At 59.7% G+C, this 115,343-nt stretch carries 90 protein-coding genes and 2 tRNA genes (2 of these 92 cut by a window edge); 34 read left to right on the forward strand and 58 right to left on the reverse strand.

Going from position 1 to position 115,343, the window contains the following annotated elements; all coding sequences use genetic code 11:
- Window positions 1-40, forward strand: partial view of an L-threonylcarbamoyladenylate synthase gene (locus tag BLW03_RS00280; protein WP_074651815.1) — the 3' end only. It extends 1,004 nt beyond the left edge of the window; the window shows 40 of its 1,044 coding nt (coding positions 1,005-1,044); its start codon lies off the left edge, out of view; its stop codon occupies window positions 38-40.
- A gap of 37 nt (window positions 41-77) precedes the next feature.
- Here BLW03_RS00280 and BLW03_RS00285 read toward each other — a convergent pair whose 3' ends face one another.
- The gene (locus BLW03_RS00285; protein ID WP_074651816.1) at window positions 78-1,187 is read right to left on the reverse strand and encodes a DNA polymerase III subunit; all 1,110 of its coding nucleotides are present in this window, start codon (window positions 1,185-1,187) and stop codon (window positions 78-80) included.
- 163 nt (window positions 1,188-1,350) lie between these two features.
- Here BLW03_RS00285 and BLW03_RS00290 point away from each other — a divergent pair, with 163 nt between their 5' ends.
- Entirely contained in the window at window positions 1,351-2,745 is a 1,395-nt protein-coding gene (locus BLW03_RS00290; protein ID WP_074651817.1) for a GGDEF domain-containing protein, read from the forward strand.
- A gap of 9 nt (window positions 2,746-2,754) precedes the next feature.
- Here the strand turns inward: BLW03_RS00290 and BLW03_RS00295 are convergent, their stop codons facing one another.
- From BLW03_RS00295 to BLW03_RS00320, 6 genes are read right to left on the reverse strand one after another with little or no spacing between them, the layout of a single operon-like run.
- The gene (locus BLW03_RS00295; protein ID WP_074651818.1) at window positions 2,755-4,188 is read right to left on the reverse strand and encodes a cytochrome P450; all 1,434 of its coding nucleotides are present in this window, start codon (window positions 4,186-4,188) and stop codon (window positions 2,755-2,757) included.
- A gap of 5 nt (window positions 4,189-4,193) precedes the next feature.
- The gene (tmk, locus tag BLW03_RS00300; RefSeq protein WP_348270826.1) at window positions 4,194-4,901 is read right to left on the reverse strand and encodes a dTMP kinase; all 708 of its coding nucleotides are present in this window, start codon (window positions 4,899-4,901) and stop codon (window positions 4,194-4,196) included.
- Complete coding sequence (locus tag BLW03_RS00305) at window positions 4,898-5,260, reverse strand: hypothetical protein (protein WP_074655670.1); 363 nt, start codon at window positions 5,258-5,260, stop codon at window positions 4,898-4,900. Before BLW03_RS00305 ends, tmk begins: the two co-directional genes overlap by 4 nt.
- 29 nt (window positions 5,261-5,289) lie before the next feature.
- Entirely contained in the window at window positions 5,290-6,147 is an 858-nt protein-coding gene (locus BLW03_RS00310; protein WP_083350208.1) for a response regulator, read from the reverse strand.
- A 60-nt stretch (window positions 6,148-6,207) separates the two neighbouring features.
- Window positions 6,208-7,221 carry a UDP-3-O-(3-hydroxymyristoyl)glucosamine N-acyltransferase gene (lpxD, locus tag BLW03_RS00315; RefSeq protein ID WP_074651820.1) on the reverse strand — a complete coding sequence of 338 codons (1,014 nt, stop codon included), beginning with the start codon at window positions 7,219-7,221 and terminating at the stop codon, window positions 6,208-6,210.
- 26 nt (window positions 7,222-7,247) lie between these two features.
- Complete coding sequence (locus tag BLW03_RS00320; RefSeq protein WP_074651821.1) at window positions 7,248-7,796, reverse strand: DUF6982 domain-containing protein; 549 nt, start codon at window positions 7,794-7,796, stop codon at window positions 7,248-7,250.
- A 232-nt stretch (window positions 7,797-8,028) separates the two neighbouring features.
- Between BLW03_RS00320 and BLW03_RS00325 the strand changes: the two genes are divergently transcribed.
- Both BLW03_RS00325 and BLW03_RS00330 read left to right on the forward strand, forming a co-directional pair.
- Complete coding sequence (locus BLW03_RS00325) at window positions 8,029-9,948, forward strand: tRNA nucleotidyltransferase/poly(A) polymerase family protein (RefSeq protein WP_074651822.1); 1,920 nt, start codon at window positions 8,029-8,031, stop codon at window positions 9,946-9,948.
- A 92-nt stretch (window positions 9,949-10,040) separates the two neighbouring features.
- Window positions 10,041-10,667: a YdcF family protein gene (locus tag BLW03_RS00330; protein WP_074651823.1), complete on the forward strand. Its 627-nt coding sequence runs from the start codon at window positions 10,041-10,043 to the stop codon at window positions 10,665-10,667.
- A gap of 65 nt (window positions 10,668-10,732) precedes the next feature.
- Here BLW03_RS00330 and BLW03_RS00335 read toward each other — a convergent pair whose 3' ends face one another.
- The 4 genes from BLW03_RS00335 to BLW03_RS00350 form a co-directional block, all read right to left on the reverse strand.
- Complete coding sequence (locus BLW03_RS00335) at window positions 10,733-11,362, reverse strand: MBL fold metallo-hydrolase (protein WP_074651824.1); 630 nt, start codon at window positions 11,360-11,362, stop codon at window positions 10,733-10,735.
- Window positions 11,363-11,441: 79 nt separating this feature from the next.
- On the reverse strand, window positions 11,442-11,738 hold the full coding sequence (secG, locus tag BLW03_RS00340; protein ID WP_074651825.1) for a preprotein translocase subunit SecG: 297 nt from the start codon (window positions 11,736-11,738) through the stop codon (window positions 11,442-11,444).
- A gap of 431 nt (window positions 11,739-12,169) precedes the next feature.
- Window positions 12,170-12,254, reverse strand: a tRNA-Leu gene (locus BLW03_RS00345).
- A gap of 95 nt (window positions 12,255-12,349) precedes the next feature.
- Window positions 12,350-13,093, reverse strand: coding sequence for an HAD family hydrolase (locus tag BLW03_RS00350; protein ID WP_074651826.1), 744 nt, complete (start codon window positions 13,091-13,093; stop codon window positions 12,350-12,352).
- A 211-nt stretch (window positions 13,094-13,304) separates the two neighbouring features.
- On the opposite strand from BLW03_RS00350, the gene BLW03_RS00355 reads away from it, so the two are divergent.
- Window positions 13,305-16,274, forward strand: coding sequence for a serine/threonine-protein kinase (locus tag BLW03_RS00355; protein WP_074651827.1), 2,970 nt, complete (start codon window positions 13,305-13,307; stop codon window positions 16,272-16,274).
- Window positions 16,275-16,302: 28 nt separating this feature from the next.
- Here the strand turns inward: BLW03_RS00355 and BLW03_RS00360 are convergent, their stop codons facing one another.
- Window positions 16,303-17,562, reverse strand: coding sequence for an FG-GAP repeat domain-containing protein (locus BLW03_RS00360; protein WP_074651828.1), 1,260 nt, complete (start codon window positions 17,560-17,562; stop codon window positions 16,303-16,305).
- 578 nt (window positions 17,563-18,140) lie between these two features.
- On the opposite strand from BLW03_RS00360, the gene BLW03_RS00365 reads away from it, so the two are divergent.
- From BLW03_RS00365 to BLW03_RS00385, 5 genes are all read left to right on the forward strand, one after another.
- Window positions 18,141-18,764, forward strand: a complete 624-nt coding sequence (locus tag BLW03_RS00365) for a glycoside hydrolase family 25 protein (RefSeq protein ID WP_083350211.1) — start codon at window positions 18,141-18,143, stop codon at window positions 18,762-18,764.
- An 83-nt stretch (window positions 18,765-18,847) separates the two neighbouring features.
- The gene (locus tag BLW03_RS00370) at window positions 18,848-19,189 is read left to right on the forward strand and encodes a hypothetical protein (RefSeq protein WP_212733100.1); all 342 of its coding nucleotides are present in this window, start codon (window positions 18,848-18,850) and stop codon (window positions 19,187-19,189) included.
- Window positions 19,186-19,623, forward strand: coding sequence for a hypothetical protein (locus BLW03_RS00375; protein ID WP_139285041.1), 438 nt, complete (start codon window positions 19,186-19,188; stop codon window positions 19,621-19,623). The genes BLW03_RS00370 and BLW03_RS00375 overlap by 4 nt, the downstream gene beginning before the upstream one ends.
- A gap of 9 nt (window positions 19,624-19,632) precedes the next feature.
- On the forward strand, window positions 19,633-21,021 hold the full coding sequence (locus tag BLW03_RS00380; protein WP_083350212.1) for a deoxyribonuclease II family protein: 1,389 nt from the start codon (window positions 19,633-19,635) through the stop codon (window positions 21,019-21,021).
- Between the two features lie 411 nt (window positions 21,022-21,432).
- Window positions 21,433-25,581 (forward strand): hypothetical protein, encoded by a 4,149-nt coding sequence (locus tag BLW03_RS00385; protein ID WP_170834907.1) that lies wholly within the window; start codon window positions 21,433-21,435, stop codon window positions 25,579-25,581.
- Window positions 25,582-25,625: 44 nt separating this feature from the next.
- Here BLW03_RS00385 and BLW03_RS00390 read toward each other — a convergent pair whose 3' ends face one another.
- The 5 genes from BLW03_RS00390 to BLW03_RS00410 all read right to left on the reverse strand — a co-directional run bounded on the left by BLW03_RS00390 (window position 25,626) and on the right by BLW03_RS00410 (window position 34,007).
- The gene (locus BLW03_RS00390; protein WP_083350213.1) at window positions 25,626-26,501 is read right to left on the reverse strand and encodes a spore coat protein U domain-containing protein; all 876 of its coding nucleotides are present in this window, start codon (window positions 26,499-26,501) and stop codon (window positions 25,626-25,628) included.
- Window positions 26,480-28,819: a fimbria/pilus outer membrane usher protein gene (locus BLW03_RS00395; protein WP_074651834.1), complete on the reverse strand. Its 2,340-nt coding sequence runs from the start codon at window positions 28,817-28,819 to the stop codon at window positions 26,480-26,482. Before BLW03_RS00395 ends, BLW03_RS00390 begins: the two co-directional genes overlap by 22 nt.
- Window positions 28,816-29,574, reverse strand: a complete 759-nt coding sequence (locus tag BLW03_RS00400; protein ID WP_074651835.1) for a fimbrial biogenesis chaperone — start codon at window positions 29,572-29,574, stop codon at window positions 28,816-28,818. Before BLW03_RS00400 ends, BLW03_RS00395 begins: the two co-directional genes overlap by 4 nt.
- A gap of 148 nt (window positions 29,575-29,722) precedes the next feature.
- Window positions 29,723-30,235: a Csu type fimbrial protein gene (locus BLW03_RS00405; protein WP_074651836.1), complete on the reverse strand. Its 513-nt coding sequence runs from the start codon at window positions 30,233-30,235 to the stop codon at window positions 29,723-29,725.
- A gap of 334 nt (window positions 30,236-30,569) precedes the next feature.
- Window positions 30,570-34,007 carry a TonB-dependent receptor gene (locus BLW03_RS00410; RefSeq protein ID WP_074651837.1) on the reverse strand — a complete coding sequence of 1,146 codons (3,438 nt, stop codon included), beginning with the start codon at window positions 34,005-34,007 and terminating at the stop codon, window positions 30,570-30,572.
- Between the two features lie 143 nt (window positions 34,008-34,150).
- Between BLW03_RS00410 and BLW03_RS00415 the strand changes: the two genes are divergently transcribed.
- Window positions 34,151-35,554, forward strand: coding sequence for a hypothetical protein (locus BLW03_RS00415; RefSeq protein WP_212733101.1), 1,404 nt, complete (start codon window positions 34,151-34,153; stop codon window positions 35,552-35,554).
- A 203-nt stretch (window positions 35,555-35,757) separates the two neighbouring features.
- The gene (locus BLW03_RS00420; RefSeq protein WP_083350674.1) at window positions 35,758-38,007 is read left to right on the forward strand and encodes a GH92 family glycosyl hydrolase; all 2,250 of its coding nucleotides are present in this window, start codon (window positions 35,758-35,760) and stop codon (window positions 38,005-38,007) included.
- 9 nt (window positions 38,008-38,016) lie between these two features.
- Here the strand turns inward: BLW03_RS00420 and BLW03_RS00425 are convergent, their stop codons facing one another.
- The 7 genes from BLW03_RS00425 to BLW03_RS00455 all read right to left on the reverse strand — a co-directional run bounded on the left by BLW03_RS00425 (window position 38,017) and on the right by BLW03_RS00455 (window position 47,582).
- Window positions 38,017-39,402, reverse strand: a complete 1,386-nt coding sequence (locus BLW03_RS00425; protein WP_083350215.1) for a sensor histidine kinase — start codon at window positions 39,400-39,402, stop codon at window positions 38,017-38,019.
- Window positions 39,392-40,798, reverse strand: a complete 1,407-nt coding sequence (locus tag BLW03_RS00430) for a sigma-54-dependent transcriptional regulator (protein ID WP_074651839.1) — start codon at window positions 40,796-40,798, stop codon at window positions 39,392-39,394. Before BLW03_RS00430 ends, BLW03_RS00425 begins: the two co-directional genes overlap by 11 nt.
- Window positions 40,799-40,813: 15 nt before the next feature.
- Entirely contained in the window at window positions 40,814-42,724 is a 1,911-nt protein-coding gene (locus BLW03_RS00435; protein ID WP_074651840.1) for a TolC family protein, read from the reverse strand.
- The gene (locus BLW03_RS00440; RefSeq protein WP_074651841.1) at window positions 42,721-45,261 is read right to left on the reverse strand and encodes an ABC transporter permease; all 2,541 of its coding nucleotides are present in this window, start codon (window positions 45,259-45,261) and stop codon (window positions 42,721-42,723) included. The genes BLW03_RS00435 and BLW03_RS00440 overlap by 4 nt, the downstream gene beginning before the upstream one ends.
- A 21-nt stretch (window positions 45,262-45,282) precedes the next feature.
- On the reverse strand, window positions 45,283-45,993 hold the full coding sequence (locus BLW03_RS00445; RefSeq protein WP_074651842.1) for an ABC transporter ATP-binding protein: 711 nt from the start codon (window positions 45,991-45,993) through the stop codon (window positions 45,283-45,285).
- 16 nt (window positions 45,994-46,009) lie between these two features.
- Complete coding sequence (locus tag BLW03_RS00450; protein ID WP_074651843.1) at window positions 46,010-47,269, reverse strand: efflux RND transporter periplasmic adaptor subunit; 1,260 nt, start codon at window positions 47,267-47,269, stop codon at window positions 46,010-46,012.
- Window positions 47,270-47,494: 225 nt separating this feature from the next.
- A tRNA-Ser gene (locus BLW03_RS00455) sits at window positions 47,495-47,582 on the reverse strand.
- 124 nt (window positions 47,583-47,706) lie between these two features.
- On the opposite strand from BLW03_RS00455, the gene BLW03_RS00460 reads away from it, so the two are divergent.
- Complete coding sequence (locus tag BLW03_RS00460; RefSeq protein WP_074651844.1) at window positions 47,707-49,617, forward strand: asparagine synthase-related protein; 1,911 nt, start codon at window positions 47,707-47,709, stop codon at window positions 49,615-49,617.
- Between the two features lie 59 nt (window positions 49,618-49,676).
- Here the strand turns inward: BLW03_RS00460 and BLW03_RS00465 are convergent, their stop codons facing one another.
- From BLW03_RS00465 to BLW03_RS00480, 4 genes are all read right to left on the reverse strand, one after another.
- Window positions 49,677-52,775: an efflux RND transporter permease subunit gene (locus BLW03_RS00465; RefSeq protein WP_074651845.1), complete on the reverse strand. Its 3,099-nt coding sequence runs from the start codon at window positions 52,773-52,775 to the stop codon at window positions 49,677-49,679.
- 2 nt (window positions 52,776-52,777) lie between these two features.
- The gene (locus BLW03_RS00470) at window positions 52,778-53,878 is read right to left on the reverse strand and encodes an efflux RND transporter periplasmic adaptor subunit (RefSeq protein WP_074651846.1); all 1,101 of its coding nucleotides are present in this window, start codon (window positions 53,876-53,878) and stop codon (window positions 52,778-52,780) included.
- On the reverse strand, window positions 53,878-55,137 hold the full coding sequence (locus BLW03_RS00475) for a TolC family protein (protein ID WP_074651847.1): 1,260 nt from the start codon (window positions 55,135-55,137) through the stop codon (window positions 53,878-53,880). The genes BLW03_RS00470 and BLW03_RS00475 overlap by 1 nt, the downstream gene beginning before the upstream one ends.
- Before the next feature lie 84 nt (window positions 55,138-55,221).
- A complete protein-coding gene (locus BLW03_RS00480; RefSeq protein WP_074651848.1) occupies window positions 55,222-55,638 on the reverse strand; it encodes a hypothetical protein in 417 nt (138 codons plus the stop codon).
- A 558-nt stretch (window positions 55,639-56,196) separates the two neighbouring features.
- Here BLW03_RS00480 and BLW03_RS00490 point away from each other — a divergent pair.
- Entirely contained in the window at window positions 56,197-57,465 is a 1,269-nt protein-coding gene (locus BLW03_RS00490) for a radical SAM protein (protein ID WP_244501894.1), read from the forward strand.
- Window positions 57,466-57,535: 70 nt separating this feature from the next.
- Here the strand turns inward: BLW03_RS00490 and thiS are convergent, their stop codons facing one another.
- From thiS to thiD, 3 genes are read right to left on the reverse strand one after another with little or no spacing between them, the layout of a single operon-like run.
- Window positions 57,536-57,808 (reverse strand): sulfur carrier protein ThiS, encoded by a 273-nt coding sequence (thiS, locus tag BLW03_RS00495; protein WP_074651851.1) that lies wholly within the window; start codon window positions 57,806-57,808, stop codon window positions 57,536-57,538.
- A gap of 35 nt (window positions 57,809-57,843) precedes the next feature.
- Window positions 57,844-58,167 carry a hypothetical protein gene (locus tag BLW03_RS00500; protein WP_074651852.1) on the reverse strand — a complete coding sequence of 108 codons (324 nt, stop codon included), beginning with the start codon at window positions 58,165-58,167 and terminating at the stop codon, window positions 57,844-57,846.
- Window positions 58,168-58,198: 31 nt separating this feature from the next.
- Complete coding sequence (gene thiD, locus BLW03_RS00505) at window positions 58,199-59,017, reverse strand: bifunctional hydroxymethylpyrimidine kinase/phosphomethylpyrimidine kinase (protein ID WP_244501895.1); 819 nt, start codon at window positions 59,015-59,017, stop codon at window positions 58,199-58,201.
- Window positions 59,018-59,059: 42 nt separating this feature from the next.
- Between thiD and pyrF the strand changes: the two genes are divergently transcribed.
- Complete coding sequence (gene pyrF, locus BLW03_RS00510) at window positions 59,060-59,770, forward strand: orotidine-5'-phosphate decarboxylase (protein ID WP_074651853.1); 711 nt, start codon at window positions 59,060-59,062, stop codon at window positions 59,768-59,770.
- 94 nt (window positions 59,771-59,864) lie between these two features.
- On the opposite strand, the gene BLW03_RS00515 is transcribed toward pyrF, so the two are convergent.
- The 10 genes from BLW03_RS00515 to BLW03_RS00560 form a co-directional block, all read right to left on the reverse strand.
- Entirely contained in the window at window positions 59,865-60,044 is a 180-nt protein-coding gene (locus tag BLW03_RS00515) for an Rcat domain-containing protein (protein WP_074651854.1), read from the reverse strand.
- 137 nt (window positions 60,045-60,181) lie between these two features.
- Complete coding sequence (locus BLW03_RS00520) at window positions 60,182-61,318, reverse strand: DUF2845 domain-containing protein (RefSeq protein WP_074651855.1); 1,137 nt, start codon at window positions 61,316-61,318, stop codon at window positions 60,182-60,184.
- Between the two features lie 90 nt (window positions 61,319-61,408).
- A complete protein-coding gene (locus tag BLW03_RS00525; protein WP_139285044.1) occupies window positions 61,409-62,419 on the reverse strand; it encodes a hypothetical protein in 1,011 nt (336 codons plus the stop codon).
- Window positions 62,420-62,455: 36 nt separating this feature from the next.
- The gene (locus tag BLW03_RS00530) at window positions 62,456-63,307 is read right to left on the reverse strand and encodes an acetyl-CoA carboxylase carboxyltransferase subunit alpha (protein ID WP_074651857.1); all 852 of its coding nucleotides are present in this window, start codon (window positions 63,305-63,307) and stop codon (window positions 62,456-62,458) included.
- Between the two features lie 42 nt (window positions 63,308-63,349).
- On the reverse strand, window positions 63,350-63,766 hold the full coding sequence (locus BLW03_RS00535; protein WP_074651858.1) for a DoxX family membrane protein: 417 nt from the start codon (window positions 63,764-63,766) through the stop codon (window positions 63,350-63,352).
- A 60-nt stretch (window positions 63,767-63,826) separates the two neighbouring features.
- Window positions 63,827-64,204 (reverse strand): carbohydrate porin, encoded by a 378-nt coding sequence (locus tag BLW03_RS20940; protein WP_244501896.1) that lies wholly within the window; start codon window positions 64,202-64,204, stop codon window positions 63,827-63,829.
- The gene (locus BLW03_RS00545; protein ID WP_244501897.1) at window positions 64,089-65,072 is read right to left on the reverse strand and encodes a carbohydrate porin; all 984 of its coding nucleotides are present in this window, start codon (window positions 65,070-65,072) and stop codon (window positions 64,089-64,091) included. The genes BLW03_RS20940 and BLW03_RS00545 overlap by 116 nt, the downstream gene beginning before the upstream one ends.
- A 186-nt stretch (window positions 65,073-65,258) precedes the next feature.
- Window positions 65,259-68,786 (reverse strand): DNA polymerase III subunit alpha, encoded by a 3,528-nt coding sequence (gene dnaE / locus BLW03_RS00550; RefSeq protein WP_074651861.1) that lies wholly within the window; start codon window positions 68,784-68,786, stop codon window positions 65,259-65,261.
- Between the two features lie 56 nt (window positions 68,787-68,842).
- Window positions 68,843-70,525: a cryptochrome/photolyase family protein gene (locus BLW03_RS00555; protein WP_074651862.1), complete on the reverse strand. Its 1,683-nt coding sequence runs from the start codon at window positions 70,523-70,525 to the stop codon at window positions 68,843-68,845.
- Between the two features lie 121 nt (window positions 70,526-70,646).
- Window positions 70,647-71,807, reverse strand: a complete 1,161-nt coding sequence (locus tag BLW03_RS00560) for a pyridoxal phosphate-dependent aminotransferase (RefSeq protein ID WP_074651863.1) — start codon at window positions 71,805-71,807, stop codon at window positions 70,647-70,649.
- A gap of 51 nt (window positions 71,808-71,858) precedes the next feature.
- On the opposite strand from BLW03_RS00560, the gene BLW03_RS00565 reads away from it, so the two are divergent.
- Window positions 71,859-72,506, forward strand: coding sequence for an HAD family hydrolase (locus BLW03_RS00565; RefSeq protein WP_074655676.1), 648 nt, complete (start codon window positions 71,859-71,861; stop codon window positions 72,504-72,506).
- Window positions 72,507-72,812: 306 nt separating this feature from the next.
- Here the strand turns inward: BLW03_RS00565 and ribB are convergent, their stop codons facing one another.
- Together ribB and BLW03_RS00575 are read right to left on the reverse strand one after the other, a co-directional pair.
- Entirely contained in the window at window positions 72,813-73,973 is a 1,161-nt protein-coding gene (gene ribB, locus BLW03_RS00570; protein WP_074651864.1) for a 3,4-dihydroxy-2-butanone-4-phosphate synthase, read from the reverse strand.
- Window positions 73,974-74,100: 127 nt separating this feature from the next.
- Window positions 74,101-74,328 (reverse strand): hypothetical protein, encoded by a 228-nt coding sequence (locus BLW03_RS00575; protein ID WP_014785811.1) that lies wholly within the window; start codon window positions 74,326-74,328, stop codon window positions 74,101-74,103.
- A 231-nt stretch (window positions 74,329-74,559) separates the two neighbouring features.
- On the opposite strand from BLW03_RS00575, the gene BLW03_RS00580 reads away from it, so the two are divergent.
- From BLW03_RS00580 to BLW03_RS00615, 8 genes are all read left to right on the forward strand, one after another.
- Window positions 74,560-75,255 carry a 2Fe-2S iron-sulfur cluster-binding protein gene (locus tag BLW03_RS00580; RefSeq protein ID WP_074651865.1) on the forward strand — a complete coding sequence of 232 codons (696 nt, stop codon included), beginning with the start codon at window positions 74,560-74,562 and terminating at the stop codon, window positions 75,253-75,255.
- On the forward strand, window positions 75,252-76,298 hold the full coding sequence (locus tag BLW03_RS00585; RefSeq protein WP_074651866.1) for an FAD binding domain-containing protein: 1,047 nt from the start codon (window positions 75,252-75,254) through the stop codon (window positions 76,296-76,298). The genes BLW03_RS00580 and BLW03_RS00585 overlap by 4 nt, the downstream gene beginning before the upstream one ends.
- A complete protein-coding gene (locus BLW03_RS00590; protein WP_074651867.1) occupies window positions 76,295-78,556 on the forward strand; it encodes a xanthine dehydrogenase family protein molybdopterin-binding subunit in 2,262 nt (753 codons plus the stop codon). The genes BLW03_RS00585 and BLW03_RS00590 overlap by 4 nt, the downstream gene beginning before the upstream one ends.
- A gap of 101 nt (window positions 78,557-78,657) precedes the next feature.
- On the forward strand, window positions 78,658-81,063 hold the full coding sequence (locus BLW03_RS00595; protein WP_074651868.1) for a RecQ family ATP-dependent DNA helicase: 2,406 nt from the start codon (window positions 78,658-78,660) through the stop codon (window positions 81,061-81,063).
- A 191-nt stretch (window positions 81,064-81,254) separates the two neighbouring features.
- Window positions 81,255-82,211, forward strand: a complete 957-nt coding sequence (pdxS, locus tag BLW03_RS00600) for a pyridoxal 5'-phosphate synthase lyase subunit PdxS (protein ID WP_074651869.1) — start codon at window positions 81,255-81,257, stop codon at window positions 82,209-82,211.
- Between the two features lie 105 nt (window positions 82,212-82,316).
- Window positions 82,317-83,078: a hypothetical protein gene (locus BLW03_RS00605; RefSeq protein ID WP_074651870.1), complete on the forward strand. Its 762-nt coding sequence runs from the start codon at window positions 82,317-82,319 to the stop codon at window positions 83,076-83,078.
- 36 nt (window positions 83,079-83,114) lie between these two features.
- A complete protein-coding gene (pdxT, locus tag BLW03_RS00610; protein ID WP_074651871.1) occupies window positions 83,115-83,708 on the forward strand; it encodes a pyridoxal 5'-phosphate synthase glutaminase subunit PdxT in 594 nt (197 codons plus the stop codon).
- 95 nt (window positions 83,709-83,803) lie between these two features.
- On the forward strand, window positions 83,804-84,583 hold the full coding sequence (locus BLW03_RS00615) for a cytochrome c oxidase subunit 3 (RefSeq protein WP_074651872.1): 780 nt from the start codon (window positions 83,804-83,806) through the stop codon (window positions 84,581-84,583).
- Window positions 84,584-84,675: 92 nt separating this feature from the next.
- On the opposite strand, the gene BLW03_RS00620 is transcribed toward BLW03_RS00615, so the two are convergent.
- Window positions 84,676-85,704: a M20/M25/M40 family metallo-hydrolase gene (locus BLW03_RS00620; RefSeq protein WP_074655677.1), complete on the reverse strand. Its 1,029-nt coding sequence runs from the start codon at window positions 85,702-85,704 to the stop codon at window positions 84,676-84,678.
- A gap of 42 nt (window positions 85,705-85,746) precedes the next feature.
- Between BLW03_RS00620 and BLW03_RS00625 the strand changes: the two genes are divergently transcribed.
- On the forward strand, window positions 85,747-86,433 hold the full coding sequence (locus BLW03_RS00625; protein ID WP_074651873.1) for an alpha/beta hydrolase: 687 nt from the start codon (window positions 85,747-85,749) through the stop codon (window positions 86,431-86,433).
- A gap of 83 nt (window positions 86,434-86,516) precedes the next feature.
- On the opposite strand, the gene BLW03_RS00630 is transcribed toward BLW03_RS00625, so the two are convergent.
- A complete protein-coding gene (locus BLW03_RS00630) occupies window positions 86,517-87,767 on the reverse strand; it encodes an aspartate aminotransferase family protein (RefSeq protein WP_074651874.1) in 1,251 nt (416 codons plus the stop codon).
- 310 nt (window positions 87,768-88,077) lie between these two features.
- Here BLW03_RS00630 and BLW03_RS00635 point away from each other — a divergent pair, with 310 nt between their 5' ends.
- Window positions 88,078-91,014: a GAF domain-containing sensor histidine kinase gene (locus tag BLW03_RS00635; RefSeq protein ID WP_074651875.1), complete on the forward strand. Its 2,937-nt coding sequence runs from the start codon at window positions 88,078-88,080 to the stop codon at window positions 91,012-91,014.
- The gene (locus tag BLW03_RS00640) at window positions 91,007-92,422 is read left to right on the forward strand and encodes a sigma-54-dependent transcriptional regulator (RefSeq protein ID WP_074651876.1); all 1,416 of its coding nucleotides are present in this window, start codon (window positions 91,007-91,009) and stop codon (window positions 92,420-92,422) included. Before BLW03_RS00635 ends, BLW03_RS00640 begins: the two co-directional genes overlap by 8 nt.
- Before the next feature lie 4 nt (window positions 92,423-92,426).
- On the opposite strand, the gene BLW03_RS00645 is transcribed toward BLW03_RS00640, so the two are convergent.
- The 9 genes from BLW03_RS00645 to BLW03_RS00690 all read right to left on the reverse strand — a co-directional run bounded on the left by BLW03_RS00645 (window position 92,427) and on the right by BLW03_RS00690 (window position 103,313).
- The gene (locus BLW03_RS00645; RefSeq protein ID WP_074651877.1) at window positions 92,427-93,356 is read right to left on the reverse strand and encodes a diacylglycerol/lipid kinase family protein; all 930 of its coding nucleotides are present in this window, start codon (window positions 93,354-93,356) and stop codon (window positions 92,427-92,429) included.
- Between the two features lie 12 nt (window positions 93,357-93,368).
- On the reverse strand, window positions 93,369-94,463 hold the full coding sequence (locus tag BLW03_RS00650) for a zinc-dependent dehydrogenase (RefSeq protein WP_074651878.1): 1,095 nt from the start codon (window positions 94,461-94,463) through the stop codon (window positions 93,369-93,371).
- A 10-nt stretch (window positions 94,464-94,473) separates the two neighbouring features.
- Window positions 94,474-95,163 carry a phosphorylase family protein gene (locus tag BLW03_RS00655; RefSeq protein ID WP_074651879.1) on the reverse strand — a complete coding sequence of 230 codons (690 nt, stop codon included), beginning with the start codon at window positions 95,161-95,163 and terminating at the stop codon, window positions 94,474-94,476.
- On the reverse strand, window positions 95,160-96,167 hold the full coding sequence (gene hpnA, locus BLW03_RS00660; RefSeq protein ID WP_074651880.1) for a hopanoid-associated sugar epimerase: 1,008 nt from the start codon (window positions 96,165-96,167) through the stop codon (window positions 95,160-95,162). Before hpnA ends, BLW03_RS00655 begins: the two co-directional genes overlap by 4 nt.
- Window positions 96,168-96,355: 188 nt before the next feature.
- The gene (locus BLW03_RS00670) at window positions 96,356-96,808 is read right to left on the reverse strand and encodes a hypothetical protein (RefSeq protein WP_074651882.1); all 453 of its coding nucleotides are present in this window, start codon (window positions 96,806-96,808) and stop codon (window positions 96,356-96,358) included.
- 2 nt (window positions 96,809-96,810) lie between these two features.
- Window positions 96,811-97,962 carry an adenosyl-hopene transferase HpnH gene (gene hpnH / locus BLW03_RS00675; RefSeq protein WP_074651883.1) on the reverse strand — a complete coding sequence of 384 codons (1,152 nt, stop codon included), beginning with the start codon at window positions 97,960-97,962 and terminating at the stop codon, window positions 96,811-96,813.
- Window positions 97,963-98,029: 67 nt separating this feature from the next.
- Complete coding sequence (gene shc, locus BLW03_RS00680) at window positions 98,030-100,066, reverse strand: squalene--hopene cyclase (protein ID WP_074651884.1); 2,037 nt, start codon at window positions 100,064-100,066, stop codon at window positions 98,030-98,032.
- 118 nt (window positions 100,067-100,184) lie between these two features.
- Window positions 100,185-101,204: a 4-hydroxy-3-methylbut-2-enyl diphosphate reductase gene (locus BLW03_RS00685; protein WP_074655678.1), complete on the reverse strand. Its 1,020-nt coding sequence runs from the start codon at window positions 101,202-101,204 to the stop codon at window positions 100,185-100,187.
- Window positions 101,205-101,540: 336 nt separating this feature from the next.
- On the reverse strand, window positions 101,541-103,313 hold the full coding sequence (locus tag BLW03_RS00690) for a DNA repair protein RecN (RefSeq protein ID WP_074651885.1): 1,773 nt from the start codon (window positions 103,311-103,313) through the stop codon (window positions 101,541-101,543).
- A 240-nt stretch (window positions 103,314-103,553) separates the two neighbouring features.
- Here BLW03_RS00690 and BLW03_RS00695 point away from each other — a divergent pair, with 240 nt between their 5' ends.
- The 6 genes from BLW03_RS00695 (at window position 103,554) to BLW03_RS00720 (ending at window position 108,875) form a co-directional block, all read left to right on the forward strand.
- On the forward strand, window positions 103,554-104,333 hold the full coding sequence (locus BLW03_RS00695; RefSeq protein ID WP_074651886.1) for a MotA/TolQ/ExbB proton channel family protein: 780 nt from the start codon (window positions 103,554-103,556) through the stop codon (window positions 104,331-104,333).
- 19 nt (window positions 104,334-104,352) lie between these two features.
- Window positions 104,353-104,757: an ExbD/TolR family protein gene (locus BLW03_RS00700; protein WP_074651887.1), complete on the forward strand. Its 405-nt coding sequence runs from the start codon at window positions 104,353-104,355 to the stop codon at window positions 104,755-104,757.
- A gap of 4 nt (window positions 104,758-104,761) precedes the next feature.
- The gene (locus BLW03_RS00705; protein ID WP_074651888.1) at window positions 104,762-105,559 is read left to right on the forward strand and encodes a TonB family protein; all 798 of its coding nucleotides are present in this window, start codon (window positions 104,762-104,764) and stop codon (window positions 105,557-105,559) included.
- A 78-nt stretch (window positions 105,560-105,637) separates the two neighbouring features.
- Window positions 105,638-106,972 (forward strand): PD40 domain-containing protein, encoded by a 1,335-nt coding sequence (locus BLW03_RS00710; protein ID WP_074651889.1) that lies wholly within the window; start codon window positions 105,638-105,640, stop codon window positions 106,970-106,972.
- Between the two features lie 56 nt (window positions 106,973-107,028).
- Window positions 107,029-107,787 carry an OmpA family protein gene (locus BLW03_RS00715; RefSeq protein WP_074651890.1) on the forward strand — a complete coding sequence of 253 codons (759 nt, stop codon included), beginning with the start codon at window positions 107,029-107,031 and terminating at the stop codon, window positions 107,785-107,787.
- Window positions 107,788-107,903: 116 nt separating this feature from the next.
- Window positions 107,904-108,875 (forward strand): tetratricopeptide repeat protein, encoded by a 972-nt coding sequence (locus BLW03_RS00720; RefSeq protein WP_074651891.1) that lies wholly within the window; start codon window positions 107,904-107,906, stop codon window positions 108,873-108,875.
- Between the two features lie 15 nt (window positions 108,876-108,890).
- Here the strand turns inward: BLW03_RS00720 and BLW03_RS00725 are convergent, their stop codons facing one another.
- Entirely contained in the window at window positions 108,891-109,970 is a 1,080-nt protein-coding gene (locus BLW03_RS00725; RefSeq protein ID WP_074651892.1) for a dihydrodipicolinate synthase family protein, read from the reverse strand.
- Window positions 109,971-110,074: 104 nt separating this feature from the next.
- Here BLW03_RS00725 and BLW03_RS00730 point away from each other — a divergent pair, with 104 nt between their 5' ends.
- Window positions 110,075-110,560 carry a hypothetical protein gene (locus tag BLW03_RS00730; RefSeq protein ID WP_074651893.1) on the forward strand — a complete coding sequence of 162 codons (486 nt, stop codon included), beginning with the start codon at window positions 110,075-110,077 and terminating at the stop codon, window positions 110,558-110,560.
- Window positions 110,561-110,691: 131 nt separating this feature from the next.
- Here the strand turns inward: BLW03_RS00730 and carB are convergent, their stop codons facing one another.
- The 3 genes from carB to BLW03_RS00745 all read right to left on the reverse strand — a co-directional run.
- Window positions 110,692-113,973 carry a carbamoyl-phosphate synthase large subunit gene (gene carB, locus BLW03_RS00735; RefSeq protein WP_074651894.1) on the reverse strand — a complete coding sequence of 1,094 codons (3,282 nt, stop codon included), beginning with the start codon at window positions 113,971-113,973 and terminating at the stop codon, window positions 110,692-110,694.
- A 77-nt stretch (window positions 113,974-114,050) separates the two neighbouring features.
- Window positions 114,051-115,190: a glutamine-hydrolyzing carbamoyl-phosphate synthase small subunit gene (gene carA / locus BLW03_RS00740; RefSeq protein WP_074651895.1), complete on the reverse strand. Its 1,140-nt coding sequence runs from the start codon at window positions 115,188-115,190 to the stop codon at window positions 114,051-114,053.
- A 109-nt stretch (window positions 115,191-115,299) separates the two neighbouring features.
- Window positions 115,300-115,343, reverse strand: partial view of a Rieske (2Fe-2S) protein gene (locus BLW03_RS00745; protein ID WP_074651896.1) — the final stretch only. 265 nt of this gene lie beyond the right edge of the window; the window shows 44 of its 309 coding nt (coding positions 266-309); the start codon falls outside the window, past its right edge — the gene reads right to left on this strand; its stop codon occupies window positions 115,300-115,302.

Below are 115,343 nucleotides of genomic sequence, written 5' to 3' on the forward strand. Positions count from 1 at the left end.
TATCCGTGACCGCCTTCTGAAAGCGGCTAGAGAGACTTAGGAATCCACATCGTGGGACCTGCACGCGGGATCGCGCCTTACCTGCGCCCGTCTGCCATACTCTCGGCAAAGGCATCCAGCGAGATAGACCGCAACAGGTTCCGCCGCATGCCGCTGATGACGTTGTCCAGACCGCGGACTGCATTTTCCAGCCACGCGAAGGTGACGGAGTCGGCCAGGGTCTCAAGCTCTCGCCCGAGGTCGATATTTCGCAGGCGGTCAGGAACGCCTGAGCGGAGCAACAGCAGATCTTCAAGCAGGCCGGCCAGCGCGGACAGCATGGCCTGCGTCTTCTGCTGGCCCTCGGCTCCGGCACGGTAGGTCTCCGTGGTCTTGAACAAGTCAGTGTGTTCACTGTCCAGCGTGGCCGACCGCAACACGACCATGGCATCCGTACGTGCCTTCAGATAGCCCTCCAGGTCATAGCCCAGCGCTTTGCCGGCGGCGCCCTGAGCCAGTCTCGCTACCAGCGCACGCTGCTGCGGCTTCACCTCGGGCTTTCGTTCGGACAGCAACATCTCGATCTCTGCGGAAGAGAGCGCCCCCAGGCGAACGGGTGCGCAGCGGCTGCGGATAGTTGGCAGCAGCTCGCCGGGATGCTCCGCCATCAGAATGATGTGCGCATACGACGGCGGCTCTTCGAGCACCTTCAGAAGGCTGTTTGCAGCCTCCTTCATGAAGGCCGCGGAAGGGAAGAGATAAACGCGGCGCTTGCTGTCGCCGGGAAGCGAGTAGATGCTGTGGATCAGCGATCGCACCTGGCCGAGCTTCACCAGCAACTGCGGTGGATCAGGCGGCAGTACCAATACGTCCGGATGTGTCTGGATCAGGACGCGTGTGTCCTTCTTGTCGGTCTCACGCATCTGCTCACGCGCGCTGACCGCGGCTTCCACCAGCGCTGGCAGGTCGAACGATTCTGCGATACGTGTGCAGTGCCGGCACTCACCGCAGAAGTCGGCGAGGTCGCCGTCCCGTGGCTGCCGCTCGCACAGCAACGCCATCGTGATCATCAGTGACAGCGTGTACTTACCTGACCCCGCAGGTCCGCTCAGCAGAATGGAGTGGGGAAGACGTCCGGATGCAACCGCACGCCGCAGATGCGTCACGGTCGATTCGTTACCGACAAAGTCCTGAAAGCGAAAGGGCACAGCTCAAGGATAATTTGCTCGCGCCGAATGTGCGTGGCCCATCCACACAACCCTCCCGCGACCGACAGAGCTCCTCGGACACACCTTTTCGAAGCTGTTTGCACAAGAAGAGCTTGAAAGGCCAGCGGCCACACGCACATTCGCGTATGGTTGCGACACAACAATGTTAAAACGGTCCCCCCTCCATGCCTTCGCACCCACCGACCCGGATCGCCTCGAGGGACTGGCACCGATTCAGCGCGTTTGCCTCGCGCTTGTATTTGCCCTGGCTGCAGTCATCCTGTGTGGTTGGCTCATTCCATCCGTAGGTCGGCACCTGCCAACGGGCTGGTCGCTGATGAAAGCAAATACGGCTGTGCTGGCCCTGCTGAGCGCCGGCAGCCTGGGCGGCACGCTGCCAGGCCGCTCCGACCGCACCGTCACCTTGAGTCGCTGGCTCGGGCTGGCCGTCTCGGCAGTTGCTTTGTCCGTTCTCGTCGAGTACGTCTTCGGCGTCTCCCTTGGCCTGGACACGCTCCTGGCAGCGGACGCTTTGGCAGCCCAACCTGGCCGCATGGCACCGCAGACCGCCACGATCTTCTGCCTGCTGGGGTTGCTGATGGCGACGATCCGCGCGCGCAAACGGCTACTGAGCCTGGTCGCCGACGTGATCCTCTTCGCGCTCTGCCTGATGGTTCTGTCCGTGGCTTCCGGCTATATCTTCGGCGCACTGCGGCTGTTCGGTACCTCCCTGGCCAATCGCACGTCACCGCAGACGCTGGCCGTTCTGGTCCTGTTGTGCTTCGTTGCGTTTCTCGGACGAGCGGGGTTCGGATCCTTCGGCATCCTGCTTGGGGTTGGTACGGGCGGCAGAATCGCGAGGATCGCGTCGCCCATCGCGCTGACTCTGCCCTTCGTTCTGGGTGCCACCATGATCCTGATGATCCGCACGGGTCAGATCGATCTTCGGTATGCGACGGCGATCATCGCCTCCATCGCGTCCATGCTCGCATTCGGCACTGTCGTTGTGCTGGCACGGCTGATCGAAACACAGGAAGCTAAAATCCGCGATCTCTCACTGCGCGACGGATTGACGGAGCTTTATAACCGGCGCGGTTTTTACATTCATGCGGAACAGGCACTCCGCCTGGCGCAGCGCTCCCGTGAGCCTTTTTCCGTGCTCTTCATCGATCTCGACAATCTGAAGGCTGTCAACGATTCGCTCGGCCATGAGGCAGGTTCCGTCTTCCTGCGTGAAGTCTCCGATCTGCTGCGTGCGACCTTCCGGAGCACCGAGATCATGGGACGCATCGGCGGCGACGAGTTCGCCGTCGCCATCGGCTGCGGAAAGCGGAACCTGGAGACCGTGGCATTGCGGCTGAAGCTTGCCGCCTCGAAGCAGAATTCCTTGCCGAGCCGCCTCTATCCCTTCAGCTTCAGCTTGGGTAGCGGCACCGTGGATCCCGACGAATTGCAGTCTCTCGATGACCTGCTGGCGTCCGCAGACAGGGCCATGTACAGCGAGAAACTGCGCAACAAGGTGGAGACGCTGTTTAGCGGTGCCCGACTGCAAGCCTGACTCGAAACTTCATCGCGCGTGGAGCGTCACTCGCAACGGGTATTTCGGTCGCAGCGTGATTTTCTCCTCAACCTCGACAGGCTGCCCGTCAATCCACTCCAGGCGCCACTTCTGAGCGATGGTGGCGATCAGCATCACGCCCTCAAGCCACGCGAAGCCCTCTCCAATGCATTGGCGCGGACCGCCACCGAATGGGAAGTACTCAAACTTGTCACGCTTGGCCTTCTCTTCCTCGGTGTGACGTAGGGGATCGAAACAAAGCGGGTCCGGGTAGAAGCGCTCATCGCGCTGCAGGATGTACTGCGAGATGAAGACGTGCGTTCCGGCAGGCATACGATACGGTCCGACCTCGAAGGGCTCCGTTGACTTGCGTCCCATCGCCCATGCCGGTGGATAGAGGCGCATCGCCTCTGCAAAGACCATCTGTGTGTACTTCAGATTCGCGTAGTCATCCAGCGAAGGAGCACGGCCACCCAGGACTTCGCGCACCTCTTCGAAGAGGCGCTCCTGCTGGTCGGGATTCGTCGCAAGCAGATACCACGTCCACGAGAGAGCATTTGCCGTCGTCTCGTAGCCGGCGAGAAAAATCGTCAGCACTTCATCTCGTAACTGCTCGTCGCTCAGTTCAGATCCATCTTCATCCCGCGAAGCGAGCAGCATGCTCAAGAGGTCTTTGCGGTCGGCATGTTCGGGATCGGCTGCATTCGCCAACTTGCGATCGGCGATGATGCGCTTCACCACCTTATCAAGGCGTGCGCGCGCACGTGCGAACTTGCTCAGGCCCGGCACGGGAATCTTGTACTTCAGGAACAGCTCTGCATTCGGGAATGCGACGAGGAAGTTGTAGATGCGCATGATGGTGTTGCTCTGCGCATTGATCTCGCGGATGTCATCGTCGACCTCAGTGTCGAAGAGCGTGCGCGCCACGATGTCGAGTGAGAGCGTCATCATCTCGGAGTTCATGTCGACCACGGCACCGGCGTTCCACTGGTCGCGCCAATGCAACGTGCTCCGAACCATCTCGCTGCCGTAGTCGTAGATGCGCTGCCGATGAAAGGCCGGTGCGACGATGCGCCGCGACCGCTTGTGCGTCGGGTCATCGCTGGTCAGCAGGCCTTCGCCCAGCAAAATCTTCAGCCGCACAATGGTGCGTTCCCGCACGAACTTGCCCGCCTGGTTCACCAGCACCTCGCGGATGGCTGCGGGGTCACTCAGGAAGATCACGTGATTCCCGAACAACATGTAATGCGAGATGGGCCCGCAGTGCTTTGCCATGTATTCGAACAGCAGAATGGGCTTGCCCAGGCGCGCCCATGGCTTATGCAGGTAGAAGGGTAGCGTCTTGCGCAGGCCGGGTGGTATGCGCCACGTGCCTGTCTTGGTCGTCAGCTCGTGCGCAGGCCGAAAGACGTAGGAGTTCTCAAAGTCGATGCCATCGGCCATGTCCGTTAGACTCCGATGCGGGCTGCTGCGAGCCGTTCCGCTACGACCTCACGCACACGTGTGGCAATGGCTTCGATCCCGTCATCGCCAGTACCAGGACCAATCAGCGCCACACGCTGCGGCTCCCTCTCAGCAATAGCCGCATAGGCATCATGAACACGGCGGTAGAAGGCCTCGCCCTCGGCCTCAAACCGATTCTCATCGGCTCCATCGTGCTGCTGCTTGTATCGCTCATTGCGCCGCCGGGCGCGCTTCAGGGCCTGCTCCACATCTGGCAGCAACAGCACAGTCAACGAAGGTTGAAGATCGTCACACACTGCGCGATGAACGGCCAGTACTCGATCCGTGCCCAGGCCTCGACCGGCACCCTGGTATGCCTCGCTCGAGTCAGTGTAGCGATCGCAGAGGATCACCCTTCCTTCAGCGAGCGCCGGCAGAATGACCTGTCGAATCGACTGCGCGCGATCTGCGAACATCAGCGCAAGTTCGCTTAGCGGAGCGATCTCACCAAGAGCCTCTTCGGATCGCGAATCCAGCAGAATTGCCCGGATACGCTCACCTAGCGCAGTGCCGCCAGGCTGTCGGAGCAGGATAGGTTCTGTCCCACGTTCACGCAGCCATTCGGCCAGCCTCTTGATCTGCGTGGTTTTGCCGGAACCATCCGGTCCCTCGAATGTAATGAAGACGCCGGGATACATAACCGGTTCGATCACGGCTTCAGACTCGTATGAAATTCAGCGTGATCCTGCGAGGGCAGCGTGATCTCCAGCGTACCCTCCTGGCCTTCGTTCAGCCAGGGACCCGTCTGCGCGTGGTCTTGCCTTGCCGCATCCGTGAAGCTGACCTTGATGTTGCCGCTCCCAAGCAGCTTGAAGCGGTAGTGGAAGCTGGCACCGGGGGCCAGAAGCTGCGTACCGAAGCTTGCGCTCGGGTAATCCACCTGAACGACGTTCAGGGGAGCATCGCTCGCATTGGTGATCGTGGCCTGAATGTAGTGCGAGTGGCAGCCGATAAGGGCCACAGACGCGCCAAGAGTCGCACACAAAGCAAGGCCAGAAAGAAGACGACGCATGAAGAGAAGGGTATCAGGCCCGTCCTGCGTCATGCGAAGGAGTTGCCGGAGTGCCTCTCAAGAATGCGGGCACTCAGAACAACGCCGCTGCGGCCATCATGCAGCATGATGGGGAAGGCAAGAACGCTCCAGGTGGCATTGCCTTCGTCTTCTCGGGGCTCCGTCAGCAGACCGCGCCGGGTCCGGTCGATGTAAGTCTCGCGCGTTGTCGAGACGGCATAGAGAACATCACGCCAGTCGCGCATGGTCTCTGCCATCTCCGCGAAGATGTTGCGGCCCGGGAACCAGTCACGCGGCTTCTGCAGGTACTCCGCCGCGCTCTCATTCACGTAATGCCAGTTGCCTTCAGGATCGAGGATCTGCACCAGGACATCAATTCCGATGGCCATGGCGATGCGGCTGTAATAGAACTCACGCGCGTCCACCACGACGGGTGATCCCCGGCGCTTTGCCTCAAGGCCGCGCAAGGCTGAAAGAAGATCCTCGACCGAGCTATGCCCCTTCAGCAGATGCATGTCTTCCACACCACCAAACCTGCGCTCCAGCGTTGCAGAGAGGATGATGATGGGCACCTCCGGCCTGCGCTGACGCAGTTTCGCAGCGACCGCTGTACCGAATTTACCGGCACCCAGGTGATAATCCAGCACGGCAATGTCCGTGCTCTCAAGCAATTCATTCGCCTCTTCAATGGTGCTGGCAGGCAGGGACTCATAGCCGTTCTGACGAAGAATTGCGGAACGCAGCAGGAGATTTGCGGGGTCGTCGTCCAGCAGTAACACGCGAACCGCCTTCGGCTCCTGCGAGGCGGCGCTTTCGTCGCTGCGCGGCATAGAAAAGAGGTTCTTCAAGTCGGTCGTACCAGTCTCGGGTGTGTTCTCGTCAGCCATACTTGCAGGGTCAGATGCGAGGCAATGCGCGCCGGTCACCCTCTCTTCGCACATCTGCAACTATTCCGGTGCGGTGTTGGTCTTGCGTAGCGAACGGATCTCCCGCAGCATCTCCGGCAGTCGCGCGAATGCTGCGACAGAACGCAGCCATTGCCGGTTGTCCATTGCCGGATAGCCGCTGACGATCGCGCCTGCTGCCACGTCGCTTGGGATACCACTCTGCGCTGTGGCGACCGCACCGTCGCCCACCTTGCAGTGGCCAGCCACACCCACCTGACCAGCCAGAATCACTCGGTCGCCCACTTCGGTCGATCCCGCCAGGCCCACCTGAGCGCATAGCAGCGTGTTCTCGCCCACAGTTGATCCGTGGCCCACCTGCACCAGGTTGTCGATCTTGCTGCCGGCACCAATGCTGGTCTCGCCGATGCTTGCGCGGTCGACGCATGCGTTGGCCTGCACCTCCACACGATCGCCGAGCACGGTTGCACCGGACTGCACAATCTTTACCCAGGCCGCACCGTCGCGAGCGTAACCGAAGCCGTCCGCACCGATGACCGCTCCGTTCTGCAGCGTTACGTCGTCGCCAATCCGACAGAACTCCCGGACAACGGCATGTGCATGCGCAAAAAAACGATGGCCGATCCGGGCCCCCTGGTAGATCACGGCGTGCGGCAGCAGAATAGCGTCGTCGCCCATGACAACTCCCGCACCGACGACCACGTAGGCACCCACGTGAGCGCCCGGCCCTATCCTCGCTGACGGGTCGATCACAGCAGTGGGGTGGATGCCAGGGACGTACTTTGGTGCGGTGTAGAAGATCTTGATCGTCTCCGCAAACGCGCGGTAGCAATTACGGATCCGCAGAGTTGACGTGCCTTCCAGCGTAGGAAAGTCGGGTTCGACGAGGATGGCAGCAGCCCTCGTCGACTTGGCGAGCGGAGCGTACTTCGGGTTCGCGATGAAGGTGACCTGGTCGGGCCGTGCATGCTCGATCCCGGCAACACCAGTAATTTCAACATCGCCGTCGCCGACCAACTCCGCCCCAAGGCGGCTCGCAATCTCCGAGAGTTTCATGCCGTCAATCGTACTGCTTCGCGTCGCTACTGGGTACGGGCGTCGGGAGGCAGCTCCAGACTGAAAAGGTCGGGCTGAGTTTCCGTCGCGTCGGCAACGGCGACCGGCTTCTTCCGAGAGGGTGTCGTGACAACGGCCAGCACCTCCATCGACTCGATCGCAAGGCGCGGGATGAAGAGTCGCTGCGTGTTGCCGCGGATGTCGGGCGGGACGAGGTGGACGCCGAGATCCTGCGCCCAGCCGTCGGCCATTGTTAGGTCCAGTGGCGCAAGACCTTCAAAGACCTCTCTATCGCGCAGGGTGAGCCGGAGCCAGAGGCCCTCTGACCTCGGCCGCGCGAGGAAGGTCTTCCGGGTCAGTCGCTCCGGTGCGAAGGTATCGCCCGTATTAAAGTCGCGAACATAGGCCGCGTATTTCACGTCGGCGAGCGGGACCGGCTGGATGCGGCCGCTGAGATCGAGCAGATCGAGCATTGGCGGTTCACCCGTATAGGCAAGCCCACTTGCTGGCAGGTAGCCCCACAGCAGGCCCGGCAGGAAGCGCCGCACTACGACTTTTTTGCGGCTCAGCGCCATCTGCCAGGTGCTCCCAGGAATTCATGCGATGAAAGTACGCACCTATTGTGGTCCCGCGTCTCTGCCGCCGCAACAAAAATGCAGCCGTCAGGGGTATCCAAAGCGATAGCACCGTGCTACACTCGCATTTTGTGCCGAGGCTTTCACCCGTCGCTAAGCTGCTGAATCCGCGACGCTTATCGGCATCTCGCGGCCGCCGTGATGGGCCGCGATCTTGGAGACTGAACGGCTCATGGCTGATTATATCTATCTGCTGGAAACCCGCCTTTCGCCCGCGCAGCAGAGGGCCATCGGATCCATCCGTACTATTGCGCGCGAGTTCGATACCACCGTTTTTTTGACGGGCGGTGCGGTTCGCGATCTGACTGGTGGCGGCTCCGTTCGCGACCTCGACCTGACGGTTCAGGGTGATGTCTTCCGTTTGAAGAAATCATTGACAGCAGCAGGGGCTGAGATCGTGGGAGAAAATGCTCCCGCCTCGCAGCTGTTCCTGGTTTTCGCCGGCGGCGTCCGGGTCGAGCTAAGCTCGGCTGTATGTGTGTCGTGGCCTAAGCCCGGCAAGCCAAAGTTTGAGCCCGGCAGCATCACGGACGACCTGCGCCGCCGCGACTTTACGGCGAACGCCATGGCCATCTCCCTGAACGAAGGCTCCTATGGCTTGCTGATGGACCCGCTGAACGGCGTGGCCGACATCGAGAACCGTGAGCTGCGCCTGGTGAGCAACTATGGTTTCATCGAGGACCCCTCCCGTCTGATCCGTGTGGCGCGTCTGATCGCACGCCTCGGTTGGCAAATGGAAGAGAAAACTCGCCAGCGCTACGAGACGGCCAAAGAAGAAGGCTACGTCTCCGCGCTGAGCGACTGGAGCCGCGGCTACGAGCTGGAAGAGATCTTCCACGAGGAAGATCCGGTCCGCGTGCTGCGTGCCCTTGAGACCGAGGGCTGGCTGCCCGCCCTGTCCCCGTCGCTGACTGCTGCGAAGGCGAACACCGCCGCATTGGCCGAGCTGTATGAAAAGCAGGGCCAGTTGCAGATGCAGGGCATCCTGTCGCAGCCTGCAGCCGTTGCGTTCCCACTGGTCACGGCGAAGCTCGCCGCTCCAGAGGTCGCAAAGTTAAAGGCGATGTTCGTTCGTCCCGGCTTTGTCCGAGAGATCGATACCCTCGAGTCCCGCACCAGGGATTTCTCCGCGCAGTTCTCCTCGAAGGAGTCGGCCGTACCTTCCGCCGCCTGGCGCGTGCTGCATGCGTCTGAGCCGAATCTGGTCCTTGCGATGTCCTATGGCAGCAAGTCCTCTGCGGTCCAGTCGCGCCTGAAGACCTTTCTGACCGAGTCGCCCACCGCTCGCCAGCGCATTCCTTACGCGTTGTTGACGGAGATGCGCATCACGCAGGATCTTCCGATCTACGCGGAACTACTCGATAAGCTGTTTTTCGAACTGATGGACGGCAAGCTGTCCACTCCGGAAGAGATGAAGGCTTACCTTGAGCCTTACTCGCCACCCGCGCCACCACCGCCTGTGAACCTTCGCCGCGCCCGCGCAAAGAAGGAAGCACGTCCCAGCCGCGCCAAGGCCAAAAAGGCTGCTGCGGTCACGGTGGCAGCCGAAGAAGAGGCCGCCGGTCTGGCATCAGGTCTAACCGAAGTTGGCGACCTGACCGGTCCCGATCGCGGACCAGAGCCGGCACCTCGCACACCAATCGCCAAGGTCGCACCGACACCTGCCCCGGCAAAGGTCGCTGTGCCCAAGAAGGCTGCTCCTGCGCCGGTTGTGGTGAAGGCTGCGGTTGAGCCGAAGCCCGTCGCCGCAAAGAAGTCAATCGCTCCGGTGAAAGCAGCGCCAGTCAAGGCTGTCCCAGCGAAGAAGGCAGCTCCGGCAAAGCAAGTCGCCAAGAAGGCGCCGGTGAAGGTTGTTGCCAAGAACGTTGTCGCCAAGAAGGGTGCACCGGCAAAGGCTGTGGCCAAGAAGGCACCTGTGAAGGTAGCCTCCAAGAAGGCAGCGCCGGTGAAGGCAGCCGCAAAGACGGTTGTCGCCAAGAAGGCAGTGCCGGCGAAGAAGGCGGCGCCTGCAAAAAAGGCGGCTCCGGCTAAGAAGGCTGCCCCCGCGAAGGCCGCGAAAAAGGCAGCCGCGAAGAAGTCCAGCCGCCGGTAAGTCGATCCGGAAAAGCCGCACAAAGTAAAATCACGGGCCACCTTCGGGTGGCCCTTTGATTTGCCGCCAGCTTCGCATGCTAAGTTGGCGGCATGAGATTTGTACGAGTCGTCCTTTGGGCTTTGTTGGCCGCCGCCGTCTGTTCGACCCTCTTTGTCTTCCTGGCTTGGCGAACCATTCCGAGCCGCAACTCTGCACAAGATCACTTCGACACGCTGATGGTGCTGGGGACGCCTGCGAAGGCAGATGGCACACCTTCGGCTGAACTGCGTGAGCGCATCGACGAAGGCGTCCGGGAGTACAAGGCGGGCGTGGCTCCGCACATCATCATGACGGGCGGCGCGGCTCACAACAAATTCGTTGAGGGGCAGGTAATGGCTGACTACGCTGCGGCAGAGGGCGTGCCGCGTGATGCGATCATCGTCGAGGGCCAGGCGCAGGACACCATCCAGAACATTTGGTATAGCCACGCCATCATGGAAAAAAACGGCTGGCATTCCGCGGAGGTCATCAGTTCGCCCTACCATTTACCGCGGACATCACTCATTCTCGAGCACTACACCGGTCCGTTGCGCTTTGACTGGCGCACCCATCCGGCACACTGGCCTGCCACCTACAACGCGTGGGACAAGTTGAAGCGGGATTACCGAGAAGCAGTGACCTGCTTCGCAGTCCGGCGCGCAGGGTTTCAGCATTCAAACTACCTGCCAGCAAGCTGAACCAGGGAAGTAAACCCTCTGGAAAACCGTTCAACGTCTACTTGGGGCTATGACCGCAAGGTGCTCTATTTAAAAAAGAAAGGATTCCTCTCCACCTCGCGTCCGATGGTCGTTTCGGACCCGTGACCCGGCACTACGACGGTCTCCTGTGGCAGAGGAAACAGCTTCTCTCGGACGGAACGGAGGATTGTTGGAGTGTCACCACCCGGGAGATCTGTCCGGCCGATGCCATTGCGAAATAAGGTATCGCCAGCCAGTAAGAGGCTGCTCTGCGGGAAGGAAAGGGAAATGCTGCCCTGGGTGTGACCCGGCGTATGCAACACGGTCCCGGTTTCGCTCCCGACGATAAGCTTCGTGCCTTCTTCTGCGCTCGCATCGGGAGGCGCGACTTTGGGCACGGGGACTCCCATCCATGCGGCCTGCTGCTCCATCCACGCCAGTTGGGCGAGATCGGCCTGGTGGTACACCACTGGCGCGCCAGTTTGTTCCGACAATACCTTCGCGCCGGCGATGTGATCCAGATGCCCATGGGTGACGACGATCTGTCGTAGCTTGAGGGCATGAGCGGCTAGGAAGGCGGTGATGCGCGCAAGGTCCGCGCCGGGATCGACAACGGTGGCGTCATGCGCCGTCTCGTCGTACAGGATCGAACAGTTGCATTGGAGCGGGCCGACGGGGAAGGTCTCACGTTGCAAGGGAGGACTCCTGGGGTGACTTGCGGGCAAAGCAAAAGGGCGCAGGCCAAAGCCTACGCCCTGCGAGATCAGAGATGCGCTACTTCTTGGGGGTGCTCTGCTGTGTCTTGATGCCCGAGAGGACCGAGCGATCACTCGTGCGCGACATCAGGATCGTCAGGCTGATCGAGGTAATCATGAAGAGCACAGCCGACCACGTGGTCAGACGCGTCAGCAAATTGGCCGCGCCGCGAGGGCCGAAGGCAGTCTGCGAACCTTGTCCGCCGAAGGCTCCGGCCAGATCGGCACTCTTGCCTTGCTGCAGCAATACAACGCCGATAAGAAACACGCAGATGATGACGTGAAGGATGACGAGAAAGATCAGAAGGGCGTTCATCGGTCTGGAGCTTGCCTCAATGCGCCGTTTTGAAGGGCGCGGTGCGCTTTGGGCGCAGATCAAAATTAGTGCGGTGTAACCGCGTGGTCTGAGTGATTAAGACCGCCTGGAGCAACGCGATGGAAGGGAAGCCAAAAGTTTCTCCTGCCAGCATTTCTGTCCAGATCTGAGTGTATCACCGGGCATCCCGGGGATAGCCCGGTAGTGTCATGTGACTTGATCCCGCGTAGATACCCGTATCTGAGTTGTGGCGCCTCTTCCACTTGTTCGGGAGGCCCGCTGTGACGACTGTGGCGCAGACCGCGCATGGCCGCTTTTGCTCGGACATCTGATCGGCGTCGGATCAGATCGCGCATACGAGGTCTTGCGAAGCAAAAGAAGGCCAGCCGTTTCGGGCTGACCTTCTTTGTCATCTGCTAGAGATTCAGGAGTGGTGCGGAGGACGGGACTTGAACCCGTATGGTGTTACCCGCTAGCACCTCAAGCTAGTGCGTCTGCCAATTTCGCCACCTCCGCATACGGCCTCGCAAACTTCTGCATTGCCGTGGGAAGCCCCATCCAGAAGCGAGTATAGCAGAGCTTGAGCCCTGAACGAAGCGCGCGCACTTGCTCTATGCGAAGTGATGCAGAAGCTCTCGAAAACTGGAGAGGTGCAGCAACTGACGGCCATGCCGTGGCTCGCCTAACGCCTCACGCTCCAGCACCCATGTACTGGGGTGTGGCACGTAAACGGCATGCATGCCCGCAGCCAGCGCGGGGTTGGCATCGCTCCGAGGGCTGTTGCCGATCATCCATGTCACCGCTGGATCACAGCCGTAACGATCAAGCAATGCTTCATACGCCGCAGTGTGCTTTTCGGGTAGCACTTCAACGTGGTGGAAGTGTTGGTGCAGACCAGAACGTGCAAGCTTCGCCGTTTGCTCCTCGTGATCGCCCTTGGTCACCAGAATCAACGTGTGCTTCGCAGCAAGCAGCGGCAGCGTATCGAATACGCCGTCCAGCAGCGTCAACTCCGCATCACGAATGCTGCCGGCACATGCTGCCAGATGCTGATGGGCGTCAGCCGTGACCTCTGCTCCGGTCAGGTGTGCGTACCCCGCAATCAGAGATTGGTGAAACGCACCGGTACCGTAACCGTGTGTCTTGACGCGCTTCGCCTCAAGGCGGTCAAAGGCTTCGCGAACTTCGGTCGGAGACATCTCGGGATGGGCAACCAGATCGATGAAGCGATCGATCGCGCGCTCGAAGTAAATATTGTTTTCCCAGAGAGTGTCGTCCGCATCGATCATCAGCACCTGACCGTTCAACAGAGGAGCTGTCGGAGCAGTTGTAGAAGAGGAACTCGATATCGCCATAGACGCTCCAGTGTAGCAATCCCGGCCATCGCCGCGGTCATCTGTGAGGGACCAGCAAGGCATCTCCGTTGACACCGAGTGTGCAGCTCTTTGCCGCAGGATGGCATGTCATTCGGTATATGATTTCGCGATAGCCGTAGGTGACGAGCGCAGTCTTAGCGGATGGTCTCGCGAGGCACGCGACGTTTGGGCCAGCACAGGGAGCCACGCAATGGAGCAGAACGGTCCGCTGCAGTTTGGACCCTATGTTGTGCTGGAACAGATCGGAACTGGAGGCATGGGCGCGGTGTATCGCGCGCGCGACCGTCGCCTTGAGCGCGATGTCGCCATCAAGGTTCTGCATCGCCATCTGGAAATGGTTGGCGCACGGGAACGTTTTCTGCGCGAGGCTCGCGCAGTCTCTTCACTGAACCATCCGAACATCTCGACCATTTTTGACATTGGCGAGCAGGACGGCGATCCGTACCTGGTAATGGAACTGCTGCATGGCAAAAGCCTGAAAGAGCGCCTGGTGGATGGCGCTGCGGTGTCGGCCTCAGAATTGGAATTGATTGCGGTACAGGCTGCACAGGCCCTTGCTGCTGCCCATGCCAAAGGCATCGTTCATCGCGACATCAAGCCGGCAAACCTCTTCCTGGTCAACGGGCCACACGGCGAAAAGCAGTTGAAGGTGCTGGACTTCGGTCTTGCCAAGATGGAGTCGGACCGCGTGCTCTACGGGGACAAGGGGGGACTGACACGGACGGGCTCCACCGTGGGAACTGTTGAGTACATGTCGCCGGAGCAGGCGCGCGGGGAAGACCTGGATGCGCGGTCTGACTTGTTCTCACTTGGCGCTGTCCTGTACGAGCTTGCGACGGGTGATGTACCGTTTCGCGGCGCGACCAGTGCTGTGGTCTTCGCAGAACTGCTGGGCAACGATCCAGTGCCGCCCCGTACGCACAACTCGCACGTGTCACCGGCGATGGATGCAGTCATCCGCAAGCTCCTGGAGAAGAAGCGTGAGAACCGCATCCAGTCTGCAAAGGCCTTGCTGGAAGATCTGAAGACCGCGAGCGAGGCGGCCACAGCAGCGCCCGTGCTTGCAGCCCGACCATCTGCCTCGGCTATCACCGCTGCGCCGCCCATGACAGTCGCCGCCCCCATCACGGGAGCCTCACCTGTGACGACGCCTCCGACAAAAGCGCCTGGACCGAGTAACAATCCGCCGAAACACATCGTACCGGTGCCAGAGCCTACGGTTCGCGGCCCACGCATCAAGCCTTCCGGTAGCCGCCCTTCCGAGCTCTATAAGCGCGGCTCAGGCGGCAGGCCGTCCATGGTGCGTGAAGCGCCTCCGACTCGGGAGAGTGTCGCAACGAAGCTTCATGCGACGGCGCCACCTTCGACGGAAGAGGAAGCGACGGGCGCAAGTCGGTGGTGGATGGCGGCGCTTGCTGTTCTGCTGCTTGCCGGTGCCGGGGCCATTCTTTACTTTCGTCCGAAGGCCGTTATGGCACCGGCCGTGGTGGCCCTCAGTGGGTCTCTGCAAGTGACACAGTTCGACAATGCGACGGGAGAACTCGCTCTGCAGGAGGCGCCCGCGGTAGCTATGCAGATTCTGCTGCAGGAAACGCCGTCGCTGCACCTTGCAGGTTACGCTCCGGCGGCCGACACGGTTGAACTGGACGCTTCGGAGCTGGCAAGACGGAGCGGCTCAGAGGCGTACCTGACCGGTTCCATATCGCGTGATGGAGAACGCTATCGCATCCACGCCGAGATCCTTAAGACCGCGGACGGCTCCAGGCTGGCGCAGGAGGATGCCGACGCCGCAACGATGACCGAACTGCCGGGCGCCTTCAGCCGGCTGGCAGCTGCGCTGCGTGCTCACCTGGGCGAGTCTCCAGCTCAGGCGGGCGCCATCCAGCTGGCATCTGAGGCTACCGCGTCTTTGCCTGCTCTGGCTCTGTACTCTCGAGGTGCGTCGCTTCTGCGGTCTGGACAAGCACTGGCTGCAATCGAGCAGTTCAATAAGGCATTGGTAGAAGACCCGGGCTTTCCGACGGCGCGTCTCGGTCTCGTGGAAGCGTTACGCCAATCAGGTGCCGAGCCAGAGAGGCGACGGGCGGCTCTGGCGCTTGCGCCCCTTGCGCCGCAAGTGGGTATCTGTGAGAAAGCACGCATTGGGTATGAGACTGCCGACGCTGCTAATGTGCTCGACGCAGCACAGGCTTGGGCGAAGCATTGTCCGAACCAGGCAGATGCGGAGATCGCAGTCTCGCGGCAGCTCCTCGCAGCCGGGAGGAGCGCTGCGGCGGAGGCAGCAGGCAACAGGGCCGTGGCGCTGGATCCCCCTGGCCGTGCAGCCATCACCGCATCCACGGAAGCCATGATTGCGCAGGGTCACTTCGAATCGGCACAGAAGCAACAAGCCCGTGCAGCGACGGCAAGTGCTTCCTCGCCCGGATTAATCCTGCTGGCTGCTTATCTTCGTGGCGACGTCGCCGCAGAGTCGGAAGTAGCAACATTGGCTGAGATTTCGCCTTCCTGGCAGGATCAGTGGAACTTCGTAACCTATCTCTCCAACCGAGGTCGTCTGGCGGAGGCGGCGCGGTTTGGAGCAGCAGTAGCTTCCCGGGTCGAAGTGCAGCCAGATGTAGCTTCGACGGCGATTCTGATGCGGACGCGTGTCGCGGCCATGCAGGCGATGGCCGGTCACTGCGAGGAAGGCGGTGTACTTGGAGACGGTGCCGGTGACCTGGCACAGTTCTACGCGGAGATCGCCAGCGCATGGTGCAGACATGCGCCCGAAACGACTGACCCAGGCGATGCAAATCTGACGATGATCGCTCGCGCAGCGGCTCTATGGAGTAGCGGCAACCCACAGGAAGCGCTGAATATTCTCCAGTCAACCCACCCTGGCGTGGAGGCACCGATGGCTGCCATGCTGCGCGCAGAGTCACACCTCGCGCTCAAGCAGCAGGTACTGGCCATCGGCGACTACAAGGCGGTCCTCTCCGGGCGTGGGGCAGCGGTGCTGACTGGTACGATCGTCTATCCCGCGGCGCAAGCGGGCCTGGCCACGGCGTATCACACGATGGGCGACGAACTTAACGCTACCCGCGTGGCAGACGACCTGAAGATGCTATGGACCGACGCATCGCCCGGCGAGCCGCTGCTCAAGCGCGCTCAGAAGCGATAGAGAAAGCACTTGAGACCCTTCCGCTGACCTAATGCTTCGGAGTTGCAGCCTTCTGTGATTTCGTTAGATTCTCAGCCAGGAACAGGCCGCTCTTGCCCGCACTGACGATATCGATATCGCCGTCGCCGTCGATGTCGGTTGATACCGTCTGCACACCACCACCCATGCGTCCGCCGTAGTCGACGATGTGGCGCGTCCACTCGACGCCGCCATTGGCCGGGTTAGCTTTATCGGCTGGCAGCTTGCGCCACTCATACCAGTACAGTCCAATCGGATCGCGTTCGCCGGGATCGCCGCCGTTGTGCGCGAAGTAGCGCTTGCCCGTCACGAAGTCGGGCTGGCCATCTCCGTTCATGTCGACGAGTTGTGAAGCGTGAGCCTGCGACCACGAACTATCGATCACATGCTGTATCCACTTACCATCGGCAGTCTGCTCATACCAGGCCACGCCGTAGTCATGCGCCATGCCGGTCAACAGGTCTTTACGACCATCGCCATTGATGTCGAGGAAGTGCATGTAACCGAACTGAGCACCACCGCGTGCCGCAGCTGCGGAGAGTCTCGCCTGGTCGGCCGGAGTGCCAGCAGGTGGAATGTACTTCCATCCCCAGTCGGTGGCATGGAAGACCCAGTCGCCTTCGGCGTGTATGTCCGCAGGTGCCTCGAGCCATCCCTTCGGTGTGAGGATGTCATTGCGGCCATCGCCGTTGACATCGCCCACGCCGATCCCATGGCCGTAGCTAATCTTGGAGACGACGTGCTTTATCCACTTGCCATGGACGAGCTCAAACCAGGCGGCCGGCACGTTGGGACGATCGAACTCCGGGAGCAGCTCATTGGCCTTGCCGTCGTTGTTCAGATCGACCAGGAAGGCGAACTCCGTCGGGCCACTATCGTCAATCTGCGTCTGCTTCCACGGCCCACCGGCCTTGCCCGGATTTTTGAGCCAGACGATGTCGTGCGCGAAGTAGCTGAACTGGAGGACATCCGTCCATCCGTCGCCGTCCACATCCATCGGCAGGTCAGAGAAGTTGTCGATGTAGCCGTTCAGGTAGTCGATCTGGCGCAACGGATGCTTCGTCCAGCGCGGAGCCTCGTACCAGCTTTCCCCTGAGATGATGTCGGGCTTGCCGTCGCGGTTCACATCTGTGACCGCGACCGTTTCACCGTATCCGGGGTCGATCATGCTCACGTGAAAGGCGATATCGGGCGACCTGCTCGCGGCGAGTAGCGCGGCAGCGCAACCGGCGATAGCGACCGACAACAGTGATTGCAGAGCAGTGCGCATGCGAGAAAAGCCCCTTGGATTGAAACGTCTCATTCGGGGAGGATTCTAGCGGCTTCGAAGGGCAATGAGCAACGCGCACCCAACGCCGCGTACACCACTGAGTTCATTCGATATCACTGGCATGGAGATGTCTGTCTCATGTTCCTGCAACACGGACCGAGCCTGCCAAGAACCAATTTCGATCGGGTACCGAGACCTGTGCAGGGTTCGCATCTCTCCTTCGCTTCCGAATTTTCTTTTCTTTGCGACTGGGACCGGTCATAATTCCAGCGTTCCGCAACCCACATCATCTCCAGTTATATAAGTCCGAAATGCAACGACATTCCGGTTCGTATGAAGGTGCCCGACACTGTATACAAGCAGGCCTGCGCATCATCGCGGCTATGTGTGAGCTTTCTTGATGTCTGACAGGTATTTCAAGTGAGGAATGCCTTTGCAAAGCACGGGATGGCACAGCCCTTTACGACGAGCAAGAACAACATCGTCGCGACCTCACAGTCTGCGGCCGCGTAGAAGCTCAGATTTTTATGTAGGCAATAGCCTGCAAACAAACCAGCACCAGATGGGTGGTAATTAATATGGCCATTGACGCGATCGTTGATCTTTCTCACCATAACAATAAGACAGACCTGGAAGCAGCTCGTAGGAGCGGCATACTGGGTGTCATTCACAAGGCCACCCAGGGCCTCACTTATACCGACCCCTTCTATGCTCCGCATCGCACGGCAGCACGGGCAGCAGGGTTGTTATGGGGCGCCTACCATTTCGGCGATGGTTCCGACGGCCTGCAGCAGGCGGAGCGTTTTCTCAGCGTCGTGGGAGATCCACGGGGCATGCTTCTCGTGCTGGATTTTGAAGCCAACCCGGTCGGTCCGAGCATGTCTCTGGAAGAAGCTCGGGCGTTTGTAACTCACGTGCAGTCCGCAACCGGAGTCTGGCCCGGACTTTATTGTGGTCACTACATCAAGGAGCTCCTCGGGCCGAAGAAGGATCCGGTGCTTGCGAACTGCTGGCTCTGGATCGCGCAATATGGTCCCACACCTGTAGTCCCGGCGACATGGAAGACATGGACGATGTGGCAGTATACCGATGGTGCCGCTGGTCTAAATCCAAAGCCAGTTCCGGGAATAGGATTATGTGATCGCGATCAGTTCAATGGAACGCAGGAGGGCCTGAACGACCTCTGGTCCGCCATTCACTGAGTCGCTCGATGTTTCGATGACTCTGTCATGCCCGAAGTTATTACTCGATGTCTTATGAGATGCAGAGAACCATGGGGGCGCGCTTGGACCCGTCGAAGCTACTCCATCAGGAAGCGCTTCTCTTTCTCTCCCTGGTGGGCGCAACGCTTATCTACAGGGCACTGACTGGGAGGCTCGTCACCTCGGGCCTCTTGTCAGACCGATTGAATGGCAGCACCAGTCCCGAGAGAGTTCAGTTGTTGATCGCCACCTTAGCGATCGCCGGACACTACCTGCGTGATGCGATTCACGGCAACGGCACAACGTTACCGAGTGTCAACATCACGTCGCTGCTTCTGTTCGGTGGAAGCAGTGGCATATATGCCGCCGTGAAATATGCCCGGCTTCAAAGACACTCGGGCAGTCAAAAGGGAGAGCTGAAATGACTTTGATGTTGTTGATTTGCAGCTATGGCGTCTGTCTCTTTATGGGACTGCTCTGTGCGACGTTGCTCTGGTTCATCTGGTCGGACAAGATTGACCTGACCCGCCTGATTGCCGAGGCCAATGGATCCGCGAGTATGTCGAGGTTCCAACTCCTCATTTTTACCTTTGTTGTCGCGATCAGCCTTTTCATGATGACCGTAAGGACAGGAAGCTTCCCCCAGATTCCGGATGGAGTGCTCGTGCTTCTGGGAATCAGTGCGAGCACATACGCGGTCGGCAAGGGAATTTCCTACAGTCGCGATGAAGGAGTGACTACGCCGCAGGAGCGGCAGGACACCCGCTATGTGGCTGAAACCATCTCAGCGACGGGAGCTGCCACCATTGCGACCGCCGCCGGCATAGCATCATCCGGTGCAAGCAACACCGAAAACTAAAGCCCAGGCTTGGCAGATGCCCGCCAGAAAATCGAGACCACGCTGCCCCGAAAGACAGGAATGCCGATGAAGAAAAGCGCACCGCGAGGTCGCTTGGTCCGGATCGTGGGGCCAATGATCCCTGTCGCGTTGGCTCTTGGGACTGCTGCCATTTCACGCAGCCATAATCCACCGAAACCTCTCCCTTTTGCAGCTATCCAAATCAACGGAGACGACACATTGGCTGCGGCTGTGGCGAATGGCGCGCCGGTGCCATTGCTTGCCAAAGGGCACCCCGTGGACTGGTGGTTCGTCTTCAAGATGAACGCCGCCGTCTTCCCGGCTTGCGGTGGTGCCGTTGGATCCTGCCCGTTCGGTGGGACTGTCCAGCCATATAAAACATTTGGTCAGCAATATGTTTACGCGAGCAGCGAATCGCAATTTCTCCAGGATAGAGTTAAGGATTGCGTCGGCACGACTGATTCCGATCCCGTTGGAGCGAGCTTCAACGAGGTCTATAACGGAAACTACCACTACGTGCTCTGGAACGATCAGTTCTACGATGATCCACTTCCAATCCGGGGCGCACCTTGGGGACACTCCAAGGGAATGCTTGCATGGGATGATGCTGGTCAGGGATTTGTCATGCAGGTCTCAACACCTTCCTGGCCAGGCGCTGGAAACGTGAAGAGTCCAAGATTGACCGACGGGAACACGCTTGGGTGTATCAAAGATAACGACGTTAAGGTAAGCCAGCATTTTCTTGCTCTGCGTTTAACGAAGGACGATTTGATTCTCGTGCTGCAGGGGATGAAGAACTCCAGTGTCGTTACGAATCCGACTTCAAGTCAGCTGGTAAGTAATGGTGGCCCGTCCGATGTGCAGGCATTGGTCAACGGTCTGGGAAAGCTCTCTGACAGCGAGGCGCTTGTGCAGGGGACGCTTTCTTCAGGGTTCCGTTTCATCTCAAAGCCGTCCAGCATGAACGTACCGCCGTGGCAGATGGTATCGGCAACCTTGGGTGGTATTGGGCTTCGCGCGGCTACCTGGTGGGCCAACCCGGAAATCCCATCGACAACGACAGATTCGACGATCACTTGCTGGGATGAATCCCTGGGGACACCTGGACCTGTGGAGATTGCTACGGCTGGCACGTGGGAAGGAAGGGTCTTCTCGCTGGCAGGCGGTCTTGGAGCAAACTTTAATCATGCGAAGATTGGCGTATCCACGACCCGCACACAACCCTACGTCATCTTCGGTGATGAAAACCAACAGGGGACTCTCGTCAAGAGCGCCGCAGGCAAATGCGACAGTAGTCAGAACGGCAGAGGCGGAATGTTCTATGCGATCTCTAGTCCGCAACTGAACGGCAGTATTGGTAACCTGATCGCTGGAGACACGGCGTCCTCAGGTAACTAATAATTTCCCGATAATCATCTTCCTGACCGTTGTTGCATAAGTCGCTCACTGCGCGCACGTTTCAATGGCATAAGTTACGGCGCACGGGCTGAAGGGCAAAGTCAGCAGTGTGCACGTAAGTAGATTGGTGCACCTTACGGTTTGAATAATGAAAATAATTATCTTGACTTCGGATAGCCGCTTGTTAGGATTCCACCACTGTGTCATGACGATGGCCGACAAGCCCCTGTTGCTGAAATATGCGACTCAGCGATGGTGACATCGACGATTAGAGACTGCGGGACAGCGATGCTGGGATCGCATCGCACCTTGCCGCTGGTGACCGTGTGCGAATGCGGTGCCTTCTTGCTTCCTGCGCAAGGGACCTGAGCGGTCATATCACAGGGCACATCCTTCTTTGGGAGATTGAGCGTGGCCAAGTTTGCCCGAACCTTCACGGTTGCATTCACCCTCATGGCCAGCGCCCTTTTCCAGTCCGGAAGGACCGTCTCATCCGCGCCGAAGGAGTCGCCTACTCCGAAGACAACTCCGGTCTCGGCTAAAGGGATTCCTGGTCAACAAGTCATGGGAGAGGGTCCATGGATCGCATCGTGCCGGTATTGGGCGGCCGTGTACCGTCCCGAGATCACAAAGGCCAATCCAAGTGCCACCACAGACGCCGCGGTGTCATCGATGCCTACGGCGGGGTGTGGCTCGCCGGAAGGCGTGGGCTGGAATATTCCGAGAGATGACGCCAAGGCCGGCAACACAGCGGCCTCGCCTGCCTCTGACATAACCTCCCTGATTGCCGTCGTTCCAGATCCTGTTCACAGCGGACTTTCGTTGGATTTCGACAGGACATTGGAGTCGGTCCTTCTTGCGGCGGCAGATGGACATTACCTGAGCGACTACTACTGGCTACCGTGGCAACATCGCAGCGAGTCAGCAAGTTCCGCTGCTCCATCGGATGAGCGGGATTCACAACGCGAGCGACTGCCTGGGCTGATTATCCTGCGCTATGTTCCAGAGACGAAGCAATGGCCCCGGAAGGAAAAACGAGCCTCCCCGTTGAAGACGGGTGGCCCCGTCGCGCGTGCAACTGCCGATGACTCCTGGAAAAGCTATCGAAAGGTCGTATATCTCTTTCTGGTCGCTGAGACTCCAGCGCTTGGCATCAATGGTGAGCAGTTACAGAATGCCTTGCGCTTCGAGGCGTATCTTCGCAATCGTCATCATGCTCATCTATCACTCCAGCACGACGGAGTGGATTCGACCGCGCCTCTTGAAACCGCAGAGACCCCACGGTTTGATCGATTAACGGGACGGGTTCACAGCCGCCTATCTTCGCGTGCACCGCTGGGTGGCACAACAGAAGTCCGAAATAGCGACAATGAAAAGACGACACGGGAAGGGAAGACTGCCGAAGTGCTCTCGGTGATTGGGCCGTCTTATTCCGGCACAGCCGCCTCACTTTATGCAGGGTTGACGGCCAGTCTACCGGAGATGGGAAACCCCACGCTCTCGGTCATTGGAGTGACCAGTACGGCCATTGCCTCGCACGCGCTCGATCCGAACGGGCAGGGCTCCTACCGATCATTTGGAGAGAATACCGGCTTTGAGCAGGACCGCTTTCTCGAAGCGCTCGTTCGGTCTGGGTTTGATCTGAGCCGGGTTGCCGTGCTGTCTGAGGCAGGCACCGTCTTCGGCTCAACGAGCGGAGAGACCGCCTCGAGTGCCTCAACGAAAACCTCAGGACGCGAGGGGGATCGCAATGAGTGTCCGACTGGCGAGCGGGGGTGTTACCGCCCCGGCGACAAGCCATTGAATAGCGTTGGCACGATCCTCAACCTGCGGTTTCCACGAGAGCTATCGGTGGTGCGCAACGCGATGGCCAGTGAGGTGAAAGGAGGAGCACCGACGCCATATCTCGGTTTCTCGCTCAAGGGCGATGCCGCGGACGATACGGTGGAGCATTTTTCAACGACGCAGACACCACTCTCCATCGAAGCGCAGTTGATGGCGATCGCAAATCAACTCAAGCGAGCACGGACACAGTTTGTGCTGATCTCCGCCTCTAACATTCTGGACGACGTATTCCTGGCAGACTTTCTGCACCGCGCCTGTCCTGATGCACGGATCGTCACATCGAGTGGCGGCGATCTTCTCTTTGAGCGGGAGGGTGAGAATGCGTCCTATGTTGGTTCGCTCTCGCTCTCACCGTATCTGCTGTCGTCACTTGACTTCACGCGGCGAACGCAGTGGCTGCACTCGGACTATCACTCCGCGGAGATGTACAACGCGGCAAGCTTCGCATTCCGCAATTCGACTTCTCGTTCTGAGCCCGTCCTATCAGGCTATCTACGTCGCTCAAAGTCTCTTGCGGATGGAAAAACCCTGGTGAGCCAGATACCGCTGTGGGCTTCGGCCATCGGCGCGGACGGATACTACCCGCTTGGTCTTCTGAGTTGGTGCGGGAGTGACAGTTCGACCATCCTGCCAAGCATTTCGCTCGATCCAAAAGCGGGTGCGGCGCCCGCGCTGGCGCTCTGCACGGAAGACGACGTGCTGCCGCGAAAGGCGAATGCCGAACTGAACGACACGCAAGTGCGTGTTCCGGAATCGATTAACTCAAATTCAGGCATTGTTCCCGGCCTGCCATGGCAGATTCTTGCCGGCGTACTGTGCGTCGCATGTCTCATCCACACTGTCGGCCTGCTGGTGGCAGACCTATGGTCACCGTTCACACGGGATGTAGCCATTGACCAGAATGACTCACCGCATCGACGAGCTGTCTATATCAACATCGGTGGATCGGTCCTGGCAGCGATGGCCTTCGTCGTTGCGTATCCTTTGCTGCGCGTAAGTCATTACTTTCACGTAACACCGGGCTCCTTGTCGGTAGCCGCTGTGTTGATGTGCTGTGCCGCGTTTGTGTGCGTGTCAACCGCATGGAAGACCAGGCGTTACTTCTACCATCCGAAATGCCGCCCTTACACCTTCTTCAATTTCGTTGCTGTGTTGGCACTCGCTGGGATCGTGCTCCTCTGGGCCCGCATCTGCAGCAGCGATACGTTGTATGGGTATCCAAATTTCGCGGGGCTCTATCATAGCTTCCGGTGTCTTCAGCCTTTCAGCGGCGTTAGTCCCATCTGCCCCGTGGTATTGGTGCTGTTTGCCTGGTATCTATGGGCTATCTATCAGACCGCAAGACTCCGGTTCTCGCATATTCACAGGCCGCGCCTTCCACGAAAGGTACCGGACGGTGCGAATCATGAAGCCTCTCCGATGTTTGTTCCGGACGATGTTCTGGAAGCGTGTGAGACGCCAAGGAGCACCTGTCTTTACGCAGACATGACGAGCTTGCTCATCACTCGTGAGATCGCCGCGCGCTTTCTGAGTAAGTCGTTCCATCGCTGGCTCGATACCGCGCTTGGATGTGTCTACGTGGTCCTCTTTCTTGGATGTCTCGTCTTGTTCCGAATTCACGGGCTTGATCGATTTGTCTTCAGGCCTGTCCTGTTTTCGTGGGGGCCGACGCTCTACGAAGCTCTTCTGAAGGCCCTCTTCTTCCCGCTATTGATGGTGGCTCTCTCGGGTTGGCTGCGGGTGCTTTTCGTCTGGACGGCACTGAATCGCGGGTTGCTGGAACCCTTGGAGCGTATGCCAATCCGCTTCGCTTTTGATCGTTATAAGAGCGGCGGCTGGATGAGCATGCTCCGACAGAAAGGTCTGCATATTCGCTGGCGTGAGATGTCCCGGTCCACGGAGACCATCCGCCAGATCGTCCGCCATCCTGAACTCGCGCAGGATCCCCAACTGCAGTCAGAACTTCTGGCTCAGCATCAGATCATCAATCTGCAGATTCATAATCTGATGAAGAGTATTGGCAGCGGCAAGAGATCCGCCTCTGGGTTGATCCCGGCGAGTGCGGCTGCTGTGGATGTAGAGGAACAATCATGTCCGTCGGAACAGCTTTGGGATATGCCCAAGGACTGCGCGGACACGTGCAGCATCTTTCACATTGAATCTGGCTACGCGGAGTTCAGCACGCTACTGGTTGGACGATACCTGATGGAACGCTGGGGTAAGAGAGTCGGTGGTGTCAATGACCCAGCACCGACGACAAAGCAGGACAAAGCCAATACAGACGAAGGGGTGACGGCTCCTGTTTCGCTGGAACAGCTTGCCGAGGACCTGATTGTCATTCGCTATGTCGCGCTGATTCGGGCGGTCCTACTCAACATCCGGTATCAGATGCTGATTGTCGGGAACACCTTCGTTCTTGCACTTATTGCGTGGAACTCATTTCCCTTTGAGCCACACGCCTTTATGGACTGGGGCTTCACGTTCCTGCTGGGCGCGCTCAGCGTGGGCTTCATTGGAGTCTTCGCCCAGATGCATCGCAGTGCAATTCTGAGCCGAATCACGGACACCACTCCCAACGAACTCGGATCGGATTTTTACCTCCGGATCGCCACTTTCGGCGCGGTCCCGCTGCTCACCTGGATTGCCTACGAGTTCCCGCAGATTGGAGGCACTGTCTACAAGTTGCTGCAGCCCGGCTTGCAGGGGATGAAGTAAAGCTCACGCCACGTGTGTTTCACGGCGGAGAGGCGACGGTGCCGTTAGTAGGTGATGGTTGCGGTGATGGAGTCGGAATAGTTTCCAATAGGAACGATCTGACCGGCCGGTATCTTTCCGTACACCGTGATCGGTTGCAGCAAGCCGGTCGCTACGCCAGTGAGCGTGTCGGAACCGCTGGTCGCTCCCCAGTTGAGTGTCATGGCAGCATCGCGGTATAAGCCGTATGAGAGCATCCCCCCGTTTGGGCCCGCCATCTTCCGTGCACTGGGCGTTGCACCGGTCGTTGTCCCTGCACTGAGCGCGATGTCATAGGTGATGTTGGCGGTGCATGTAAGTGAGATGGTCGATGTGCTGGCGATGGCACTACCTCCGTAACTTCCAAAGGCCATCGATGTTGAAAGCACAACGCAAAGCCCTGTCGCATTCGCGATCACTGGCACGTTTACGGAGTACGTTCCCCGGTTCGAAGTCACACTCACGGTCACGGCGTCTGTGTATTCGCCTTGCGGTGACGGTTGGCCTTGCAGCAGGACAGGATAGATATTGAAGCGCTGGACGCTGCCTGTACCCACACCGGCGACCACGTCTGTTCCAATCTCACTGCCCCAGTTCACGCTGTGTGCGGCGTCCTGGAAGAGCTGATAATTCAACTTGGCACCGCGGCTCCCTCGCATCGCGCGAACTGAATTCGACGCGCCACCAGCGTTGCTCCTGAGACCGATGGTGTACGAAGTGGAGGGAGGGCATACCACGGAGACAGGTGTGACGCCTGTGGCAACGCGCGAGCCGGCATAGGTTCCAAGGTGAATGGCTGGCACCGAGATCGAACACGGAGGATTCTGAGCGATTGCCGCAGGCGCCAGGAGGAGGCAGAGCCATAGGAGCAAGTGGTGTCTCAATGTGTGCGCTCCTTGCAAGGGAAGGGGCCGAGCAGTGGGATGTCTCCGGGAGTCGGCTTGTAGGAGAAGCTTACTGTGCAGTGTTGGCCATCGGGCATCACGACGTCCAGTTCGTTCTTTGGTTCGAGGTCTTGAAGGAAGACACTGCCGTCATAGCCTACCGTCACAGCAGTTTTCGTCGACCGAAGGGTTGCCATGCTACCCACCGGCTCGGGAATGCCCGTGCTGTCGGTGATGTGGAGCAGCGCGCTATGACCAGCGCGGATCTTGAAGCGAACGATGACCCCGGAAAGGTCTCGTGGACGAAACGTTTGCGCGGCGTTCTCAATGGTTGCATCGATTGGAATGCCGGTCGGATCGATGGACAGGTGGTTCGGTTGGAACGACCGCACATTGGCAATCAACAGCTTGCCCGATCGTCCGGTGTCGCCCACGGGTCGGTTCTCTTCGAAAATCTTCACGTGACGCTCGGAGCCGGTGTCCACCACGGCGAAGCTGTCGAATATCTCGTTTGAGGCGAAGATCCTGCGGTCAACCAGCGAAAGCGCGCCCTGGGTCTCGACCCGGCCAGTCACCACACCGAGCGTCTGATCGACGCCTCCGACGATGTAGCCAAGGTGAGACCGATATTGCACTTCGGCGAACTGATGATTGAAACTGCCCGCCTGGACATAAGCGCCGTAGCCCCACTGACCTACGTCTGTCGCTGGTCGCCGCACCTGGATCTGTCCGCTGCCGTCCGAGGTGCCGGAGATGTCAACGGATACCCGCGAACCAAAGGCAAAGGTTATTCCACCCTGGAAGCCCTGACTGTTGTTACCACCGCCAATGCTACGAAACTCATTGGCATAGACCGTGACATGGCGAACCTGGACCGAGTAGTTGGCTGACACGATGCGATTGCGCTGCGCCAGTTGCTGGGCAGAGAGGGATGCGTTGTAGTAGGACTCCTGGTTGACATCACCATAGGCCGCGCCGAAGGTACCGTAGTGTCGTGTGGTGTAGCCGATGTTGCCGCTGATCTGCGACCGTGCGATGGGCGCGTTGTTCAGCGCGGCGATGTCGGTATAGTCCTTACGCGTCAGCATGGCATAGGCGCCGATACTAAACACTCGTCCGATACGCTCTGCCCCCAGCGATACCTGCTGCCCGTTGTGGCCATCGCCCAGACTTGAAGCAAACGAGGCCCGGATGGTGCCAAGAGATCCAATGCGTACGATCCCACCGACACCAGGCGCGACCAAACCCTGGGCACCCTCTACCTTGCCTTCCACTGTGAAGTACGGGCTCAGTCCGCGACGATAGATGGCAGAGCCGGCAGCGTCGCCGTAGTGGTTGCTTTTATTGCCCCAGTCCAGGCGGACCAGACCAGCTTCCACAGCAAAAGTCTGTAACTTGGGCGCCAGCATCGCGGTACTCGCGTAGAAACGTTGTGTCACTGTCACTTGTTGCCCAAGCGCGTTCGTCACAGTAAGCGCGATGTTTCCAGCACCCATTACGACTGGCAGTTGCGGCACCTGGAATGGTCCAGGCTCAACCTGCTGCGATAGAACCTGTGTTCCGTCAGCGAGGACATTGATGGTGGATGGGACCGCTGCTGAACCGCGCACACTTGGAAGCGGGAAAGTTACAAGGTCAGGCCGTGTGCTGAAGTCAGAGCGAAGCTGTAAGCCCGTCAGATGTACTGGTCTTGTCCACGACAATCCTGTCGTAACGAAGTCACCCACGCTGTAACGCCGCATCGTGTCCACGTCCGCGTACTGATAGGTCGTGTCGAGCCGGACGGCGGCATTCGGGCCGTACGGCCCGGGCACTCCGCCGGCGTAACCCAGCCAGCTTGAAGAGATACTCCCTCGGGGAAAAAACGCTCTTACATTCACCTGCCCGTTCACGCCGCTATTGGAACTGGCCAAGGTGCTCAGCAGGTCATAGTTCAGGGTCACGCCAGCCGAGCTCTCGACGTTGCGATGCATCTCGGGATCCGCGGGATTATCGAGCGTCAAATCGGAAGGCTTCAACGAGCGGCCATCGGTACTTAGGAACAGCACCTGCGCCTGCGTGTCGATGTGCCATACCGCCAGAGGAATCTTGTGAAGGTCCGTCCACTCAGACGTGCTGCCGGGAATCAGCAGACCCAGATCGCGTAGATCTTCCGTCCGCGCGAGAAGTGTGTCGTCATGTTGCGTGAACTCGACGATCTTGTGAGTCGCGCGACCGTCGACATTGACTTCCAGCAGCAGAGACTGGTCTTGACCGAAGCATGATCTGGAAGAGAAAACGCACATCAGAAACAACAGACCACCCAGCAGCCAAGGCTGGTGGCACGATCTGATCATGGTTGCTTGATCACGCGAACCTGTCGCACAAGGCCTCCCACATCTGTCTGCGCGGTCAGCGAGAAAGTGGCGGGGAGATCGTGGGAAGAGCCTTCAGCCTCAATAGGCCAACGTCGCTCTGCACCTGCAAGCACGTAGGGAAGTCCCGGTACGGCGGTCTTCCATGTGGTGCCATCCGGGGCTTTCAGATGGATGTCACGGACGGAATCGTGCCGCTGACCGCGATTTGTCACAACCAGGAATGACTTGCCCTCGTGATCGCCTTCCACGCGGAAATCGAACTCGGGAGCCGCATGCACATCGGATTCGACAAAAACCGGAATAGAAAGCCGCAGCAGTACAGCGATGCCTTTTGGCCGGGACGGCGACGGTAGTTGGTCAAGCAGTAATCGGTAAGTCGTCTCGCGGCCAGCAGTGGGTTGGCGCATGGCGACACGGACCACCTGGCTTTCACCTGGTTGGATCGTGGCCATCGGTGGGCTGATCAACATGGCGTCTGTGGCCTTCAACGGATCGTCATTCCCATCCTGGTTCCACGTGAAGGCGCGGCCTTGCACTGTGATCGCTTCTGTAGAAGGGTTCTTCAGGGTGAGCGTGGCGATCTTCTGTCCGGGCAGAAGCACTACGTTGACGGGCTGCACCGCCAACGTCTGAGCGTGCGCAGTGCCCAGCGCGATCAAGAGCGGCGTCAGACCGAACAGAGATACGGTGACGGCACGGCAGCGCCGCCTCAGTCGTTGGGCGACGTTTGCCACTCGTTGTGAAGTTATGATCATCGCGGCAACACTATTAGGTTTGGAGAAAGAGGTGGACGGCCTGGATCGACCGCGCACAGGGATCGGTACGGCCCCCATCAAAATCGTGCCGGGGCACTGCGCAGATGGGGCCGTACGACAAGCGACCTTAATAGGTGACCGTTACAGTGATCGTGTCGGTGTAGTTGTCGATTGCTCCAACCGTGCCAGCGGCAATCTGTCCGTAGACGGTAGCTGTCTGAGGCAGGCCGGTGCCGACGACGGCAGCGGGAGTATCCGTCCCCGGAGTGTTACCCCAATTCACAGTATGAGCCGAGTCCTGATACAAGCCGTATGCCAGGAGATTGGAAGCCGTTCCTCCCGTCATTTTACGCGCAGTGACCGACGCTCCGGTGCCGGTTCCGGCGCTCAATCCCGTTGTATAACTTGTCGTTGCCGTGCAGGATACAGTCAAGGTGCCGGTGGCGTTAGCCGCGGCTGCGCCTACGGGGTTGTAAGTGCCGAAGGCGACCGAAGTCGCACTTACAACGCAGGCCTTGATGACATTCGCGGAAACACCAAATGTTGTCGTGGCCGTAAGTGCAGATGCTGTAGGGGATGTCGCTGGAAGCAGCATCGCAAACGAGAGGGCTGCCAGGGGAAGGGGACGCAGACGGATCATGGAAAGCCTTGTCAATCGGGGGATTGTGTCTCCGATCCAGTCTGAAACATTCACGCTGAATACCGACGAGAATGGCCCTTATCCGGGGGAGCGATCCAGAGATTATCACTCTCATTTCAGATAACAATCCCCCATGCCTCAGAGTGATATCAAAATGAAACAAAACAATGCAGGCACGAATTTATAGCAGGAGACGTTTATGGCAGGGTCTGCATCCCCCCGCCTACGTCGAAAGGGGTAGGCCAGCTAACCTTCCGTGTAAGAGCTAACCCGGCTCACCTGTGGACGATGACGAGTGTGCGGGGACTATATCGATCCCCGCACAAACTTAGCTCTAAAACAGCAGCTTCAATCCGAACTGTAGCTGTCGCGGGTTATTCGCCTGTGACGTGATGGCACCAAAGCTGGTGCTTGCCACGCTTGTGTTGGGATTGCTGAACTGAACGTGATTGAAGACGTTGAATGCCTCAGCCCGGAACTGTAGCTTGACACGCTCTGCAGCTCCGAAGTCTTTGAAGAGGGAAAGGTCCGTTGAGTTGAGGCCGGGGCCTCGCAGCGTGTTGTAGTATGCCGGTCCGTTGCCCAGCGTGAAGGCCTTTGGTTGCGAGAAGTGCGTTGTGTCGAACGACCTGTTCAGACGCGTGTGCAGGTCTGTGTGAAGTGTTGCGTTTTGACCGTCCCAGTTTGCGTACTCCGTCGGGTTACCCAGACCCGAGACATTGCTCGCGGTAATCTGAAGTGGCGTACCGCCCTGGATGGTGGTGACGCCATTGACAGCCCATCCTCCCACGAGGATGTCCTGCCAGGGCGATATGGTTCCGGCAAACCGCCGACCGCGACCGAATGGAAGATCGTAGATGTAGGAAGCGACAAAGCGATTCCGAACGTCCTGCGAACTGACGGCGAAGTCAGCCATGGGATGGAAGCTGTCCTGATGAGTCGTTCCGTTGTCGAAGTTTCGTGCCCATGTATAGGAAGCCTGCACTTGTAAACCACGGCTGAACCGCTTATTCGCACGGAACTGGAAGGCGTCGTACTGCGTGTTGCCACCGGAGAGGAAGAGCGGCAGCACACTGGTGAACTGCGAGTACTGCTTCAACAACTGACTACGCGCGATGGTGTTTGCATTGAAGGGCGCAACGTTGATTACGCCGAAGTAGGGATTCGCGACCTGATCTGAGAGGCTTGAGCCATAGCTCAGGTCGGATGCTGGGAGCTGATCGTAGTCGATACCACCTTCGCGGCTCTGCTGTTGCTTACGTCCCCGGTTGCCGACGTACGTCATGTTTATCGTCACATCCTTGCCAAGCGCCTGCTGCACATCCAGCACCCACTGTTCCGCGTATGGAGTCGGTGTGTTCTGGATGGCGCCTTCGATCTGACTACCGATGCCGGTCAGCAGACCAGCCGAGGCGCCCGGAGGCGCAGAGAAGCCCTGTGGGAAGGGATTGTCCAGCGTATTCAACGGCGTGATGCCGTCGTTGCCGGCACTGCTGGCCCATGTGTTCTGCACACGGAAGCCGTAGGGACCGACGGTACCTGCCGCAGCTTGTGCCGAGGGGCCGTAGACGACGGAAGCACCACCGTGCACGACGGTGCTCGGCGTGGCCGACCACGCGAAGCCAAATCGGGGCGCCAGGTTGTTATTGTCGATGTGGTACTGATGGCGACTCTTGCCGTCGACACCCACGAAGACCAGCCCTCCCTTCAAGCCCGGCACTGCATTCTGCAAGGGTGAGGCGGCGTTGGGATCGAAATAATTCATGCGGTTGTAGCGCTCAGTCCGTGGGGTATCGATGTCATACCGCACACCGAGGTTCAGCGTGAGCGTCTTAACGATGTGCCAGTCATCCTGAAGATAGCCCGCAAAATAGTAGCTCTGCGAAGCATCATCCTTGAAGTTCTGGATGAGGTCACCGGTTCCTGTACCCAGTAACAGGGATGCGATGGAGTTGCCGGCGTTTATATTCGCAGTCTGCGGGTCGGGGCCCTGCGTGAAGCTTTGCGAGAAGTTGAAGAGGCCAGCACTGTCGTTACTTTCATGGTCATTCACGCGGATCAACCGACCGTCAAACCCCGCCTTAAAGATATGCGAGCCGCGCTCAACGGTGATCGAAGACAGCAGGCTGTAGCTCATAAAGGCGTTGTGCCGGTTGCCTTCGTTGCCGAGCGTCGTGTAGCCGCTGGCGCCAAACGTCGGAAAGATCGCCGTCCCGCCAGCGGCATTCAAGGTACTGGGTAGGCCTAACGATGAAGCCTGGTACCCAAGGCTGGTGTTCAGGTAGTTGTAGAGCGTGCGCGCAAAGCCAAGGCGCGTGTCCCAGATGGTGTGCGGATTCAGCGTGTTTGTGTAACCGATCGTGAGACCACGCGCGTAATCCTCACCGTTGATCAGACCTTCAGCGACCGCAAGGTTCTGTGGGAAGAGTGCATTCGGCGCGCTGCTGTAGTAACGATTGGCGTAACGGGCAAAGATCTTCTGAGTGTCGGTGAGGTTGTGGTCGACACGTACGTCCCACGCCGTGGTCTGCGTGATCGTGCTCCCGCTGGCGAAGTAATTATTCGCGTGGGTTACTGCATCGCCGTTGGACGTGGCCTGTGGATAGAACTGCATGACCGATGCCGCTACCTTGCTCCATAAAGCGGAAGGGATGACGTTCCCCGCAAAGGCATCGCGAATGTAACGCGACTGGCCCGTCTGGCCGAAGTTGGGATTCTGGCGCGTGGTGAAAGGGTTATAGATCGCGATGAGCTTGCCGTTGGAAGCGAACGTTTGTGAGAAGTCGCCGACCCGTTGCTGTGCCGTGGGTACGGTGGTAGTCAACGATTGAAATTGGTTCTGCCGGAGAAGCTCCGCATTCAGCAGGAAGAAGGTTTTGTCGCGACGGATGGGACCGGTGAACGTGCCACCGTATTGATTGCGATGAAACGCCGGGAGCGCTTTGCCGTTTTGATTTGAGAAGTAATCGTTCGCATCGAGAGCATTGTTCCGCAGGAACTCGAAGAGGCTGCCGTGGAAGCGGTTGGCGCCGCTCTTGTACACGACGTTGACGATGCCACCGGCAGTGCGGCCATACTCGGCTGCGTAGTTCTGCGCGAGAATGCGGTATTCGCCGATGGCGTCAATGGAAGGGAAGACGCCGATACCCGAGTTGCCATTAACGGTAGGAAAGCCCGCGGGAGACCCATCGACGAGCACGTCGGTGTATCCCTGTCGTGTGCCGTTGATGGAGAAGCTATTAGAGTTGTAGTCGTCGCCGGTGCTGCCCTGAAAGCCGGGGACGAGCGAGACAAGCTGGTACGGGTTGCGTGTGTTCAACGGAAGATCGCGCAGAGAGGTTCCATTGACCTCATCGCTGACCGTGGAGGTGACCGGATCCAGGCCGGCGACATCTGCGGTGACGCTAACTACCTGTTGCACGTCACCGACCTCGAGCGTGATGTCCTGCCTGGCGTGCTGGTCAAGGTCGAGCCGGATGCCTTGCTGCTCATAGGTACGGAAGCCGGGGGCAGTTGCTGTCATGCGATAGGAACCCGGCGCCAATCCAAGGAGAGTGTAGTCGGAATGGCTATCGGTGGTTAGGCGCTTCTGCTCGTTTGTTGCGGCGTCAATGATCGTAATGGTTGCACCGGGAATGGCCGCGCCACTGGCGTCACGCACGGTCCCGGCAATACTGGCGCCCGTGGTTTGCGCGATGAGAGATGAGCCGGCAAAGGCAACGGTGATCGCGGCTACACAAAGCGGCCGGAGCTTTCTTGCAGAGAAGTCCATGACAGGCAATTCCTTTCAGCGAAGGCTGAGTTGTGGGTTTCCTGCTCACCTTAGGGCGCGAACTGATGTGACTTGGAGTGACATCTCTGAGATTCACCACTTGTTGACCGTCCGCGTTGAAGACAAAGGACTTTACTATTCCCATGCTTCACGTATGGCGGGAGGTGACGTGGGGTGATTCACCGAAGCGTAATGGGCCCGGGCTATCTCTTAAATACGGGATGATGATGACGGCCCTTGAGCTTGAGAGCAACGCGGAGGTTGACGCCCCTACGAGCGACGCTCGATGGTCTCTGGTGGAGCGCATCCTGGCAACGAATGCCTTTCAGCGTTCACCACGCCTGTCTGAGTTTCTGCGTCACGCAACAGAAATGACCCTCGCAGGGAATGAAGACCAGCTCAGTGAACAGAGAGTTGGCACACGCGTGTTTGGCCGCGCGGAAGACTACGACTGTTCGGCCGACACGGTGGTGCGGTCGAGTGCGTTACGTCTGCGCCGCCAGTTGGAACTCTACTTTCAGAGGGATGGTTCATCCGAACCGGTAGTGCTCACGCTGCCACGGGGCGGCTACCGTGTCGTCTTCGAATCAAGGCCGATGGTGGTCCCTGTATCGCCTGACGCAGATCCCAGTGCGCCTCCAGAGACGGCGCTCGATCCCACCGAGATGAGGGCCCCAATCGCTCCAGAGGTCACCGCGGGTTCGAGTGTTCGTACGAGCAGGGCATTGCTCTCGTTGACGATCCTTCTACTGCTGGCTTTTGCCGTGGAGTCTTATCTGCTGCTGACGAAGAAGCCATCTCGGGTCACGCCCCCAACGAGCGTGTTGTGGTCCGTGCTGTTTACAGCGAACCATCCGACCCGCATCGTTCTCGGCGATTCCGGGTTAGTTCTATTCCATGCGGTGACGCATCGGTACCTGAGCCTCGCAGACTACGTCGCACATCGGTACGACGTGCCCTCGGAGGCGCGTGATCCTGACTTCGCAAGATTTCTGTCGCAACGTCGCTATACCTCCATCGTGGACGCGGATGCGCTAGCCCGCTTCGCTCGACTTCCTGAAGCATCTCCGGATCGCACGTTCGTGAAGTTTGCGCGCGACATGCGCCTCGAAGACCTGAAAGACGGCAACGTGATTTTGTTGGGCGCACAGGAGGCGGATCCGTGGGTCGAGATGTTTGAGCGGTCGATGGATTTTCAATTCGTTGGACCGACGAAAGACGCGGACGCACATTTCACTGACCGGAGAGCCGCGTCAGGACGGCCACAGATGTACAGCACTACGGGAGGCCGTGTTTTCGCGGTAGTCGCTTTCCTGCCGAATCTGAATAACTCTGGGAATGTGCTTTTGCTCGAAGGCTTGAACATGACCGGCACAGAGTCTGCGCTGGACTTCATCCTTGAGAAAGAGCGTATCGAACCCCTGCTAAAGAAGCTGCGAAAGCCAGACGGGACACTGCCGTACTTCGAAATCCTGATTGAGTGCCGCGCGGTGACGGATGAAGCGACACCCGCTGAGGTCATCCAGGTTCGCCTTCACCCGCATTGAATGCGACTGCCGGCGCAGCTTCGCCCTGAAGTTGCCGGCACTCCTGCATAAGGAAAACGATTGGTTTCGTTCGCAGCGACGGACCTGTGCAGTCAGAGTCTGCGGCTGTCCGGTATAACTTCTAGCAGCCAAGCGCAGGCAGGGAAACGTCCGTGAAAGATGTGGGCGGTCGACTGGCAGGCGCGACCCAGAAAGGTGAATTCGTGAAGCTCCGCCATCTTCTCTTCCTGCTGCTCCCTTTTCAAATAGCTGCTGCACAGAAACACGGTAGTCAGACTGACTACACGCAGTCCGTTGATCCATTCATTGGCGTTGACTGGGGAGGAAACACCTTCGTCGGATCCACGGTTCCATTCGGCATGTTGAAGGTTGGGCCCGACATGGAGACCTTCGACGGGAGGCGCTCAGGCTTTGGCTATTCCAGCAATGGCGTCATTCTTGGCTTTTCGCATCTTCATCTGAGTGGCGCATCCGGCAAATACGGCAACATTCTCGTCGCTCCGGTATCCGGGCCGCTCAACATCACCGACATCAAGACGCCACGTACTGAGGAAATTGCGAAGCCCGGTTACTACGCCGCAACGCTGACACGGCCCCAGGTGCGTGCCGAACTGACCAGCAGTCGTCGTGTCGGTTTTCATCGCTATACCTTTCTCAGGGCTGGCGAGTCGCACCTTACGGTGAATGTTGCTGCGGCGCTGAACCTGGGCACAGGCTGGGAGGCCCAGAACTTTCTCGGCGCTGAGGTACATGTTCTTTCGAACAAAGAGGTCCAGGGCGTAGCGCGCTTCCGCGGTGGCTGGAACAGGGGTGGCGAGTACCGCGTCTTTTACGACATGCAGTTGGACACGCCCGCTACGACTGTGCGGACATGGAATGGAAGTGAATTGAGCGCGGAGCGAGATGTGGTGGTCCATACCGATAAAGCCATCGGAGCCTCCTTTGATTTCAATGCGCGCGCGCGCCAGGTTGTTCAAGCCAAGGTTGGTATCTCCTTCCTGAGTGCGACGCAGGCCCGCGACAACATTCAGGCGGAGATTCCCGGCTGGTCTTTCGAGTCGGTACGTCATGAAAATACAGCGCTTTGGAATACGGAGCTGGCGAAGCTGCAACTGAAGGGCGAAACCGACACGCAGCGCAGGAAGCTCTACACGGCGATGTATCACGTGATGATGATGCCGGTCGATCGCACGGGAGAAAACCCCGTCTGGACATCGACCGAACCCTATTACGACGACTACTACGCGATCTGGGATACATACCGCACCTCCAGTCCGTTGCTGACGTTGATTTCGCCGGACCGCCAGCGCGACATCATCCGGTCGTTGATCGATATCTATCGGCACACGGGCTACATGCCCGACGCACGCAGCGGGAATGATAACGGCCGCACGCAGGGCGGCTCCAATGCCAATGTTGTGATTGCCGACGCCTACGTCAAAGGCTTGAAGGGGATTGACTACCGCACAGCGTTCGAAGCGATGTTGCACGATGCGGAAGTCCCTCCGAAGGACGCGCAGAAAGAAGGCCGCGGCGGACTGAAGGACTATAACGAACGCGGCTTCATCACCACAGCCGACGAACGTGCAGGCTCACGCACCGTGGAGTATGCCTACGATGACTACGCCATAGCAGAGGTCGCTTGTGGTCTCGGCGAGCAGGGGCAGATGGTCAAAGCTCTGGCTCGAACCCACAACTTTGAACACTTGTGGGATCCCAGCATGACCGAGTCCGGTTTCAAGGGTTTTCTTCGCCCGCGCAAGCCGGATGGATCGTGGGCCGAGCCTTACCTCGTTGTCCGGGGCACGTGGCCCGACTTCATGTATGAAGGTGATATCTGGACCTATTCGCTCTATGCTCCGCAGGACATGCGTCGTCTGATACAGATGGCGGGTGGCGACCAGCAGTTCAATGATCGAATGGACTTCATTTTCTCGCGCGGACATTTCGATATTTCCAATGAACCCGGCTTCCTGATGCCGGTTCTTTACAACTACAGCGGGCGACCCGACAAAAGCGCTGACATCGCGCATCTCCTGCTGGAAAAGGCGTTCACTGATACGCGTGCAGGCATACCAGGCAATGACGATTCAGGCGCCATGTCGAGCTGGCTACTCTTCCAGACACTCGGTATCTTCCCGGTTGCAGGGCAGGACATCTATCTCATCAGCTCGCCTTCCGTACCAGATGCGTCACTCGCGCTGGCAAACGGAAAGCAGCTTCATATCGTTGCTGAAGGCCTTGATCCGTCTGGTCTCAATCGCTATGTCCAATCCGCAACGCTGAATGGGCGCGACCTGAAAACCAGTTGGTTTCACCATGCGGAGATAGCGGATGGTGGCACGCTTATCTTGAAGATGGGATCAGCTCCGTCGGCATGGGGAAGGGCGACTCCACCGCCTTCGTTGAGTGACCCATCCTTTGCTTTTTGCGGAAAGCAAGAGCACCGCTGAGATAAACCCCTATGTCAGAGGCAGCTCCAACTCGGCACGGCAGCCTTGTTGCCCGTCGGTCCGGTTAGCAAGGCGGACACTTCCCCTGTGTGCCTGCGCGATCTGCTGCGCGAGCGCCAGACCGATTCCCGAGCCCTGGAGCTTCGTGGTGTAGAACGGCACGAATAGATTGTCGGCATTCGTCAAGCCGATACCGTTATCGGTCACGGATAGATACAGGCACTTCTCATCCCGCCCCCATTGGATCTCCACGAGCGGTACCCTGTCAGCGCGGAGGACGTCCTGACTCATACAGGCTTCTGCTGAATTCCGCACGATATTGATGAGCGCCTGCTGAATCTGATCTGCGTCGATGAGGATGGATACGTCTTCGCCGGGCACCACGTCAACGGGGACACGTGTTTCGAGATGCGCCACGCGCTGGATCAGTCCGGCGATCGACACCGATGCACGTCGCGGTGTGGGAAGGGCGAGCAGTTGACGATAAGCCTGCAGGAATCGATTGAGAGAATCCGCACGGGTCTCGATAATTTCAAGACCGCTTTCGATGTCCGCCTGTTCGTCCGGAGGAAGCGGAAGGCGCTGACGCAGGCTGCCCGCGATGGACTTGATCGGTGCAAGCGAGTTATTGATCTCATGCCCAAGGACACGAACCAGCCGCTCCCATGCGACTCGTTCCTCTTCGCGCAGAGCGGCTGAGATATCGGACAGCAGGAAGAGCGTATGCGGAATGCCCTGCAGTCGAAAGGTGCTCCGGCGGACAAGCCAGCGTGCAGTGCTGGGCGGGAAGCTCACCGCATCTTTGGCAGCTAGCAGGGCTTCCAGGTCGAGCTCGAAGACATTACGGTTGAGGGCATCTTTGCGCTGTAGTCCAAGCGAGTGTTCGGCTGCAGGGTTCAGCATCCGGAGCGCGCCTTCATGGTCAAACGCCAGGATGGGCGTCGTCATGGTGCTCATCACGCGATCGAGCAGGGCAACGGCTTCCATTGCTCCGGCACGCTGCGACTGCAGGCCATCCGCAAGGCGGTTGAGCTCAAGCGCGAGGTCGCCCATGGCATCATTGCGTCGGCCTCCACGCGCGCGAAAGGAATAATCTTCCGTGCGTAGTGCCGAGACGACGTTCGCCAGCGTCTGCAGCGGGTGCTTGATCTGCTCCATAAGAAGAGAAATCGCGAAGGCCCAGACAATGAGAAAGCAGCCAATGACAATGGCGCATGTAACCGGCTCGACCGCGGACTGGTAGAGCACAAACAGCGTTAGCAACAGCCCAGGCAGACTTAGGAGCCAGAGGAACAACCAGATGCGACGCTCGAAGTAGAGACGACGGCGTGAGCGGCCGAGCGGGATGCGCCGCGGGAGTGCGTTCCCGCCCCGGTCATCCCGCTCAGATGCCATGCTTCTCCATGCGGCGATAGAGCGCGCCGCGGCTCAGTCCCAGGGCCTCCGCGGCACTACTGACATTGCCGTTGGCGCGCGTAAGCGCCTTACGGATGAGAATTGCCTCGACCGCTTCTAGACTAAGTTCGTCGAGACTCGGAGGTGCACCGCGATGCGATTGCAGTCCCAGGTCTGCGACAGCGATCCGCTCTCCGCGCGCCATCAACACCGCTCGCTCCATGGTGTGGTCGAGTTCGCGTACATTGCCGGGCCACGGGTACTGCAGAAGTATCTGCATTGCTGCAGACTCGAACCCAAGCAGTGGCCTGCGATAACGCCCGGAATAGCGTGCGAGAAAGTGAGCCGCAAGGGCCGGAATGTCCTCGCGGCGATCGCGCAAGGCAGGCAGGCGGATCTCGACAGTATTCAGGCGGAAAAGAAGATCATTGCGGAAACGTCCGTCAGAAGCTTCGCTCTGCAGGTCCGCATTAGTTGCGGAGAGGACACGGACATCCACGGATTGCGTGCGTGAGGAGCCGACGCGTTCCATCTCGCCCGACTCCAGCACGCGGAGCAGCTTGGCCTGCTGGCGCATGGGTATGTTGGCAATTTCATCGAGAAACAGCGTGCCGCCATTCGCAAGTTCGAAACGGCCGATGCGGTCTGTCCGCGCGTCAGTGAACGCGCCGCGAACGTGCCCGAAAAGCTCACTCTCGAAGGTTCCGTCAGAGAGCGCACCGGTATTAACAGCCACCAGCGTCCGCGAGGCACGGTGCGAGAGGCGATGCAGCATCTGTGCGATGACCTCTTTGCCGGTCCCATGCTCACCGGTGATCAGAACGTTGGCATCGGACGGGCCGATGCGCGTCATAAGGTCTACGATCGGCTGCATGGCGGGCGCATGTGCGATGAAGTCAGGTGCTCCAGCGGCGCGCAGTAGCTGATTCTCTGCCTCGAGGCGAAGTGTCTGCTTCTGGCTGCGATAGAGCTCGATCTGTGTGCGGAGGATGCTAAGAAGACGTTCGTTGTCCCAGGGCTTTTGAATGAAGTCGCCTGCACCCGCACGAATTGCTTCGACGGCGATATCGATGTTTCCCCATGCGGTCATCACCACGATCGGCATCGGCGCATATTGATCGCGAATGCGTGCAATCAGTTCGATGCCCTCCTGCCCGGAGGTGGTATGACGCGTGTAGTTCAGGTCAATAAGTGCCACGTCGAAGCTGCTGTGTGAGAGCGTGTCGAGCACGAGCGATGGCGTGTTGACAGCCTCAACTACATAGCCCTGCGGTTTGAGCAAGAGGCGTAACGCATCAAGGATGTGTGGCTGATCATCCGCGACGAGGACGCGGCACGGACGCTTGTCCGTGCTGAGACCTGCAGTGTCCGGGGTGCTGGCTTGTTCCGCGATCATGCCTGTCCTTCTAGGTTATTGCGCTCGCGCCGTGACGACGCCGGTCCTGGCTGATTCTATCGAAATGCCATTTGCGTTGAGCGTGGAACCGATCGCACGGTCCAGTTCAATCCTTGCCTTTTGATACGACGTCATCGCAGCGACGAGCGTGGATTCCGCTGTTGAAAGGTCTTTTTGGGCACCAAGCGTCTGAACATTTGACCCCGCTCCAAGGTCTTGTTCTTTCTTCGTGATGTCGAAGGTCTTTGAGGCGAGATCACGAGACTTCTGCGCGGCGACGACTCGAGCCTGACTCTGCTGCAGAGCGTACTGCGCATTGCGGACTTCAATGCGGATCTGCTTCTTCAGTTGTTGCAGGCGGAGTTCAGCCTGGCGGGTTTCGAGCTCGGACCGATATTGGTCGGACTTGGCTACGCGGTTGCGAATAGGGACGTTGACCGCGATGCCCACGTAATAGTCCGGTGCACTGTTGTTGAAAGCGTTCGCCATAGACCCGCCAAAGTTGCTGGGAGCTGTCGAGACGACGTTCGATGCAGGGTTCCGCTCGCCGGCCAGGCCTGTGCCTCCGTAAAAACCGGTAAGCGCTACGCTGGGCAGTAGAGCGTTACGTGCGGCATCACGGCTGATACTCCGGTTCTGCAGATCGATATCCGACTCCGAAAGTTCAAGCCGCGCGCTCAGCGCCTGCGCAATGATGTCCTCCGTCGCCTCTGTCGCGGCGGTGACCGGTGTTGTGCTTTGGTCGGTCGGATGGACCGGCATCGCCTCCAGAATGGGATCGTCGAGATTACGCGTCAAAGCGTTCTTGATGAGCAGTTCCTGGAATTGCAGGGCCGACTTTGCGATCGTCAGGTCCTGCTCACGATTCGCTACCTCCGCCTCGTCCTTCATGACTTCCATGGCGGGAATGGCTTCGAGCGCAAGCTGCTTCCGTCCGTTGTCGAGAGTGCTTTGCGCAAAGGCCAACGCCCGATCTTTCACCTGCTCGTCTTCGTAGGCCGCCACCAGATCCCAGTACATGTTGGCGATCTGCGTAACGGTCGTGATGATTTGCAGCTTGAATGCCTCATCCGAGATCTTCTGGTTGTTCTTCGCGATGCGCAGGAAACGCAGATTGGGCCCTAGCCCAAAGCCGGCGAGCAGTTGCTGTTGCACCTGGACGTGATAGTAGGTGTTGAGTGTTGGGTTCAGGAAGGTGTAGGGACTGTTCTGCGCAGTGCGATTATTTTGCAGGACCGCTGAGACGGTGGTTCCGGTAGCGAAAGACTGAACGAAGTTCACGTTGCCATTTACGGTGTTCTGCTGCAGCCGCTGCACTCCATAGACAGAAGTATTGGAGAGGGGCTGCGTGTAGTGCTCAAGGTTCAGGTTCCCGCTGAGCGTGGGATCGTACGACTGCACGTTGGTGCCGGTACCGAGTGTCGATTGCACCAGTCCCGACGCGCCTGAACCTGCACCGCCCGCGCCACCGGAAGTACCTCCAGCGCCGGCGCCACTCGCTGAAGATCCGAAGCCACCGACACCGCCTCCGGGTGTGTTTTGAACGACACCTGTATTCACACCGCGGAAAGATGCACCAGCCCGCGTTCGCAGGATGTCTGCCTGCGCGATCGGCAGGTTGTAGCGCGCGATGGCGATGTCGAGGTTGTTCTCAAGCGCCAGGTCAATGGCGTCGCGCAGCGAGAGTTGGATTGCACCGTCGCGAATCAGAGCGTCGAGCCGCGGCGAGTTGGCCAGGTTCGGACTTGGAACCAGTGTCGCGCGGTAGGTGTTGACGGGATTCCATGAGTGCGGAATATCCAGACGCAACGCGGGCGTAGCCGACGCTGCCGGTGTCTTTGCGGCCGAAGTCGAGACCTGCTGTGCCGGCGTAACCAGCGCGGGTACGAGCATTGCCACAACGATGCTTTGCTTGAAAAATGTCATTCGGTACGCAACGCTTTCACAGGATCAGTAGAGGCAGCACGTAATGCGGGAACCAGACTTGCGACCCACGCAGCGAGCAGCAACGCGCCCACGGCAAAGAGGATGGAGAGTCCATCCACACCAGTAATGCCATAGAGCAACGTCTTCAGGTACCGGCTGCAGAGGAAGACAACAGGAACCCCGATTACAAGGCCCACGATGCTTTGCAGCATGGCCTCCATCATGACGGATCGGACCACAAGCGGTCGGCTTGCGCCAAGCGCCATTCGAATCCCGATCTCTGCGGTGCGGCGCACAACAAGGTACGCTGTGACGCCATAGAGCCCGACCGACGCGAGTGCGAGTGCCAGCAATCCGAACATGCCCGTGAGTCGCGACAACAGACGTTCCTGGTTGAAGCGGCCATCGATCTGTTTCTCAAAAGTGCTGTACTCTACGACCGTCAAATTCGGGTCGATCGCTGCGAAGGTCCGACGGACTTGCGATTCAAGCCCTTCGATCGGACGGTCGAGCTGCAGCATCATGGCACCGACATACAGCGAGCGTACGGAGGGGCCGTCGGACTCGGGCGCCTGCTGCAATAGCGGCCGGAAGTACATGGCGCGCTGCGGCTCTTTCTCGTTGTTGTACTTTGCATCGGTCACGACGCCGACGATCTCGATTTCATGTGCACTCTTCAGACCACCCAGGCCAAAATGATGTCCGATCGGATCCTGCCCATTCGGAAAGAACTTCTTCACGAAGGCCTGATTGACGACTGCGACAGCAGGAGATGTGGCCGTGTCCTGGGGGCCTATCCAGCGGCCACGAACGAGCTTGTGGCCAACAAGCTGCAGGAAGTCCGGGCTCACACGGGTCCAGGACGAACCAATCTGGTCATGAAGGCCCGGCTCGCCTTTGCCTTCAATCTGCACACCTTCACCCCAGTTATTGCCCTCCAGGGGGGAATACGTCGCGAGGCCAACTCGGGCGACTCCCGGGATGGCGCGGAAGCGATCCTGCAGGTTGTCATAGAGCGCTTGCAGTGCCGCAGGTTTGAAGCCTGCATCGTAAGGGCTCAGATGTACCACAACCCGATTTTCGCGGATCACTCCGAAGTCCTGATGTTGCAGCTTGTTCAAGCTGCGCGTGAGCATGCTGGCAGCGACTAACAGAACGAGGGAGAGAGCCGCCTGCAGGATGACAAGCGTCCGCTGCAGGATGGGTGCGCTATCCCGCGTGGAACGGTTGGCTCCGCGCAATGCCTCCGCAGGATCGGAGTGCGAGGTGATCCAAGCAGGTGCAACGCCAAAGACGATGCCGGTCAGCAACGACAGAACGAACGCGAAGAGCAACACCAGCGGTGACGGGCTTGCCTGGATGGGAAGGCCGACGGCATCGGGAAAGGCGAGCGCGATCAGCGCACGCGTGCCCAGGTAGGCAACGACGAGACCCGCGACGCCACCGATGATTGAGAGCGTGATGCTTTCCGTAAGCATCTGCCGAATCAGTGTGGAGCGCTGTGCTCCAAGTGCCATACGGATTGAGGTCTGTGTGCGTCGGGCAAGTCCGCGCACCAGCACCAGGTTCGCAATATTAGCGCAGGCGATAAGCAACACGAGTGCGGAGATCGCCATAAGCAGGTGAAGTCCGGATCCGAAGTTTTGCTGCATATTGCCGACGCCAATGGCGGCGGGAACGATGATGGTGTGAGTTTTCTGCAGATCGGCTTCGGCGCCAGCACGTTTATAGACGCCAAGTTGCGGCAACCACTGTCGGAGTTCACCGCTGACCTTCGCCTGTAGCGGACCGATCTGCACGCCTGGCTTGACGCGGCCCATCATGTAGACCCAGTTGGCCTCGTGGCGATGCAGGATGGACGTCGACGTCATGACTGGCTCGCTCGAGAAGGGAAGATAGATATCCGGCGGAGCATCGTTCATGCGTTCGCCGTAGAAGGCGGGTGGCGTGATGCCGACGACAGTCACCGGATGCGTGTTAACGGCGACCGTGGCGCCGACAATGGACGGGTCACTCGCGAAGATGCGCTGCCAAGCACCGTAAGAGAGGACCGCGGCGATCGGCGCGCCCTCGCGATCGTCCGATGTCGAAAGCATGCGTCCCGCACCCGGCTCAACGCCCAGCATGGAGAAGTAGTTTCCGCTGATGAATTCGCTGCGGACGGAATGCGGCTGCTCTCCCTGACCTTCGCGCCGCACGGTGACCCTGTCTCCGCCAGAGGCCTGCATTGCGGCAAGCTGCTCAAACTCAGGTGTGTGGTCGCGTACGTATTGGTAGAGGTCGTAGGCAAAGATGGAGTACTTGTCTTCGTCCGGAATACCGCCATTGACGCAGCAGTCATCGTTATCACCGATGCGATACAGCATCTTTGGTTCTTTCACCGGCAGGTCGCGCAGCAGCACCGCATTCACCAGGGTGAAGATGGATGCATTGGCGCCGATACCCAGCGCGAGCGTCAGCACTGCGGTAAGGGTGAAGCCCGGGGCATTGCGAAGCTGTCGAAGCGCAAGACGGATGTCGCTGATGAGTTGTCCCATACTGCCCTCCTGGGTGTGCGCTTAGACTTCTGCAAGCAGGCGGTTGAGTTCGCCTTCCGCAACGACCTTGCCGTCGAACAGATGCACCTGGCGCTGTGCATGGGCGGCGAAGCGTGGATCGTGGGTCACCATGCAGATGGTTGCGCCGTCGGCATGCAGCTCTTGCAGCAGCTTCATCACAGCCTCACCATTACGCGAATCAAGATTTCCCGTGGGCTCGTCGGCCAGCAGGATGGAGGGTGTGCCAGCGAGCGCTCGAGCCACAGCCACGCGCTGCTGCTGGCCGCCGGATAGCTGCGCAGGGAAATGACGCATCCGATGCGCCATGTTGACGCGCTCGAGCGCCTCGCCCGCGCGTCGCTTTCGCTCCGTCGCGCTCATACCCGGACGGTAAGTCAGTGGAAGCTCGACGTTCTCGGCAACGGTGAGATCGCCGATTAGATTGAAGCTCTGAAAGATAAAACCAATTTCCTGGTTGCGGATGCGGGAACGGTCCGCGAAGTTTAGATTCGCAACCTGCTTGCCGTTGAGCTGGTACTGGCCGCCCGTGGGCGTGTCCAGCAGTCCAATGATGGAGAGCAGCGTCGATTTCCCGCACCCTGAAGGCCCGGACATCGCAACGTATTCGCCACGTTCGATCGTCAGGTGAATTCCACTCAGTGCGTGGGTCTCGATTTCGTCGGTGTAAAAGACCTTCGTGAGGCCTTCAATGTGGATGAGCGGTTCAGCCATGGCAAGATCCTCCGGACTACTCGATTCGAATGCGGTCAGTGTTGTCCCAACGTGTCATGTCGGAAAGGATGACGGTGTCACCCTCGGTCAGGCCCTCGATGACCTGCAAGCTGTTCACTGAAGCTTTGCCTGCTTTGACAGGTACGCGGATTGCAGACTTGCCGTCGACGGAAAGTTTGAAGAGACTGAGCGTGCTGTTTTCGTTACCACTGGAAGGCCGGCCAACATAGAGCACATTCGTCATGCGGTCGAGGTCAATCGTGCCATCTACGCTGAGGTCAGGCCGCGCGCCCTGCGGCAGTGTGCCAGCCAGTTCGACATCCACGGTTACGGTGCCCGCGACTACCGCAGGATCGATACGCATGACCTTGCCGTTAATGACGCCATTGTGAGTGTCGACCTCAGCAGGCTGGCCGATCTGGATCTCGCGTGCCTGCGTCTCTGCGATCTTCAGACTCGCCTTCAACTGGTCCGGCTGGACGACCTTTGCCAACGTCGTTCCGGGCGCCACATGTTCGCCCACCTGGTGGGGCAGATCAACCAGCACGCCGCTGATGCCGGCGCGAACGCTCAGTGCTTCCTGTTGCTTTTGCTTCAGAGCCAGAAGTGCCTGAGCCTGCTGCACCTTTGTCTGCTGCACAGCCAGCTGGGTTTCGATTGCCTTTTCGTTCAATTGAAGGCGCTGCGCCTCAATGTCATTACGGGTCGTAAGTTCGTCGGCCTTGCCCTTGGAGGCCTTGTAGCTGAGTCCGCTGATGACGCCGAGGTCATAGAGCGACTTGTCCGTGCTGGCTTGCAGCTGCGCCTGATCGTGATCTGCATGCACGGTCGCGGCGCCGGCGCGCTGCGTCATCAGATCGCTCTGAAGCTTGGCGCGGGTATTCGTGTAGTCTGCCTGCGCGGCCTTGAGCTGAAGCTGTGCGTCCAGAAGCTCTTGCTGCACCTGCGGATCAACCAGGTCCATCAGCAACGTGTCCGGCTCAACGCGTGCGCCCGGCAGCACGCGAATGCGGACGACCGTGGCTTCGGTTTCAGCAGGGATGAGACGGATTCGGTCTTCGCGCGGAACAAGCGTACCGGGACCGCGCACCTGCCGTAACATGGGACCGCGCTTTACGGTATCCGTCCAGATCGACGCGCGCTCAACGACGGGACTGGCTGGTTTCAGCCTCAACGCGAACACCGCGCCCGTTGCCACGAGCACAGTAATCACCGCCCCAAGGGTGATCTGACGCCGCAATCGCTTCTTCTTTAGGTCAGGCCTTTGAATGTCCATTCGCGACTGACAAGGTGCACGAAGGGGTCCAAAGAGCAGCTAAGCAGAATGAGCTACTTACGAGGGTAAGGGCTCGAGGAGGATGTTCGATAGCAGAACGCGCTGTCCATTTCCGGACACTCGCAGCGCTCTCTCGTGTCTACCTGCTTAGAAAAGTTGTCGTCGGTTTACTTAGGGGCTTTCACGTCAGACGAGCAGGTCGCTCAAGTCATCGAAAGATAAAGGTGGCGGAGAGACAGGGATTCGAACCCTGGATACCTTGCGGTATACACGCTTTCCAAGCGTGCGCCTTCAGCCACTCGGCCATCTCTCCGCGTAGATCTATTTTACACGAGTGTAAGCGTCACCCCTTTGGGCGCCATGCTTGTTCTTGGAGGCGTGGGCGGGATATGGTTTTTCTCTGGACAGGTGCTGCATGACAGCCCTAAGGAGATCCATTGCCGATCGCAGGATGCCTGGGTGACTCGCCGGAGTTGAAGCGTGCGACCGAGTCTTCACTTCGCCGCATGCAGTTCAAAGAGGGCAGCGAGACGACAGTGCAGGAGTGCGGCAGCGCAATCCTCGGAGCCGTCGCGGACGGCAAGTCGTTCGCTGGGGACGACAACCTTCTTCCTGTCGATGTGGTCTTTGATGGCCGTCTGTTTGAGGGAAGAGAGCTTCGCGCCGCGTTGGAATTGCCCGCAGACTGCAATGAGGCGGCGATTGCGGCATCTGCTTACGTCGCATGGGGAGCGGAGTTTCCGGACCGCCTCGATGGCGAATATGCCTTTGCACTCTGGGACCGTCGGCAGAAGCGATTGGTGCTGGGCCGCGATGCGATGTCTCGGGTATCTCTCTTCTATAGCAGGCCAGAGTCCGGTCTGTGTTTCGCCAGCGAACCCATGGGGTTGATGGGATGGAATGGCGTCGACACTTCATTGAACGAGCGTGCCGTGGCGATGGCACTCAGTCTTACCCCTCCCGAACCTCAGGAGGAGCTGCCAACGCTCCAGAAGGGGATATTTTCCCTAAGGGGCGGACACGTCATGCTCATCGGCTCGGATCGAGCCGAGAGCATGATTGATTTCTGGCAGCCGCTAAAGGTGCCACAGCTTGTAGTCAAGGATTGGCGCGAGTATGGCGATGCACTGCGTGCGGCATTGCTGCGTGCTGTCCGTGTTCGACTGCCGGTGGAAGGCTTGGTGGCGTCGCAGCTGAGTTCAGGCTTCGACAGTTCAGGTGTAACGGCCCTGACCGCGCAAGTGCTTGCACGACAGAATCGTCCCTTGATTGCCTACACCTCCGTGCCCGCGCATTCGGTCAACGCAAAAGAAATCATGGGCGACCGATTCAGTAACGAATGGCCCCTTGCCGCGCAGGTTGCAGCCATGTATCCAAACGTGGAACATGTGGCGGTTCCTACGGATGCCGTCGACTGGTGGGAATCTCTCGATGTGATGGGGGATAACTGCGGGGCACCGGCTGGTTTCATCCGAAACTCCCGATGGTATCTCGGGATCCTGACGGACGCGCAGCGGCGAGGCGCAGTGACTATGATGGAGGGCCAGGCCGGCAACCTGACGTCAAGCTACAACGGCGGTTTTGGTCTCTACGATTTGCGCAGCCGCAAACAGTGGGGCCTGCTCTATCGCGCGTTGCGTAACCGTCGAAAGCATGGTGGAAACTGGAAGTCTTTGCTGAGTTCGACCTGGATGCCGTCGCGCAATGCAATGGCACGCATTCAGCGCCTGCGACGGAGGGAAGTGCCGGGTCTCTTCGATCTATCGATGATGAGGCGGGATTTTTATGAAAATTCGGGCCTGGCGAAGACAGAGCATTCGGCGATGGGCGCGACGGTCGAGGGCGACAGAACCAACGGAGCTGCCTGGCGCTTTTCAATCCTGCGCGCCAGCGAGATGGGCATGATGAGGTCTATGCAGCGACGTGCGTTCGGCATGGAACGGGAAGATCCCACGGCCGACCGCCGCTTGGTGGAACTTTGCCTAGGCATTCCAGATGAGGCTTTCGCGCCAGAGGGGATCAAGCGTGAGCTCTATCGCCACGGATTCCGAAATGATCTTCCTGCGGAACTTCTCTCAGAGCCGTTACGCGGTCTGCAATCGAGTGATTTTCTGCAGATGTTTGAAGCATGGATACCCGAGTGGCGCGCAGAACTTGATCGGCTCGATCAATCGGCACTGGCTGGCATGTGCCTTGATCTGCCGCGGATGCGCAAACTGCTGGACGATTGGCCCACGATGGTAGCGACCAACCGTTCGTCTGCCGACATGGCCTACAACTACACTTTCGGTGGTGCGCTGGCGATGGGACGATTTCTTCGGCGGATGGAAGAGCGAACTGGACAATGATGCAGAAGATGGGGCCGGCGATGATCGCCGGCCCCATCTGTTTGTGGTGAAAGTTGCGTTTACACGTGCTCCTGGTCGAAGTGCTTCGGGATGCGGCGTGCCATGAGCGGCGTAAGTAGCAGGACCGATAACACCGTGGTGAGCATGCCGCCGACGACGACGCGTGCCAGCGGCTGTTGTGCCTGTGCTCCGATGCCGTTGCTGATCGCTGCAGGTAGCAGGCCGAGACCCGCCGACATACATGCCATCAATACCGGACGCATCTCGTCCAAGGCGCCTTCACGCAAACCAGCCTTTGCGCCGTGATGTTGCTGAGCGCGCCGGATACCCGAGAGAAAGACGACCGCGCCCAACGTCGCAACGCCAGTGAGCGAGGTGAAGCCCACGGCCGCCGAGATGGAGAACGAGGTGTGCGTGACCAGCAATGCAAGGATTCCGCCGATGGCCGCGAAGGGGAGCGTCGCCAATACAATGAACGCATCCAGCCATGTGTTGAACTGCGTGTAGAGAAGGATCAGGATGGCGAGCAGGCTGATGGGAATGATGAGTGCCAGCCGCTTCTGTTCCTTCTTCAGCGAGTCGAACTCGCCAGCCCACGCGTAAGTGTAGCCGTGGGGCAGCGTGATCTTGTCATTGAGCTGCTTCTGCAGATCAGTGATGGTGGCGGCGAGGTCACGGCCACGCACACTGAACTTGATGGGAATGTAACGCCGGCCGGCCTCACGATAGATCTGGAAGCTGCCCTGGCGCACCCCGATGTCCGCAACGGAGGAGAGCGGCACGGAGCTGCCATCACCAGCGGGCAGCATGATGGATCCCACGCTGTCCGGACTGTTGCGATACTGGCTTGGATAGCGCACGGTGATGTCAAAGCGGCGGTCGCCTTCGATCATCTGTGTGACCGGCGCACCGCCCACCGCAGCCTGGATCGCTGCGTTGACGTCTGCCGGTGCAACCCCGTAACGTGATGCCTTCGCACGATCCACGCGAACCACCAGCGACGGCTGTCCATCGACCTTGAAGATGCCGACATCCTGCACGCCTTGCACATGCTCCATCACGTTCTGTACGTTGATCGCCTGCTTGCTGAGCACGTCCAGGTCGTCACCAAAGATCTTCAGTGAATTCTCACCCTTGACGCCGCTCATGGCCTCTTCCACGTTGTCCTGGATCTGTTGTGAGAAACCGAAGACCGCGCCCGGGTACTTGCTGAGCTGGTGCTGCATCTGCTCGATCAGCTTTTCCTTGGAGCCGTGAACATCCTTGGGCCACTCGCTCTCGTCCTTCAAATCTACGAGGAACTCAAGGTTGTTGAAGGTCGTGACGTCCGTGCCGTCATTGGGGCGTCCGAGCTGCGAGACGACCTGCTTGACCTCAGGGAACTTGAGGAACTCCGCGCGGAACTCATCAACGGTCTTCGATGCGAGATCGAAGGAGACATCCTGAGGCAACGTTGCGCGAATCCACAGATTGCCTTCTTCCAGCGGCGGCATAAATTCGCCGCCAACTGCGTAGATGAACAGGAACCCCGCAACCACCAGTGAGATACCCGCGGTGATCCAGACCAGCCTGGAGTGGCGCAGTGTCAACGTGAAGGCACGGTTGTAGTAATGGCGAAACCAGTTCGAGAGCCACGTGCCTTCGCCGGCGTGCGCGTCCTCTGCTTCGGGAACTGCAGCGGGTGGCCCCTTCGGTGCCAGCACAAATGCGAGTACAGGAGCGAACACCAGGCCGAAGAGCAGGGCACCAATGAGTGCGAAGCCATACGTCACGGACATGGGCGCGAAGATCTTGCCGGGCACGCCCTCCATGGTGAACAGAGGGATGAACGCGACAAGGATGATCGCGGTCGAGAAGAGCACCGGCCGTGAAGCTTCCTGCACCCCTTCGATAATCAATGTTGCCAAATCATCTTCTGGCAGCCGCCGCGAGAGTTTGCGGTGGATATTTTCCAGGACGACGATCGAAGCGTCGACAAGAATGCCGAAGTCGATCGCGCCGATGGAAATCAGGTTTGCAGAGTGGCCGGTGGCGGCCATCATCGAGAAGGCGAACAAGACCGCGAAGGGAATCGTCGCTGCCGCAATGATGGTGGTTCGTACGTCGCCCAGCATGAAGAGCAGGATCAGCGTCACGAGCACAAGGCCGGTGATGATGACGTGCTTCACAGTGTGTTCCGTGCGGTCGATCAGGTTGGTGCGATCGCTGATGGTGTCGATGCGCATACCGGCTGGGAGCAGGCCGTGGTTGAGATCCTTGATCTTCGCCTTCAGGCCCTCAAGCGCCGGAATCGACTCCTCATCCTTGTTGAGCAGCACGATGCCTTCGATGACGTCACTCTGCTTGTTTCGACCGATCTTACCCAGCCGCTGCTGCGAACCCTCCTTCACGGTCGCAACATCGCCAACAAGCACGGGGACGCCCTTGTTCTGCGCGATGACGATCTGTTCGATATCGCCAACGGTATGAAGCTGCCCGACAGCGCGAACGTTGACGCTCTGTTCTCCCAGTGTGACGTAGTTGCCACCAGCATTTGCGTTGGAGTTGCTGACAGCCGTCGTCAACTGCGGTAGCGTCACTCCATGTGCCAGCAGCTTTTGCGGATCAGCCTCGATCTGGTACTGCTTTACTTCGCCACCGAAGGTGGTGATGTCGATGATGCCGGGTACCTGCTTCAGCTCGCGCCTTACAAGCCAGTCCTGCGTGGCTGTAAGGTCATTGAGTGTGTAAGGACCGGTAAGTTGATAACGGTAGATTTCGCCAATTGGCGACCAGGGCGATAGCTGCGGCTGCAGTCCCGTTGGAAGCTGGATTAACTGCAGGCGATCCAGGACTTCCTGGCGATCGTGGAAGTAATCACTGTTGAAAGTGAAATAGAGCTTCACATCGCTAAGCCCGAAGATAGAAATCGATCGCACACCATCGAGGTGTGGCATACCGAAGAGCGAGGTTTCGATGGGTGCGGTGACCTGCTGTTCCATCTCCTCGGCAGACCACGCAGGATTCTGCGTGATGATTTCGACGAGTGGAGGCGAGGGATCCGGGTACGCTTCGACGTCAAGCTGCAGCGCACCAAAGGTGCCTGCAACTAACATGCAGGCGAGCAGGATCAGGACCAGCGCACGCAGGCGCAGGAGAAGGCGAATGATGGCTGCCATCGTTAGTCTCCCGCCGCCGGTGCGCGCAGGAAGCTGGCGCCCGTTTTTACGACCTTTTCGCCGTTCTGCAGACCATTGAGGATTTCGACGTCATCGCCGTGTGCTCCGCCGACCTTCACCTGTCGCAACGCGAACTTGCCGTCGGCACCCTGCACGTAGACTTCGGCGTTCTCGCCGTCGTGAATGACCGCCGTTGCCGGTACCACTACGACCGCGCTGGCAGGACGTGCAATCTGCAAGCTCGCAAACATCGCAGGCTTCAAGCGATGTCCGGGGTTGGGAAGCACGACGCGGGCACGTAGCGTGTGGGTCGTAGGATCGAAGACATCCCCGACGTTTGCTAGCGTTCCGTGGAAGACTTCGTTCGGATACGCTTGCACGGTCACATCGACATGCTCCGACCGCTTCAGCAGTGCCAGGTCGCGTTCAAAGACTTCGCCTTCAACCCAAACTGTGTCGAGGTTTGCGATGGTCGCTATGCCGCTTGTCGCATTGTCGACTGACTTTTGCAGTTCGCCGTTGGCAGCGCCCACTTCGATGACCGTACCGCTGATAGGCGAAGTGATGGGAGCGATGTCGCTGGTGCTGTTTTCATTGAAGCCAAGCTCGTGTAGCCGCTGGCGGGTGCGCTCAAGCTCTGCGTGGTCCTGACCTGCGGTGGCCTGAAGTTCGATGTACGCAGCCTGGGAGAGAACCTCATGATCCAGCAGGAGCTTGCCGCGCGTCATGGCACGATCGGCGCGGTCTGCCTCGACCTTGGCCTTCTCATAGTCCGAGCGAGCTGAGGCGACATCGCCACTTTGCAACATGGCGACGACCTGCCCCTTACGGACATCCTGTCCAGCAATGACCTTCAACTCAACGATGCGACCGGAAAGCGGCGGGAAGATGTGTACCAGCTTGGTCGGGTCGGCTTCGACGTGCGCGGGCACCATGAGCTGATCGTTCAGCGAGGTTGTGTGGGCTGTGGTGATGGTCAGGTTCGCTGCAGGCAGATCGGCCTGCGGCGCTTCCTTCTTTTCTTTGCAGCCGACGGTTGTCAGCAGCAGCAGGGCAGCGGCGCCAGCAAAGGCAGCGGCTCGGGTGCTCGTGTGGGCACTCATTATGGATTCACCTCAGTCGCCGTGGCGTAGGAGAGTTGGTGCAGCGCGGTTTGCGCCGTGGCCTGCGCATTCAGCGCGGCCAGGTTTGTCTGGCGGTAGTCCTGCAGAGCCGAGAGATAGTCCAGCAGGGTTGCATCGCCGTTACGGTAGGCAAATTCAAGGTTGTCGCGCACGTGTGCTGCTTCTGCCAGGTACTTGGTTTGGTAACGTGCGTTCTGCGCCACCGCTGCCTGGTACGCGGCGTAGGCCTGATCGACGTCACTGATGACCTGGTTGACCTGCTGTTGCAGAAGGAGGCGGCTGCTCTCCGCCTCGCGCCGTGAGCGTTCCTTTTCACCTTGGTTTTTATCGAAGATCCGCAGAGGAATCGACAGGTTGAAACCTGCAGTGCTTCCAGTTCCGGAGTGTTCGTATTCCAGTCCGAACTGCGGGTCCGTCTTCCCATTGGCATCCGCGAGTCGGATCGCCGCTTCGTTTGCGCGCACCTGGCGGCTCGCTGCAAGAAGATCAGGACGAGCGGCGATTGCAGCGTCTTCCAGTTGCTTCTCCGTACTGGAAAGCTGTGGCAGATCGAGGGTGCCGACGATGTCAAAGTTCGCTACACCATGCGGCTCACCCAGCAACACCTGAAGCTGCTCGCTGGCTTGCGTCAGGTTCAGTTGAGCGTTGGTCTGGTCATTCTCAAAGCCCGCAAGCTGCAGCTCGATCCGCTCGAAGTCAGTGCGATCAACATCACCAGCGTCGAGACGAACCTTCATCAGTTCGACCGTGCGGCGATAGCCCGTAAGGTTGTCATTGGCAATCGCGAGTGCAAGCTTCGCCTGCAGCATCTTCGTGAAGGCGCTGCGGACGTTGAAGTCGAGGCTGCGGCGCTGATCGTCGAACTGCGCAGAGGCGACGCCGGTGTTGGCCCGTGCCGCGTCCAGACGCAGACCGCGCTTGCCGCCGGTCTCGAACGTGCGCTGCAGACCTATGCCGTAGAAAGGCGGCCCGTTGGGGTCGGAAGTAGAGAGCGTGGACTGCGTGCCTTCGCCAGCGATGATGGGATTCAGGCGGAGGCCTGCGGTGATTTCAAGAGCTTGCACGGCGGACACATGTGTTTGTGCGCCTTGCAGACCCGGACTGTGCAGGCGGGCGTAATCGACAGCTTGTGCCATCGTGAGTGGTTGGCCTGACGCAGTCGGCGGCGATGGCGCTACCGTCTGTGCAAAAGCCACGGCCTGCAGCAAGAGACTGCCGGTCAGAAGAAGACTTCTCATACGAATAGGGGTTCCTCAGCGCTGGAGCGTTGCGGATGGAGTTTCCTTAGGGTCGATCGGCGAACGATTCAGCCGAAGGGACGACTAGGCGATGGAGGAGATTGGGGGCGGACGAGGAGATTCCGGCCTGACACCGGGACGATCTGTCAGGCGCAGCAATTCCGTGGGTCGGATCAGCCGCCGGGCAGATGCGAGGCGTGGCTGTTGCAGCATCGCCATCAGCAAAGGCATGATCTCAGCCGGTGTACCCATGGGGTCGTCCGGTGATCCCAGCAGGAGCGTATCGCCAAGGTGGCGGCTGCTGGTTTCAGTGTCCAGCTTCGCACGCTGCAGATCGTCTGTCATGGACAAGGCAGGAAACAGCACCAGGGCAATCAGCGCCGTGCAGCCGAGCGCAACCAGGAGGGAACACCGCAACTTGCCGCGCTGATGGCCGAGCACCGCCATATAGGCGAGCGCTCCAGCAACCGACAGCCACAACAGATTGAGCAGATGTTCCACTATTTCGGATCATAGTCGAGACTGGGGTCGGAGCGGAAACCTCAATTCGCCTAAGTGCCACGAATTGTTCAACTCAACCGGAATCTGGCACCAGATCCCGAGGTTCTTTCTCTGGCGCGCCGTGCCGGTCGAGAACGGAGCTCCGGAACACGATTGCTTACAGGTCCAGTGTCGGTCACTCCAAGATGCGGGGCGAAAACGTCGTAAAGCCCGATAAGCGATGTCCGATAATGCATATTCTGTACAGTAGACTTGCAGCTGGTTAGCTCCCCGCGTAACCCCGCCGAACGCAAGGCGTATCCTTAACCCGAGGACGTGTGTTCGAAGAATGGCTTACAAGACGTCGCTTGCGGTTCTCTCCCGGAGATCCGTGGCAGCGTGTGGCCCGGACGTCCCTCGTACTCTTGTTGCTGATCTTAGTCATCAGTCCAGTCACCCAGAACGTCTGGAGTGGTGACAACTTCCTTCACGGGCACGACACTGAATCAAGTTTGATCCTTGGGTTGACCATGGCGTCCGTCGCCGTGCTGCGGATGCGAAGCAGCAGGATTGATATCGATGAAACGCTTCGACGTTTCCGAGATCTTCTGTCTGCCATCTTCAGCGCCTGGTTACCCTCGTGTTTGCCGGGCCTTGCTCATGGCCTCGAACAGCTTGTTTCGATACCGCACAGCCGAGGTCGTCCCGCCGGGAACGCGGGATACCAGCTTCCAATCCTGGTCTGATCTCCTCTTAGGTGACTTCTCGTCTTCCAGACGACCTTCCGTTCCCCTTTTCGGCTGCTTACGCGCAGTACCTAGGAAGATAGATATGAAAACAAAAGAAGTTCTCGCCGCCTGGCGAGGAATCCTTGTCGGCCGCGCTCCCTCGATCTCCATCGAAATCACCAAGGAATGCCCGTTGCGCTGTCCGGGCTGTTACGCATTCGACGCCGCCCATCTCGGGGGCGGCACGACCCTTCGGGAGCTCTCCGACTTTAAGGGTGATGAACTCGTGCAAAAAATTCTGAAGCTTGTTGATCGACACAAGCCGCTTCATGTGTCGCTGGTCGGCGGCGACCCACTGGTTCGTTACCGCGAAGTGGAACAGTTGCTGCCTGAGATGGAGCGACGCGGTGTCCACACCCAGATCGTCACGAGCGCTTTTCGGGTGATTCCAGCAGAGTGGCAGAAGTACGAGCGACTGAACGTCGTAATTTCAGTGGATGGCCTTCCCGCGGAGCATGACGTCAGACGTAAGCCTGCCACTTACGAGCGAATTTTGAAGAACATCCAGGGATCGAAAGTCACTATCCATTGCACGGTGACGGCGCAGATTGCCGACCGGCCCGGATATCTGGATGAATTCCTTGGCTTTTGGTCGACAGTTCCGGAAGTCAAGAAGGTCTGGTTCAGCCTGTTCACACCGCAACGTGGAGCGACTGATCCGGAGATTCTGTCTCCATCACAGCGAGCCGCCGTGATGGCTGATCTGTCCGTGTTACGACGGAAATACCCATTCCTGGATATGCCCGAAGCCGTGATCGCGGAGATCGAGCAGCCGCCGCAAAACCCTGATGAATGCATCTTCGCCAGGACCACAGCAACATTTTCTGCGGATCTTAAAACCGCCATCACACCCTGCCAGTTCGGTGGTGATCCGGACTGCTCGCAGTGCGGGTGCATCGCATCCATGGGGCTGGCCGCTGTCGGCCATCATCGAGTGATCGGGGCGCTCACGGCGGGACATCTCTTCATGGGGTCGGCCAAGATCGGTGCGTTCTGGAATCGGTTGACCCGCAAGCCGGAACCCATTCCGGTGCCGGCCTCTCCCTTCCAGATTCTTTGAACCGGGTAGACAAGCTGTGCCGTTCCAATCTATCGGCACAGCTTGTCACACGGTGACGCCTGGGTTCCCCTTAGTTCGTCTGCATGATGCGCGACGTGCTCAGGAAGTATCGAGTGTCGTTCGTGCCGCCCCCGACAAAATGGACAACCTCGAACCGATCTCCGGATTCGATCGGCGTTGCTCCCCAGGTGCTTCGAGGCACGATGTCGCCGTTGCGTTCCAATGCGACACGGTCTGCGCGGAAACCCAGAGCCGCTACCAGCGCGGTCACGTCCGGCTTCTCGCCAAGATCGGCAAAGGTGCGCTCGGCGCCATTCAGAATTACCGTTACTGCTCCAGCCATGGGCCCAGTTTACCAAGGCTAAGACGGTCGTCTGACTAGCTTCCTGTGACCGGAAGGTTCAACAGATGCATGAGTGCCAATTGCGCCCGCTGGTGCCACGATTGAATCAATTCACACTCTGCAAAAACCTTCCGAGAGCAAGACATCAGCGTGCGGATCGCTGCTCCGTCCGACGGGTTCTCAATCTGTTCGTACAGGCGAGAGTCGGCAAGGTACTCGACCGCATGACCGAGGATCTCGAGTGCTCGGCCCTGCGTTGGTGTGGTCCGGCGGCGGATGACCGGAGCACGCGGTTGCCGAGACTTGGGAGTGAAGTCAGCATGAGAACCGAGGGTGGTTGCATGGGCAGCGATTGACATACTGCTCTCATCGGCCCCTTGCTGAGTGTCTTTAGAAGTTCGGCTGTCCCAAGATCGGCCACAGAAGATTCATGGGACCCCGCCCCGCTCCGCGTGGGGTGGCGGTCCGCATCGCCTGCGCGACATAAGCCTTTGCAGCCGCCGCCGCGTCCGGCCAATTCTGCCCGGCCAGCCGACCGCACAGCAGTGCGCTTGAGAACGCACAGCCGGTGCCGTGGGTCGCACTGGTCTCAATGCGGTCGCCCGGCAATGTAGTCCAGATACCGCCTGCCAGTAGAAGATCGTCGGGCTTTGGGCGATGGCCTCCGGTCGCGACGATGACGAGGTTGGGATGCTTTCGAGCGAGTGATTCGGCCGCGTCGTGGATGCCTTCTTCTGTCTCACAAGGAAGCCCGGAAAGAACAGCAAGCTCCTCCGTGTTTGGAGTCATGGCATCGATCAGTGGTAGTAACTCTTCGACAAGAGCGCGGATCCCCTCATCTTCCAGCAACGCTCTCCCCGAGCTGGAACGTAGCACCGGATCAAGGACGACCAGGGGCCGCCACGGGAGAGATTCTAAAAACTCGACGACGCAGCGCACCTGTTGTAATCCGCCCAGCATTCCGATCTTGATTCCTGCAGGCGGCAGATCGGCCCACAGCTCCGTCAGTGTCTGCGAAAGAAGCTCAGGCATAACAAGCTCCACGCGCCGCACACCGACTGTCGACTGTACCGTGAGCGCCGTGATGGCTGCCGTGCCGAAGACTCTGTGCGCGGCGAAGACCGCCAGGTCAGCCGTGATGCCTGCGCCCGAGGACGGGTCGAAGCCTGCAAGCGTCAGGGCGGTAGGTGTCGTTTGGTCCATCGTCATCCGGTACTCAGCATAGCCTGACGCCGCATCTACACTGGAGACATGGACCCCCTTGACCGACTGATTGTCGCCCTTGACTACTCCTCACGCGCGGAGGCAATGGCCTTCGTCGACCAACTGGACGGCACAGTACGCTGGCTAAAGGTCGGTCTGGAGCTCTACCTTGCCGAGGGACGACCGATGGTGGAGGCACTGCGCGCGCGTGGCTTCGAGGTCTTTCTGGATCTAAAACTGCACGACATCCCCAACACAGTTGCTGGCGCTGTGCGCTCTGCCGAAGCGTGTGGCGCAGCACTCCTCACGCTGCATGCTGCCGGTGGTCCTGCCATGCTGTCCGCCGCGGCAGAAGCTGCCGCCAAGCTGGCACAGCCGCCCAGGCTTCTCGCAGTGACGGTCCTGACCAGCATGGATGCGGCACAGCTGAAAGCCATCGGTGTTGAGGTCACGGCGCGTGAGCAAGTGGTGCGGCTCGGCGAGATGGCGGTCGCGGCAGGTGTCAACGGCCTCGTTTGCTCATCAGAGGAGATCATTCCGCTGAGGTCGAGTGCCGCGCAGGACGCAAAGCTCGTGGTCCCGGGGATTCGCCCGGCGGGTGCCGCGAAGGACGACCAGAGCCGCATTGCGACGGCGGGGGATGCCATACGCTACGGAGCAGACATGCTGGTGGTGGGTCGGCCGATCACACGCGCCGCTGATCCCGCCGCAGCCGCGGCTGCCTTGTTCGCTGAGATCAACTCGGCCCAAAGAGACTAGGCAGCGCAGATCAAGCCCGGCACAGAAAAGAAAGACCCGGCGCCGAGGCGCCGGGTCTTTCTTTTAGATCCTGTTCAGTTGATGTCGCGTGGGACTACAGACGCTCAAAGAAATCGCATGCTGAGCACGAAATGTAGATGCCACCGGGGGTTCCGCGTTCACGGTCCTTTACGCGCTTTACGATACGCGTCGGCTTGCTGCACTTCGGGCAGTCGGTGCTCTTTGTGGTGTCCATCGCCTTTTTGCGATCACCGGTTTTGGCAATCTTCGCCATGGGGTGTTCCTCTCTGCGGCGCCTTCCGTGCGCCTGATGGGATCTTGATTCGCGGGTATTCCGGCGACGCAGGATGCGCAGCCAGGTTGCGAGCAGCCACAGGGAGACCGTGGGCTCTGTCGCTCAACAGAATCAGTTTACATCAGGTGAGGCATCGCGTTGGAAGCGAGGCTTTTCTTCACCGCAGGATCAGGAGTGGGCGCCGGGGATGCCTTCCCTTTCTCGGCGTCAGGGCGTTCGCCTGGAGCACGAAGCGACGGCGCTTTCGGCTGGGCTGCTTCCGAGTCGGCAGTTCCCTTCGCGGCAAGAGGCGCGTCGCCCAGGGATATCTCGTGCGTGAGCGCTGGATCCCGGTAGCCGGCCATCTGGTCTTTATCGTTGATTTCAATTGCCTTACCCAGCGCGGCTGTCTTCATCAGGACTACTCGATCCCCGCGGAAGCGGACAAAACGGATGGTCTGCGGCGTGTGACCGTAGATCCATTCCTCAAAGACCTCTCCATCGGTACTGTCTGCCGCACGCTCCCGCAGTTTGCTCTCCGGTTGGCCGAGGGACGCCAGGACCATGCGGCGATTCATGCCCACGTATACCTCGTGTTCTTCAATCGCCTTCTTGATCGGCTCTGGCAGCGTGTCCGCAAAGGCCTGCTCGGAGCTTTTAAGACCGAAATCGAGCAGCGGCTCCAGTAGCGACTTCAACTCGGCGGCAGAAAGACGTGGCGTTGCCCCCTCAAAGAGGAGCGTGATGCGCGTCCCGGTAGGCCGCTCGCCTACCTGTCCATCGCCCGCCAAAGGCATGTTGTTAATCGAAATATGGCGGAGAAACCGATGCGGAAGGTAAGGACCGCCGTTCACATCGATATTGATCCGATCCGCCAGAACGGCGATATCTGTGACCATGATGCGGTCGCCCGCGCCGGCACACATGCCGTCTTTGTACATGCGTGCCTGCAGGGTCTTGCTATCGACAGTCAGTTTGCCATTCGCGTGGAGGACGAGTCCGGGCGCTCCAAGCGGTAGCGCGCGATGTGCGAACCCCTGCTCCATCAGCAGCATGCGGACCAGTTCGCGTCGGCCGGAGATGTCCATCGGCTCTTGCGTAAACTCCACGCGGGTCGGCTTGAAGTCGAGCAGTGGATCGCCGATCGCGGTGTCAGCCCCGACAACGAAGACATCGCGCTGGACCTGCGGACCCACGACAGCCTGGGAGAATGCAGACGAAGTAAGGGCTGCGACTGAAAGGAGGAGAAGCGCGGAGGTGGTTGCTGCACGCATGGGAGGGGACCCGATGCACGCAATGTAGACCCAACCGGGGTTGTAATGCAAGTGCGGAGATGGACTTTGTTCGAGGAACCACCAAGCCTGTTACAAAATTGGGTCCGGCGGGGCAGAGGTGGACGGAGGTGCCGGCGCGATCCCGCCAATCTGAACCAACGGCGCGGCTGCGGCATGCTTCTTCTCTTCCCGAATATGCTCTTCAGGCGGTGCGACGACGACTGGTGCACCGGCACCCTCGATAGGTTGCCATGTGTAGTGCCACGCGTAGTCCTTCGTGATGCGGTAGAGCGCGATCAACGCTGCGATCAAGATCAGCACGCCGAACACGGAAGCCTCCGGACCAAACGGGCCGCCGGTCAACCAGGCCGGTCCGCCTGTGTCGCTTTGGACGATGCCGTAAGTGACAGGCGTGTACGGAGAGTTAGCGCCGAAGAGCAGTTGCAGGCTAAGCGTCCAGCCCATCTGGATGCCCAACGGCAGCCAGATGGCGCGCGTGCGCAAGTAACCTGCGACGAACAACGACGCAGCCAGAGCCATGAAGATCAGGCCTCTCCCCTGTCCTCCCTGCCCGGACACCGCCAGACAAACCACAACGAAAAGGATCGCCGACATCGCCCATGCCGGACCGGTAGCCCGCACCAGCAGACGGACCGGAAGGCCAGCCAATACCAGTTGCACGACGAGCGCAAATGCGGTCAGAACGAGCGCGCTGATCAAAAAATGTGTAAGCGCAATGCCGGCAAAGCCAAAGGTGAAGTCCAGGTTTCCTGTGAGCATGGCCGGCAACACCAAAGCAATCGCGATGGCCCATCCGAGAGCCGCACCGCGACCAAACTCAGTTGCGATCCCGGGCCTGCGTACAAAGCCGATGCTGCTAAGCGGCCGAAGATCCTGAATATAGGTACGTGCGATGGCGTAGAATCCGCCAGCCAGCAGCGCTGCTGCGACCCCCTCGCGGACCAGGTCTTCCCAGAGCGCAGGCACGAGCTTTGTTGTCTCACCGGCGACCGCCAGCGTCAGCACGATCCACGCAGCCGAGAGCAAAAACAGCGATGCCGTGCGATTCGTGCGAGGTCTTGTGGGTGGAGTACCGTTCATCCGCTTGTGCGCCTTCCCTGTTTGACGAAGGCCGAGCTATACCGTGGACTTGGCCGTGGTGTAGAACTGCGCGATGTTCCGGAACTTCTGGTAGCGGCTCTCCAGCAGCTCTTCGATGGACTTGGACTTCAACTCTCCGAAGTGGTGCTGAAGACATCCCCGAACATGCTGCAGGGCGCGGTCGGGATCGGCCTGCGCTCCACCCGGCGGCTCAGCAATGACATCATCCACGCAGCCCATGCGAGAGACGTCCGGGGCCGTGTACTTCAGTGCATCCGCTGCGGCCTGACGCTTTGCCGCGTCCTTCCACATGATGGACGCACAGCCCTCGGGTGAGATGACCGAGTAGATGGAATTCTCCATCATCAGGACACGGTCCGCTACGGCTAGAGCAAGCGCTCCACCACTGCCGCCCTCGCCCGTAATGGTCGTGATGGTGGGTACGCGAAGTCGGGACATTTCGATCAGGTTCCGTGCAATCGCCTCGCCCTGACCGCGTTCTTCCGCACCCAGGCCGGGGTAGGCACCGGCTAGATCCAGAAAGGAGAAGACGGGGCGGCCAAACTTTTCGGCAATCTTCATCGCCCGCAACGCTTTGCGGTAGCCTTCCGGCTCAGGCGAGCCGAAGCGAAACTGCATGCGCTCCTTGGTGGTGCGGCCCTTGCGGTTGCACAGAACAAGGACTTCGTCTTCGCCAAAGCGAGCCATTGCGGCGTACATCGCTGCGTCGTTGCCGAAGCTGCGATCGCCGTGGATCTCACTCTGGTCCGTGAAAAGCGCGTCGATGAAGTTCATGGGGTGAAGGCGCTGCGGGTCACGCGCAACCTCTGTCTTTCGCCACGCCTCGGATACGGGCGGGGCTACGGGCTTTGCTTCTATCTCTGCCATGCGTTTCAATCCGCGCTGCAGGGCTCACAGCGACTTCGCCGATTATACGTTCTTACGACCCATCATCCCGTCGATAGCGAACGCATTCGATTCCACAAGCCACAGCATGACGAAGAAGACCAGGCTGTACTGCAACTGCGTCCCTGCGCCAGCCCAGTTTTGCGTAGACGTGGTGCCAAAGGTCAGCGCGATCATGAAGAGGGATCCGCCGATCAGCGCCAGGCGTGTGAAGAGGCCCAGGATGAGCAGCGTTCCCAGCGTGAGCTCGATGAAGGGCGTCGCATACAGGAAGGCCAGCGAGAGCGTGTGTGGGAGCGGCCCTTTGTCCATGCCTGCTGCGGCACCGTTGGCAAAGGCACCTACACCGCTCAAGATGCGGAAGAAGCCGTGACCGAAGATATTGACGCCCAATGCTAGTCGCATCAGCGCGTATGCAATTGCCTTATGATCGCGAAGCATGTTGCCTCCGTGAAGTGACCCATTCCGGATAGATCCGTACGTTCGTCCGAGCTTACCTCGTCAGAAGATGATCCGCATCCTAACGCCGAGTAAGGCGGTCGTGTAGGCCTTCGCGCTGTTTGTGGGGTGGATGGAAACCTGGAGATCGGGGCCGAGTTCGAGACTTTGCGTCATACGGACGCGGTAAAAGCTCTCGAAAAGACTCTCGTGATGACGGGCCGTGTGACTGGGGTCCGTCAGGGTGAAAGAGGCACCGAACATGTCTCCCCTTCTGCCGAATGGGTGGATGTTTACGATGCCAGCATCGAAGACACGTTTAATGTTAGAACCGCTGTCGGTCCCGATCCCAATTCGGCCGAAGGGTTGCCCAGCCGTTCTTGAACTCGTAGTCCGAGCCGAAGCCGACACCCGCGCCGCTACCCTGCGTCGCAGTGTCATCCCGCCACACCAGGAAGCGATACAGGTGCTCCTGCTGCGTAGGCGATCCGCTCTTCCACCCGAATTCGACCGCATTCATGTATTTCTTGTCTACGAGCGTCTTCAGGTTCTTCTGCTGAGCTCCTTCCGTGTCGACAGTGACGGCATGAATGTAGATGTGCTTCGTAGCTTGGTACTCCAAAGCAGCCCCACCTGCGTAGGTTCCGTCCGACGGAATGGTCAGGTTGCCGTCGTTCTCTGCATTCAGAAATTGAGTGCGCTCGTCGTCGTTGTAAAGGCTCAGACTGATGAATTCGTTCGGGTGGATCTTCCCGACGTAGAAGGCAAACTTCTTTTTGTAAAAATCCTGGCGATAGTACAGAACGTTCAGAGTGATCGGCTCCTGAGGGCCGCCTCCCGGCAGGCAATTGAGGACGAGGCCCGATCCGAGCGAGTCGCTCAGATTGAATTGCTGACTCACACCGATGTTCGTGCCAGAACGAACCAGCATGCTGAACGAGCCCGCGTTTCCGCCGTGATCGTACGCTTTCCAGCCGCCTACCAAATCGAAACGTCCGGTCGCCCAGTTGTGGCGCACGTGATCAGGCGTCGTCGTCGCGTATTGATTCACGACGGTGTAGGTCGCGGCGAAGCTGAGACCCTCAGACTTCCGAAGGCGGTTCATCGCGGTGTCCACTGGTTTGAGGATGGGATGAAAGAGATCGTTATGAAAGAGGGGATCAGCCGGCACCTTGGCCAGCACCGCTACGTCCTGATCGAGCGCCTGGCCTGGATAGATCCTCGGCGCCTCTGTTTTGTCTTCTGCCTGAGACTGGACTTGAACATGCGCCGAAGCGTGCGGAGCGCCGGACCCAATCTGGGCTGACAAACTGGCAGTGAAGAACGAGCAGAGGAGAGCGAAGCAAAGCTCTCGGAGCCCTGCCCGCAGGTGCGGCAGACTGGTTTCTGGGGAATTCGTCATTCTTCTCGTTCGTGATCAGCCGAGAAATTCTCCCCGCGACAAAGAGTTGATTCGCCGCGGGGGCTCAGGGATTCACGCTCGACCAAGAGCGAATTAGTTAATCACCTTAACACCACCAGCGCCGACGAGATCCTCGACCTGCTCGATGAAGAGCTTGTCAGCACACACGTTGAAGCCAACCGGTTCGAGTACCGCGCAGAATTCACCCGGCTCTTCCAGATCAAGCAACACCTTGCCGGGACCCGGCTTCGCAGTAAAGATGCTGAGCAGCTTCTCAAGCAGCGCGGCGTCCGGGTTGTGCAACGGAACCTTGATGCGCAGCGCCTCCGGCAGCCTGATCTTAACGTCCTCAAGCGCCTCGATCTTGGTGACAGAGAGTTTAGGTGCGGAGTCTTCTTCGCCGCGCAGCGAGCCACGCACGAGAACCGGCACATCGATCTTCAGTGCCTCCTGCAGCTTCTCGTAGTCCTTCGGAAAGGCGATGATGTCGATCTTGCCGTGAGTATCCTCAAGGATCGCTGAGGCGTACATCTCGCCGCTGCGCTTGCTCTTCGCAACTTTCAGAGCAGAGATCACTCCGGCAATCTGGATCTCCGCCTGAGGTTCGCGCTGTCCGCGTTGGAAGACCACGGGCTCCGGCTTCATCTCGCATGCGGTGGCGGTGTCCACCACGCCCTTGATGTTCCGCAACTTCTCGCGGTACTTGTCCATGGGGTGCCCGCTGACAAAGAAGCCGAGCACTTCCTTCTCGTTCTGCAGTCGGGTGTGTTCGTCCCATTCCGGCATCTGCGGCAGTTCATCTTCTGCAGTTTCCTGCGCGCCAGCTGGCCCCGCGTCGAACAGACCGAACAGACCACTCTGCCCACTGGCCGCGTCACGCTGCGACTTCTGCGCACGTTCCATGGCTTTGTCGACAGCGTTGTAGACGCGCGCGCGTGGCCCAAAGCTGTCCATCGCGCCCGCCTTGATCAGCGACTCCAGCACACGCTTGTTCAGCAGTCGCAATTCGACGGACTCGCAGAAGTCCCACAGCGAAGCGAACCCCTTCTTCCCTTCCGCCTGCAGCTCGCGGCGGGAGGCAACAATGGTCTCGATGGCGTTGCCACCCACATTCTTAATCGCAGCCAGCCCGAAGCGAATGCCGCCGTCGCTCGGCGTGAAGTTTGAGTCGGAAATCTGTACGTCCGGCGGCAGAACGGTAATGCCCATCTCCCGGCACTCGCCGATGTACTTCACGACGTTCTCAGGCTTTGAGGTTTCGCTGGTTAGCAGCGCTGCCATGAACTCGACGGGATAGTGCGTTTTCAGCCAGGCCGTGTGATACGCGAGGAGTGCGTAGGCGGACGAGTGCGATTTGTTAAAGCCGTAGCCCGCGAACTGCAGGATCAGATCGAAAAGTGCGCCAGCCTTTTCCTTGGGATGCTTGCGTTCGGCAGCACCGGCCATGAACAACTCACGCTGCACTTCCATCGCGGCTGGGTCTTTCTTACCCATAGCGCGACGCAGAAGATCGGCGCCGCCGAGCGAGTAGCCCGCGATGACGGATGAGATTTGCATGACCTGTTCCTGGTAGACGATGACGCCCAGCGTCTCCTTCAACAGGCCTTCCAGATCCGGCAGCATGTATTCAACAGCGCGGCGACCCCACTTGCGTTCGATGAAGTCATCAATCATGCCGCCCTGGATTGGACCCGGACGATAGAGCGCGTTGAGTGCCGTCAGATCTTCGACAGTCGTCGGCTTGTAGCGCCGCAAAACGTCGCGCATACCGCCCGATTCAAACTGGAACACGCCCGAAGTCAGCGCGCGATGGAAGACTTTCTCGTAGGTCACCTGGTCGTCGAGGTCGATGGTCGCCATGTCGATCGTGACGCCCTGGTGCTGCTTTATGAGCTTCAAGCAATCATCGATGACGGTCAGCGTCGTTAGCCCAAGGAAGTCCATCTTGAGCAGACCCATCTTCTCGACGGCCTTCATGTCATACGCGGTGACAAGATCGTCCGTCTTCGTGAGCGTGACAGGCACAAGCTCCGTCAGCGGCTGCGGTGCGATGACGACGCCGGCCGCGTGAACACCGGCGCCACGCACAAGACCTTCCAGGCGCAAGGCGGTGTCGATGACTTCACGGATCTGAGGGTTGCTCTCGTAGACGGCGGCCAGTGGTGGCGAGTCCTTCAGCGCCTGATCGATGGTGATGCCGATGGTCGCGGGAATCATCTTCGCGATGCGGTCGATCTCACCGTAGGGAATCTCCAGCGCACGGCCAACGTCCTTGATGGCGGCCTTCGCAGCCATGGTGTTGAACGTGATGATCTGCGCGACCTGGTCCGCGCCATACTTACGCTTGACGTAGTCGATGACCTCGCCGCGACGGTTCATGCAGAAGTCGATGTCGATATCGGGCATGCTCACGCGCTCAGGATTCAGGAAGCGTTCGAACAGCAGCTCGTTCTGCAGCGGGTCGACGTCCGTGATCTCCATGACGTACGCGACGAGCGAACCCGCAGCCGATCCGCGGCCCGGTCCAACCGGGATGTTCTGCTCCTTTGCGTAGCGGATGAAGTCCCACACGATCATGAAGTAGCCGGGGAACTTCATGCTCTTGATGCAATCCAGTTCGCGCTGCAGACGAGCTTCGTACGCGTCGATCTCGTAACGCAGCAGACCACGCGACCGCAGATGCGATACCGCGGTGCTGAGCCGCTTCTTCAGACCCTCACGGCAGACAGCCTCGAAGTAATCGTCGAGGGACATGCCTTCGGGGACCGGGAACGCCGGGAAGGGGTCGTCCACCTTCTTCAGCTTCACGTTGCAGCGGTCAACGAACTGCATGGTGCGCGTGCAGACTTCCTCATGGCCAGCGAAGGTGCGATGCATCTCCTCCGCGGACTTGATGTAGAACTCCTGCGTGTCGAATTTGAACCGGTTCGGATCGTTCATGGATCCAGCGGTCTGTACGCACAGCAGGATCTCGTGTGCTCGGCTGTCGTCGGCTGCGACATAGTGTGAATCGTTGGTCGCGATCAGCGGGATGTCGAGGTCCCTCTCCATCCGGAAGAGCTGGTCGCACACGCCTTTATCGGGCTCCAAGCCGTGATCCTGAATCTCGAGGAAGAAGTTGCCCTTGCCGAACATGTCCTGAAACATGCCCGCACTACGCTTCGCCTCTTCGTACTTGTCCTTCATCAGGTGCTGATTGATCTCACCGGCAAGGCAGCCACTGAAAGCGATAAGGCCTTCTGTGTGCTTCGACAGGAACTCCTTCGAAACACGCGGCTTGCGGTAGAAGCCATGCACCGCTGCTTCACTGGTCAGGCGCACCAGATTGCGGTAGCCGGCGTCGTTCTCTGCCAAAACCAGGAAGTGGTTATAGCCGCCGCTCCGTTCACGATGGTCATCGGTCTGCGACAGGTAAAGCTCGCAGCCGATGATGGGCTTGATGCCCTTCTTCTGCATGGCGTCTGCAAAGTGCACCGCACCGAAGATGTTGCCGTGGTCGGTCATGGCAGCGCCCGTCTGGCCCAGCTTACTCATGTGCGCGGCGAGTTTGTCGACGTCGCAGGCGCCGTCCAGAAGGCTGTAATCGGTGTGGAGATGCAGGTGCGTGAAATCAACGGCCATGGATCGATTCTAGGCCGCGAGCGGTGTGGTAGATGCCTCTGGAAAAGCCGTCCCAATTACGTGACGGTCTCTCCCCTGCCCAGCTGTGCAACGGCGGCCTCGGCACGTTCGCGCAAGGCCTTCCGCTCCGTCGCAGTCTTCTTCCGAAGAGCCACATACGGCATGCGTAGACGCTGATTCGACTGCAGCAGCTCTGCGTTCCGCTCCAGGAACGTCCAGTAAAGCGCGGTGTATGGACAGGAACCCGGGCCCAACGATTTCCTGGGATCAAGCGCGCATTTGCCACAATAATCGCTCATCCGGTTGATGTAAGCGGCACCTGACACGTAGGGCTTCGTTGCCGTCAGGCCGCCGTCGGCAAACGTCGCCATCCCCAGAACATTCGGCTCCACGACCCAGTCGTAAGCGTCGATATAGGCGACCCAGAACCAGTCGGTCAGCTCGCGTGGAGAGAAACCGCACAAGACGGCCAAGTTCGACAGGACCATCAGGCGAGTGATGTGGTGCGACCAGCCCTGCTGCCGGACCTGCGCGACGACGGTATCGAGACAGAACATCCCTGAACGCTCGCCCCAGTAAGCAGCGGGCAGTGGTAGATGAGCCTTCAGCGCTGAGGGGGTAGCCGGACGGTCAGGGGTGGCGGGATCGATGGTCTGCACGATGGTGGCGCTGTAGGCGTGCGCATCACGATTCGACAGTGGATCGGGACTCTGTGGCAGCAAGCGAAAGCCATCGGTGGTCTCGTGGATATGGCGCATGAACTCGCGCCAACCCAGGATCTGGCGGATAAAACCCTCAGCACTCGCCAGCGGGATCTTACCCCGATGATAGGCAGCTTCGACATCCGCAACCACTTCGCGAGGCAGCAGTCGACTGACGTTCATCAAGGCCGACAGCGCCGAGTGGAAGAGCATCGGCTCCTGCGTACTCATCGCGTCTTCCCACGGCCCGAAGAACGGCAGCAAGCGATCGAGGGCAAAGCGCCACGCTGTCTTCGCATCGACTTCGGTGACGGGGAGATCGAACCCGTCTACAGAGCCGAACGCAACCGGGTTCACTGCCTGAATCATCTCCATCAGTTCAAGCGTGATGGCATCCAATTCAAAACTGGGCCGAGGCGGAGGAGTGATCTGGCCACGATAGGGCTCGCGATTCTGTTCGTCGAAGGAGAGCTTGCCGCCTGCGAACTTGCCGGCTTCCATCAGGATGCCGCTGGTCTGACGCATGTGACGGTAGAAACGCTCCATCAGGAACTGCCGCCCGCGTGAGGTCCCTTTCCCAAACGCTGCCTGCCAGTCGTCCGGCTTTGACAGCCATGCGGTGTCTTCGTGCTCCTCCAGTTGCAGACCCGCGGCGCAGCCGCGCTCCAGATCCTTCCGGAGTTCGCGTTCAGCGGGACGAGTGTAGAGGATCGAGCCAAGCTGAAAGCGCTGCTGCGCCGCCCGAAGTTGCTCTCCGTAACTTTCGGGCGAATTCAGGTAAAGCACACTGCGGCCACGCTCGATCTGCTCCAGCGCGAAGTGCCGCATGTTGGAAAGGACAAGCAACACCTTCTTGTGGTGATACGGGCGTGCCCTGCCCTTTGCGTGCGACTCCACCAGAATGATGCCAGCATTGCTGTCTGTTGCAAGCGGACCGATGCGATCGTTCAGCCGGTCATACGGCACGAAGACCCAGGAGCGATCTCTGGCCTCCCCGACGGTGGGATAGCGTTGCCTCATTGCTTCCAGAAAACTCATGCCGCGTTGGATGCGGGCTGGATCGGGCGCTCCAGTGGACACTTTGTTCCGATGAACTTGTCAGACGCGCCTTTTCGCTCTCATTGTGGTCGCGGCTAATGCTGAAGGAGCGTCAGGTCGCTTAAGCCCACGTCTGCATCATGGACTCCAGGCCACGGCGAAACAGCTCGGGCTGCGGCAGCAGGCTGATAACCAGCCAGCCACTCGCTGGAAACCCATAGAACGATCCGGGATGTACCGCGACGCTCCTCTGCTCAAGGACCTGGATCGCGAGTTCGGAGTCGTTTGCAGTTGCCGGTACGCGAAGGACTGCGGCCCATCCGCCTTCCACCTTCAAACGACTTACCATGCTCCCTCGGATGCTTTCATCGAGTGCTAGCAGGTTCGATGCCACCCGCTCCCTGATCTGCTGCTGCGGGCCTTCGCGAAGCATCAACCACTGCGGCAGGGCGACCTGTGGCGGCGTCGCGACGGACAGGAAAGTATCTGCAATGACCTCAAGCCGCTCCATGGCAACCTCAACCTCCTCCGCTGGTCCACAGACGAGCGTCCAGGCAAGCTTCATCTGCGGCAGCGCCAGCAGCTTACTGAGCCCGCCCATTACAAAGGTCAGAATCTCCGAGGGCAGTGCTGCAAAACTGGGCTGATTCCCAGACTCGACCCTGTAGTCCAGAAAGACCTCATCGATGACCAGCGGCAGATCGTGTTCGCCAGCTACCCTCCAGAGAACCTCGCGGTCCACCGCGCTGCAGTAATGCCCTGTCGGGTTATTGGGATGGATGGCGACGATCGCCCGCGTGCGGGGCGTCACGGCAGCGGCAAGCGAAGAAGGATCGATCTGCCAGCCATCGTGATAGACCAGCGGGTACGGAATGAGTTCAACATCATGCAGGCGAGCCAGCAGATCGAAGAGCGGGTAGCTCGGCGATGGCACAAGGATGGCATCGCCCGGCTCACAGAAGAGGCGAAGCAGATAGCCATAAGCCTCGCTGGTACTTGCTGTGAGAAGAATCCTGTCTGGTGTGACGTTCGCACCGTAGCTCTCTGCGTAGAGCTCGGCGATCGCCCGACGAGTGGAGATCATCCCCAAAGCATTTGCGTCGTAATGAAGCACAGATGTATCACCAAGAGCCGTAGCAATGGCGGGCGGATAGACGAATCCGCAGCGAGTCGGGTTGGACACCGTCAGATCGGCAAATCCCTCGCGCGAACGCGCCAAGGCCAGAGCCTCTCCATAGGCTGAGGCCGTATCTCCAAAGTCGCTGCGTGAGGCGAAACGCATAGACCCATGCTACGCAACCATCGGACGACAGACCTTGGTTACAATCGACCGATGTCCTCCCTCGATGCAGTGTTATTCGACTACGGTATGGTCCTCAGCGCACCGCGTAACCCTCAGATCTGGAGCGAGCTGGCAGGTCTCAGCGGCATGTCAGAAGCCGAACTGGAACGCGTCTACTGGATGTATCGCGACGAATACGACGCAGGTATCCTGACCGGCGAAGAGTTCTGGAGCAATGTGGGCGCCAGCGCAGGCGCGACTTATTCCCCGGACCTGTTATCGCAGATGAACGCAGGAGATGTACGCCTGTGGGGAGATCTTAATGAGCCCATGGTCCAGTGGGTGCTACAACTGCATAGAGCCGGCATTCGTACGGGCATCCTGTCCAACATGGGTGACCGCATGTCGGAAGGGCTTGCATCCCGCTTTGATTGGATTGGCCGCTTCCATCACACGGTATGGTCGCACGCGCTGAAGATGCGCAAGCCCGATCCCGCCATCTACGCAGAGTCGGCCTCCGGACTCGGAGTGGCCCCGGCCAGGATTCTTTTCATCGACGACAAACCCGAGAACACCTCCGCCGCGATCGCATTTGGTATGCAGGCCATCGTGTACAAGGACTTCGATAGCTTCACCGCGGAGATGGAGAGTCGCGGCTTCGGCGACCTTCTGCGCATCGCCTCGTCGGGCGCGAGATAGAGCATCGGCAGCACAACGCAGACATTCGTCACTCAGAACGCCGCCAGCATTTCCACGGTTACACGATCGTTGGAGAAGCCAGCACCTGCGCGCCCGCAGGAGATGGCATCAGCAAAGTTCTGTCCCGCGGCGGTTCATGCACCACCGCGCTTGGCCTCAAAGCTGGCAGCGCCCCCTCGAACGATGGACAAGCTTGAGGTTTACGCATCGGCAAAGGGTCGTTCCGTCCTAATGGTGCCGCTGGGTGTGCGGCGACGGGTCGCCATGCTCCTTGTTGTGTGCCTGGCAATCGCCCTGAGTCTTTGTTTACGAGACGCGAGCAGGAGCCATCGCGACCTGTTCGACGATTTCGATCCCGAATCCCTGCAGTGCTGGGACGTGCGTGGGTCGCGAAACGAGCAGCCGGATGCGATGGATGCCAAGGTCCGATAGAATCTGACCGCCAATGCCGGTGTGACGCAGCGTTTGGGACTGGTCCTTCGTATTGGCTCGCATTGCCGCGTCGCGGTGCATCACCATGCGCGGCGGCGTGGTTGTTCGGTCGATGCCAAAACCGCGGCTGCCATTATGCAGGTAGATCAACGCGCCACGGCCACGCTCTGCGATGAGCCGCATGGCATTCTCGACGCTCTGACGGCACTCGCAGCCGTCATGGCAGAAGATTCCGCCAGCCATGCAGTGGGTATGCACCCGAACCAGCACCGGTTCGTTCCCCCCCGTCTCGCTCACATCGCCCAGCACCAGCGCAACGTGGCTTTCGCCCTCTTCCACATCACTGGCGTAAGCAATGGTCCGGAACTCGCCCCAGGGCGTCCGCAACATCGTCTCGGCTTCGCGACGGATATATCGCTCATGCTGCAGCCGATAGCGGATCAACTCCGCCACCGTAAGCATGCCCATGTCGTGGGTCTTGCAGAACTCGATCAGGTCCGGCACCCGCGCCATGCTGCCGTCGTCGTTCATGATTTCGCAGATCACGCCCGCAGGGATCAGGCCACTCATACGAGCGAGGTCGACCGACGCTTCCGTCTGGCCTGCCCGAACCAGGACACCGCCCTTGCGTGCACGTAACGGGAAGATATGTCCGGGGCGGGCAAGGTCGGCAGCGGTCTTACCCGCTGAGACAGCGGTAAGAATGGTGTGCGCGCGATCAGCCGCGCTGATACCGGTGGAGACACCTTCGCGGGCTTCGATGCTCTCGGTGAAGGCCGTACCGAATCGTGACGTATTCTCGGCCGCCATCGGCGAGAGTCTGAGGTAGTCCGCACGCTCTTCGGTGAGCGTCAGGCAGATCAGGCCACGGCCATATTTCGCCATGAAGTTGATTGCTTCAGGCGTGGTGAACTCGGCGGCAAGCGTCAGATCGCCTTCGTTCTCGCGGTCTTCATCGTCGACCACCACAATCATGCGCCCCGCGGCAAACTGCCGCAGCGCCTCCGGAACGTCGATGAAAGGACTTTCAGGCATAGGTCTTGAGTGTATCTCCCACGGTTTGGATGATCCGGGAGGAGCGAAAGCCTCAGAACAAACAGGGATGCTGGACCAAAGAAAAGCCCCGCATTGCGCGGGGCCCTCCTGAGTTGCTGACACGCTTTTACAGCGTGGACTCGATTTCGAAACCCCAGGCCTCGAGCAGCGCCTCCGGGATGTACTTCGAGTTCTTATTACGGCGCGCCCATTCACGAAGACGCGTCGACCGGATGTACTGGTCCGGGGTCAGCTTGTATTCCTTTACGACCAACTCAAACGATGTGACGGTCGGCACTACCGGTCCAATCGGCTCCGGCTTGCCCCAATTCGGGTTTCCACGACGCTTCGCCATCTTTTCTCCTCAACCCTAAGTCGCATGCCACGCGGAGCCTGATCGGGCGCAGCCCACAAGGCGTAGCAAACACCTTAGTTTACCGCACTTTCGCCAGAACTCCAAGGCACTCTCATGCTGTGATCGCGTCAATGTGGCGCTCCAGGCGTGGACATCCTACGCCCCTGAACGAATCATCACAGACTTGTCGCGTTTACACTTCTCTGCCAACGCACCACAATTTGAGGCCCCATGAGCAATCCAAAGTGTCACACCGTTGATACGGCCCCCGGACCGGAGGAACTCCGCAACTGGGAGGTCAGCCGCCGAACTTTCCTGCAATCGGCAACAGCGCTCGGCGCAACGATGGCTGCAGGTCTTTCTCCTACGGAAGCAAGCGCGCAGGGTGCAATGATCGGCGCCGCAAAGACCAAGTCCGTTACCTTGAACATCAATGGGGAAAACCACTCCATCCAGCTGGATACCCGTACCAGCCTGCTGGACGCCCTCCGGGATCACCTGGACATGACCGGCTCGAAAAAGGGCTGCGATCACGGGCAGTGCGGCGCCTGTACTGTCCTTGTGAATGGTCGACGGGTGAACAGTTGCCTGTTGTTAGCCGTCTCCGCCGAAGGCGATCCGATCACAACGATCGAGGGACTCTCCCATGGCGAAAATCTGTCGCCAATGCAGGCTGCCTTTCTGGAACACGATGCCTTCCAGTGCGGTTATTGCACGCCTGGCCAGATCTGCTCAGCCACTGCTCTGCTGGACGAGATCAAAGCCGGTCAGGCATCCGTTGTCTCGTTTGAGGACGGATCCCAGAACGCACCGAAGCTGACCGACCGCGAGATCAAGGAGCGCATGAGCGGCAACATCTGCCGCTGCGGCGCGTACCCAAACATTGTGAGCGCAGTACGCGCCGTCGCGAAAGGAATGAGCCTGTGAACCCCTTCGCCTATCAAAGAGCCACCGCGCCCGAGGGCGCCATCCACTCCATCGCGACAGACAAGAACGCCAAGCTGCTCGGGGGTGGTACCAACCTGGTCGACCTAATGAAGCAGGACGTCGAACATCCGACGACGCTGATCGACATCACACGTCTGCAGGCGCTGTCGCACATCGAAGCGGCTGAAGGTGGTCACCGCGTTGGCTCGCTGGTTCGCAATAGCGATCTAGCCAATGATGCTGCTGTACGCAAGACCTATCCGCTGCTCTCGCAAGCGCTGCTGGCCGGTGCCTCCGCACAGCTACGGAACCTCGCAACCACCGGCGGTAACCTGATGCAGCGCACCCGCTGCTACTACTTCTACGATCCCGCGCTGCCCTCCTGTAATAAACGCGCGCCCGGCTCCGGTTGCGGCGCCATCCAGGGCTTCAATCGCATCCACGCGATCCTTGGTCAGACGGATGAAGGCGCAACCAGCGCCCACACTTGCATCGCAACCAATCCGAGCGACATGAATGTTGCGCTCTCGGCACTTCATGCAGTGGTTGAAATCAGCGGGCCTAAGGGTAAGCGTACCGTGCCCGTCCGCGAGTTCCACCGTCTGGTCGGTAAGACGCCCGACCTCGACACCAACCTGCGGCAGGATGAGCTGATCACCGGCGTCCACCTGCCGGCATCCGCCGCAAAGTTCGCGGCGAACAGCTACTACCTCAAGGCACGCGATCGCCAGAGCTATGCCTTCGCTCTCGTCTCGGTTGCTGCCGGTCTCGAGATGGACGGCGGCAACATCAAGTCCGTCGCGCTCGCACTTGGCGGAGTAGCGCACAAGCCATGGACAAGCGAAGCGGCTGAGAAGGCGATGGTCGGCAAGCCGGCCACCGAAGAGACATTCAAGGCGGCGGCGGAAGCTGCACTCCAGGGTGCGAAGGGCTACGAGCACAACGCCTTCAAGATCGAACTCGCCAAGAGCTGCATCGTCCGCGCCTTCACCCTCGCGGCACAGGGCACCGGCAACCACGGTGCAGAAGGAGCAGCAGCATGATTGACGCGATGCAAGACGAAAAGAGTCCCGTCGGCAACGGCAAGGAACTTCCAGTGCGTTACGACGGCAAACTGAAAGTCATGGGCAAGGCGAAGTACGCCGCGGAGTTCTCGAAGGAGATGGAAGAGCAGTTCAAGGGCAAGGGCATGGTGTACGCCTACCTCGTTCTCTCGCACATCGCTTCCGGCGAGATTGTCAGCATGGACACCACCGCTGCGGACCGTGCTTCCGGCGTCGTCAAAATTCTGACGCCCTTCAATGCACCTAAGCTCCCCATGGTCGCGCCGCAGCCGCCTGCCACGCGCAAGCTGTCACTGCTGCAGGACCGCAACGTCTATTACAACGGCGAGCCGATTGGCGTCGTCGTGGCCAAGTCCCAGGTTGAGGCTGCGCATGCTGCCTCGCTGATCAAAGTGAAGTACAAGGCATCACCCCCGAAGCTCGGCTTTGAAAAACGTCTCGGAGAAGCCCGCATGCCTAAGGGCGGCAATGCTCCCAAGGCACAGAAGCACGGTAACGAGGCGGAAGCTTGGGCTAAAGCGACGACCGTCGTTGAGCAGACGTACTCCACACCGCTGCAGACGCACAATCCCATGGAGCCGCATGCCACCATTGCTGCGTGGGACGGCGAAAAGCTCACTGTCTACGACGCCACCCAGTACATCAGCGGCGACAAATTGACGCTGGCCAAGCACTTCTCTCTACCGCTCGACAACGTTCATGTCATCGACCCTTACGTTGGCGGTGGATTTGGGTCAAAGGGATCCACGTGGTCTCACGTGATCCTGTGCGCCGTGGCCTCAAAAGTGGTGGGCGCGCCGGTACGACTGGCCATGGAGCGCACACAGATGTTTGGACCGGTCGGTGGCCGTCCAAAGACCGTCCAGAAGATCAAGCTCGGCACAGACGCGAATGGCAAGCTCGTGGCCATGCAGCATGACGTCATCATGCCGGCCTCGATTATGGAGGACTTCCTGGAGGCTGCAGCCACGCAGACTACCATGCTCTACCAGTGCGATCAGATCTCCACCTCGCACAAGATGGTTGACATGAACATCGGCGTGCAGACGTTTCAGCGAGCGCCCGGCGAATCCGTCGGCACCACGGCGCTCGAATCGGCGATGGATGAGCTTGCCATCAAGCTGAATATGGATCCGCTCCAATTACGTCTTCTGAACTACGCGGAGAAGGACCCGGGTGAGCAGAAAGAGTTCTCGTCGAAGAACCTGAAGCAGGCCTACACCGACGCAGCCCAGCGCTTCGGCTGGACCAAACGCAACGGCACGCCCGGAGCCATGCGCGAAGGCAACAAGCGCGTCGGCTACGGCATGGCGACGGCAACGTATCCCGCAAATCGCTCGGCTGCCATGGCTGTCGTTCGCCTGCTGCCCAGCGGGCGAATCTTCATCGGCTGCGGCACGCAGGATCTCGGCACCGGCATGTACACCATGATGGCGCAGACGGTCGTGCAGGAATTGGACGTGCCGTGGGATATGGTCGACGTAAAACTCGGCGACTCAACGCTGCCGAAGGCTCCGGTGTCTGGCGGATCGCAGTCAACTGCTTCGGTTGGGCCAGCGGTCAAGGACGCATGCAGCCAGTTGAAGCTCAAGCTGGCATCGATGGCCGTCTCTGACCCTTCTTCGAAGCTCTACCAGGCCATGCCGCAGGACATCGACGTTAAGGGCGGCATGCTGACTTCAAGGACGGACCCTTCGAAGTCGGAACCGCTCTCCCTGTCTATCACCCGGAACAAGGGCGCGGTTATCGAAGAAATGGGCTCTGGCGAACCCAGCCAGGAAGCTTCCAAGCAGCTCTCAACGCACAGCTGGGGCGCGGTCTTCGTAGAGGTTGCGGTCGACGAGCACACGCACATGGTAGAAGTACGTCGCGTCGTCGCGACCTACGACATTGGCAAGCTGCTCAATCAGAAGACGGGCATGTCGCAGCTTGAAGGCGGCATCGTGTGGGGTATCGGCACCGCGCTGACGGAAGAGACAGTGCTGGACAACATCACAGGCCGCATCGTGAACAACAACCTCGCGGAGTACCACGTGCCCGTGAACCTTGACGCCGGGACCATTGACGTCAGTGTGATCGACAGACCGGACATCAAGTTCAATCCGCAGGGTGCTCGCGGCATCGGCGAGATCGGAATCACCGGCATCGCAGGCGCCATAGCCAACGCCATCTACAACGCAACAGGCAAACGCGTCCGCGACTTCCCCATTACGCCGGACAAGATCATGGCTGCATAAGACAACCTGCACAGGAAAAGATAAGCGGCACCAGCAATGGTGCCGCTTATCTTTGTGCATCATCGTAGAGGCGAACGCTATGCGAAAATAGCATTCACCGCATGGCCTCCACTCCGCCCCAGCCCGACCTTCAGGCACTGCTCCACAGCACCTTTGGCTTTCGCGATTTTCGCGTGAACCAGCAGGCTGTATGCGAGGCTGCAACGGCAGGTCGGGATGTCCTGCTCGTCATGCCGACGGGCGCTGGCAAGAGTCTTTGCTACCAACTCCCCGCGCTTGCACGGGGCGGCACAGCCCTCGTGATTTCACCGCTCATTGCACTCATGGACGACCAGGCGCACAAGCTCACAGCGCTTGGGCTGAACGTGGGGCGCATCCACTCCGGCATGGATCGTGAACACAGCCGTCAGGTCTGCCGCGACTATCTGGACGGCAAACTGCAGTTCCTGTTCATCGCACCCGAACGCTTCCGCGTACCGGGTTTTGGCGCCATGCTGACCAAGCGCCTGCCTTCGCTGATCGCGATCGACGAAGCACACTGCATCTCGCAATGGGGCCACGACTTCCGGCCCGACTATCGCAACCTGGCAGCGCATCTGCGATCGCTCCGCCCAGCCCCGGTGATCGCCCTCACAGCCACGGCCACCCCGCAGGTGCAGCGAGACATCGTCAGCGAACTCGCCCTGCACGACCCCAGGCAGTTCATCCACGGCTTCCGCCGCACCAACCTCGCGGTCGAAGTCGTCGAGGTCAGCAAGCCGCGCCGCATTGAACTCGCGCGTAAGTTGCTGAAGGACGCGTCCAACCGCCCCGCCATCATCTACGCGCCATCGCGCAAGGACGCTGAGGCACTTGCGATCGAACTCAACACCGACTTCCCTACAGCCAGCTACCACGCCGGCCTGGACCCCGGTACGCGCGACCGGGTGCAGCGCAGCTTCCTTGACGGCAAGACGGAGGTCGTCGTTGCGACCATTGCCTTCGGCATGGGTATCGACAAGGCAGACGTACGGACGGTGCTACACATGGCCATGCCTGCGTCGGTTGAGAGTTTCTACCAGGAGATTGGTCGTGCCGGCCGCGATGGCAAGCCTGCCCGCACCGTGCTGATGTACAGCTTCGCCGACCGGCGGATGCATGACTTCTTCCTGGAGCGCGACTATCCACCTGCAGACACACTGGCACGCATCGCGACTGCACTCGGAGACGAGCCAATCCATGCGGACGACCTACGCATCCGCCTGAAATTGGACCTCGATATCTTCGGACCTGCGCTCGATAAGCTGCTGGCCCAGGGCGCCGCGCAGATCGACATGGGCGGCAACGTCACCCGTGCAGAAAACCCGAACGCACAATGGCGTCGCACCTACGACACCCAGGTAAATTTCCGCCGTAGCCAGATCGACGCGATGATGCGCTTCGCCTCGGGCGCAGAGTGCCGCATGGCCGCGCTCATCAAGCACTTCGGCGACTCCTCCGACAGCAGCCGCAGTTGCGGCCTTTGCGACTTCTGCTCGCCGGAGCGCGCCTCCGCACAGGCGTTCCGTGAACCGACCAGCGACGAGATGCGCGAGATCAAGCGCATGCTTCGCGCCCTCTCCGGTGCTTCCGCCGGCAAGTCCACCGGGAAGCTCTACACCGAGCTGTACCCTGGCGGAGCGCTTGACCGGAAAGAGATGGACGCGCTCCTCGATTCGCTGACACGCGCCGGGTATACCGCCGTCGAGTCCGCCAGCTTCGTCGCAGAAGACGGCCGCGAGATCAGTTACCGTCGGGCCCTTCTGACTCATGAAGGTCGCGAAGTCGAAGACACGGGCGAGGACCCCGTCGGGCTTCAGCTACGCGACGCCGAAACCGTCAACGCAGGACGCACGCGAACGCGTGACCGCAGCACATCGACGGCCGCGAAAAAGAAGTCGGCCGACACCGAGAACACCCCGCTCTCCGCCGAACAGAAGCAGCTTGATGCGGCACTGCGCGCCTGGCGAGCCTCGGAGGCGAAAACCATCGGCAAGCCCGCATTCGTTGTCTTTGGTGACCGCACACTTCGGGCTATCGTCCTGGACGCACCCGCCTCCATGGCCGATCTGCAAAACATCTCAGGCATCGGCCCGGCAAAGGCCGAGCGCTTCGGCGAGGCAATCCTGGCCGTCGTCAGTGGTAGTCCCACACCTGTGAGGAAGCCTACGCCCCGTGCTGCCGATACGAAGACGACGCGCGCACCTGCCGCGACGACCGTGCAGAAGACCATCTCCTATGCGTCGCCGACTCCCGCAGCGGTCACCCCACACCAATCGCTGGAACATGCTTTGAAAGTTTGGCGCATGCGAGAGGCACAGCGGCAATCCACCGCCCCCTTCGACCTCCTGCACGACCGGACCATCCGCGAGATCGCGGAACAGAAGCCCCAATCCCTGGAGGACCTTCGCACTGTCGATGGTATCGACGGTGCCTGGATCGACCGCTTTGGCGCTGCTGTTTGCTCACTAGTGTCGCAGCACGCGTAAAGTTGTGCACCGGCCCACCGCTGTGTGCTGCAAACAAACCGACCCCACCTCGTCCGCCTACCGCACACAGTCGTAGATCGAAGAACTACGCGATAGATTCGCTGCTAAACTTACTTTGCTGGCCGGAATGCACGCTGATTCGGCACTTACCCGTCCAAATTTTCAGAACCACCCGAAGGAGCAATTGCGCCATGGCTGACCTCTCTTCTTCTAACGGCAACTACGCACCGCACGGTTTGCGGCTGAAGACCGGCCTGGCCGAGATGCTTAAGGGCGGCGTCATCATGGACGTCATGAATGTTGAGCAGGCGCGCATCGCGGAAGAAGCCGGCGCTGTCTCCGTCATGGCTCTCGAGCGCGTTCCTGCGATGATCCGCGCCGAAGGCGGCGTGGCTCGCATGGCGAACCCCAAGCTCATCAAGGAAATCATCGCCACGGTTTCCATCCCGGTCATGGCAAAGGCCCGCATCGGCCACTTCGCCGAAGCGCAGGTCCTGCAGCACCTCGGCGTTGACTTCATCGATGAGAGCGAAGTCCTGACGCCCGCCGATGAGGTCTACCACATCGACAAACACGCCTTCACCACACCCTTCGTCTGTGGCGCACGCAATCTCGGCGAGGCGCTTCGTCGCATCGCAGAAGGCGCTGCCATGATTCGCACCAAGGGTGAGCCCGGCACCGGTGACGTCGTTCACGCCGTGCAGCACATGCGCCAGATCATCCGCGAGATCAAGGGCCTCACCGTCCTCGGCGACGAAGAACTCTACAACGCTGCCAAGGTCCACGGCGCGCCGTATGAGCTGGTACGCATGGTTGCGCAGACGGGTAAACTTCCCGTTCCGAACTTCTCAGCGGGCGGCATTGCCACACCGGCTGACGCTGCACTGATGATGCAGCTCGGCGCTGAGACAGTATTCGTTGGCAGCGGCATCTTCATGAAGGAGGGCGCAACCCCCCTCAACGTGGAGAACGATCCCAAGGATCGCGCCGAGGCCATCTCCCGCGCTAAGGCCATCGTGATCGCGGCGACGCACTACGACGATCCAAAGATCCTTGCGGAAGCCAGCGAGGCTGTCATCGGTTCGATGAAGGGGCTTGCAGCAGCAGCCATCGAGGAGAAGAACCTGATGCAGACTCGCGGCTGGTAGGCGTCGAGCGCCCACTGACCGCTTTCCGTGGGCTTTCGTCGGTCAACGCAAAGATGTAGACGAAAGGCCGCGAGCTATCGTGGCCTTTCTCTTTTGGAGAATCCAATGGACGACGTGACCCTGATGAAAGTACCGGACGGTGGCTTTGCGTACGTCCCGAGCCGCGGGCGTGCTTTCTCAACGGGAGTCGTCGCGCTGGAAGGTCACGTGTTGCGCCGCGTCCATCTGCAGCACCCTCTTTCCTTCGAGGCCGGATTCCAATTTGCAGCGGGGTCCATCCGAGCTGCGGGGCGTCCGCTCAATGCTCTCTGCGGGTGTGAGCTGCGCATTGCGAGACGTCTGACACGTTCGGAATTCTCGGAGTTCAACCAGCGATATATTGCTGCGCTTCGGACTGCTGGTTTCAACACAGAGCCCGTAAATCCAGCCGCTCGAACAAATGTGGTGCCCTTCGCCGGAACACCAACAGATGCGACACTTACCGCTTTCACCTTCGCGACGCCCGGGTGCGCACGACCGACGGGCCCGGACTTTCTCGTCTCCGGCAAACCCGAACTCACGGGAGACTCTGATGAGGTCATTGCTCCCTCCGACCAGTCGGTTGCAGGATTGGAAGCGAAGGCTGCTTTCGTCCTAGAAGAGTTGCAGCTCATCGTGCGGCAGCTTGGCGCTCAATGGGTCAATGCCACTGCCGTACAGATCTACTCACAGCATTCGGTGGGTAATCTCAAAGTGGTTTCCGAATCAGGCCTGCCGATTGCCGTTTTCACGCACGTACCTGGCGACCCACCCGTCTTCGGACCCGGCGGCGTGCCACTTGAATTTGAGGCCGATGTTCGCTCGGTCACTCTTGAGGACGCCCTATAAGTCTCGGCAGCGCCATGCAGCCGCTATGATGGCGGTATGGCCGATCTTTCCGCGCAACCAACCATCGGTATCCTCGCGCTCCAGGGCGCTTTCGACGCACATGCGCGCATGCTCCAGGCGCTCGGAGCAAAGACCGTGCTGGTCCGTAAGCCCGAGCAACTAGCTACCATCGACGGCCTCGTGATTCCGGGGGGCGAATCGACCACCTTTCTGAAACATCTGGAGCGAGCCGGTTTTTTTGAGGCACTTGCTGACTTCACCCGTGTAAAGCCTACCTTCGGCACTTGCGCCGGCGTCATCCTATTGGCCAAGACGGTGCTCAGTCCTGCTCAGAAATCTCTGAAAGTGCTCGACATCACCATCGAACGGAATGCCTACGGCCGTCAGAACGACTCGCGCATCCTCGAGGCTGAGACGACTTTGCCTGGCGGGCCCATCGAGATGGTTTACATCCGCGCGCCACGCATCACAGCGATGGGTCCGGGGGTCGAGGTTCTGGCCGATCGAGAGGGCTCCCCGACCCTCGTCCGTCAGGGTCACCTTCTTGCCGCGACCTTTCACCCGGAACTGTCAACCGACCCGCGTGTGCACCAGCTATTTCTTGACCTTGTGACGTCCGCGCGGATCTGACGTCCGATTTTCGAAGCTCTGACTGCAGATTTGCGCCTAACGGGTTTTCAGCAGCGCGGGCACGGAGTACACTCAACGCCAACAGCGCCTGCGCCATGCCCGCTATTCTTCATCCCGATGAGGTCGTTGAAAAACGGCCGTCCCGCCGCGTAGACGAGGGTGATACCGGTGGCGGTCGCCTGCCTCCGATTGAGCCGAAGCACACCGGCGGTGGCGGTGATGGTGACAACTGGAACAACAAGCCGGTGGGCCGTCGCGGTCCGCGCGAACGGCTGGGAAACTATCGTCGTGGCCTGTTCTTTGCCCTGGCCGGCGACCTGATGTTCTTCGTTGCAATTGTCTGCGCCTTCTTCGCAACCAAGCATTCCGGCCACATCGATGCCTATAACCACTGGGTCTATTCGTGGGTCCCGATCACAATCCCCGCAATCCTGTGGCTGAATACGGGTGCGCTCATCCTTTCGTCCATTACGGTGGAGGTGGCACGCCGCTCCATATTCCGTGAGATCGACGTCATGGAAGAGTGGCTGGGCATGGGCACTCCAACGCGTAAGCGCGTGATGCCCTGGCTGGCCGCATCGACCCTGCTCGGACTTGCTTTCCTGTGGGGACAGTACCTGGCCTGGAAGCAACTGGCACGCGAGCCGCTCTTCATTCGCGGCAACCAATCATCGCGTTTTTTCTACCTGATTACCGGCATTCACGGCGTCCACCTGCTGTTGGGGATCGTCCTCTTGATCGCTGCATTTATCGGGATGCGGACCGTCCGGCAGATCGAATCGCGACAGATACTAGTAGACAGCAGCGCCTGGTACTGGCACACCATGGGCGTGCTCTGGATCTTCCTCTTCGGTCTGCTGATCTACGGACAGTAACTCCGGAATACTGACAGGCTTACCTGAAACGAAGATGCTGGTCGGCCAGTGAAGACCCGACCAGCACAGAACTCAGGCATCGCTGCAAGAGGCTAGAGCCCCTTCGCCAGTCCGCTCACCAACTCCGCATACTTTTCAACGGCTTCCAGTAGTTCCGACTTGAGTACGCGCTCATCTGGCGTATGTGCGACGTGGATGGTACCCGGTCCCAGCAGCATCGGCTCGCCCCAGTTGGTAAGTGACGAGATATCCGTCGCGTACTTCGCCACCATCGTCTCCCAGCCGGGCATGCGCTTCATGCGAACGGCCGACAGGTCGAGAGCGAATTTGATATCGCAGCGGCCCGCGACCACTTTCTCCACGATGTCCTTCACTTCGCGCGAGTCGCCAATGGTCCGGATCAGCACATGCGCTTCCGCAGCATCTGCGATAACGTTCGGTGCGCGACCGCCGCTTATCAAGCCGGCGTTCACCGTGGTCTCACCGATCTCAACATCCGCTGGGTACTCCGTCCGCTGCAGCTCGTGCAGGACGTCGACCAGCTTATTGATTGCTGAGTCACCGAGCTCCGGATAGGCCGAGTGCGCCATCTTTCCGCTGGCACGTAATTCCACACGGAGTGCACCCTTGGTGGCGAGCGCAAGCTTATTCTCGGTGGGCTCACCGTTGATCAGGTAGCGCGAGCCGTTTCCGTTCTGGTTTGCGACCTTCGCTCCGGCTGAATCGCGCTCTTCGCCGACGACGTACAGCAAGCCGACGGCAACACCGCCATTGTGCAATTTCTCTGCCGCGCACACCTGTGAGGCAAGGATGCCCTTGGCATCGCACGACCCGCGGCCATAGACGTATGTGTCGTCTTCGCTCGATTCGAAGTACGGCGGAACCGTGTCGAAGTGCGTGGAGAGCGTGATCACCGGTGACGTGCCGGGCATGGTGGCGTACACGTTGAAGCGTTCCCCGGAGGAGCCGTTGATGCCTGGCTGTTCTACCTTCTGCCGTTCTACGTTGTAGCCCAGACCGCGCAGGTATTCGTCAAGAAACACGCCGCAGCGGCCTTCGTTATAGGTCGTCGATTCGATGTCGACAAGCTTTCGTGTCAGCGCAATAGGATCGATGGCCATGCACACAAGGATACTCGACGAAGCGATGACTATCATCGAAGGATGGCTGCAACCATTCAAACCATTGAGACACTGCGCGGACCTGCGGGTCTGTTAGAGGGTCTACTGAACGTCGGCAGGACCGACGCGACTTATTCCGCGCTGGTTTGCCATCCACACCCGCCGTCTGGTGGCACCATGCATACGAAGGTCGTGTACCAGGCGGCGAAGGCGTTCTCGCACTTCGGTGTACCGGTATTGCGTTTCAACTTCCGTGGTGTTGGCCGCAGCGAAGGCGTGCATGACAATGGCCCCGGTGAGATCGAAGATGTGCGCGCCGCGATCGACTGGCTCAGCCACGAGTTCGGCCTGCCGATCCTGCTCGCTGGGTTCTCCTTCGGAGCAAACATTGCGTTCCGTGCAGGATGCGGCGACCCACGCATCAAGGGGCTCGTCGGCCTGGGGATGCCGGTGGAGGCAGGCGGCCGCAAGTACAGCTACGAGTTTATGAAGGACTGCACGGCGCCTAAGCTCTTCCTAACCGGTGCTGAAGATCCATTCGCACCGCGAGCACTGATGGAGCATGTGTTTGCGAACGCCCCAGGCGACACCCAGATGCAGTGGATCGAAGGGGCGGAGCACTTCTTCGCGGGTGTGCCGTCTTCGCCCACGGTCAAGCTCGATCGCATGCAGCTCGCCCTTCGCGAGTGGCTGCATGCACGGTTTTTCCCGACGATACCCGTCGCCTAGTCTTGGGAACGCCCCATAGGCAAAGCCACGAAGTTCCGGGAGATGCTGTGGCTTCCGCTTTGGTATGAGGCCCCTTCAAAGCACTAACGAGCGGCGACCAGCACCTCGCGTTGAATCGTCTCAGCGGCCCGCTCCATCAGTGGTTCCAGGATTCCCATGGCGGCATTGACATGGGAGCGCTCGAGCAGGAACGCCGGCAGGAAACGCATGACGCTCCCTTGTACAAAGTTGAGCATCAGCCCTTGACGTAGCGCCTCCTCGGCCATGGGACGTCCCGGGAGCGTCAGTTCAAGCGCCTGAAGCAGGCCGACACCACGCGCCTCGACGGCGATGTCGCTTGAAGCCGCGAGCGCCTGCAGACGCTGCTTTAAGTAAAGTCCCGTATCTGTCACCCGGTCCAGCAGCCTCTCATCCTCAACGACGTCGAGAAACTCCAGTCCAAGACGGCATGCCAATGGGCTTCCGCCAAGCGTACTGCCGTGCTTTCCAAGGCCCAGGACGTGGAAAAGATCGGCGTTCACCAGGAGTGCGGAGAGCGGCAGCCCGCCGCCCAGAGGCTTGCCCAGGATCAAGACGTCGGGTTTAACACCGGAATGCTCGTACGCAAACCACTTACCGGTCCGGCCCAACCCGCACTGGATCTCGTCCAGAATCAGCAGTGCATGGTGCTTGTCCGCAAGGCGGCGCGCCTCCTGCAAAAAGTCGCGAGAGAGTTCGTAGACGCCGCCCTCACCAAGCACGGTCTCTAGAAGGATGGCGCAGGTGTCGTCGCTGACCATCGCGCGCAGCGCTTCAATGTCTTCACGCGGCGCGAAGTCCACCCCCGGCAGTCCGGGCTCAAAGTCATCGCGATACTTCGCCTGTCCCGTCACCGAGAGCGAGCCATAGGTGCGGCCGTGGTAGCTGCCTAGTAAAGAGACCACCCGCATCTTGCCCGGATGGAAATTTTCTTTGCCAAAGGCGCGCGCAAGCTTCAGCGCCCCTTCGACCGCTTCCGAGCCGCCTGTCGAATAGAAAGCACCCGCCATGCCAGACAAACTGCACAACCGCTCCGCGAGTTCGCCCGCATACGGCGTGCAGTATTGCGGAGACAGGTGGACAAGTTTCGCTGCCTGGTCGGCCGTGGCCTGCACCATGCGGGGATGGGCGTGCCCAAGGGCGTTGACGCCCAGACCGGCCATCATGTCCAGGTACCTGTTTCCCGAACCATCGAAAAGGTACACCCCCTCACCACGCTCCATTACAACCGGGAAGCGTGCGTAAACGGGCAACAGGTATTCGCTGTCGCGACGAAGGATGGCCTGTGCAGCTGCGCTTTGTCCGAACCGTCTCATGTAGCCTTTGAGTTCATCGCAAACGCTTCAGCGGGTCAAGGATTTTGCACCTATTCTCTTCTCGCCGAGGTCGATTGGCGACAACGGAAGTGCAGTGATCTACAAGCTTTTGCAGTCACTTCTATGGGAAAACATAGAAGTTGCCGGCGTTCCGGTCACCGGTATGATGATTAAGTACGAACAAGCCATTTCCACTACAAACAGTGCATATCGGTGGCGTTGATCGCCGCAACTGATTGGCCTTTAACGTGCACTATACGGGTAACGTGGCCGCACTCCGCGGCTCGTTACCGGAGACAAGACCAGAGGAATGGGCAAGGCGCTACAAACCCGCGTGACCGCCATCGTGTTGGCGATAGTGACGTTGCTGGTCTGCGCTTTGGGCATCGCCAACTTCCTTCAGGAGAGCTCCTACGAAGCGCCGACGGATGGCGTCTGGTGGATCGAGGGCTCTGGTGGACTGCTCGCGGAACGTGTTCCGGCAAACTCGCCTGCCCACCGCGCTGGCGTTCGTGAAGGCGATCTCCTCGTAACCGCCAATAAGCGCGACACACGAGTAGCCGCCGCTCTGCAGCGCGAGATGGGCCATACCGGCACCTGGGGCCACATCAACTATTCGCTGATGCGCGGCAGGGCGCCGCTTGACGTTCCGGTCATTCTTGAGCCAACGGACCGCAGTCGTAACCAGGGTCTGCGGCTGATCGCGTTGGCGTATCTCGCCATCGGGATGTACGTTCTGCTGCGACGCTGGACGGCGCCGAAGGCGATGCACTTCTACGTCTTCTGTCTGGTGTCCGGCGTGCTCTATAGCTTCCGATACACCGGCGTCTTCGATACGCTGGACTGGATCTGTTACTGGGGCGTGCTTGCCGCGGGTGCATTGCAGCCTGCACTCTTTCTGCACTTCGCCGTTTCGTTCGGAGAGGTGGCACAGTCGCTGCGTCGCAAGGCGCTGGTCGCGATCCTGTACGTCCCGGGTGCCGTTGTCTTCGGCCTCCAGATCGCAGCGATTACCCGCTGGTCCGCCACCGAGCGCCTGAAGCATCGGCTGGATCAGATCGGCGTAGGCTACCTGGCGCTCTTCTATGTGATCGCGGCCGTTGTCTTCTGGTTCCGTTACCGCGCTGCGGACAAACCTCTTGAGCGTCAACAATTGAAGTGGCTGACACGCGGCACGCAACTCTCAGTCATTCCCTTCACCGCGCTCTATGCCATCCCATATCTGGCAGATGCCGATGTCCCCCTGACGCTCGCCCGCATCGCCGGCTTCGCGCTGATCTTCCTGCCGCTGACCTTCGCATGGGCCATCGTTCGTTACCGGCTGATGGACACAGACCTGATCTTCAAGCGTGGTGTTACCTACACGCTGGCGACGGCGGCGCTCATCGGCGTTTACTTTGGCGTGGTCGCTCTATCGGCCGAAGTCGTTCACACGCGGTTGCCCAGCCTTAGGATATGGGGTCTCCTTGCGGGTATTGTCGCCACCGCGCTGATCTTCGAGCCGATCAAGGCTGCTATCCAGGCCCGCGTCGATCGAGTTTTTGATCGCAAGCGCTACGACTACCGTGAAACCCTGATCGAATTCAGCCGGGGCCTCTCATCCCAGACGGACCTGCCGACACTCTCGCAGTCGATCGTTGAGCGCCTTTCTCAGACGTTGCTGGTTTCACGTGTTGCAGTCTTCGTCGCGTCCGACGAAGGGACCGGTCGCGACTTCTCGCTCGTCGCATCTCATGGCCTGCCGGATAACATCCTTGTCGATCTACCGACACAGACCTCGCGGAACTCGTTCCTGAACTTTGGCCTGCTCTCGCAGGACCACATCTTCTTCGAGAATCCGCAGCAGTTGCTCCACCTGGAGCCTGCTGAACAGCGGATGGCATCGCTGCTGGACCTGAACTACTATCTGCCGTGCCGCGTATCGCGACAAGGCCATGCGTCGCGCACCATCGCTGTCATCGGCCTGGGCCGGACGCAAGAAGGCGACTTCCTCTCGTCGGAAGACATGGAGTTGCTGAGCTCACTTGCCGGCTACATCGGCATCGCCATTCAGAACGCGCAGCTCTTCTCGCGGCTTGAGCAGCAGATCACGGAATTCGAACGCCTGAAGGAATTCAACGAGAACATCGTCGAGTCGATCAAGGTTGGCATCTTCACGCTGGACCTCAACAATGCCGTGGAAAGCTGGAACGCCGAGATGGAAGTGATGTATGCGCTGCCACGCGCAGACGCCATTGGCCGTAATGTCGCGGAGCTCTTCCCGGAGACCTTTCTCGAGCCCTTCTTCGAGGCGCACAATCAGCCTGGAACGCACCACCTCTCCAAGGTGCGGCTTGACCTGCGCACCGGCGAGAGCCGCACGGCAAATATTGCCATCGCTCCACTGCTGACGCGCGATTTCGTCTCCGTTGGTTCCATCGTCATGATGGAAGACATCACGGACCGGACGCGCCTGGAAGGCCAGCTCACACAGGCCGAGAAGCTCTCCTCCATCGGTCTGCTCGCGGCGGGCGTGGCGCATGAGGTGAATACGCCGCTGGCGGTCATCTCCTCCTACGCACAGATGCTGCAGAAGCACACGCGCGATGACGTTCGCCTGACTCCGATCCTTGAGAAGATCACGCAGCAGACCTTCCGCGCGTCTGAGATCGTGAATGGCCTGTTGAACTTCTCGCGGACCAGTTCGACGGTCTTCGCATCGCTCGATCTGAATGCAGTCCTGCGCGAGACGCTGACGCTCATCGATCACCAGCTCCGCACGGCGCGTGTCACGGTTGACGCAGATCTGCAGCTTCCGCTGCCGCGCATCTATGGCAGCCAGGGCAAGTTGCAGCAGGTGATCCTGAATCTGTTGCTGAATGCGAAGGATGCCATGAACGACGGCGGTGGCGGTACCCTCCGCCTGGTCACTTTTGACAACGGGCACGACGTGACGCTGCGCGTCACCGATACCGGTTCCGGCATCGATCCAGAGCATCTGCACCGCATCTACGACCCCTTCTTCACGACAAAGAATGCGCCGCGTCAGGGTCAGCACAAAGGCACGGGTCTGGGCCTGTCAGTTTCTTATGGCATCGTGCAGGAGCATAATGGCCGTATCGCGGTGGAGAGCACCGTCGGCGTGGGCACCACGTTCACGCTCGACTTCCCCATTGAGCCATCGCCCAAGGACGACCCGAGCGCACAGCGCGAACCGTCGGCTGTCGCGGCGACCGATACCAGCGAAGCAAGGACTGTGAATGCCTGAGGCAACACCCGACAACGTATCCGCACTGGGCGCACGCATTCTCATCATCGACGACGAAGCCGGCATCCGCGACTCACTCGAGGCGCTGCTCACCCTGGAAGGCTTCACCGTCGATCTGGCCACGGAGGGCACCAGCGGCCTCGAAAAACTTTCGACCAACGAGTACGACCTGCTCCTGTTAGACCTGTCCATGCCCGGTGAGAGCGGCATCGACCTGCTGCCGCGCATCAAGCGCATGCGGCCGGAGCTGCCGGTCATCATGATTACGGCCTTCGGGACAGTCGGCAACGTCGTTGATGCACTCCGCGCGGGCGCAGACAACTTCGTCCAGAAACCCTGGGACAACGAAAAGCTGCTGGCGGACATGCGTACCGCCATCGCGAAGCACCGGTCGCAGCAGGAAGTCGTTCAGCTTCGCAAGACGCTCAAGCAGCGCTACAGCTTTGACAACATCATCGGCAAGTCCGACATCATGGGAAAGCTGCTGGACACGGTCGCCCAAGTGGCGCCGGCGAAGACCACCGTCCTGATTCAGGGCGAGAGTGGTACCGGTAAGGAGTTGATCGCCAAGGCGATTCATACAGCCAGCCCGCGCCGCGACAAGCCTTTCGTCGCCATCAACACAGGCGCCGTACCGACCGACCTGCTGGAATCAACTCTCTTCGGCCACGTGAAGGGTGCGTTTACTTCTGCTGTTGCCGCAAAGAAGGGCCTCTTCGAAGTAGCCGATGGCGGCACACTTTTCCTGGACGAGATTGGCACCATGCCCATCGAGACCCAAGCCAAGGTACTCCGCGCGCTACAAGAGCGCCGCTTTATGCCGGTGGGTGGCACGGCTGAGATCGCGGTTGATGTCCGCATCGTCGCCGCTACCAACGTCAATCTTCAGACCGCCGTACGCGACGGCCGCTTCCGCGAAGACCTGTTCTATCGTCTCTCGGTCATCACGCTGGACCTGCCCGCACTGCGTCAGCGCAAAGAAGATGTGCCCCTGCTGGCGGCGCACTTCCTCCGCCATTACAGCGAGGAGAACGGCTTCGAACTTCGCACGCTGGCTCCTGATGCTCTGCGCGCCATGCTGGACTACGACTGGCCCGGCAACGTCCGCGAACTGGAGAATGCGATGGAGCGCGGCGTCGTGCTCTCCGGCGGCCCCACCATCACGCTGGAGTTGCTGCCACAACAACTCAGTGGCACGGTGTACACCGCAGCCGTTCTTGACCACAAGACCGACGCATCTCTCTTCGACATCATGGAAGAGATCGAGCGCCGCATCCTGGCCGACCGCCTGGAGCGCTGCAACTGGAATCAGACAGAAGCCGCAGAGTTCCTGCGCATCCCGCTCAGCACGCTAAACCAGAAGATTAAGCGCCTGAACGTTGAGATCAAAAAGCGTCATCGAGACTAAATCCTCAAACGCGCGCCTTCAAGGACGCGGGCAGCAGGAACGAAACCGTACGCGCTGGCAAAAGATCCATCGTGGCGGGAAGGCTGCCAATCCACTCGCCATCCGCTTGTACATACGTTTTTCCTTCTGCTCCATCACAGGTGAACGAGGTGACGTCGAGCTTGCTGGTGAGTGGATTCCAACGTTCCAAGCGCAGCCATGCCGACAGGAACCAGAACGGCATGGCGAGCAGCGCCGGCGATTTCACCAGGACAAGACGCATCGTCTTATCGTTCAACGTGGCTCCCCGTGCGACACCGGGGAAGATGCCGCCCAAGTTGCCGATGCGCAGCGCCATCGCGCTTACCGCCTGAGATGCTCCCCTTGTTCCGTCCGCAGTCTTCCATCGCACCGTGAAGTGATGGAAGCGTCCGCGCAAGAGTAGCCGAACAGCGTGCCACAGGTAAGACCATCGTCCCGCATGACTTCGGTCCACCGTAAGCATCCGGTACATCAAGGCGCCGTCAGGACCAGCGCCAGCCATCGTCAGGAAGTAGCGTTTGCCGTCCGTTGTGACGCATCGGCCAACGGCTGTAGTCCGCTCGTGTGTTGCCGCGTAGGCGGCGGCGGCTCGCAGTGGATCGGGTGGAATCGAAAGCTCGCGGCAGAGAGCGTTTGCGCTGCCGAGTGGAATGACGGCCAGCTTTGCAGATGTGCCGACAACGCCCTGTAGTACGTCGTGCACGGTGCCATCACCGCCGCAGGCGAAGATGACTTCCGCGCCGTCTGCAATGGCAGATCGGACCTGCGCATCTGCACTACTGCGATGCGTCGTTGCACTGACTGTGAGGTCATAGCCGTACCCGCGCAGTAGCGCAGCGATCTGCGATACCGTTAGTTCACGCGAGGACCGATTGCGACCCGACTGCGGATTGTAGAGCAGCAGGCCGCGCATGATGTCTGCCTTCTAGGGCTGGATGACGATCTTCATGGAGTTGGCTACGGGGTGCGACGCAAGGTCGATGCCCTTTACGGCGTCTTCCAGTGAGAAGCGGTGCGAGATCAGCTTTGTCAGATCGAAGCTGCCATCGCGATAGCCGCTGAAGACAAGCTCGATCGCCTCGTCCTGAATGGCGACGGAGGATGAGTACGAACCCATCAGCGTCTTCTCATCCATGCAGACGGCTGCTGGATCGAAGGGCGCTTCGCCATGCTGCGTCTGCGCGAACAGGCAGACGCGGCCACCGGGCCGAATCGCATTCATGGCGAGCGTGATCAGGCTGTTCGCGCCAACGGCGAGCAGCGCCACGTCTGCTCCCCGGCCCTCGGTGACACGTTTGCACTCCGCAACGACGTCGGCGTTGGCATCCAGCGGATGATCAAGGCCGTAGCCCGCTGCAACGGCGTGACGTTCCGCGTAGAGATCGCTCGTAAGCACATGCGGCGTCTTGCGCTTGGCGAGCGCCGCCAGCAGGATGCCGATGGGACCCTGGCCGATGACGAGGACCGTTTCGTCGTCTTTCAGTTCGAGGAGTTCGATGGCCTTGTAGCAGGTATTCACTGGCTCGATCCACGCCGCCTGCTCGAATGGAATATCGTCCGGCAGCTTGATCAACCCCTTGCGGACGATCCAGTCCATGACGCGAATGTACTCCGCGAAGCCCCCACCGGAGGGTTCCCCGAAGCCCGCGGTTGCGCCGACCTTCTTGTAGGTCTCGCACTGCGCGAAGGTCTGCTTGCGGCAGTAGTAGCACTCGCCGCAGGGGATGTGGTGGAAGCTCATGACGCGGTCGCCGACGGCGAAGCCTTCGAGATCTTCGCCGACCTGCACGATGGTGCCCGCCATCTCATGCCCGAAGATTCGCGGCGCGGAGTGCGAGCCGGTATGGATCTTCTTAAGGTCCGTGCCGCAGATGCCGCAGGTGTCGATCTTCATCAGCACTTCACCCGGGCCGATGCCCGGGACGGTCACGGTCTCCACGCGCACGTCGTTTACGGCGCGATAGACGGCAGCGCGCTGCTCGTTTGGGATCTTGCTCTCTGTCTCTGCGGTAACACTCATCGGTCTTTCCTTACTTCGGTCGTTCAATTCCAATGTCATCGGCGATGGCTGCGCAAAGATTGGCGGCGGCCAGACTCGCCTGCTTGCCGAATTGCGCAAGCGAACTCCAGTACTTCGGCTTGGTGGCAACGTGTGCGATGAAGCGTGTCGTTGCAAACCGTCCTGCCGCGGTCACGAACGGATTCATGTCCGGGAGGTCCTCCTCAAGGGTATCGCTGATCGCCTTGAGGGCCCGAAAGCCCAGGCCATTCGCCTGCGCCAGTCGCGCGAGCGTCGAAGCTTCCATGTCCACCGCAACAGAACCCGCGTAGGTTCCTGCCAGGCGATGCTTCTCTTCACGCACCGCGACCCGCGAGGAAGTCAGCAACAAGCCACCTGATCCGTTTGCTGGCAGCATTTCACCAGTGTTTAAATCGCGCACCATGCTTGGCCGGATAATGGCGCCCGGTGCAAGCTCCTCCCTTAGCGCGCCAGCCCAGCCGACCGAGAGCACTTGCATCGGTTCACACACTTGTCGTGCGCGTGCGAAAGAGCGCATCGCTGCGTTCGCCCCCATGCCACCTGCAAAGGCCATGATGGGACCGTTGGGATGTTGCCAGCCGTCGACGCCGTCCTTTGTCTCCAGCGCAGCCCAGCTACGAACCAGGGGCTTCAACTCGCCGGGCATAGCCGCGATGATCACGATGGCATCGTTCATCATGCGGTGGCCTCATAGGCGGGAGCATAGCCATTCGCAACGAACCACTCCATTGCGGACCGCAACGCGGTTTCAACCGGCTTCACAGCGAATCCGAGTTCTCTCTCCGCCTTTGCGGACGAGGCGAACATCATTTTGCGGCCCATGCGTACGGCTTCCACGGTTGCGCGAGGTTCTTTGCCACGGAGCTTGCCGGTGATGGTCTCATCGAAGAACGCAAAGGCCATGGCAACGCTGTGCGGGACCTTGTGCTTCGGAGAAGGCAGGCCACTGATCGCAGCCATGCGATCGAGGATCTCCTTTAAGGTGAGGTTCTCACCGCCGAGGATGTACCGATCGCCGGGTGTGCCACGATTTAGCGCAACGACATGCATGCGCGCGATCTCTGCCACATCAACGAGGTTCAAGCCGGTATCAACATACGCAGGAAAGTTCCTGTTGAGGAAGTCGACGACGATGCGACCTGTCGGCGTTGGCTTGCGATCCTGCGCACCAATCGGCGTCGTCGGATTCAGGATCATCACGTGTTGGCCGGCACGAGCGGCGGCAATCGCTTCCTGTTCGGCAAGCCACTTCGACCGCTTGTAGTGGCCGATCATATCGGCTTCGCTGACTGGTGTTGTCTCGTCGACGATGATGTGCGACTTCGTGAAGCCCATCGTCGCGACACTCGAGGTGTAGACCACGCGTGGCACGCCAACCTCACGCGCCAGCTTGAGCAGCTCGCGCGTGCCTTCGACATTTGCCTGGTACATATCAGCAGGATCCGGCACCCATAGGCGATAGTCCGCCGCGACATGCACAAGCGCATCACAGCCCGTTAGCGCCGACCGCAGCGTGGAAACATCCCGGAGGTCACCCACGACCGTCTCGCCAACAGTGCCCTCGAGCGAGGCCAAATTACTGGAGGAACGTGTCAGCAGCCGTAGCTCGGCGCCACCATCGCTATAGGCACGCGCGACATGGCTTCCCACGAATCCAGTCGCACCTGTAAGAAAGACCTTCATGAGATTGAACACGCTGCTTTCGGTGCAAGTTCAGCTTCGTTCACCGGCGGAGTGACCCTCATCAGAACGAGTCGCCCATCTCCATCCTGTGTCGCTTCAAAGATAGAGCCCGGCCCAGCGGCCAGGCTCTTCGTCAGTTCGTCAGGTAGCGCGATGCAGCCGCAGTCCTGCACCTTGATCTGCACGGACTAGTCCAGCTTCTCCGGCTCAATCTGAATGTTCTTTTCGCCGGCTGCCTTTTTCTCCCAGTACTTCTTCACCCAGGCGTCAAACGTTCTGCCGGCAGCCGTATCACGACCGCTGAAGTTCACTGCGGCAATCTCGCCGTAGGGAATGCTGCGGCGAGAACGGTCCTCCCCCTTCGAGGGCATAAGACGAACCATCGAATCAAGAAGCGTCTTTCCCTCGCGGCGGTCGTAGATGTAACCCTCGACGACTTCGCCGGAGCGAAGCGTCAGCGTCACATCACCGCGATAGTCGAATGCCTTCTCGAGCGCATCGCGGGTTTCAGCCTCGGTTGCAAGCTCCGGGATCCAACCCTCAAGGTTCTCGCGCTCACGGCCTGCCATCACTTCAAGCTGGTCAGGAGAGGCTGTCTGCAACTCTTCAATCTTCAGGTGTTCCTGCTGGTCAGTAGCCATACTTAGTCTCCCGCCACCAGCGATTCGGCGTGGTTCACGCGCTCAGCTTCAGGCGATAGAATTCCCGAGCCGATCTGCACCAGTTGGCCGTGGTTCGTCGGGCGCCAGTCGTTCAAAATCTTGTTTGCGCCGTCGTCCTTGTAGGTATTGAAGAAGATCGCCTTCGCGGTCTGCAGCAGTCCCTTAACGGAGCCAAAGGTGTAGTTGACGCCGCTGGCCTCATAGCCCGAGTGCACCATGCAGTTCGCGCAACGCGGATTGCCGCTCTCAGTGCCATAGTTGGCCCACTCGACCTCCTGCATCAGCTCCGCGAACGAGTCCGCATAGCCATCCTGCAGCAGGTAGCAAGGCTTCTGCCATCCGAAGATGGAGTACGTCGGCATGCCCCAGGGGGTGCACGTCAGTTCCTTCTTGCCCATCAGGAATTCCATGAACATGGGCGAAGCATTGAAGCGCCAGGTCTTCTTGCGGTTCGAAAGCAGAGCGCGGAAGAGCTTTCGCGAACGGGCGCGGCCGAGGAAGTGCTTCTGGTCAGGAGCCTTGTCGTAGGTGTAACCGGGCGACACCATCATGCTCTCGACGCCGGCTTCCATCAGCTGATCGAAGTGGCGGCGAACAGAGTTCGGATCTGCACCATCGAAGAGCGTCGTATTCGTCGTGACGCGGAAGCCTGCTGCGACAGCGGCATGAACGCCTTCCATCGCGATGTCATATCCACCTTCACGGCAGACACCGAAGTCGTGATGCTCGCGCTCACCGTCCACATGGACGGAGAACGACAGGTACTTCGACGGCTTGAACAGGTGCAGCTTTTCCTTCAGCAGCAAAGCGTTCGTGCACATGTAGACGTACTTCTTGCGCGCGACCAATCCGGAGACAATTTCCGGCATACGCGGATGCAGCAATGGCTCACCGCCGGGGATGGCGACCATGGGCGTTCCGCACTCGTCGACCGCCTTGAAGCACTCTTCGGGCGTCAGCTCAGCCTTCAGAATGTGGGCCGGGTACTGGATCTTGCCGCAGCCGGCACATGCCAGATTGCAGCGGAACAACGGCTCCAGCATTAACACCAGCGGGTACCGCTTCTTGCCCATCATCTTCTGCTTCAGGACGTAGGTTGCCACGGTCCAAGCTTGCGAAACTGGAACTGCCATTCGCTTTACCTCCAGCGTGCTTTACACGCATGCCGCGCAGATGCGCCGCAAATTCAAGAATTAACGTCTAAGCGTCGCCGCGTGACATGGCCTTATCGTAGGTCGTCAGCGCCAGCAACGGGAAGTACTGCTTATACAGGTGGTACCCCAGATAGAACACACGCGGGAACCCTGTGCCGGTGTAGTAGCTCTCGCCATTACGTCCCGGTACCAATTCACTCCACGAACCATCCTCAGCCTGGCGATCCACCAGCCAGCGAACGCCCTTCGCAACCGAATCAGACCGCGTGTCGCCACCAGCGAGCAGTGCCAACAAAGCCCACGCTGTCTGCGATGGCGTCGAAGGACCGACTCCGCGCGATCCGGGATTGTCGTAGGTACCGCAGGTTTCGCCCCATCCGCCATCGTTATTCTGCACGGACCGTACCCACTCAACAGACTGCTGCACCTGAGGCTCGTTGGTATCGAAGCCGATCGCCTCGAGGCCACGCAGAACAAGGAACGTGCCGTACAGGTAATTGACACCCCAGCGGCCGAACCAGGAACCGTCGGACTCCTGCTCGCGCAGGATGAACTGTACCGCGGCCTCTACACGCTTATCGCGGCGCGTGTAGCCATAGGCAGCCAGCGTCTCAAGGATGCGACCTGTGATATCGACCGTCGGCGGATCCAGCATCGCGTTGTGATCTGCAAACGGGATGTACTGGAAGATCATCTTCGTGTTGTCGCGATCGAACGACGCCCATCCGCCGTTGCGGCATTGCATGGCGAAGACCCAGTTGATGGCGCGTTGCGCAGCATCGTGCTGACGCTGTTCCTGGGGATGATCCACCATCTTCAACGCGAGCAGAACCTCGCCCGTGTCGTCTACATCGGGGTAGTGAATGTTATTGAAGAAAAACGCCCATCCGCCGGGCTCAACGTTCTTGACCTTCTGCGCCCAATCACCCTTGTGTCGATTCTCCTTGCTCAGGAGCCAGTCAGCAGCTTTGACCATGACGGGGTCAGTGGGCGAGATGCCTGCCTCACCGAGTGAAGAGACGACCTGCGCTGTATCCCAAACGGGCGAAAAGCACGGCTGCATGCGGAAGGTTGGCACCGGGTACTCCGGCGTTCCTTCCGGGCAATCGATGCCCAGCTTCTCAAACTCGTCCATGGCGCGAATCATCTGGGGATCGTCCAGCGAGTAGCCCAGATGCCGCAGAGCGACGATGGCGTTGAGCATGGCCGGGTAGATGGCACCAAGGCCATCCGATCCTTCGAATCGCTCCAGCATCCACTCCTCCGCCTTCTTCAGAGCCTTCTTGCGTAGCGGTCGAATGTGGACACGCTCCGCTCCATGCACCATTCGATCGAGGAAGAGGAAGAAGTTACGCCAGGAGAAAAACTTCTTGTCCCATCGCAGATGAAGATCCGCGTTCGCACGACCGCCGACGAACAGTTCGTCAATGCCCTGCTCAGGCGGCAGTAGCTTCAGGGGCTTCTTCGCGTAAATGATCGACAACGGCACAAGGATGCCGCGTGACCAGGACGAAATCTCGTAGATGTTGAAGTAGAACCAATTTGGCGCAAGAACGATCTCCGGCGGAATAGCCGGCACAGCGTCATAGTCGTACTGCCCAAAGGCACACAGGTAAATCTTCGTGAAAGTGTTGCACTCGACCACGCCGCCGTTGGCCAAAACCCATTCACGGGCTTTCACGAGCACAGGGTCGTCCTGGGACCAGCCCATCAGCTTCAGCGCGTGGTACGCCTTGACACCGTAGTTGATGTTGGACGGTCCACCCGGGTAAAGGCTCCATCCGCCATCGGTATTCTGATGCCGCAGAATCTCGTTGACTGCGCGCTGCAATTTGCCGGGATCGCCTGTACCGAGCAGGGTGTGGAGGAAGATGTAATCCGCCTCCAGCATGACATCGGCCTCAAGTTCGCCACACCAGTAGCCGTCTGCGTGCTGCTGGCCCAGCAGCCAATCCTTTGCCGTGGTCACTGCCGCACGGACACGGTCCAGACCGAGGTCCAGGCGACCAAAGCGCGGCTGTGCGGGGCTCGCAGGTGCGGTGGTTGCCGCCGGCGTACCCGATCTGAAGTCTTGTTCCTGCATTCTGATTAGACGGATCCCTCAGCAGAAGCGATGCAGCCTGCGAACCTGCGTGGATGCTGCGAATTACTGCATTTGACGCGACGAGTGCCGGTCAGTTTCGACGCAATTACCAACGAACCTAAACGCGAACTGTCTGCGATCCCGGTGCTGAAGCAATGGCTTGGACAATCTCAGGCGGCAGGCCGAAGCGAACATTCTCCGGCATCACCTCGACCTCATCGACATCACCATAACCCTTGCCCTGCAGGTACGCCACAACTTCCTGAACCAGAACCTCAGGCGCAGATGCACCGGCCGTAATGGCGACGCGCTCCTTGCCCTCGAGCCACTCCGGCTTGATGTCTTCCGCGCTGTCGATCAGGTACGACGTAGTGCCGATGTTCATGGAAACCTCAACCAGACGGTTGGAGTTTGAGCTGTTACGCGAACCCACCACGAGCACCAGATCGGCACCGTGCGCCACGTTCTTCACCGCAGTCTGACGGTTCTCGGTGGCGTAGCAGATGTCCTGTGCATGCGGTCCGACGATCTTTGGGAACTTCTTCTTCAACGCCTCGATCATGTACTTCGCTTCGTCAAGCGAGAGCGTCGTCTGCGTAAGATACGCAACCTTCTCAGGATCGGGAACGATCAACTGGTCGACTTCTTCGATTGTCGAAACCACTTGGGTCACATCCGGCGCTTCACCCTGCGTGCCCTCAACCTCTTCGTGATCGCGATGACCGACCAGCACAAGGGAGTAACCCTGCTTGGCAAATTTGATAGCTTCGACGTGAACCTTCGTGACGAGAGGGCAGGTCGCGTCAATCACCTTCAGCCCACGTTCTTTCGCGCGCTCCCGGACGGCCGGCGAAACGCCGTGCGCGGAGTAGATCACGCGCTTGCCCTCCGGCACCTCGTCCAGTTCATTGACGAAGATCGCGCCTTTCTGGCGCAGATCGTCCACCACGTAGCTGTTATGCACGATCTCCTTGCGCACGTAGATCGGCGCGCCAAAGGTATCCAGCGCGATCTTCACGATGTCCACTGCGCGCACAACACCGGCGCAGAAACCGCGGGGCTTCAGCAGCAATACGCGCTTCTGCTTTGCGCTGTCGTTTTCGGTGGATACGGGCGGGTCGAGGGTAAGAGTGCTCACCTTGAAAGTATACCGCGAAGTAAACACCGAGTGGTCCGAATTGAACCTGCTCTGGTGCACAGTACTCACAACTGGAGCGCGTTGCATGGCGCGATTTGGCGTTACGGTAAAGGCTAGAGCCGCCCTCCGCAGCTGGTGTGTGGGCAATGACAGCTAAGGGTATTCGGGGCGGCTGCAGCCGCATCTTTGCAGTTTTCCGAGCAGAACTTGCCCTCGGTGACCATGCAGCGGCAGGGCACGTGAGCACACTTCTTAGGGTCGTGGGACATGGGAGACTCTCCGAGGCGGGAAGCCGCACACAGTATGATCTCCCTGCCCCTTGGCAGGTTGTCAGCGCTACTTGCTGGCTTTCAGCATCTGTTCGGCATGACGCAGACTGGTCTCCGTCACCGTCGCGCCGCTGATCATGCGGGCGATCTCGTTGGTACGCTCTTCTTCCTTCATTTGCCGGATCTGTGTGCGGGTACGACCGTCGCGCTCGGACTTTTCGACCAGGAAGTGCTGGTTCGCGAACGCGGCAATCTGCGGCAGGTGCGTCACGCAGAGCACCTGCTGGTGCGACGCGAGAGCTTTCAACTTCTGGCCGACCGCTTCGGCAGCGCGACCGCCGATACCGATATCGATTTCGTCGAAGACCAGTGTGCGTGGCAGCGGGATCCGCCGGCGCGTGCGGTCTGCCCCGCCCTCTTCGACGGAAACCTTCAGAGCCAGCATCACGCGGCTCATTTCACCACCGCTTGCGATCTCTTCGAGAGGCTTCAGTGGCTCACCCGCGTTGGTCGCGATCAGGCACTCCACGTGATCCCAGCCCACCGCAGTCCAGAAGCTCTGCTCCTTCTGCGGTGCGACTTCCACGCGGAACTGTACCTTCATGGCAAGGTCGTTGATCTGTTGCTCCGCCAACTTTTCCAGGCTGCGCGCAGCAGAGGTTCGCGTCTCCGTCAGGTCACTGGCGACGCAGGTATAGACGTGCTCTGTTTCGGCAAGCGTCTTCTTTGCCTCGGCAATCAGGACATCACGGTTCTCAATCTCCTGCAGTTTCGTTGTGACGTCCTCCCCGTAGGCGATGACCTCGGCGAGGGTGCGGCCATACTTACGCTTCAGGCGATCCAGCGCCGCGAGCCTGTCCTCAATCTCCGCAAGACGATCGGGGGAAGCATTGATGTTCTCTGCATAGTGACGCGCGGTGGCGCTGATGTCCGCGACTGTTGCGCGGGCGTTCGCGATTTGAGTCGCTGCCTCCGCGAAGTTGCTGTCGTAGCGTGCGAGTTCCTCCACGTGCTTCTGCGCGGCTGCGAGCGTACTCTCCGCTGAACCTTCGTTCTCGTACAGAACTTCGTGCGCGCTCATGGCAGCGGTATAGAGCTTCTCGGCGTTCGCAAGAACACGCTTCTCCGACTCAAGCTGTTCGTCTTCATCTGCCGAAGAGATCGCTGCCTCAGCGATTTCAGTGCGCTGAAAACTCCACAGATCGGCATTCCGCAGGCGTTCCTGCTCTTCTCCGCTCAGACGGTCGAGTTCTTCTCGCGCCTCGCGCCACATCGTATAAGCCGTTCGGATATTCTCTCCAGCCTGTGCAGAATCGATTCCCTTCCGTGTCTTCAGGCGCGCACGCAGATCGCTCGACAGTTCGCGGCCGGGGAGCAGTGCTGTCTGGATGCCCGCATAGCGGTCCAGCAAGCCACGCTGCTGCGACTGGTCAAAGGAGTTGGTCGTCTCGGACTGCGCGTGAACCAGCGCAAGTTCCGGTGCAAGCTGCCGCAGGACGCCTACCGTCGCGGGTTGATTATTCAGAAACACACGGCCCTTGCCGCTGATATTGACCTCGCGGCGCAGGAGAATCTCCGCGCCTTCCACGTCGATACCGTTGGCCTCCAGGATGGCCTCGGCGCCGGGTGTGGCTTCAAAGACGCAGGAGACAACAGCCTTCTCAGCGCCATGCCGTACGACATCGCTGGCTGCGCGGCCGCCCATGAGGAGCGCGAGAGCGTCCACGAGGATGGATTTACCTGCGCCCGTTTCACCCGTGAGGAGGTTCAGGCCACTCCCAAAGGTTGCGACGGCGTGGTCGATGACGGCGTAGTTTTCGGCTCGAAGCTCCAGCAGCATTTTCGCCCTACCTTCGCGCAGAGAATAGCACGGAGGCGTGACCGACCGGAGCGCTTTTGACCGACGGCATTGTCAAAAGAAGTACGCAGCCAGTTTCCGCACGCCGGGAAACCAGTTTTGAGAATGCCTCTCGAGCCCTGTCCGCTCGACCAATGATGGGAGCTTGGATATCGTCCGCGCATCTTCGAAGGTTCGTCCTTCCCTCAACCCACATTGCAAGCCGATACACTTCCTGCAGGTATGGCTATTCTCCTCGCGCTCCTGTTGCAAGACGACGTCCCGGTATCCGCCGCCACTGCGCCACCCGCTGCGGCAAACTCTTCTGCCCTGGTGGAGATGCTTCACAACAGTGGGCCCATCGCCCTTGCGGTGTTGGTGCTGCTGCTGGCGATGTCCGTGTTTTCGTGGACCATCATGCTGACGAAGGCCGGCGCCTTTCGCCGCGCCCGCGCGAAGAGCCAGGCCTTTCTGCGTGCCTTTCGCAAGTCGACACGGCTGAGCGAAATCGCCACCGTGTCCGACACTTACAAGCCCTCGCCCCTGGTGTCTGTATTTACGGAGATTGTCGATGAGTACCAGCGGCAGACTGGTGGCCGCGGCTTCCCGCGCAACCCTGTTGCGATCGAGCGCGCGGCGCAGATCGCATCCAGCGAAGCACTCTCCGATCTTGAGAGCCAGCTCACATGGCTTGCCACCATTGCTGCTGTCGCGCCGTTCATCGGCCTGCTGGGCACGGTGATGGGTATCGTCGATGCGTTTCACGGTCTTGGAACGCAGGGCGCCGCGACACTGCGCGCTGTTGCGCCGGGCATTAGCGAGGCGCTGATCACCACGGCTGCCGGCCTTGTCGTGGCAATCCCAGCAGTTGTTGGCTACAACCAGCTTTCGGCCAGCACGAAGGAATTCGACGCACGCATGGATGACTTCAGCCGCGAACTTCTGAATGCGCTTGAGAACGCCGCCGCCGGCGCCCAGACGCCAGCCGACGATGCCCGCCGCCGGGCACCCCAGTCCAACTAAGCATAGGAGATCGACACCCATGGCCTTCTCCACGAGACGAACGCAGTCCTCACTCGCCGAGATCAACATCACGCCCCTAGTGGATGTGGTGCTCGTGCTGCTGCTGATCTTTATGCTGACCGCACCCGTGCTGCAATCGGGTATCGAAGTGGCGGTGCCGCAGACACGCACCGTCAACCAGCTCACGGAAGAACGCACCGTCGTCTCCATCGATCACGAGCAGCGGGTCTTCCTGCAGGATAAGCCGGTCAACATCGCAGAGTTACCGCGACTACTCCGCACCAAGGGTGATCCATCCAAGAAGGTGATCTACCTGCGCGCGGATCAAAAGGTTCCCTTCGGCGCTTTTGCATCCGTGATGGATGCCGTCAAGCAGGCGGGCATCATCAATATCAGCATTGTCACCAGGCCTTTCGAGAAGTAGAACCATGCCGGTAGTACAGCAGCCAACCCGGGCCGCACGCACGACGAAGCAGAACTTCGTCGTCGCACTGGCGCTGCATGGAATCATTCTTGGTGGCGTCATCGGTTCGGCGTACATCTTTCATAAGACGGGCGACGCCTGGGGAGACAAGGCAGACGTTGCCGGTGCCGTTCAGGCCACCATGGTCAACTCCGTCCCGCTGCCGCCCAAGGTGCAGCCAAAGGCCGATAACGTCCTTGCGTCCGAATCGCCCAGCGAAGTTCCGCCTCCTCCAAAGCCTGCAGCGGAACCACCGCCGAAGCCTACCGACATCCCCATTGTCGTGAAGCAGCCTGACAAAAAGCAGCCGAAGACGGCCGAAGCGCCCTCGCCCAAGCCACCGGAGCATCCGCAGCCTGCCAAGCCACAGCCCGATAAGGCCACGACCGGGGAAACGGCGGGCCTGCGTGTCGCCATGACGGCCGTCGAAAATCGCGCGGGGACGTCCTCTACGAACGTTGCGGACTCAGCCTTTGGCCAGCGCTACGCCTACTACGTCCGAGCCCTGACGCAGAAGGTGGCACAGCAATGGTTTACGCAGACGCTGGATAGTGGAGCCCCCGGCCACCGTGTCTACATAAGCTTCCGCGTGGAGCGGGACGGCACACCGTCGCAGATCCAGATTGCAAAGCCCAGCGGCGATGCAACCCTTGATGCCAGCGCGCTGCGCGCCCTGCAGCGCATCGATACCTTCGGTCCGCTGCCGGACGGCTACACCGGCCAATTCATCAATGTCCAGTACTACTTCGACCCGAAGCAGTAGCCAAATCATCACTTTGCCGTACCGAATCTGGCACCCCTCCGAGCCACTGACAAAGAGCTGCGTCTACCATAGAGAGCGATGACGATCCGTATACAGCAATCTCTTCGTCGCGCGCTTCTGGCGCTTGCCGCAGTCGGCTGCGCAGGACGACTGCATGCACAGGACAATGTCTTTACCGGGACCAACACCGGCGCCGACCGCGTCCGCATTGCCGCTGCCGATTTTCGCGGAACTTCGCCTGACGCCGCAGCGCTGAAGCGCACCTTCGACTCTGTCCTCTACAGCGATCTTGGCAATGCCGGCGTCTTCGATCTGGTCTCCAAGAGCATGCAGCCGCAGGGCACGCCGGGCGCACCCGCTGAGATTCGTCTGCCGGAATGGGCCGGCGGCACGACCAACGCAGCCTTCGTTGCCTTCGGTTCTTTCGGCATCAATGCCGGCCGCGCCGTCGTGAGTGCTTACGTCGACGACACGCACAATGCACAGTTCCCGCAGGTGCTTGGCAAGCAGTACACCGAAGCCGCGGATGAGAATGGCGCCCGCACCATCGCGCATAAGCTGGCCGATGAGATCATCCTTCGTCTTGGCGGCGGCATTCCCGGCATCGCAGAGAGCAAGATCTATTACGTCCATGCAGCCGGCGGTGCGAAAGAGATCTGGGCGATGGACTACGACGGTGCGAATGCGCACGCGATCACCAACCTGGGAACCATCTCCCTCTCACCCCGTGTATCGCCGGACAACTCGCGCCTGGCATTTTCATCGCTGGGCAAGTACGGCTTCCAGATCCGTGTCTTCTCCCTGTTGCTCAACCGCATGGTCACATTTCCCGACAGCGGTGGCACCAATCTGTCACCAGCTTGGTCGGCGAACGGGCAGCTCGCCTATTCCTCCTCGCGGCCCGGCGATCCGGAGATTTACGTCTCCGACGGCAGTGGTAACAATGCGCGTCGCATTACAAATTCCCGTGGACCGGATGTTTCGCCCACATGGAATCCCAAAACCGGTTCTCAGATCGCGTGGATCAGTGGTCGTACGGGCCTTCCGCAGGTGTACATCATGGATGTCGATGGTGCCGGCGTGCAGCGTATGACTGACTCCGGTTACGCGACATCGGTTTCCTGGTCACCGAACGGACAGTTCCTGGCCTTCGCCTGGGACCGCAAGTATGGCCCGGGCGCGCCTGGCGGGCAGGACATCTACCTGATGGACGTTGCCAGTAAGAAGTGGGTACAACTGACCAATGGCATTGGCCGTTGCGACTTCCCGTCGTGGTCTCCGGACGGCCGCCACATTGTCTTCGCCGTAGGTTCAGGTGCACGAGCCGAGGTCTGGACCATGCTCGCCGACGGAACCGGGAAACATAAGCTCGCAGGCACCGGCAGCGACATGCCAAACTGGAGCTTCCGGTAGACTTTTTTTGATCTCATTGCAAGCAAGCGCGAGCCACTGGCCGCGAGGAGAACTGAATGACACTGCACACTTTGCGGACTAACACGCTGCTCACCTTTGCTGCGGCCTCGCTGATCCTGTTGTCAGGCTGCCACAAGAAAGTCAGCGCACCGCCGCCGTACACCGCACCGCCCGCAGTGGACGCTGCCGTCGCACCGACTGCTGTGCTGACAGCCGATCCCTCGGCGATTGATCTCGGCCAGTCCGTCGTGTTGAACTGGCGCACGACCGGCGCGACCTCTGTCAGCATCGATGGCATTGGCCCGGTGAATCTCAGCGGCACACAGAACGTCACGCCGTCGAACTCGACGAACTTTCACCTGGTTGCCAAGGGTGACGGTGGCGTTGCTGAAGCGAACGTTCGCGTGACGGTCCGCGTCCCGGCGCCGCCAACCGCTGATCTGGGCACCTCCAATGACCTGGGCTCGGACGCTGCCTTCCACGCAGCGGTTCAGGATGCCTTCTTCGACTACGACAGCTACGACCTGCGTGCCGATGCAACGGCCAGCACGGTGCAGGCAGCCAGCTATCTGTCCCAGCACCCGGCCATCAAGATCACCATTGGCGGCTACTGCGACGAACGTGGTTCGGCCGAGTACAACCTGGCACTTGGCGAGAACCGCGCCAACGCAGCGAAGACCGCGCTGGTCAATGCCGGCATTGCAGCCAGCCGCATTCGCGTGATCTCGTTCGGTAAGGAAAAACAGTTCTGCACCGAGCAGAACGAAAGCTGCTGGCAGCAAAATCGCCGCGCGCAGTTCAACATCGACCGCTAGGCATCCGGTTCGTTCGGCTCTGTGGATAGAGCCGAACGAACGCCGATGGTTCACTTACCTAACCTTTGCCTGCGGCAAGCGAAAGCCTGCCGCAGCCTTCGTTTGAGGGACACACCATGCGCCGATTCTTTCGCCTCGCGCCCGCCACACTCGCCATCGCTGCCGTGCTCCTGTCGACGCCGACACCAGCATTCGCCGTCAACAAGGACATGATCCAACTGCAGACGCAGATCCAGCAGTTGCAGGATGCGGTGGCTCGTCTGCAACAGTCCAACGATGAACGCATGGGCGTAATGAAGGACCTGGTGCAACAGACCACGGACTCCGTCAACAAAATGGCGGGTGCGTTGGACACTCTACAAAAGCAGATGCGCGTGCAGTCGGAAGCAACTGGCAAGGGACTGGAGACTGTCAGCGGCCAGATGCAGTCGCTAAATGATTCGGTCGATGAACTGAAGGCACGGCTCGCCAAGATCGATCGCGCCATTGCCGATGTACAGAGCGCACAACAGTCGATGGGTGCTCGCATGGATAACGGTGGCTCGCCTGCTCCGGCAGCTGCTCCCATGGATTCGCCACCCTCTGCATCCAGCGGCAAGACATCGAAGCAGGCGCCTCCGCCAAGTGCCGGGCCCTCAGCAAGCGCTTTGCTGCCCTCCAACGCGGAGCTGCCGACCAGCTCCACCGCGCCGCCGGTCGACGATCTGTACCGAACCGCTTTCAGCGATTACAACGGTGCGAAGTATTCCCTGGCTTCGGCCGAGTTTACCGACGTGATCAAGTTCTATCCAGATTCCAATCTCGCAGGAAACGCCTACTTCTATCTCGGCGAGATCGATTACAAAGCTGGCCGCTTTGCATCGGCATCGAAGAACTACGACAAGGTCATCGAACAGTATCCCGGCAATCAGAAGATTCCCGTCTCGCAACTGCGTAAGGGCGAGTCGCTGCTCTCAATGAAGCAGACGGAAGCCGGCGCACGCGAGCTGCGATCGTTGATCCAGCGTTATCCCAATTCGCAGGAAGCACTCGCCGCGCGCACCAAGCTGAACGCGCTTGGCATCACCATCGTGCCGCGCACGCGCTAAGCGTTCCAAAGCTCTCTAGGAGCGCATACCCCGCAGCCGCGTTGCGATCTCTGCGGCACGCTCGCCCGTCACCGGCAGCAATGGCAACCGGGGTCGTCCACCAAAGTAGCCCGACAGCTCGCTTCCAGCCTTGATGGCAGGAATATCCCAGGGTGCAATGCCCTGTTCTGCAGTCGCCAGCCGTCCTTGCTTCTCCTTCATCAGCGACACATCGCCGTCCTTCCAAGCAGCCCACACCTCAAACGCAGCCTGCGGCACAGCAGAAGCGATCGGCATCAAGAGACCGCTCGCCCCGGCACGCAGAGCCTCGGTGGCTCCTTCGGCCATGGCCCAGAGGACCTGGAAGCCAACCTGCTTCGTACGTGTCTTCAATGCTGCGACCGGCGGCGCAGTCGCCACGGCAGTCTCTCCAGCAGCTGCTCCACTGAGCGACGCAGCACTTACAAAGCTGCCTCCCACGGCTGCAGCCAGTTCCGGCACATGCAACATGCGAGCCGTTGCAGCGGTAAATGTGATAGTGGTCGTCACCGTGCGTGCGACCGACGTGGTCAGTTCACGCATCTGCACGACGCGACTGATGTGCGACGACTGTTCCAGCAAACCAAGCACGTTGGGATGCCCGCTAAGGCGCTCCATCAGTGCGATCGGCAGAACCACGCGGGCAGCATCCGACACCAATACGACAGGTAGCGGGGATGCATCCGCGATGGCTTCGAAGTAAGTCAACAATGCGGTGGTTGCATTGCCGTCATCCCACAGCAGGTTCCCGTATTCGATAGGTGGCTCAACCATGACAGCGTCAAAGCGAGCCTCTGAAGCGACCTGTGCAAGGGCCAGCGAAGCGAAGACGCTGGGCAGCCCAATGCCAGCCAGTAGCACCTTCTCTTTCGCGGCCTCGGCGCCGACGGTACGAAGTACCTGCGCGCGCTCGTCGTCGGTCAACGACGCAGACTCGCCCGTGCTGCCCAGGGCGACAAGGCCACTCACGGGTGTCAGCGACAGGCGCCGCACGTTGTGTTCCAACTTGCGCAGGTTCAGCCTGCCATCTGGGTAAAACGGCGTCGTCAGCGGTACATGAATTCCATCGAGCAGCATATAACTCCATGGTATCGCCATCGATGTCACCGCGACGCGAGTGCGGAGCGCAACGTCCCGTTTCTCCTTTGCATTCGAGCTGAGAACGGCTAACGTAGGAGGCGATGGAATCCGTAGAGATCCGTGGAAACAAGACGACAAACGACCTGCTGCGCGAGGCCGCCTGGTTCGTATTGCACACGCTACTCGCGGTCGTGGTGCTCGTCGTTCTGCTGACCGCCTTCTGGGCGGCACACGTCAATCCTGACGCGGCGGGACCGAAGATGCTGTGCACAGGGCTGGCATTCCTTGTGCCTGCGGCCGCTGGCTTTGCGATCATGCGGTCACAGCCGGATGATGTCGCGCCCTACGTGTGGATCTCAGGCGCTCTCTTCTTCGGCACCGTCTGTGTCTATGTCCTCGATCTGCCAACCGGCCCGGGCCTATGCGAACACTGCACCCTTGTGGAGCGGCTCTACCGAACCTTCTTCTCCATCACGCACAACAGCGGCATGCTGGGTGGTGATGGCGTCCTGATCGGCGCCTGGATCCCACTGTCGATCATCGGCTACGCAGTCGGGGCGAAACTTGCCGCTGCGGCTGACGAATAACAACACTGCACTTTACGCAGGAACGGCCTCCGGGTATCCGGAGGCCGTTCCTGTCTTTCATGAGACGAGGGATTGCCTGGAGGCGAATCCACGTCACTGGGAGCGAATCGTGGTCCACCTGCTCGCCTTTCCTAGGCGGTCTCTCGTCCTGCGTGCAGTTCCTGGAGGTTGTAGACCGTCACGCTTCCGCCCTGCAGGGACGCGATACCTTCGGCAGCCGCACGTGCTGCGGCAACCGTCGTAATCGTCGGGATACGTGCCAGCACTGCAGCGCGCCGGATTGCCTTCTCATCGAAGAACGTGTCCTGGCCACGCGGCGTGTTGACGATCAGTTGAATGCGCTCACCCTTGATAAAGTCGACCACGTTCGGTCGGCCTTCCTTGACCTTGTGTACGCGCTCCACTTGCAGGCCCGCTTCCGACAAGACATCCGCTGTCCCGTGGGTCGCGACGAGATGGAACCCCATCTCAACGAATTGCTTCGCCAGCGGTACGAGCGTCTCCTTGTCGTGATCATTCACGCTGAGGAAGACATTGCCTGTCGTGGGAAGGTTCTGACCGGCTGCGATCTGCGCCTTTGCGAAGGCTTCACCGAACGTCTCGGCAACGCCCATCACTTCGCCCGTCGAACGCATCTCTGGTCCAAGAACCGGATCGACACCCTGGAACTTGCCCCATGGGAAGACCGGGGACTTCACAAAGTAGTGCGCGCCCGTTCCGAGATCCCTGCCGCTCGCGAGCTCCGCAGGCAGCAGTTCCTTCAGGGTGCGGCCCGTCATCAAACGCGAAGCGATCTTTGCCAGCGGCACGCCCGTTGCCTTCGAAACATAAGGAACAGTACGTGATGCACGCGGGTTGACTTCGATGACGTAGACGACGCCACGCTGGATCGCGAACTGGATGTTGCACAGGCCGACCACATTCAGTGCGAGAGCAAGCTGCCGTGTGTAGCGGCGGATCTGAGCGAGTACGTCGTCCGTGAGATCGACCGAAGGCAACACGCACGAGGAATCGCCCGAGTGGATACCGGCCTCTTCGATGTGCTGCATGATGCCCGCGATCAGGACGTCCTTGCCGTCGCAGAGTGCGTCAACGTCCACCTCGGTCGCGTCTTCCAGGAAGTGGTCGATCAGTACCGGCCGTTCCTGCGAATACTCGATCGCTGTGTTCATGTACTGCACGATCGCAGCATCGTCATAGGCGATGACCATGGCGCGACCGCCGAGCACAAAGCTGGGACGTACGAGCACCGGATACGTGATCTTGTTCGCACCCGCAAGAGCCTCGGCGACGCTTGTTGCAAGGACGCCGGCAGGCTGCGGAATCTTCAACTCTTCGATCAGCTTCTGAAAGCGCTTGCGATCTTCCGCGAGTTCAATCGACTCCGGCGAGGTGCCGATGATGGGCACACCAGCAGCCTTCAACGGCTGCGAGAGGTTCAGCGGCGTCTGCCCGCCGAACTGCACGATCATGCCGATATCCGCACCACCCGAAGCCTCATGCTTGTAGACAGCCAGCACGTCTTCGAAGGTCAGCGGCTCAAAGTACAGGCGGTCGCTTGTGTCATAGTCGGTCGAAACTGTCTCAGGATTGCAGTTGACCATGATGGTCTCGTAGCCATCCTCGCGCAACGCGAAAGCCGCGTGGCAGCAGCAGTAATCAAACTCGATGCCCTGTCCGATACGATTTGGACCACTGCCCAGGATGATGATCTTCTTGCGATCCGTCGGTGCTGCTTCATCCTCTTCGTCGTAGCTGGAGTACAGATACGGCGTGTAGCTCTCGAACTCGGCCGCACAGGTATCGACCAGCTTGTAGACCGGCATGACGCCCATCTTCTCGCGCAGAGCACGCACCGGCGCCGCTGCATCCTTACCCTCGAGACCCCAGGATGCTGCCAGGATGTCATCGCTGACGCCCATGCGCTTCACTGTACGCAGCTGATCTTCGGTGATGGTATCGATGCTGTCACCAGCGGTCGACTTAATCTCGTCGACGATCTGCTTCACCTGGAAGAGGAACCAGGGATCCATCCCCGTGAGGCGAGCGACCTCGCGCACGGTCATGCCGCGCTCAAAGGCGTAAAGAACATAGCGCAAACGCTCAGGATGAGCCGTTACCAGGCGCTGCGTCAGACGGCGCGGTTCGATGTCAGCAGCCGAGGCCTTCTTGCCCGTCTCGAGCGAGCGGACGGCCTTCATCATCGCTTCCTTGAAGGTCCGGCCGATCGCCATCACTTCACCGACCGACTTCATCTGCGGCCCAAGCGACTCATCGGCACCAGGGAATTTCTCAAACTGCCACTTGGGAATCTTCACGACCACATAGTCAATCGTCGGCTCAAAGCAGGCCGGGGTCGCCTTCGTGATGTCGTTTTGCAACTCGTCCAGCGTGTAGCCGACGGCCAGACGTGCGGCTATCTTTGCGATCGGGAAGCCTGTCGCCTTCGACGCCAGCGCGGATGAACGAGACACACGCGGGTTCATCTCGATGACGGTCATGCGACCGTTCGCAGGGTTTACCGCAAACTGCACGTTGCTGCCGCCGGTCTCAACACCAATCTCGCGGATGACGCGGATGGCTGCATCGCGCATGCACTGGTACTCGCGATCGGTCAGCGTCTGCGCAGGCGCTACAGTGATGGAATCGCCGGTATGCACGCCCATCGGATCGAAGTTTTCAATCGAGCAGATGATGATGACGTTGTCCGCAAGATCACGTACAACCTCGAGCTCATACTCTTTCCAACCGAGCACGGACTCTTCCAGCAGGCACTCGCCCACCGGCGAAAGATCCAGGCCGCGCGACAGAATCTCCGTCAGTTCCTCACGGTTGTAAGCGATGCCGCCGCCCGATCCACCCAGCGTGAACGAGGGACGAATAACTGCGGGGAAGCCGATCTTCTGCGTGAAGTCCAGGCCGTCACGCAGGTTGTTCACCAGCGCGGAACGCGGCATGTCCAGACCGATCTTGTTCATTGCGTCCTTGAACAAAAGACGGTCTTCTGCCTTCTTGATCGCGTCCAGCTTCGCGCCGATCAATTCTACGTTGTACCTGTCGAGCGTCCCCGCATCCGCCATATCGACAGCAAGGTTCAGCGCCGTCTGTCCACCAACCGTGGGCAGCAGTGCGAAGACTCCGGGGCGGCCGCTCTCTTTGAGAAGCTCGCTCTCCACGCGCAGAATCTCTTCCACGTACTTCGGCGTCAGCGGCTCAACGTAGGTGCGGTCGGCAACCTCCGGGTCCGTCATGATGGACGCCGGGTTGCTGTTAACCAGCACCACCTCATAGCCTTCGGCCTTGAGCGCCTTACACGCCTGCGTACCGCTGTAATCAAACTCGGCCGACTGGCCAATGACAATCGGACCAGAGCCGATTACCAGAATCTTTGCGATGTCATTCCTGCGTGGCATCTATCTCTTCTCTCTTACTCGCCTGGCGAACACACAAGCTCTCGTGAAAAGGGGCATCCTCAGGATGCCCCTTTTGATTACTTCTTCCACTCATCCATCATCTTGCGGAAGTCTTTGAACAGGTAATGCGAATCGTGCGGACCCGGGCTTGCTTCCGGGTGGTACTGCACGCTGAACATCGGATGTTCCTTGTGCTTCAACCCGGCAACGGTACCGTCATTCAGATTCGTATGCGTCACCGCAACGGTCGCGTCGTCCAGTGTCTCCGGATCGACTGCGTAGTTATGGTTTTGCGAGGTGATCTCGACCTTACCCGTCTCAAGATTCTTGATGGGGTGATTCGCTCCATGGTGGCCGAACTTCAGCTTGTAGGTCTTCCCGCCAAGCGCGAGGCCGAAGATCTGATGTCCCAGGCAGATGCCGAACATTGGCGTCTTGCCCGCAAGGTCCTGCACGTTTTTCTGCGCGTAATCCAGAGGCTCGGGATCGCCAGGACCATTCGAGAAGAAGACACCGTCTGGGTTCATCGCCAGCACTTCTGCAGCGGAGGTTTTCGCAGGCACCACCGTCACGCGGCAGTTCTCTCGAGCCAGCATACGCAGGATGTTCTGCTTGATACCGAAGTCATACGCGACGACGTGCATCTGCTTGCCGTCCGTGCTGATGGACGCAGGCAAAAACTTGTCGCCTGTTTCGTTTGCAGCGCTCGAACTGGAGAACTCATAGGGGGTCTTCGTACTCACCACCGATGCCAGGTCCGTCCCGTCCATCTTGCGAATGGCGCGGGCCTTTGCCACGAGGGCATCAACGTCCGTCACCTTCGTGGAGATGACGCCACGCATGACGCCGTTCGCGCGCAAATGCCGCACGATGGCGCGCGTGTCGACTTCTGCGATCACGGGCACGTTGTACTTCTCAAGGTATTCGTCGGTCACCTGCGTTGAGCGCCAGTTGCTGGACACCGGAGAGAACTCCCGTGTCACCAGGCCTTCAATATAGGGTTTGGTGCTCTCGTCATCATTCGGCGTGGTGCCGTAATTTCCAATCTGCGGATTGGTGAGAACAACGATCTGTCCGGCATAGGAAGGATCGGTGAAGATCTCCTGATAACCGGTCAATGCAGTGTTGAAAACGACTTCCCCGGAACATTCGGCAGGGGCACCGAAACCTTTACCGCGGAAGATGCGCCCGTCTTCGAGCGCGAGAATAGCTTGCATTGCCTCTCCTACTGGAGTGGATTCAATCGATTCTATCAGCGTTAGGCCCATCGAACGGCATGAACTCTGACTTCCTCGATAGAACTTTATGAATCCGCTCCCGCAAGGCCTACGTGATGTCGACCAGCACGTCTCCGCCTTCAGTCTTCAGCG

Origin of the sequence: Terriglobus roseus (assembly GCF_900105625.1) — a bacterium.
Classification (GTDB): Bacteria; Acidobacteriota; Terriglobia; order Terriglobales; family Acidobacteriaceae; genus Terriglobus; species Terriglobus roseus_B.

Excerpts from the sequence above, each read along its gene's own strand:
- BLW03_RS00590 (WP_074651867.1), top strand. The coding sequence starts at position 76,295 with ATGATTGACGCGATGCAAGACGAAAAGAGTCCCGTCGGCAACGGCAAG.
- BLW03_RS00645 (WP_074651877.1), bottom strand. The coding sequence starts at position 93,356 with ATGCGCGGCCTGCTGCTCTACAATCCGCAGTCGGGTCGCAATCGGTCC.
- BLW03_RS00290 (WP_074651817.1), top strand. The coding sequence starts at position 1,351 with ATGTTAAAACGGTCCCCCCTCCATGCCTTCGCACCCACCGACCCGGAT.
- pdxT (WP_074651871.1), top strand. The coding sequence starts at position 83,115 with ATGGCCGATCTTTCCGCGCAACCAACCATCGGTATCCTCGCGCTCCAG.
- BLW03_RS00650 (WP_074651878.1), bottom strand. The coding sequence starts at position 94,463 with ATGAGTGTTACCGCAGAGACAGAGAGCAAGATCCCAAACGAGCAGCGC.
- BLW03_RS00695 (WP_074651886.1), top strand. The coding sequence starts at position 103,554 with ATGGCTATTCTCCTCGCGCTCCTGTTGCAAGACGACGTCCCGGTATCC.
- hpnA (WP_074651880.1), bottom strand. The coding sequence starts at position 96,167 with ATGAAGGTCTTTCTTACAGGTGCGACTGGATTCGTGGGAAGCCATGTC.
- carA (WP_074651895.1), bottom strand. The coding sequence starts at position 115,190 with ATGCAAGCTATTCTCGCGCTCGAAGACGGGCGCATCTTCCGCGGTAAA.
- BLW03_RS00310 (WP_083350208.1), bottom strand. The coding sequence starts at position 6,147 with ATGGCTGACGAGAACACACCCGAGACTGGTACGACCGACTTGAAGAAC.
- BLW03_RS00415 (WP_212733101.1), top strand. The coding sequence starts at position 34,151 with ATGCTTCACGTATGGCGGGAGGTGACGTGGGGTGATTCACCGAAGCGT.
- BLW03_RS00635 (WP_074651875.1), top strand. The coding sequence starts at position 88,078 with ATGGGCAAGGCGCTACAAACCCGCGTGACCGCCATCGTGTTGGCGATA.
- BLW03_RS00360 (WP_074651828.1), bottom strand. The coding sequence starts at position 17,562 with ATGCGCACTGCTCTGCAATCACTGTTGTCGGTCGCTATCGCCGGTTGC.
- BLW03_RS00625 (WP_074651873.1), top strand. The coding sequence starts at position 85,747 with ATGGCTGCAACCATTCAAACCATTGAGACACTGCGCGGACCTGCGGGT.
- BLW03_RS00365 (WP_083350211.1), top strand. The coding sequence starts at position 18,141 with ATGGCCATTGACGCGATCGTTGATCTTTCTCACCATAACAATAAGACA.
- BLW03_RS00640 (WP_074651876.1), top strand. The coding sequence starts at position 91,007 with ATGCCTGAGGCAACACCCGACAACGTATCCGCACTGGGCGCACGCATT.
- BLW03_RS00690 (WP_074651885.1), bottom strand. The coding sequence starts at position 103,313 with ATGCTGCTGGAGCTTCGAGCCGAAAACTACGCCGTCATCGACCACGCC.
- pyrF (WP_074651853.1), top strand. The coding sequence starts at position 59,060 with ATGGACCCCCTTGACCGACTGATTGTCGCCCTTGACTACTCCTCACGC.
- BLW03_RS00670 (WP_074651882.1), bottom strand. The coding sequence starts at position 96,808 with ATGGCTACTGACCAGCAGGAACACCTGAAGATTGAAGAGTTGCAGACA.
- BLW03_RS00620 (WP_074655677.1), bottom strand. The coding sequence starts at position 85,704 with ATGGCCATCGATCCTATTGCGCTGACACGAAAGCTTGTCGACATCGAA.
- BLW03_RS00575 (WP_014785811.1), bottom strand. The coding sequence starts at position 74,328 with ATGGCGAAGCGTCGTGGAAACCCGAATTGGGGCAAGCCGGAGCCGATT.
- BLW03_RS00375 (WP_139285041.1), top strand. The coding sequence starts at position 19,186 with ATGACTTTGATGTTGTTGATTTGCAGCTATGGCGTCTGTCTCTTTATG.
- BLW03_RS00710 (WP_074651889.1), top strand. The coding sequence starts at position 105,638 with ATGACGATCCGTATACAGCAATCTCTTCGTCGCGCGCTTCTGGCGCTT.
- BLW03_RS00715 (WP_074651890.1), top strand. The coding sequence starts at position 107,029 with ATGACACTGCACACTTTGCGGACTAACACGCTGCTCACCTTTGCTGCG.
- BLW03_RS00330 (WP_074651823.1), top strand. The coding sequence starts at position 10,041 with ATGAGATTTGTACGAGTCGTCCTTTGGGCTTTGTTGGCCGCCGCCGTC.
- thiD (WP_244501895.1), bottom strand. The coding sequence starts at position 59,017 with ATGACGATGGACCAAACGACACCTACCGCCCTGACGCTTGCAGGCTTC.
- lpxD (WP_074651820.1), bottom strand. The coding sequence starts at position 7,221 with ATGAAACTCTCGGAGATTGCGAGCCGCCTTGGGGCGGAGTTGGTCGGC.
- BLW03_RS00295 (WP_074651818.1), bottom strand. The coding sequence starts at position 4,188 with ATGGCCGATGGCATCGACTTTGAGAACTCCTACGTCTTTCGGCCTGCG.
- BLW03_RS00465 (WP_074651845.1), bottom strand. The coding sequence starts at position 52,775 with ATGGCAGCCATCATTCGCCTTCTCCTGCGCCTGCGTGCGCTGGTCCTG.
- BLW03_RS00560 (WP_074651863.1), bottom strand. The coding sequence starts at position 71,807 with ATGCGTTTCGCCTCACGCAGCGACTTTGGAGATACGGCCTCAGCCTAT.
- BLW03_RS00435 (WP_074651840.1), bottom strand. The coding sequence starts at position 42,724 with ATGACATTTTTCAAGCAAAGCATCGTTGTGGCAATGCTCGTACCCGCG.
- BLW03_RS20940 (WP_244501896.1), bottom strand. The coding sequence starts at position 64,204 with ATGACACTGCGACGCAGGGTAGCGGCGCGGGTGTCGGCTTCGGCTCGG.
- BLW03_RS00595 (WP_074651868.1), top strand. The coding sequence starts at position 78,658 with ATGGCCTCCACTCCGCCCCAGCCCGACCTTCAGGCACTGCTCCACAGC.
- dnaE (WP_074651861.1), bottom strand. The coding sequence starts at position 68,786 with ATGGCCGTTGATTTCACGCACCTGCATCTCCACACCGATTACAGCCTT.
- BLW03_RS00405 (WP_074651836.1), bottom strand. The coding sequence starts at position 30,235 with ATGATCCGTCTGCGTCCCCTTCCCCTGGCAGCCCTCTCGTTTGCGATG.
- BLW03_RS00515 (WP_074651854.1), bottom strand. The coding sequence starts at position 60,044 with ATGGCGAAGATTGCCAAAACCGGTGATCGCAAAAAGGCGATGGACACC.
- BLW03_RS00305 (WP_074655670.1), bottom strand. The coding sequence starts at position 5,260 with ATGCGTCGTCTTCTTTCTGGCCTTGCTTTGTGTGCGACTCTTGGCGCG.
- BLW03_RS00440 (WP_074651841.1), bottom strand. The coding sequence starts at position 45,261 with ATGGGACAACTCATCAGCGACATCCGTCTTGCGCTTCGACAGCTTCGC.
- BLW03_RS00500 (WP_074651852.1), bottom strand. The coding sequence starts at position 58,167 with ATGTCAATCGCTGCCCATGCAACCACCCTCGGTTCTCATGCTGACTTC.
- BLW03_RS00700 (WP_074651887.1), top strand. The coding sequence starts at position 104,353 with ATGGCCTTCTCCACGAGACGAACGCAGTCCTCACTCGCCGAGATCAAC.
- BLW03_RS00520 (WP_074651855.1), bottom strand. The coding sequence starts at position 61,318 with ATGCGTGCAGCAACCACCTCCGCGCTTCTCCTCCTTTCAGTCGCAGCC.
- BLW03_RS00410 (WP_074651837.1), bottom strand. The coding sequence starts at position 34,007 with ATGGACTTCTCTGCAAGAAAGCTCCGGCCGCTTTGTGTAGCCGCGATC.
- BLW03_RS00565 (WP_074655676.1), top strand. The coding sequence starts at position 71,859 with ATGTCCTCCCTCGATGCAGTGTTATTCGACTACGGTATGGTCCTCAGC.
- BLW03_RS00555 (WP_074651862.1), bottom strand. The coding sequence starts at position 70,525 with ATGAGTTTTCTGGAAGCAATGAGGCAACGCTATCCCACCGTCGGGGAG.
- BLW03_RS00430 (WP_074651839.1), bottom strand. The coding sequence starts at position 40,798 with ATGATCGCGGAACAAGCCAGCACCCCGGACACTGCAGGTCTCAGCACG.
- BLW03_RS00630 (WP_074651874.1), bottom strand. The coding sequence starts at position 87,767 with ATGAGACGGTTCGGACAAAGCGCAGCTGCACAGGCCATCCTTCGTCGC.
- secG (WP_074651825.1), bottom strand. The coding sequence starts at position 11,738 with ATGAACGCCCTTCTGATCTTTCTCGTCATCCTTCACGTCATCATCTGC.
- BLW03_RS00355 (WP_074651827.1), top strand. The coding sequence starts at position 13,305 with ATGGAGCAGAACGGTCCGCTGCAGTTTGGACCCTATGTTGTGCTGGAA.
- BLW03_RS00470 (WP_074651846.1), bottom strand. The coding sequence starts at position 53,878 with ATGAGTGCCCACACGAGCACCCGAGCCGCTGCCTTTGCTGGCGCCGCT.
- BLW03_RS00325 (WP_074651822.1), top strand. The coding sequence starts at position 8,029 with ATGGCTGATTATATCTATCTGCTGGAAACCCGCCTTTCGCCCGCGCAG.
- BLW03_RS00615 (WP_074651872.1), top strand. The coding sequence starts at position 83,804 with ATGCCCGCTATTCTTCATCCCGATGAGGTCGTTGAAAAACGGCCGTCC.
- carB (WP_074651894.1), bottom strand. The coding sequence starts at position 113,973 with ATGCCACGCAGGAATGACATCGCAAAGATTCTGGTAATCGGCTCTGGT.
- BLW03_RS00490 (WP_244501894.1), top strand. The coding sequence starts at position 56,197 with ATGAAACGCTTCGACGTTTCCGAGATCTTCTGTCTGCCATCTTCAGCG.
- BLW03_RS00450 (WP_074651843.1), bottom strand. The coding sequence starts at position 47,269 with ATGGACATTCAAAGGCCTGACCTAAAGAAGAAGCGATTGCGGCGTCAG.
- BLW03_RS00525 (WP_139285044.1), bottom strand. The coding sequence starts at position 62,419 with ATGAACGGTACTCCACCCACAAGACCTCGCACGAATCGCACGGCATCG.
- shc (WP_074651884.1), bottom strand. The coding sequence starts at position 100,066 with ATGCAGGAACAAGACTTCAGATCGGGTACGCCGGCGGCAACCACCGCA.
- BLW03_RS00535 (WP_074651858.1), bottom strand. The coding sequence starts at position 63,766 with ATGCTTCGCGATCATAAGGCAATTGCATACGCGCTGATGCGACTAGCA.
- BLW03_RS00655 (WP_074651879.1), bottom strand. The coding sequence starts at position 95,163 with ATGATGAACGATGCCATCGTGATCATCGCGGCTATGCCCGGCGAGTTG.
- BLW03_RS00705 (WP_074651888.1), top strand. The coding sequence starts at position 104,762 with ATGCCGGTAGTACAGCAGCCAACCCGGGCCGCACGCACGACGAAGCAG.
- BLW03_RS00720 (WP_074651891.1), top strand. The coding sequence starts at position 107,904 with ATGCGCCGATTCTTTCGCCTCGCGCCCGCCACACTCGCCATCGCTGCC.
- BLW03_RS00425 (WP_083350215.1), bottom strand. The coding sequence starts at position 39,402 with ATGGCATCTGAGCGGGATGACCGGGGCGGGAACGCACTCCCGCGGCGC.
- BLW03_RS00725 (WP_074651892.1), bottom strand. The coding sequence starts at position 109,970 with ATGCTGCTCGATGGAATTCATGTACCGCTGACGACGCCGTTTTACCCA.
- pdxS (WP_074651869.1), top strand. The coding sequence starts at position 81,255 with ATGGCTGACCTCTCTTCTTCTAACGGCAACTACGCACCGCACGGTTTG.
- BLW03_RS00320 (WP_074651821.1), bottom strand. The coding sequence starts at position 7,796 with ATGGCGCTGAGCCGCAAAAAAGTCGTAGTGCGGCGCTTCCTGCCGGGC.
- BLW03_RS00475 (WP_074651847.1), bottom strand. The coding sequence starts at position 55,137 with ATGAGAAGTCTTCTTCTGACCGGCAGTCTCTTGCTGCAGGCCGTGGCT.
- ribB (WP_074651864.1), bottom strand. The coding sequence starts at position 73,973 with ATGCCTGAAAGTCCTTTCATCGACGTTCCGGAGGCGCTGCGGCAGTTT.
- hpnH (WP_074651883.1), bottom strand. The coding sequence starts at position 97,962 with ATGGCAGTTCCAGTTTCGCAAGCTTGGACCGTGGCAACCTACGTCCTG.
- BLW03_RS00395 (WP_074651834.1), bottom strand. The coding sequence starts at position 28,819 with ATGATCAGATCGTGCCACCAGCCTTGGCTGCTGGGTGGTCTGTTGTTT.
- BLW03_RS00530 (WP_074651857.1), bottom strand. The coding sequence starts at position 63,307 with ATGGCAGAGATAGAAGCAAAGCCCGTAGCCCCGCCCGTATCCGAGGCG.
- BLW03_RS00730 (WP_074651893.1), top strand. The coding sequence starts at position 110,075 with ATGGAATCCGTAGAGATCCGTGGAAACAAGACGACAAACGACCTGCTG.
- BLW03_RS00605 (WP_074651870.1), top strand. The coding sequence starts at position 82,317 with ATGGACGACGTGACCCTGATGAAAGTACCGGACGGTGGCTTTGCGTAC.
- BLW03_RS00350 (WP_074651826.1), bottom strand. The coding sequence starts at position 13,093 with ATGGCGATATCGAGTTCCTCTTCTACAACTGCTCCGACAGCTCCTCTG.
- BLW03_RS00445 (WP_074651842.1), bottom strand. The coding sequence starts at position 45,993 with ATGGCTGAACCGCTCATCCACATTGAAGGCCTCACGAAGGTCTTTTAC.
- BLW03_RS00580 (WP_074651865.1), top strand. The coding sequence starts at position 74,560 with ATGAGCAATCCAAAGTGTCACACCGTTGATACGGCCCCCGGACCGGAG.
- thiS (WP_074651851.1), bottom strand. The coding sequence starts at position 57,808 with ATGGCTGGAGCAGTAACGGTAATTCTGAATGGCGCCGAGCGCACCTTT.